This window comes from Lentilactobacillus buchneri, assembly GCF_018314255.1.
Taxonomy (GTDB): Bacteria; Bacillota; Bacilli; order Lactobacillales; family Lactobacillaceae; genus Lentilactobacillus; species Lentilactobacillus buchneri.
In genome coordinates this window covers 576713-692055 of record NZ_CP073066.1, presented here as the reverse complement: position 1 = coordinate 692055, position 115343 = coordinate 576713, and the positions used below count along the sequence as shown (strand labels likewise).

The window sequence follows — 115343 nt, the reverse complement described above, 5'->3', positions numbered from 1 at the left end:
CATGAAAGCGGTCCCATGAGTCAATTGATTTGGGCACCGGAGATTCATTACATTGATGGCAAGTGGTTCATCTACTTTGCTGCTGCAGAAACCACAGCCTTGGATAAGAACGGCATGTTCCAACACAGAATGTTCTGTATTGAATGTGACAATGCTGATCCAATGCGCAGCGAAGACGATTGGTTCGAACACGGTCAAGTGAAGACAGGCATGGATAGTTTCTCGCTTGACGCAACCTGTTTTGAGGCGAATGACATGTTGTACTATGTGTGGGCTCAAAAAGATCCTGACATCAAGGGTAATTCCAACTTGTACATTGCTGAAATGGAAAACCCATGGACGTTCAAAACGAAGCCAGTCATGCTGTCAAAACCTGAATTTGACTGGGAAACGATTGGTTTTTGGGTTAATGAAGGACCAGCTGTTATCCATCGCAATGGCCGCTTCTTCCTGACGTATTCTGCCAGTGCCACCGATGAACACTACGCAATGGGGATGTTAAGTATCCCGGATGATCAAGATTTGTTGGACGCAAGCAACTGGACCAAGTCCAAGAAGCCGGTTTTCCAAAGTGATATGGCAACCCATCAATACGGACCTGGCCACAACTCCTTTACGGTTGGGGAAGATGGCAAGACAGATATTTTGGTTTACCATTGCCGTGATTACACTGAAATTAAGGGTGATCCACTGTATGATCCGAACCGTCACACCAAGGTTCAGCCATTTACTTGGAACGAAGACGGGACGCCTAACTTTGGCAAGCCTGTTCCTTATAATTATGATTAATAAATTTTAATAGGAGGCACATGTTATGGATAACAGTGCAAAAATGCCTGAAAAGAAAGAGAAGAAGGATTTTTGGGGCTTTCCATTTACTCATTTTACCTACTTCTTTAACTGGCAAATTATTAATGGTTATTTAACCCTTTGGCTGGAACAAGTTGCCCATTTAAATGGGGCAGAAGCCGGAGTTGTATTCTCAATGATGGCCGGAATGTCATTACTGTTCCAACCAGCATTTGGTGTTATTTCAGATAAGCTATTATTTAAAAAGAACTTAATTATCACAATTGCGATCGCCGCAATCTTTATTGGACCATACTTCCAGTGGCTGTTTATACCATTTGCTCACATAAGCAATATGTTTGCAGCCGTTATTACTGGTATCTTCCTTAGTTTCATCTTCAACGGTGGTGTTTCAGTAATTGAGCAGTATGTTCAACGTGCAAGTTTGGCAAACGGATTTGAATATGGTCACTCACGAATGGGTGGCTCCTTAGCCGGGATGTGTGCTTCATTCCTGGGCGGACAATTGTTCATCTGGAAACCATACTCAATCTTCTGGGCATGTACCGTTTCAGCAATTATCCTAACTGGACTACTGATCTTCAGTGATAAAGTTCACTTGGAAAATGCATCTGCAGCTGGTAACACTTCAGACAAGATTGACTGGGGTCAAATCGGTAAGATCTTTAAAATTAAGAACTTCTGGTACCTATCAATCTTCTACATTGGGGCTTCAGCCATTTACGATGTCTTTGATCAACAGTTCATCATCTTCTTCAAGACATTCTTTAATACTGCAGCTCAAGGAACTCAAGCATATAGTTACATGACCACTGCTCAAATTGGTCTGGAATTCCTGCTCATGTTCCCAATGCCATGGATTATCAACCGGATTGGTTCACGAAATGGTTTGATCGCTTATGGCTGTATCTTAGCTATTCGGATCATTGGTAGTGCATTGTCGCCAAGTTTGATTTGGGTCATTGTTCTTCGACTCTTAGCCGGACTTGAAATGCCATTGGTTCTTGTATCAATTATGAAGTATATTGCTGGTGCCTTCGATATTGGTGTATACGCAACTGTGTATGCCTTAGCGTCGAACTTTGCCAAGCAAATATCAGTCTTCATCTTCTCAAGTGTTGCCGGTAACTTATACGATGCAATTGGTTTCCATCAAACATACCTGATTCTTGGTGCCATTGTAGCTGTTGTTACTGTCTTTGCAGCATTTGCTTTGAAGAAAGAAAATCCTGTTCAAGCTGGTGAATGTGACGAAAGCGGTAAACCTAAAGAATAAGCAAGATTTTCTAAATCTGTGAGCACCCTGTTAAAACCCCATAAAAAAAGACACTCAGCTGAGTGCCTTTTTTGTGTCCTAATACACCTGTTCTCCACCCATCCAAGTCTCAGCAACCCGAATATCTTTCAACTCCTCATGCGGTACGGAGAAAATATCCCGGTCAAGCACAACAAAATCCCCGGCATATCCAGGAGTCAGCTGGCCGTTATCACTAAAACCGCCAATCCTAGCCGGCCAACTGGTGTAGGCAAGCACTGCATCGGGAACCGTAATGGCTTCTTCAGGATTAACAACGTCACCATTGACCGCGGTTCGAGTGACTGCGGCGTAAATGTTCACAAATGGGCTATCCGGTTCAGCCCATGGTGTGCAGGGGGCATCGGAGCTCAGGGCAAACTCGGCTTTGGTGTTCATCATTGATTTCACACGGTAGGCTTCATTGAACTGCTGCGGGGAAAGATAGTGACGGTACGATTCATCCTCGGCAAAGAAGAAAATCGGTTGGGTCACCAGGGCGTAGTTCATGGTTGCCATGTTGATTTGTTTAAGCATTTGATTGCTCAGAATGGAAGCATGCTCGATTCTGATTGACGGCCGGTCGGATAGCCACGGTTGCAGTTTATCAGTCACATCCAAAATCAATTGGATCGCTGCGTCGCCCATCGCATGGATGGCAACTTGGAGATGCTGCTGTTTGGCATAGGTGACAGCTTGCTTGAGTTTGGTTGCGTCCGTCAGGCAGACTCCATTTTGGCCGCTCGGATAAGGTTGTTGATTATAGGCGGTTTCACCGGAAATACTGCCGTCCATGAAGACCTTGATGCCTGCAACCCGCAACTGATCATCATTCGTCGGTTGCAGGTGGGTATTGCCGGCTACTTCATCGTAGACGTAGTAAATGGATGACTTTGGTTTGAAACCGGCCTTGACAGCATCTTGGTAAAGTTTGAGCGAATCATACGGGCGAATGCGCCCCATCATTTCACCGATGGCGACAATGCCGTTTTGGAGATAATGTCTGGAGCTGTTCGCCATATTATCGACATCGCCCTGATAACTTTGGGCTGATTTCGCCTTGATTAACAACTGGGTAGCGGCGACTTCCTTCATGTAACCATTCGGCCGGCCGTCATCAAAATGGCCAATGAAGCCGCCAACCGGATCCGGGGTCGTTGCAGTGATCCCCGCCAGTTCCAGCGCTTTGGAATTACCGATTGATGAGTGGCAATCTGACCGATAAACAAAAATCGGCTGTGTGGTGGAAATTTCATCCAGATCATCGACAGTTGGCGTCCGGTGCTCGGCTAATTTGGTTTCATCAAAGCCCCAGCCCTCGATCCAAGTGTCTGGGCCTTTTCCAAAGGCCGGTGATTGACGTAGGGCAGCTTGCATGTCTTTGATGCTATTGACGTTGGGCGGTGTGCAGGCAACCCCATGCAGAGCGTCGGCAATATATTTGGGATGGGTGTGGACGTCGATCAATCCTGGTAAGACCGTTTTGCCGTGCAGGTCAATTGTCTCGGAATCATTGATCTCGTCGGATTCACCAATCCAAGTGACGTGACCATCTTCAATTGTCATCGCTGAAACAAAAGTCGTCTGGTCAATTCCAGTGAATATTTTTCCATTAATGAAAGTTGGCATGCTGATTCTCCTCGCTGATTTGTTTGTCTCTATTATTCATGATAATTGGTAGCGATTGCAAGCTTGATCTTTCTGGAAATTAAAACGGCGAAAAGTTATCATGATATTATGAGCTTTGAGAGAAGGAGTAACCCAATGGAATCTTTGGAATCGCACACCTTAAATGCATTTTCGAAAAATATTGAACTGACTGACCACCAGAAAGCTGTTTTAAAGCAAATTGACGCCTTTTCTCGCCAACATTTAAAAGAAGACGGGCACGCGGTGTTTGTTTTGATGGGGGATGCCGGGACCGGCAAAAGTTTGATCTTGAATCAACTGTTTACCGAGTTGGCCCAAGTCGTTGACGATGCCTATTTTCTGGTCAATCATCCCGAACTCCTAAAAGTGTATCGCGAGTTGGCTGGGCAAACCCCACACATGCTGAAAAAGTACTATCAGCGGCCGACGAGCTTTATCAATCAGATGCATAAGCAGGGCAAACAGGTCAATTTGACGGTTGTCGATGAGGCCCATTTGTTGCTGAGCAAGCCGGATCACTACAATAACTACTATGGTGACAATCAGCTGCAGGACATCATCAATTTAAGCCGGGTGACGATTGTTGTTTTTGATCCGCATCAAGTGTTGCGAACCAAGAGCTTTTGGAATAAAGCCAGATTGGAAAAATTGATCGCCCCATATCCTCACGATTTAGTGCATCTTAAGCAGCAGTTTAGAATGCAGGCCGGCCCGAAGCTGATGAATTGGCTGGATCACTTTATTGACGGGGATGTTATACCCGCGATTCCCAGTGACGTTGGCGACTATGACTTTCGTATTTTTGCCGATGCTGAAAAGATGTTTCAAACGATCATCAAGAAAAACGACCAGTATGGCTTATCGCGAATGACGTCAACCAGTGGCTATCCCTCAACCTTGGATGGTGGGAAACATTTGGTCAACGAAGGCAACTTTCATCTACCTTGGGATCAATATAATTTCACCAGTACCCCATGGGCTGAGCAGCCACAAACGATTGACGAGGTCGGCAGCATTTACACGGTTCAGGGGTTTGATCTGAACTACATTGGGATTATCATTGGGCCGCCGTTTTATTTAACTGCCGATAACCGTCTGGGCGTCGATCCCAGCAAAGTCACTGACGTGGAGATCTTCAAGCATCGTTCCGACATGTCGAAAAAAGATTATGAAGAAAGTAAAGTTGAACTGCTAAGAAATTCATTGAACGTTTTGCTGAGGCGGGGGATTAAAGGGATGTATCTGCACGCCCACGATCCACGTCTGGAACGTTATTTGGAAGAAATGATGCCTAAATAGTGACCTGGCAAATTGATTGACAGGCTGGTTGGGATTAGATATAGTTTGTCCATAGACAGAATATGAGGGAGATCGACCATGAAGAAAAGAACAATTATCATTTTGGCGGTTCTTGTTGTGCTTGGTGCAATTGGCGGTATCTGGTATCATCACAATTATGCGAGAATCTTTTACTATGGCCAAGTTGGCAAATTGGAACGAACTGAGAATTCGCCCGGCAATAACCCGGATGTTCATTACTATTTGATTAAGGCTTACAATGACAAAGGTCAGGGTAAGACCCTTGAAGTGGGCTCGGTTGACGGTAAGTATTTCGTCAAAGGTCACTATATCAAGATTGGTTACTCAAGATCGAAGAATGTCGTTGACTATGAGGGAATTCCTTATTCACAGGTGCCTAAAGCAGCTAAGGAAAAGTTGAATCATTCTAATTAAATAGAGTGGAACGCAAGGCGTTTTGATCCCAGAATTTAAGCAAAAAATCGAGTTATTCCGGTTCTTCGTCAACTGTTGTTGGTGAACAAAATATTGGAGTTCTAATCACTTGGTGATTAGGGCTCTTTTTGTATGAACTCGAAAAGCGAACAGCACTCTTAGCCGGAATCTGAAGAAGTTTCGGTAACCAAATCCAGTGCGCTTAATGACTTTAATCTTGTTGTTTGAACCTTCTAATGGCCCGTTGGTGTAGTGGTGGGTGAAAGTGTTGCCAATTTCATCATGATGAGCCGCCAAGGTTTGGAGGGCTGCCAACATCTCTTCCGAGCACCCCTGCAGGTGGTGAAAGGCTTGATTATAGTTGGGCCAGTCGCGGTTTTTGATGGTTTCACGTAACCGATTCATCACGTCGTAAGTTTGCTTGAGCTCGGGATCAATGTCCAGTAAAGCATCAACCACATCCGTGGCAGTTGCCGGATAAGGGAAGTTTGTCCACTTACGGAAAGCCTCGTAGTTAAGGTGATTGGCCGGCGTTAATAATAGTTTCCAATAGCGTTTCAAGGCGTGATACTGGCGTGAGGAAGTGGCCGGGGTTTTCATGAGACGCACTCGCGTCTTATTAAAAGCCCGGTTTAAAGCGTTAACCAGGTGGAAGGGATCGATGACAACGATGGCGTTCGGGAAGATCTGCCCAACCAATTTGGGATAGGTATAGTTCATATCGGTAACGATAATTTTCACATTTTCTCGCGCGGCTTGGTCATAATGTTGGAAGTACTTTTGAAGCTGATAGATGGTTCTAAAGGGCAACAGGTCAATCAATTCGTGGGTTTCCGCGTCCATAAATTCAAAGCTCATCGCGTCGGTGGCGCTCTTAGTACTTTTAACTTCGTCCATGAGGAGAACTTTGGGTAAGTAGTGCCAGTTGGTTTGAAAGTCGTGTTCAGCGCGCAAGAGCTGCCGACCAACGAATGAATCCGAAGTGGACAATTCATTGGCAATGTGTTTGAGGCTCACTGGTTCCGTTAACTTCTCTAAACATTGTTTCCGGGTTGTATTTGAAATCGTGCAGTGCTTCGGCACTGCACTCGTCTGCGCCAGGAAGTTGGTATGACAAGCCTTACAGTGAAAGTTTCGCCGATTGAGGCATAGGATAACCGTGCTGCCCAATGTTTTAGCGAATCTAATGGTGGTCTTCCGCCAACCATAGCCAATGATCTGGTGATCATTAATAACCCCACAATTGCGGCAGGCCTTGGGAGAATAGTTCAGTGATCCATTTAATCTGATTACCCCATCATCACCTATTTTGCCATTCTCAATTTTTAAGTGTTCATCATCTATTCCTAACAACATTTTCGTAGTATCATTTGACATAGGGCATTTCCTTCTTTCTCTAAAATCTTCGTGGTTGTTGGTTTTGATGAACGGACAGGAAATGTCCGCTTTTTTTATTCTAATGAAAAACAAAAAATCTGTCATCAGTAATAGATAAAAATCTATTACCAACAACAGATATTGTAGAGCCGTTATTCCTGTTCTTGGAATAACTCGATTTTTTGCTTAAATGGCCGGGAGCGGCCGATCGTTCCACGTTTAAACTAGATAACAGTGGATCTCAACGGAGGTCGAGGCATAGCTCATTGTGGTTCTTCGTCAACTGTTGTTGGTGAACAAAATATTGGAGTTCTAATCACTTGGTGATTAGAGCTCTTTTTGTATGAACTCGAAAAGCGAACAGCACTCTTAGCCGGAATCTGAAGAAGTTTCGGTAACCAAATCCAGTGCGTTTAATGACTTTAATCTTGTTGTTTGAACCTTCTAAGGGCCCGTTGGTGTAATGGTGAGTAAAGGTATTGCCAATTTCATCATGATGAGTCGCTAGGGTCTGGAGGGTTGCCAACATCTCTTCCGAGCAGCCCTCTAAGTGATGGAATACTTGATTATAGTTGGGCCAATCACGGTTTTTGATGGTTTCACGTAACCGATTCATCACGTTGTAAGTTTGCTTGAGCTCGGGATCAATGTCCAATAAAGCATCAACCACATCAGTGGCAGTCGCTGGATAAGGGAAGTTTGTCCACTTACGGAAAGCTTCGTAGTTGAGGTGATTTTCCGGCGTTAATAATAGTTTCCAATAGCGTTTTAGGGCGTGATACTCGCGTGAGGAAGTCGCCAGGGTTTTCATGAGGCGCACCCGCGTCTTATTAAAAGCTCGATTTAAAGCGTTAACCAAGTGGAACGGATCGATGACAACGATGGCGTTCGGAAAGATCTGCCCCACCAATTTGGGATAGGTATAGTTCATATCGGTGACGATAATTTTCACATTTTCTCGCGCAGCCTGGTCGTAATGCTGGAAATACTTTTGAAGCTGATAGATGGTCCTAAAGGGTAACAGGTCGATCAATTCGTGGGTTTCCGCATCCATAAATTCAAAGCTCATCGCGTCGGTGGCGCTCTTAGTGCTTTTAACTTCGTCCATGAGGAGAACTTTTGGTAAATAGTGCCAGTTGGTTTGAAAGTCCCGTTCAGCGCGCAAGAGCTGCCGACCAACGAATGAATCCGAAGTGGATAACTCATCGGCAATGTGTTTGAGCGAAACCGGTTCGGTCAGTTTTTCTAAGCATTGTTTGCGGGTCGTATTTGAAATCGTGCAGTGTTTCGGCACCGCATTCGTCTGCGCCAGGAAATTGGTATGACAAGCCTTACAGTGAAAGTTTCGCCGATTGAGACACAGGATAACGGTGCTGCCCAATGTTTTTGCGAATCTAATGGTGGTCTTCCGCCAACCATAGCCAATAATTTGGTGATCATTGATAATCCCACAATTGCGGCATGCCTTGGGGGTGTAGTTTAGGGACCCCACCAATCGAATCACTCCATCATCACCCACTTGTCCTTCCTCAATTATTAAGTGTTCATCATCTATTCCTAACAACATTTTCGTAGTATCATTTGACATAGGGCATTTTCTTTCTTGACTTAATTCTGTGGTGGGAGCAAGTTAACGGACGGGAGATGTCCGCTTTTTTATTCTAATGATAAACAAAAAATCTGTCATCAGTAATAGATAAAAATCTATTACCAACAACAGATATTGTAGAACCCTCATTGTGAGCTGTGTCCCGATCTCTGTTTTAATTGTGATTTGGTTTTATGACTAAATAGTGCGGTTCATATTCTCATCCTATGGAATCAAATTGTTCATCATATGAAGTGCGATACTATAACGAATATCACGGAAATGCATGTAGGCAAACGATAAGCAGCAGCCGAGGGCGGAATACATGATCCAAGTCAGGTCAAAGCTCATCTCATGGGCAAACCCAAACAGCGAGCCGCTGACGATGACTGCCAAAAGATTGTTCAGCCGGTTATCTTTATTGAAGAAATAATTCATGAAGATGCCACGAAAAATAAGCTCCTCAAAAATCGGTGCGAGAATCCCGCCAAAAAAGATGTTCCACATGGGCATCTTGACTTCGGCGGCTTCGACAGCCTGTTGATTGCTGGGTGTAGTCAAGACGTGGTTGGCAATGAGCCACTGCCAAAGTATCTGGATAGCCGTCATCAAAATAAAAATCCATAACAGTTGGGCGATCCGCTTGGCAGTCGGATGCCGTCGGCCAAAATGCCGTGGATTGTTAGCAGCGAGCTGCTTACCATAACGCCAACCGATCAAAGCCAGGGCCCCGGCAATCAAAACCAGTGCCAGTCCCAGAAGGTGACGAGCACTCAGAGGGTCTTTGATGTATTGACCGGCAATTTCAAAAACTGATTCCGCTACAATATAAGTTGCCAGAAACCCCACGAATTTTAAAATTTGCGTTGATTTAGTGATGAGATACCTGGTTGGATTCATTTATCTGAACTCGTTAACTTCGATCCGATTCTTGTCAGGATCTAAAATCGTGATCGAATTAACGTTTCTCCTTACTTCAGTTTTTTCGGTCGGTTCACTCACGATATCCACAAAGTAGTTAATCAAATGGGCTTTGATATCGGCCATTTTGTCTTTAGCAATCAAGCCAAATGAGATTGGGTTGTCGACCTTGTCTTCCTCGTGGAAGTCAAGGAACATTTTGTGCATGTCCGCTCCCTTATCACCGTTGGGTAAATCAACAATTTGCAGGTCAAAGACCTCGTGGTAAAATCTGAGGCTGACTTCCAGGTTGGAGACGGGGATTGTAATGTATTCAATTTCTCTGATATTCATTTATGATCATCCTTTAAAAGTAATGTTTCCATTATATACCAAAGCGAAATCTTCGCACGATTAGTTTGACTACTATAGGAAACAAGAGTAACGTAACAAATTGTATGTAGTATTTCGAATTAATTAAGGAGTGAACTTTTTTGCCATTACTATCCGTATCAAATCTTTCAATGAGCTTTGCTGAGAAGGATCTGTACAAAGATGCTGAATTTACGCTTGAAAAAGGCGAGCACATGGGCGTGGTGGGTCAAAATGGGGTTGGTAAATCAACGCTCATCAAGATCATTACCGGAAGTGAACTGCCTCTTTCTGGGGACATAAAGTGGCAGAAAAACATTAAAATTGGTTATTTGGACCAGTATGCCGATGTTGAGGAAGATTTAACCCTGATCGACTTTTTGCGCACGGCATTTGCTGATTTATACAAAACTAGTGACCAATTGAATGAACTTTATAATACCTATGCTAAGACGGCCGATGATAAATTGTTGGAGCGGGCTGGGAAACTTCAGGACATCTTGGATTCCAGCGATTTCTATAACATTGACACCAGAATTGAACAGACGATTACCGGCTTGGGATTAGATAACATTGGTCGCGATCACCTGGTTGGCCAGATGTCAGGTGGTCAGCGTTCCAAGATCATCCTTGCCAAAATGTTGTTGGCAGATCCCGACGTCATTTTACTCGATGAGCCAACCAACTATCTGGACACCGCTCAAATCGACTGGTTGATCGACTATTTGAATGGGTTTACCGGTTCTGCACTGGTCGTCTCACATGATTATGATTTCTTGGAAAAAATCACTAACTGTATCATCAACGTTGCTTTTGGGAAGATTACCAAATATCGTGGTAGTTTCAAACAAGCGATGCGTCAACGGGCTGAGAGAGAAGAATTCCAACAGCGTGAGTACGATAAGCAGCAGGTCGAAATCGAGAAAGCTGAGCGCTTTATCCGTAAGAACAAGGCGGGTTCCAAGTCCACGATGGCCAAATCGCGGGAGAAGAAACTGGCCCATATGGATAAAATTGATCCGCCTTCGACTAATATCAAGGCCAGCTTCAATTTTCCCTATGAAGAAACCGGTTCTCATGAAGCCTTGACCGTCGATCATTTGTCGGTTGGTTACAATAAGCCATTACTTAAGCCGGTTACCTTCACCATTTCAATGGGAGAGAAGTTTGGCTTTGCAGGGTTTAACGGGGTTGGTAAGTCAACTTTGATCAAATCAATCCTCGGTCAACTGCCTGCCAAAGGTGGAACGGCCAAATTCTCGCCATCATCTCACATCAGTTATTTCAGCCAGGAACTGGAATGGGATAACAACCGGATGACGCCGATGCAGATTATTTCGGATAAATTTCCTAAATTAAACCAACGGGCAATCCGGACCAAGCTTGCCAAATGCGGTCTGGATGCTGCCAATGCCATTAAACCAATTGGGGAACTTTCCGGAGGTGAACAAACCAAGGTCAAATTGGCCATGATGGAGTTCACCCCGACCAACTTCCTGATTATGGATGAGCCCACCAATCATTTGGATGAAGAGACTAAAGAGGCCTTGAAGCGAGCTTTGGACCGGTTCCCCGGTAACTTAATTATTGTCAGCCATGAGTCCAGCTTCTATGATGGATTGGTTGATAAAGTCTTGAACGTGGAGCAATTGAGCTTAAAGGAAAAACCAGTGATTCGAGAAGAATCGTAAAATGAGATAAAAATATGATACCACACAAATAATTCTTTGTGTGGTATTTTTGTACCAAAATTTGTCCTTGATTTATGTGGTAAACCTGTTGTAAGATATTCACGTGTTAAAAGTTCAAAGCCAGCGACCTTCTCCCCTTGGTCACCTGTCCTTTGAACTTATTTTGGGGACCTCTTGTAAGCGGTAACAGGATTATTTGAAGGGAATGGTGTTAAGAATATGATCCATTATTTGAGAAATTTGCTCCTTTTAGCAGCAGGTGTTTTGAGTGTGGGGACACTAGCGGCTTGTTCGAGCCAGACTAAGTCAAAAGACAACAGCAAGTTGGTTCGAACGGCCAACTTGTCGGCGAACTATTCAATCGTGACCCTGGATATTTCAAAAGCCCAGGGCTTCGATAACGCCGGTAATCTCTATGATAGTTTGTTGTACATGAATAGGAATCATAAGCCGGTTCCGGCGTTGGCAAGTCAGTATCGTGTGTCCAATGCCGGTAAGACTTATACTTTCACAATTCGAAAGAACGCCAAGTTTAGTAATGGGGATCCAATTACAGCTGACAGCTTTGTCTATTCGTGGCAACGGACGTTGAATCCCAAGACCAAGTCCACCCATGCCTATCTGTTTGATGGCGTGAAGAATGCCGAAAAGGTCAACTTTGGGAAACTGCCGCTAAGCGCGCTGGGCGTTGCGGCACCGAATAAGCGAACGTTTGTTGTTCATTTGGATCGGCCGATTGCCTACTTCACTAAATTGATGACCTATCAGGCCTTTTCACCACAAGACAAAAAGATCGTTGACAAATACGGCGCCAGCTATGGCCAAGCTGCCAATAAGGCCGTTTTTTCCGGGCCATATGTCATCAAAAAATGGGCCCCACAATCCAATACTTGGACATTTAAAAAGAATCCAAACTACTGGGACAAAAAGCATGTCAAGATGAACACAATTCATATGAATTATGTGACTGATCCACAGACCAGTTTGTCGTTATATCAGGCACACAAACTTGATTTTACAATTTTAATTGGCGATCAGGTCACGCATTATAAGAATAGTGCCGACCTATACCACGGTCCGTACTCATACATGAACTATTTGGTTTATAACCAAAAGATCAAGAATCCAACCTTGCGGAAAGCTTTTAATAATGTGGATATCCGCAAAGCCGTTTCATTAACGATTGATCGCAGCCAGATTGCCAACAACCTCTTGAAAGGCGAATCACTGAAGCCAACTGGATTTGTTACCAAATATTTGGCTTATGATCCGGCCAACAATAAGGACTTTGCTTCTCAACAATATGGCGGTGAAGGGGTTGCCTATAATCCTAAGTTGGCCAAGGATTATTGGAACAAAGGATTAAAACAAATTGGTCAAAAGAAGCTGGCCTTTAACCTCATGGTTGCCAATTCAGATAACGTGAAGAAAGTGAGTGAATTTATCAAATCATCCGCTGAGAAACAACTTCCTGGATTAACGATTAATCTTCAGACGGTTCCTCAAGAAGTTCAGTATGCCCGCGGAGTTTCCGGCGATTTTGAAGCGTACATTACCGGTCGCGGAGCTGACATTGCTGATCCAACCGCCTTTCTGCAGCCGATGATGAGCAAGAATTCAATGAACTATGGCTCATGGCATAATGCAAAATTTGATCAGCTGATCAGCCAGTCAATTTATACCAACAACGCCAACCCATCGATTCGTTGGAACAAGATGTTGGCAGCTGAGAAGATTATCATGCAGGATCAAGGGGCCACACCTTTATTCCAGAATTACAACTTATATCTGAAACGACCTTATTTGCACGGCATTACCCACAATACAACGGGGTCACAATGGAATTATAAATATATGTATATTAAGAAGTAGTCTCAAAGAAGGGATCATTATTCATTATCTAGATACATCCAATGGATTGAAATATTTGAAGGACCCAACGGTTGAACAGGCCTTTCCGGAATACCTGCAGACAACGGCGAAGTTTTCAGATGCACTGGTGTATTTCTACCACCCGCAAACGCCAATTGTCATTTGTGGCGTTCATCAGAACGTTTTTGCCGAGGTGAACATGGCTTATCTCCAGGCCCACGGGATTGATTTGGTTCGCCGAGGTTCTGGTGGTGGAGCCGTCTACGTTGATCCCGGAAATCTGACGTACGTTTTTATTGATACTGAGCCAACTGTCCAACATCCCCATTTCAGAAAATACGCCCAACCAGTCGTTAAAGCGTTGCAGTCCCTGGGCGTCAATGCGGAGAGTGACAGTCGAAATGATTTAACAGTTGATGGCCGCAAGTTTTCCGGGATGTCAGCTTCCAAAATTGGTCATCGGGTGTCCTATGGCGGCACGCTGATGATTGATGTCGATATCGAGGCTGCCAGCTCAGTGTTGAAACCATCACGGGCAAAGTTGAGGGCTAAAGGCGTTCAATCGGTTCACAGTCGGGTGACAAATCTCCGCGAGCACTTTGATGCTGCCCATCGAACAGTTTCAATCGATCAAGTTCAACAAACAATTTTGACCCAAGTGTTTCAAACAACTAATCTGGCGCAAGTTCCAACCTATCGATTGACTGAGAAAGATTGGCAGGCAATTGTTTCGTTGGCTCATACTAAATATGGCAGCAAGACCTGGATTTTTGGCGCTGGCAATCAACATCAATATTACAGAGATGGTTATTTTAACGGTATTGGAACGGTCGGAATCGGGTTCTCGATTCAAGACAACCACGTGGTTGATTCGCAAATTTATGGGGATTTCTTACAACCAAATTCAAATCTTCATGCCATTACCGAGCGGTTGGATGGGACTGAATTCAATTTATCAGCCCTCACGGATGCCTTTGCAAGGGCTGATTTGACGACCAGCATCGGGCCGCTTCCACCGAAACGATTGGCCGAGATCATGTTGGATCGCTCACATGATGATCAGTTTTAAAGGCTGAAAAGGGGTGCTTTATGAAAATTATCAGCGTTGATATCTTTCAATTGCAGTGGTTTGGACTCATGCCAGCTTGGCATCCAGTTGTGATTCGAATTAATACGGATGCCGGCATCTCAGGATTTGGTGAAGCTGGACTGGCATATGGCAGTGGCGGTTTGGGAGCTGTCGGCAGTCTGAAAGATTTGGCCCATCGAGTGATCGGCCAAGATCCATTGCGGAATGAAGCCATCTGGAATGAACTCTATCAAGATACGTTTTGGGGAAAAGGCGGTGGGGTTGTCTTTTATTCAGCTGTGAGTGCCATTGATACCGCTCTTTGGGATATTAAAGGCAAATACTTTCATGCCCCTGTGTATCAGCTGCTGGGTGGTCAAACCCAAAACCGAATTCGAGCTTACGCCAGTCAAATTCAGTTCGGCTGGGGCAAGCATGTTGAATTCCTGGCGACACCAAAGGATTATGCTCAAGCAGCAGAAAAAGCTGTTCAAGAAGGTTATACGGCCCTCAAAGTTGATCCATTTATGATGCAGGCAGATGGAACATTTGGTGTGCATGACCAGCAACTGCTAACCCAGGCACAAATTCAAATGTATTATGATCGGATTGCGGCTGTTCGCCAAGCCGTGGGAGAGAATGTTGATATAATTTTGGAATGCCACGCTCGATTGAACGTCGATTCAGCCATTAAGTTTGCCGCTAAGGTTGAGCCCCTGAGCATTTACTATATGGAAGAGCCCAACTCACCGATGAATCCCCAGCTAACCAAAGAAATCCGAAATAATGTTTCTATTCCCTTAGCAAGTGGTGAGCGATTAGTAACTCGATATGGGTTCAAGCCATTTCTTGATGAACGATCACTGAGTGTGATTCAGCCCGACGTTGGCATCTGTGGTGGGATTACCGAAGCTAAAAAGATCAGCGATCTGGCGGCAATTGACGATGTCAGTATTCAATTTCACGTGTGTGGTAGTCCGATTGCAACGGCTGCCGCATTACAGCTGGAGGCAGTATTGCCCAACACTCTGATTCATGAGTACCATGAGATTTCCTTGAAGCAGCCCAATATCGATTCCGGTAAATATCACGTCGAGCCTAAGAATGGCTGGTTCACAATTCCTGATCGACCGGGAATTGGGCAGGAGTTGAGTACACAAGCCATGAAGGAAGCAATCACAGAAACAATTCAATAGTTAGCATACTGGGACCATTTGCCGGGACTAGACAAATGGCCCATTTTTATTGCCAAAAATGAATGAATTTAGCTGATTTAATGATTATAATGGCATTAACTATAAGACAATATTTATAGTAATTATAATCATACGTGTTAAAATACAGGTGTAAAGAGATGACAGGATTGATGAGGAGGTCCCCAATATGAAGACGAGCAGACTTATTTATATCAGCTTTTTAACAACACTCCTATTCGGAATCAGCGGTATTGCGGTCAAAGCAGATACGATTGACTCTGCAGGACCTAAGATTGAAAAGGTACCGATGCAACAAAATCAGACAATTACTTTAACTGACGATGATGTTTCCATAGAGGACGGGATCATTACAGATGTCGAAAATGAGGATTTGGCCCGTCAATTGCTTCAAGGTGGTCATTTGGTAGTTCCAGCAACACTGCAAGGTGAAACAGTAACTGGCATTGGCCCAGACGCATTCTCTACCGACAATTTATCGACAGTTGGAGATATTGACGAAGCAGGAGTTGGGATTCCAGAATATCGCGGGATCAAAGCGGTCACGTTTGAAGCGCCAAACCAGATTAAGACAATTGATTATAATGCCTTCTATGGCAATCAGTTGACCAGCATTGACTTGCCTGGAGTGACCACAATTGGCGACGAATCATTTACGGGTAACGAACTGACCAGCGTGTCACTGCCTAATGTTCAAACTGTTGGCAAGTGGGCATTTACCAACAATAAACTGACACGAGTTGATTTGCCCAAGGCAACCCAACTTGCGACTGGGGCATTTTCGGAAAACCGATTGACGAGCATCTCACTTGGCCAGGCGGACATTGAAATGAGTGCAAGAGCCTTTGGTGATCAATTCCAGATTCCAACCGGTCCTGACGAGAACCATTTAGTTCTTGTTTCTAAAGATTTGCTCCCGGTAGATGTGGTGACCAAGGATCCACTGACATGGGCAGCTTTAACAAAGACAATTAATGCCTCATTCAAGATTGCCGGAGTTGAACAAATTAACCCCGACCATGTTGATGTGGATGTGTTGGCAAACGACACGGATGTCACTGTTGCCAAGGTTAAGAACGATCAGAACAAACGACAGATGACAGATTTGCCAAAGCCTGCCGACACCCCAAATCAATTTACGGTCATTATGCACTATGAAGCTCAGCAGAATGATGGCTTGGGAGAGAACGCCACCAATCCAGAGCCAATTCATCGACTGGGTGGGTACGACTTAGGTGCGTTTGTCAAAGTTGTTAAACAGCCTGAGATTCCAGTCGTTCCACCGGTGAAACCCAGTCAACCACGGCCAACAAATCCCCAAACTACCCCAACACCAAATCGCTCAAGTGAATCGATAGGGGCCGCAGAGAGTCCAACCACCGCAGTTTCGCAACCCGGTGCAATTCCAACCCCAGATCATCCCCTAGCACAAAAGAATCAAGCTGTATACGCAGTGAAAACGATCAACTTGTACAAGGACAAAGACATGCAGTCACGTGACCGAATCGCCACCTATACCAAGAAGCCACGAATTAATCGGCCGATGTTTGTGGTAACCAAACAGGTGAAGGCAAGTAACGGCCAGATTGTGTACGCTGTCCGAGACGTCAACCATCACAGCACAACAGCTGGCAAGACTGGCTACATTACTAGCGATTGGGCATTCGTTCGTCCAGTTTATTACCAAAGCAATCACCAACAGCTGACGGTCATTAACCCAACTGGAGTCAACGAATACACGCACAAGAACTTGACCGGGAAGGTCAAAAATTTGAAGCAAGGGACTAAATTGAAAGTTAAGGGATTCATCAAATACCATCTGACAACCCGATACCTGCTTTCAAATGGCCACTATGTCACCGGTAATCGTAAAATGGTCACGGCTGAAAAATATCAGCAACCAAAGAAAGTGAAGATTGTTAAAGCCACTTATCTTTATAGCAACACCAACTTCGATAAACATGTTAAACAGCTCAAAACGGGCACCATTCTCAAAGTCAACAAAGTTGTTTATGCCCATCCTTATTCTCTGAGGGTCACTGGAAGTCAACGTTTCCAAGTAAAGGGTGGCTACGTGACGGCTAGTCCAAAGTATGTTCATGTGAGTTATTAATGAATTGTCAGAGAAGTAGCCGGCGAGCTGCTTCCCTGGTACATAAGTATCGACAGCCAGAAGCCGCGTTAACGTTTGAATTCCAACCCCAGAATGTTATTCTTAAGTCAAATATTGGTATGTGCAGGCGTAGCCAAAAACCACGGTGCCTGTGATGCGAAAGGAAAAGTATGCTTTCAATTATTTATTTGGTGCTCATGAGTCTCTTAGCGGGAGTCTTAACGGGAATTGTGGGGATGGCATCGTTGACCTTGTATCCGGTATTACTGTCGGTTGGCGTGGCACCGATTACTGCCAACGCAACGATTACCGTTGCCCAAGTCGGCGGCGGACTGGGAACCGTGACCTCCTCGTTGAGGGAGCTGCATGGTCACTGGAAACAGGCGTTTCAAATTGCGATTTTAAATACTTTAGGCGGCGTTTTAGGTGCGCTCATTTTAATTCATAGCACCAATAGCGGTTTCAAAAAATTAGTTCCAGTTTTCATCATGTTTGCCGGAATTCTGATCTTGACGCCTAAACGCCATGGCAAATCGGCATTTGATAGCCGAATTATTACCGTTGTAAGCTGGGTAAGTACTTTCCTGGTAGGAATCTATACCGGTTATTTTGGTGCGGCATCCGGATTGTTAATGATTGCGGTGCTTTCAAAAATTGTTCATGAAAACTATGCCATTTATAATTCAATGCGCAATTTTGCTTCGTTTATGAATAATATCGTGGCAGCAACCATGTTTATCTTCACGATTCCAATCGACTGGGCAGTGATTATCCCCTTGTTGCTGGGGTTATTTACCGGTGGCTACATTGGACCGATCATCGTGCGGTATATTCCATCTAAAGTTATCAAAACCGCAGTGGGGATATTTGCGATTGTCTTGGCAATTATCTTGGGTTATCAAGCATATTTGTAACAGTCAAAGAACCCCCGAAGCTAGCATCTGTACACTAACTTCAGGGGTCCTTTATTAATTCAAATGGTAAGTTGTGGTTTAAGCAGCTTCATGTCGTGCCTTGAGGTCTGCTTCGATTTGCGGTTGCATTTTATCGAATTTGTAGAAGTACATCAAGATTAATCCAATACCAAATCCAATGAATGGTACCCAAACGAAGTTCATCTCAATGGCATTTAAGGCTTGTGCAGTCTGGGCGTGGTTGGCAACGTAGCCGTTCATGCTGAGCAAGAACCCAGTGACGACACCACCCATTCCCATGCCAAGGTTGGAGGCAATTCCGGAGAATGACGTAACCAGACCCTCAGCTCGAACACCGTTTTTCCATTCGCCGTAATCAACGGTATCGGCAAGCATAACTGGCAGCAGTCCAGCGAAGAAGCCGTTACCAAAGTACCCGAGAATCGTCGCGCCCGCCAGAATGGGGACGTTCATCATCTTAGCACCGACGCCAAGAACTAATTGACTGATGACGCAAAGGCCAAGACCAATTACCATCGTGCCTTTTTTGCCAAAGTGGCGAGTTAAAAATGGCGTAAAGACAATCACAACCAGCGAGAGTGCCTGCAGACCGAGCATGAACGAAGCTAAGTCCGCATTGTGCATATTGTATTTAAAGAAATAAACCGTTACTTGAAGCTTGGTTTGCATCCCGATCCAGAAGAAGAAATACATTAAGGAAATAATCATCCAAGGCCAGTTGCCCTTAAGCGCCCGAGCAGACTCCTTGAGGGAGAGCTTTTCTTGGTGACGGGGATGGACACGCTCACGTGTGTTTTTGAACGTTAACAACAATAAGAACGCAGTCAGAATTGCGACCAAAATCGCGGTAATCAAGAAACCTTTTTTGTCATTACCTTGACCAAGCAGCGAGACTGCCGGCAGGACCATGATTGAGATTAACGTAGCCCCAGTGGTAGCTAACACTTGCCGAACAGTACTGAATCGAACCCGTTCCTGTGGATTGGCGGTCAGACTGGGCAGCATTGAAGTAATTGGAATGTTGATTCCCAAATATAAAATATCAATTGCAATATAGGTGACGTATGCCCAAACCAACTTGCCCAGTGGTCCTAGTGGAACGGACGAGAATGCCAGAATGAAGAAGATGGCGTATGGAATGGAGAACCATAAGAAGAAGGGGCGACTTTTACCCCAACGTGTATGGGTGCGATCAATCATAATGCCCCAGGTTGGACCGGAAATTGCATCGACGATTCTAGCGATAAAAAACAGGGTTCCGATTGCCCCGGCAGCTAAGCCGAAAACATCCGTGTAGTAGTACATCAAGTAGGTGCCGACCATACCGTTGGCGATATTGCAGGCAAAGTCCGATGCTCCATAGCTTAAACGTTCTTTGTTGGTAATGTGTTCATCATTTGTGAGTGATTGGGAACCCGCAGGCAATGTTTGTGTCATTTTCATTTTTAATCCTCTTTTCAGTGTGTGTGCTTATTTAACTGCTGACAAATTACTGGTTAATATTTCTTTAGTCTCGCCTTCAGAATTGGTTTCCGTAATGGTAAAGGCTTGGGTCTGCAAGTTAGCGGACAAAGTTGCGGAAGTCTGACCATCTTCGGATCGGCGGGTAACCACAATTTCATTGTCACCATTCTGTTGGACGTCAATTCCACCTTCCAAATCAAACGCCGAGCTCTGATTACGGAAACGGAGGAGATCAAACAATGCTTTGACGACTGGCCGTTTGGTTTCTTCAGCCACTTCATCCAATGAGTAATAGTGACGGTTGATATTGCGGCCTTCCTTGGTCTTTTCCAGCAAGCCCAGATCGTTCTTACCGGCAAGCAGGCCGACATAGTAAACCTGAGGAATCCCTGGTGCAAAGACTTGAATGGCGCGGGCAAGCAGGTAAGCGTGATCGTTATCCCCTAGAGCTGAGTAGTATGTGGTATTGATCTGGTAAACGTCAAGGTTATGGTAAGCAGTACTGGAATAAACCTTTTTGACGTTGGCGCCGACTTTATACATTTCAGCTTTGGTGTAATCCAGTTCCTCGTCCGATAGAATATCTTTGGCATCCACAACACCAATGCCATCGTGGGTATCCAAAGTCGTGAACTGTTTCATCGGACTGTTCTTAAGCCAGCCGGCCAAGCGACTTGCTTTGCCTGAGTAAAGACTATACAAAGTGACAATTGGTAAGGCAAAGTCATAGCTGAAGTAATCATGGTCGGTAATCTTTCGGACAATATGGTAGTTTTCATGGATCTCGGGCAATAAGGTGGTCTCACGTGGACTAGTGATGTCACTGATTTCTTTCAGTAGATCCCAAATTTCCGGTTCTACGAAGAAATCGTTGGTGCCGAGTTTCTTAATGGCGTAAGCGAAGGCATCCAGGCGAATGATAGAAGCACCATGGTCCATCAAGAAGTTCAAGGTATCTTTGATGAACTGTTTGGTTACCTTGGAAGTCACATTCAGATCGATCTGATCCTCACCAAAGGTGTTCCAGACATCTTCGGTCTGACCATCGGCAAATTTGACCGTTTGAACAGGGGCCTTTGGCTTGCGCTTATAAATTAAATCAACATCTTCTTGAGTTGGACGACCCTTGGGCCAAAATTCATTCCAGTGGATGAACAGATCCCGATAAGCAGACTGATTGTGGTTAGCTTGGAAATCTTTAAAGTATTTGGATTGTTTCGAAATATGGTTGACCATGAAGTCAAACATTAAATAGTATGACTCGGACAGCTTTTTCACGTCGTCCCAATTGCCAAATTTTTCGTCCACTTTGGTATAATCCATCGGTGCGAAACCGCGATCACCAGATGACGGGAAGAATGGCAGCAGGTGAACACCACCAACGACACCGTCCAGGTATGTTGACAAGACTTTTTGCAAATCTTTGATATTATTTCCCAAACTATCGGGATAGGTAATGAGCATTGCTTGATTGTTTAATTTCATGGGTTATTTCCTTTCGTATTTGTAAAGGTAGGCTGACCAGGGCTGGAGCTTCATGGCGGCGGGATTCTGTTCAGCCGAACTGTTAGTGAGAATTAACTCGAGGTTCCGATAATCCGAGGTAATCTGGTAACTTGCCGGCGTATCACTCAAATTGGTGATAACCAGGTAGCCTTGGTGACCAGATTCGCGGATGTAAACATAAAGTTGATGATCGTGCGTGTCGGTTAAGTGATACTTACCAGTCAGTAAAATTGGATCGCTTAGTCTAAGAGCAATCAACCGCTTGTAAAAACTGAGGACTGATTGTGGATCGGCTTGTTCGTTGGCAACATTGACGGTTCGATGGTTGGGGTTCATTTCGATCCAAGGTTGATGATTACTGAAGCCGCCGGTTGACGCCCACTGCATTGGCGTACGGGCGTTATCGCGACTCTTTTTTTGGAGTTTAAACAACGTTTCATCTTTGGTTGCGCCCTTGGCCAGTTCCTCTTGATAAAAGCGTTTGGAATCCAGATCGCGGTATTGATCGATGTTGTCAAAGTCCACGTTGCTCATTCCAAGTTCTTGGCCTTGATAAATGAACGGGGTGCCTTTCATCAAGAAGTACATCATTGCCAAGGCCGTGGCACTTTGCTGACGCAGGTTGCCATCATTGCCGAAATAAGAAACTGCTCTGGGTAAATCGTGATTCTCCAGGAAAAGGGCGTTCCAGCCGATTCCCTCGAGGCCGTTCTGCCAGTTGGTTAACGCCTTTCGCAGCATTGCCACGTCGATTTGGCCGACGGTGAACTTTTCCCAGAAACTGACGTGGTCAAACTGGAAGATCATGTCGAAGTAGCCGGTTTTGCTGTTTACCCATTCCTGGGCGCGGGTGACTGGAACGCCACCAGCTTCACCCACGGTCATGAGGTGGTCCCGTTTAAAATCAGCACTGAGTTCACTGAGAAACTTGTCGATGCCTGGAACGTTATTCATGGCTGCTTCTTGATCCTGGACGTTGGCAAACGATTGATTTTTCTTTAAGTGAGAAATGGCGTCCAATCGGAAACCGTCAACGCCGTGTTTGGCCCACCAGTCAATAATTTGTTTGACCGCTTCGTGAACCTTGGGATTTTCCCAGTTAAGGTCGGGCTGTTGCTTGGCAAACAGATGATAATAATATTCGTCTGTCGCCGGGTTATAAGTCCAGGCCGAACCCCCAAATAAGGAGACCCAGTTGTTGGGTTCTTTTTCGGCAATCGGTTTTCGCCAAATGTAAAAATCATGGTAGGGGTTATCAATCGATTTTTTCGCTTCTTGGAACCAGTGGTGTTGATCGGACGTATGATTGATGACGAGGTCGAAGACGACCCAAATGTCATTTTGATGGAACTGCCGGATCATATTAAATGTGTCATCCAATGTGCCATATTGCGGGTCAATATCTTCATAATCTGACACGTCATAGCCATTGTCGATGTTTGGTGATGCGAAGAATGGCGACAGCCAGACGAAGTTCACTCCCAAAGATTTGATGTAGGGAATCTTTTCAATGATTCCCGGTAGGTCACCGATACCATCGTTGTTGCTGTCATAAAAGCTTTTGGGATAGATTTGGTAGCCAACTGCATTCCGCCACCAAGTCGGATTTTGTTGATTATTAATCAATGTGCTCACCTCTCATGATTTTGAAACCCCTTTCACAAAACACATGATACACGCTTACATAACGATGTGTCAATCGCTTGACATAAATTAACATAAAAAGATTTTCCAATATGCTATACTGGTACTATCAAAACGCGTTGAGAAGGTGATTTCATGCAACCAAAATTAGCAGACGTGGCAAAGTTGGCCGGTGTTTCTGTGACCACTGTCTCTCGGGTGATCAATGAGCGGGGCTATTTGTCAGCCGCCACCAAAGAAAAGGTCTTTTCTGCCATGCAGCAGCTGAATTACCAACCTAGTTTGGCCGCCCGGGTCCTTCAAGGAAAACAATTTAAATTAGTTGGCTTGATCTTTGCCAGCCTGGAGAATCCATTGATTGCCCAAGTGGTTGAGGAAATTGAAAATCGGCTGTTTGCCCGTGGCTATAAAGCGATTATCTGTAACAGTATGGACAATCCCGAAAAGGAACAGCAGTATTTGAAAATGCTGATGGCTAACCAGGTTGATGGTATCATCACTGGTTCGCATAACGAGGGAATTAAGGAATATAAAATGTCGGGGCTGCCGATTGTTTCCTATGATCGTTATTTTCAAACGAAAATTCCGACTGTCAGCAGTGATAATCAGGCAGGTGGTGAACTGGCGGCTCGGACGATGATCGAAAAGGGCTCCAAAAAGTTCATGGTTGTGTCCGGTAGTTTAGAGAAGCGGGCTCCCAATAACCGCCGATTAACCGGCTTTGAACAAATTGCCAAGGAACATGGCTGTTCTGTTCAAATGGTGGCCTTTCCGTTTAATTCGACGCCCACCATTCGTCGGGCTACGTTACGTGAAAAACTGCTGGCTGATCAGCCGGACGGCATTTTCTGTACGGATGATCAAACCGCATTGCTATGTATTCAAGAAGCGCGCCGGGCGGGGATGCGAGTCCCCGAAGACGTTCAAGTAATCGGCTACGATGGCTCGGATTACGTCCAGGAGTATCATCCAGAATTAAGTACAATCGTCCAGCCGGTAGAAGACATCGCGGATTTGTTGGTTCGCTTGTTGTTCAGCCGCCTTCAGAAAAATGACGATCAACTGCTGGATAAGTATGTTTTGCCAATTAAATTACTTCAGAGAGATTCATTGCGAAAATAAAACAAGCGCCGGTAGAGTTGCAAATGACATGCAATTCTCCCGGCGCTTGTTTGGTTTTTGAGATTGTTCCGGGCTCTAACCGGGTCTCGTCACACTCTGGTTGAAATGTGTTCCGAGGCAACTGATGCTAACGTGTAAGTCCAAAAAGCTTTAAATCCAAGCCCGGGATTTCAATCTTTCCGGCCTTACACACCGCATCACCCGTTGCTCGTCACACTCTACTTGTTGAACGTATCATTCTCCACCTCGCGGATGAAGGTTGCCAGATGGTCATAGTAGACATCCGGATTATCGATCATGTGATGGTGGCCGCCTTCTGGTGTTGAGACGAATTTGGCGTTTGGAATCATCTTGGCCATGCGCTTACCAGTTTCGATTGGCATGGTTTCATGTTCACCAAATGTAACCAGCGTTGGCACCTTGATGTTCTTTAATTGATCGGTGAAGTTCCACTCAGCCAATTTACCAGTGACAACGAATTCGTTATCGCCTTGGAAAGCGCCATAGATATCGGTGTTAGTAACATCGATCAGATGCGACAGCTTGGAAGGCTGCTTCCGGTCAATGTATCCCTTATTCAAAATATCAACGTATGATTGATACTTGTCGTTATCGTAGTCACCCTTAGCTTCACAATCCTTCATGTAGGCAACTTGTTCTGGGGTTAATGCCTTCTCACGGACTTCTTCCAGGTGCTTGGTGTAATCGTCAATTCGATCAACCATGGAAGAAATAATGGCACCCTTTAAATGTTGACCAAACTTGGCAGCGTACTCTTGAACTAACAGGCCGCCCCATGATTGGCCGATGAGATAAAAGTTGTCCAACCCGAGCTTTTCACGAACTTCGTCAACTTCATTTAAGAAATAATCGTAGTTTAAAATATCTTTGCGGTTCTTGGGATCGCTGAAATCAGGACTGTCAGAATACCATGACCCCAATTGGTCGTACATGGTAACTTGCACGTCCAAGCCTTGCTTCTTGAGTTGTTTGGCTGCGTCTTCCCAATATTCATGTTCGCCGCCGGGGCCGCCATGCAATGCTAACAAATGAATGTCGCCAGTGCCTTGGGTATTGGTCCATAAGTGATAGCCGTTATCCAAAGTAATGATTTTTGTTCCTGTCTTCATAAAATCACCTATCCTTATTGTTATTTATAAAAATCATATCACATTTATCCCTGTTTATCATCGGCAGTCAACAATGGTAATTCAATCTTTGAAGCGCTCAGATCAACTGTGTAGGAAATATCCTGATTGCTGCGGATGGTGTAGTCCATATCAGTGGCGTAAATAATCAGTCCAAGTTGATGCCCTTTCAACAAGCGCCAAAATGTTGGCTGAAACGCTATGGTGAAGTTGGAGTATTGGCCGGGCTTCAGGTCGTCCGATTGATAATTGTTGGTGCGATTTTGCATATTCATATGGGCATCGGTGAACTTCTTGTAAGCCGATGCTTTTTTCTCAGGCAAAAATTCTTTCAAATCGTCTTTCCGCCATTGGTAACCGGTAATAATCTGCTGGGCAGACAAAATTTGGGGGACAGCGGTCAAACGTTTTTCGACCCCATAATCAACCAGAGCCGCACTCAACAAGCCTAAGTCCGCACTGCTGGCAGCCCGCAAGGTAATCGTCGCTCTTCCATCCACGGTGATATCTTGGTCCAGTGGCTCGGACACGAGTTTAATACTGTGTTTATCAAGCTTGGAATGATTCTTGGTAAATAGGGCCTTCTGCCACTTCTTGGTATTTTCGATGTAGTCCTTAAATAAATCGTCTGGCAATTGATCGCTAAATGAATGGTTCTCGTTCAGATCTGTCCAGCGCTTATCGTCAAGGGGAATTTCTTTAACGTTGCCGCCCCAGTCTTTGTAGGTGTTCCACGTTTCCGGTTCAGCGTTATCCTGTACCAAAACATCCGGCACAATCTGGTTAGCTTGATTATCGACCGCCAACAATTTGTTAGTTAGCCAGAGATTGACGATATCCGTGAAATCGACTGAGCGAAAGTTGTTGAGGTATTCATGTTGTCCTTGATGAAGGACTAATTTTTGGGTAATCTTTTCATTCTTTAACGTGTTTCTGAGATTGTAAACGTGGGACAACTTAACATTCCAATCATTCAAACCGTGGACTAGCAGCATGTCAGCTTTGATATTGACATTCTTCAAGAGATTACGATTATCCCAAAAACTGTTGTAACTTCCTGTCACCCGGTCTTGGCCGGCGGTGAGTTTCTTCAACTGGGCCAACCAAGTGTCCTTGATTTTGAGATAATCGGCAGCCGACTGCTCACGACTAAAGGTGAGTTCACCCAAGACGTCAGTATCTTCACCTTGGAAGCCGCCGGGAGCGACGACCAAGCCGTTCTCTCGATAATAATCGTAATAGTTAGAGATGCCGGCTTCAACCACAGCGGTCTTGAGTCCGTCAACACCCGTCATTGCGGCCGCCGTTGAGAGGGTGCCAAGATAAGAGCGCCCGGTCATCCCAACGTTACCATTGGACCACCAAGCCGGAATGGCAATTTGATCGGACCGGTTGGTAAATGCGGTCCGATCGCCATGCAGCCACTCGATGACCGAAGTGGCACTGATGGTTTCGTCAGGCGTCCCGGTTGTCCGGACGCCGTCAGAATCTTTAGTGCCGACACCGGATGAATAGACCACCGCAAAACCGCGCGCCAAGAAGTAATCATTCAATGAATAAGTCCAGGTTTTAACAAATGATTCTTCAGCGACTTTGTTGGTATCCTTGATGGTCCGTGGCTCCGGCAAGTCATGGTTGTCGTAATCGAACTTAACGTCGTCATAACTCAGATGGTTGGGTTGCTTGCGGGTTAATTTTTCCTGATTAACGTCGTGGGTCATTTGATCGGCTTGGTGGTCGTTAGTCCCTTGGTCGTAAGGGCTGGCAGTGAAAATAACCGGTACCTTCAAGCCGTTTTCAGTTTCTCCCGGACGAATGATTTCAGCTTTCAAGAGGTCTCGTTTGCCATCATGGTCATTGTCCAAGGGCGCTTCAACGTAAACCACGTCGCGGATGAGTTGAGTGGTATCAAAGACCGCCTGGGACTTACCGTTAAAGATGAGCGGCCGTTTCAGTTCATCGGTTCCGAAGAATTGGTGATAGTAGCCTTGACCCGCCAAATAATCAATCAAGGTTTGCCCAAACTTGGTTCGCGTATTGAGCAGTTTGTACCAGGCATCAATGACCTGATTGCGGTCGAGCGTATCGTCGACAACCGCCATTGGCAGTCGATATTTTTTCATGGCGGAAAACGGGTCGTTCAACTCGAAGTCCAGGCCGACTTCAAATCCCAACAGCTGCAAGCCAACGTTATAAAAGGCTAACTTGCTGACGGCAGCTTGAGTTGTCGTGAACTCATAAGCATTTAGAGTGGGGGTTGCCATCAAATTAGCAACCTTTTGAATCCGGGTGGCCAAGCTCTGCTTTTCAATGAAGAATTTCAGCAGGAATTGGCGATAAAGCATGACCGGATCTGCCATCTTTTTGGTTTGGGCGGTTAAGAAATGGACATCCGCCAACTCTTTGACAATAGTGTGATGATCAGTGGGAACATATGCAAACTGATTAATTTTCATGAAGTACCTCCTGGAAATGATTGTTAACGCCATTATACCTTACTTTTGAATCCCTGAACCGGTCGGCTTTTGCCGAAATTGCAGTGGGGTCTGGCCAGTCAGCTTCTTAAAAACTCTGATGAAATAATTTAAATCGTTGAATCCGGTCATCAAGGCGATGTCGGTAATCGAGGGCGTTGGTCTGCTCAAATATTGTTTTGCCAAAACGATGCGGCGGTGGTTGACGTAATCGGTGATGGTCATGCCGACCTCCTGCTTAAATTTTCTTGAAAGGTATGACGGATTGGTGCCGATAGATTGGGCAATTTGATTGAGCGTGATCGGGTGCCCCAGGTTCAGCAGAATATAGTCAGCCGCTCGTTGAATCATTGGGGAATAGCCGGAAGTTGAGAGGGTAAGAACCAGTTGGCAATATTCCCGCGTCATCGAGTGGACTAAGATGTGTAAACCTTGAAGCGTGTTTTGGCGCTCGATTAACAAGGCGTACTTTTCGGAAATGTCGTTGAGGTAGACCGGGTGGACGCCGCCTTTGTGCGCGGCAATTCGACAAATAGTATTGAAAACAAAGCAGATATTTTTTGAGGAGCGTAATGGCTTGCCTGGAATTCGATTCGAGAAGGAATCAAATATCTTGGTCATGGTTGTATTGAGACGGTGGACGGCGACTTGATCGCCTGAGGCAATCGCATTGGTGATTTTGGCTTCGTTGGCATAGTTGGCTTCGATTTGCGCCCGATGATCGCTGTTAACCGTCATCAACGATCTTTCAATTGGCTGAGGGCCATGGGTTACTTTGGCTTTTTCGTGGGCGGTGGCTAGCTGTCGGGAAAATAAGTTGGTCATCAAAGTGGCCAAGTCGTTGATTTTATCTTCTGCCAGCACCGGTAAGCTTTGGTACAACTGGGTGAGTTGCCGATGTTCGCTGATGGTATAGGAATTCATCGCCACGATGTCATTGATTTCATCGATGGTCAGGGTGGTGGTTAGGAACGGTCCCAAGACGACAACTTGGTCGTCAGGTTGGTCAAGGCGGGCCGCCACGTAGCTCAGCTGGGCGGAATCCGTGTAAGTCAGGTACCCATTAGCATGGAATTGCTCAATTTGTTGAAAGATCGGATCAAACTCGTTGAGCCGGTGGAAGGCTGGTAACACGTTTTCTTGAATTTGCACCACGGGGGTGCCGTCTTTTTGAATGATGGCAATATCAATTTGGGTCAGGGAATGAATCAGTTCAGCAGTTGATTGGTTATCATACGCGGTCATCGTCAAGATCCTTTCTGGTAGCGGTTACATAAAAGTCAATAAAATGCGATTTAAGTAAAAATTAGATAAGTATTCGATCCCAGTTTAGCCTATATTAAAGACATTGAAAAGCAGTGATCCAAATACTGACTAACGAACGGAGGATTTTAACTATGTTATACCCACTCACAACACCCAGCAGAACGGTTCTGGACTTATCAGGACTCTGGAAATTTATGATCGATGAGGAGATCACACCAATCGATCCCAAACAGCCGTTGCCAACTGAAGACGTCATTTCGGTTCCGGCTTCCTTCAATGATCAAACCGCGTCAAAGAAGATTCGTGAGCACAACGGCTTTGTGTGGTACGAAACTAATTTTGATATTGCCAAACCATTGCGCAGCCAGCGGTTAGTTTTGCGATTTGGCTCCGCCACTCATGAAGCTTGGGTTTACCTCAACGGCCAGGAAATTACCCATCATAAGGGTGGCTTTACACCGTTTGAGGTGGAAATTAACGATTATCTAAAAGATAGCGACAACCGCTTAACCGTTAAACTCAGCAATATTCTTGATTACACGACTCTGCCGGTTGGCAACTATTCGGAAAGCACTGACCAAGATGGCCACAAGCTCCGCCACGTTGACGAAAACTTTGATTTCTTTAACTATGCCGGTCTTCAACGACCAGTTAAAATCTACTCAACGCCAGCTGACTATATCAGCGATATCACGGTCGTTCCAGACGTCCATCTGGCTGAATCCAGTGCTGACGTCGAGGTCAAAGTCACTACCCACGGGGAGATTGATGGAGTTAAAGTGACCATTTTGGACCAAGACGGCCAGGCGGTGGTCAGCGGCACTTCTGCCGATACTACTTTGCATATTGACCACGTTCATCTTTGGCAGCCGTTGAACGCCTATCTCTATACCGCAAAAGTGACAGTCAGCCGAAATGGTGAAGTGATCGATACCTATTCAGAAGACTTTGGTGTTCGCAAGATTGAGGTTAAGAATGCCCAGTTCTTAATTAACGGCGAACCATTTTATTTTAAAGGCTTTGGCAAGCATGAAGATTCATACGTTCATGGTCGGGGCATCAACCAACCGGTCAATGTCTTGGATATTAATTTGATGAAGGATATGGGCGCTAATTCATTTAGAACCTCCCACTATCCATACTCCGAGGAAATGATGCGGTTATGTGATCGCGAAGGAATTGTGGTGATTGATGAAACGCCAGCTGTTGGGTTGATGGTGACCTTTGGGTTTGATGTGTCAATGCTTGAGAGCGACGACTACCAAGACGATACTTGGACCAAATTAAAGACCGCCGACGCCCACAAACAGGTGATCAAAGAAATCATCGACCGTGACAAGAACCATGCCTGTGTCGCGATGTGGTCGATTGCCAACGAAGCGGCAACCTTTTCAAAAGGGGCATATGAATACTTCAAGCCGTTATTTGATGAAGCCCGTCAACTGGACCCCCAAAAGCGACCTTGCACCTACACCAGCATCATGATGGCCACTCCGAAGACGGATAACTGTATTTCATTGGTTGATGTGATTGCCTTGAACCGCTACTATGGCTGGTATGTTGGTAATGGCGATTTGAAGACGGCTGAACAAGCAACCCGCGATGAGCTGCAGGAATATTCTGACAAATTCCCGGACAAACCCATTATGTATACCGAATACGGCGCCGACACCATTCCTGGGCTCCACAGCAATTACGACGAGCCATTCTCTGAAGAATTCCAGGAAGACTACTATCGAATGGCCAGCAAGGTCTTCGATGAATTCCCACACTTTGTCGGTGAGCAATTGTGGAACTTCGCCGACTTCCAGACCAAATTTGGCATTCAACGGGTTCAGGGTAATAAGAAAGGAATTTTCACCAGATCACGGGAACCGAAGATGGTTGTCCGTTACCTGAAAGACCGCTGGACTAAGATTCCTAACTTTGGTTATAAAAAATAATATCGTTAATTTTCGAACCGGAACACGTGATTCCGCGTGCGCCGGTTTTTTATTGCTTCAAATGAAAGCGCTTAACAAACTAAGAACCAGCACATGATTAAGGAGGGGTTTACCTTGAAAACAGAAAAACTCAAAATGCGTGAAAAAGTAGCCTATGGATTGGGGGATTTGGGCAACGGCTTGATGTTTCAATTTGCTCAGCTGTTCTTACTAAAATTCTATACCGATGTTTTACAGATCCCAGCCTATTGGGGAGGGTTGATTTTCCTGATCGCCAAATTCTTCGATGCCTTTGTAGATACCAGTGTTGGTGCCTTCATGGATTCTCGTCAGCATATTTCCAAACGCGGAAAGTTTCGCCCATACATTCTCTATGGCTCATTATTCCTGGGAATTGCAACAGTTGCCTGTTTTGTCACGCCTAATTTTGGTGAGACCGGGCGGATCATCTATGCCTTCGTTTCATATAACATCATGGGATTTTGTTACTCCGTTGTAAATATTCCTTATGGTTCGCTGGCAGCAGCTATGACTATGGATTCCGGTGATCGGACTTCTTTGGCTGCCGCTCGCAACTTAACTGGACAAATGGCCGCCTTGCTTACCGGAGCAGTAGTAATTCCACTGGTAGCGATCTTTGCGACGCCCAAAATTGGTTACATTGCCACGGTCGCGATTTTTGCTGCCGCCGGCGTTGTTTCACAGATTCTCTGTTACTCCGGAACCAAGGAACGCATCATTGACCATAAGCCCCGCCAAAAGGGGGATGGTCTCAAGTCGATCAAGGGACTGTTAACCAACCGTCCGTTCATTATTCTATCCATTTTCACGATTCTTAGTGTTGGCTCGATGTTCCTTAAAATGGGTATTCAACTATACTACTTCCAGTACGTTTTGGGACAGGTCGGAATCGTTAGTATTGTGAGCCTATTGAGTGCTTTATCGATTATTCCAGCGGTGATCTTTGCCACGCCGTTGGTTAAGAAAATTGGTAAGAAGAACGTTGCAATATACGCAACACTGGGATTCATTGCAGCAGAACTGGTCAACTTTTTTATCACCGGCTCACATGTCGTTCCTTATCTGATCGTCAACACGATTTCATACATGTTCCTGGGCTTTAGTGGGACCGTCGCCTTTGCGTTTGTGAATGACGTGATTGAATACGGTCAGTTGCAAACCGGGATTCGCTCAGAAGGAATTATTTATTCCGGCTACAGTTTTGTGCGGAAAATTGCCCAAGGGGTCGCCGGCTTTATTCCTGGTCTTGCTTTGACAATGACTGGATACGTTGCCAATCAACCTCAATCTGCCAGCACAATCTCCGGCATTAGTGCCGTGTATTTCTTAGTTCCAGCGATTGCCAGTGCGATTTCCTGCATTGTCTTTTACTTTGGTTACGACTTGACTGACGAGAAGCATGCCGAAATTGTCAAAGAGTTGGAACGACGTGAAACTGATCTCAAGCAGAATGAACATCTGGATGTCATTGATGACAATCCGATTGACGATACTTTGAATTCTGAAGTTCCTAATACCGGCATGGTTAATCACTAACTAACGATCACAATGAATACTTGGAAAAAAGGACGAACCGAAAATAACTTTTTGGTTCGTTTTTCTATGCTTGTAAAGTTAATCACAAACCATTGCAATTCTCGATGAAGAGGACTAGCCTTGAACCGTATAAAGCGTTTGCAAAATGATTGTGAAGGGGGTCGCTTTAATGTCTACGATTATTGCTGCTTTGAAGGAATCTGGCGATGAAAACCGTGTGGCAATCACACCGGATGTGGCTGCGAAATTAGTTCACAGCAAGTTTGAAGTTATGATCGAACAGGGCGCTGGTCAGAATGCTTATTTTTCTGACCAGGCCTACCAAGATGCTGGCGCAAAAGTCGTTAGCCGAGACGATGCAGTTAGTCAGGCCAATGTGATTGCGACGGTTGATTTACCTGATTCAGAGACTTTGGGCAAGTTGCATGAGGGACAGATTTTAATTGGCTTGTTGAAGGCCTTGACCGATTTGGACTCGGTGCAAAAACTTGCTAAACAGAAGGTCACGGCGCTGTCGTTTGAACTGCTGCCGCGGACCATTTCCCGTGCCCAAAGCATGGATGTCTTAAGTTCACAAGCCTCAATTGCCGGTTACAAAGCTGCTTTGGTGGCTGCTGACAAATTCGCCCGTTATTTCCCAATGATGATCACTGCTGCGGGGACTGCCAAGCCTGCCAAAGTGTTGGTCTTAGGGACCGGAGTTGCCGGCCTGCAAGCCATTGGAACTGCCAAACGGCTGGGGGCAATTGTTTCCGGTTATGATGTTCGTCCAGCGTCTCGAGGCGAAGTTGAATCACTCGGTGCCGAATTTCTCACTAGTTCAGTCAGTGCTGTCGGTGAAGGCGGTTATGCCCGTCAATTGTCTGCTGATGAGCAAAAGCAGCAGCAAGACGAATTAATTGGGTTTATCAAACAAAATGATATTGTCATCACCACCGCGCAGGTTCCTGGAAGAAAGCCGCCACTGCTGGTTCCTCAAGCCGCCGTTGATAACGCTAAACCAGGTAGCGTCTTCGTTGATTTGGCTGCCAGTGATTTGGGTGGTAATGTCGCTGGATCAAAGCCCGACCAAACAGTGATCACTGATTCCGGTGTTCAACTGATTGGGGCCGGGAATTTAGCCAGTGAAATGGCAACGTCGGCTTCTGAAATGTTCTCTAAGAACGTTCAGGCAGTGATTAATGATGTTGCTGATAAGGATGCTCAAATTACCATCGATTTAAAAGATGACGTAATGAGCCAATTGGTTGCGACCGACCATGGCGAAATTATTTCTGAACGAGTCAGAAAAGCGCTGAACCTGCCAATTTCAAAACCGGCTGAAGACGATGCTGCCCCTGCCGATTCTGACGACAAATCAGCTGAGAAGGGGGATTAGTCATTATGAGTCAAGAATTATATACGAATTTAGCCATTTTTGTTTTGAGCCTGCTAGTTGGGTTTGAAGTTATGAGTAAAATTCCCTCAACCCTGCAGACGCCAATGATGTCTGGTGCCAATGCGATTCATGGCGTCGTCGTTGTCGGTGCCTTTGTGATTGCTGCAGAAGCCAGCAGCTGGTATTTCTACCTGTTGGCATTTCTAGCCGCATTCTTTGCAGCTGTCAACGTCGCCGGTGGTTACACCGTGACTGACCGGATGCTGGGAATGTTTAACCGGCCGAAAAAACAGCCGAATTCAGCTGACAAGGGAGGCGACAAATAATGTCACTCCTTAAAACGATTGCTTCCCTAATTTACCTGCTGTCAGCGGTCTGCTATGTGATTGGTGTTCACATGATGCGCTCCCCAAAGACGGCTCGGAATGGTAATTTACTTTCCGGACTTGGGATGGCCATGGCAGTTGTCATGATTTTAGTTGAAATTATCTCCAAGGGTCAGATTACCTTAATTGGCTGGACGGTATTGTTTGCGGGTCTGTTAATCGGAATTTTGTATGGAGTTATCCGCGCACGCAAAGTGCCAATGACCGATGTTCCTCAATTGGTTTCGCTGTTTAACGCCGTTGGTGGCGGTGCCGCTGCCACAATCGGGATTTTCGATTACACCCACGAAGCTGTCGGTACCTCTTTGAGCCTGGCCTTTTCCATTCCAGTGCTGCTTGACATTATTATTGGTGGGATTACCTTCTCAGGCTCGCTAATTGCAACCGGTAAATTGTCCGGACATGTGCCCGGCAAACCAATTTCGTTTCCCGGCGACAAATTGATTAACGGTCTGGCAGTGTTAGCAATTATCGTTGCCGGTGTTTGGATGATTGGTTTTCCTTCCGCTTACTGGCCTATGGTACTGGCATTGTTAGCCAGTTTGATTTTTGGCCTATTGATGACCTTGCCAATTGGTGGTGCCGACATGCCGGTGGTTGTTTCACTTTTGAACGCCTTTACCGGTTTGGCGGTTGCCTTTGCCGGATTTGTCATTGATAATCAGGTCTTGATTATCGCTGGTGCGCTGGTTGGTGCGGCCGGAACAATTTTGACCCTGCAAATGGCCGAAGCAATGAACCGATCAGTTGCCAACATTATTGCTGGCGGCTTCGGTAGTGGCGATTCCAACGGCAGTATTGGTGCGGGTGCTGAGGTGCCAACCAACATTAAGAAGACCACACCCGATGATGTCGGCATGCAGCTGGCCTATGCGCACAATGTCATGATCGTTCCCGGTTATGGTTTGGCTGCCGCTCAGGCTCAGCATGAAGTCGCTGAGTTGGCGAAATTGCTGACGGATGCCGGAATTAACGTCAACTATGCGATTCACCCAGTTGCCGGCCGGATGCCTGGCCATATGAACGTTTTGCTCGCCGATGTCAACGTTCCTTACGATCAAATGAAACAGTTGGATGAAGCCAACTCGATGTTTGAAAATACTGACGTTTCGCTGGTTATTGGCGCTAACGATGTTACCAATCCATTGGCTCGTGAAAAGGGTAACGCCATTTCGGGGATGCCAATTTTGGATGTTGATAAATCAAAGTCCGTCGTTGTCATTAAGCGTTCCATGAGTACCGGTTACGCCGGTGTTCAAAACCCACTGTTTAGTGAAGATCAGACCAGTATGATGTTCTCGGATGCCAAGAAGGGGCTGCAGGAAATTATTGCGGCTACCAAGGGGTATTTAGATTAAATGAAGAGTGGGGCGCGAGGCGCTTTGATCCCAGAATTTAAGTAAATAATCCAGTTATTCCTGGTTTTGGAATAACTGGATTATTTGCTTAAATGGCCGGGATCAGCCGATTGTCCCAGGTTTAATCTATATGACAGTGGAACTCAAAAGAGGCGATGACATAACTGACAAAGAATGATGTTTCGCCTCTTTTGGGTAATTATTTATAATAGACTTTCACAAACTTCGGATTGGCGGTAATATAGCCACCCTTGACAGAGAATCGCTTGGCACCGGACTTGGTGTTCGACGCATCATGGCTATAGGTGTAGAAGTTGACTTTAATCTTGGCGCCTTTCTTGTAGTGACCGTTTTTCTTGGTGAAATTGGCAGTGGTATAGCGGTTGATTGCTTTTTTGGCGACCACTCTGGTTGGCTGCTTTTGTTTACCGTTCATAACCAGCTTACGGTTGGCAGTGATGAAATTACCATTGCCCAGCATGTAACGGGTGGTCAAGTTGTGGGTGGTGATTGACTCGACCTTTAGGATTCTTCCCTGCTTGAACGTCTGGACTGGCTTGGTGAGGTCCTTTTCGTTGTATTCGATGACTCCATTTGGGCTGATGACGGTGATGAACTTTGGGACTGCCTGGTAGTAAACCGGAGAAACGAAGCTGGACTTAGTGGTGATGTAGCCGGTCATTCCCGCAGTTGGACTGTCATGGTTGACATCGACGACTTTGAAACGTATGCGGCCTGCGTTGGAATAGCTGTATCCGGTGACCACAAACATTGGTCGGAAGACCCGTGGCTTTTGAGTATAACCAACCAGTCGCTCAGCTTTTTTGAAGGTTGGATTCTTGTATAGGTAAATCTTCTTCAGTGAGTAGACGACTTCACCAGTAGTTTTCGCATAATTTGGTAACTGCGTTCCGCTTGGTGGGGTTGGGTGAACTGGGAAGGTTGGGGTTTCCGGATTGGTTGGTGGATTTGGTGTGGTCGGTGGCGTCGGGTTGACCGGTGTTGAATTCTTGGTGTAAATGAGCTTGAAGGTTTGCTTTTCTCCGGTAATTTTGCCGGTTTGTGCCGGATCGTATTTGGAGAAGGTGTAACCTGGGATATTTAATTTGTAATCGGCTGTTGAAAGATCGAAGGCTTGATCAATTTCACCCTTGATCGTAGCTGACGCATGAATTGAGTTGCCGTTGGTGTCGACATACTCAACTGTGACCGGCTGGGCTTCTTCTGGTTGAATGACGTATGGCATAAAGTAGCTCAGTGCTGCGTAGAGCGGTTCTCCTGGGTAGACGTTATATTGCGCAATCATGTAGTAAGTGTAGGTATTGTTAACAACGGTTGCGTTTGGATAGTAGCTGGCCCATGGGTTAGTGGGATCTGTCGGGATAATTTGCGGTGCCAAATTTGTGTAGGTGAAATCATCACCGTTAATGGTTGTGGTTCCCTGGGCCACACCAGTCCCACGAGTGCCGTTGCGGAAGACGTCAATTTGAGAGTACTTGGTATCGGTTGGGTTGCCATAAGCAAGGGTTCCCGGACGGAGAAATTTTTGCTGGTAAGGCTGGAATGGTTTGTTATCCTCGGTTTTAACGTTTTTTGGTAAGGCGTCCACAAACGGTGCTTTCCAAGTGTAGGTGTTGGAGTGGAGCACTTGTAGTGGTTTAATGACGATTTGCTCCAGGTAGTTAAATCCCTCGGTATATTGTTCAGCGTCCAATGTGTTTAGATTATTGATGCAGTTGTTATTGAGATATAAAGTCTTGACATTCTTCAGACCCGCAATTGGTGAAATGTCTTGAATTCGATTACCTGACAAGTTGATATATTCAAGTTTTTCCAGACCTTCAAGTGGTGAGACATCAATAATGTCATCATGATGAAATTTACTTCCTCTATTTAAGTCTGCGTTCAATTCAAGCTTGGTGAGGTTCGTACAATATTCCAAGCCTTCCAGTGAATAATTACCCTTATTTGCAGGGCCGACCGAACCGTTGCCGCCATTGACCGGTTCTTGGCGGTCCACTTGTTCGTTGGTTCCAATCTCCCAGCCCAGCTGAGTTAGTTTTGCCAAATCTTCCTTAAATGTGGTCGGCGTGAAGTCACTCAAGGTAAAGTTGGGATCTTGAATGATCTTTTGATCTTTCATATTGATTAAAACTAATTCTCGCAGTTTCTCATTCGGCATTATTTTGTCGATGGTCTGTTCGTCTTGAGTAGTGGCTGCATTGGCGGCCGTGACCATCGGCGTTTGGTTATTTAAGACCATCCCCACAAACATCAGGATGGCGGTCGTCGTGATCATTAACAAAAAGTTGAGTAGTCTCTTGGAACGCTCCATGATTATTCACCCCCAAGTGTAAATATTCCTTCCTTGTAATCGCTTTCATTATATCGGAATATTACCAGAAATTGAAAGTATCTTGATTGTGAAATTAAGTTCTTAAAATTACCGGTCTCAGCCCATGAACGCGGGCAATTGGTATGGTAAACTAATATCAATAGTACGTAACTAATGGTTAAGAAAAGAAAGGGTTATTAGATGGCGTTTGTGGGTCAAATTGCACTCATTTTAATTGCAACATTATTGGCGGCAGCGATTAGTCAACGATTAGGGATGCCGGCTGTGATCGGCCAGTTGATCGCCGGGGTTATTTTAGGCCCGGGTATCTTAGGGGTCCTGCACAATACGGAACTGATGCACGCCGGGGCAGAAATCGGCGTGATTATTTTGATGTTCATTGCCGGGATCGAAAGCGATCTGGATTTACTCAAGAAGTATTTCAAACCGGCAATTAGTGTGGCGGCAATCGGCGTCTTGTTCCCCATGATTGTCTTTTACGGCTACGGCCAAATCATGGGGCAGGGCTTTGAGCGCTCAATTTTTTGGGGCGTTATCTTCGCGGCAACTTCGGTCTCAATTAGTGTCGAAGTGCTTCGCGAGTTCAAGAAATTGAACACCAAGGAAGGCGCGACAATTCTGGGAGCAGCAGTGGTTGATGACATCATTGCCGTGATTTTGCTGAGTATCTTCGTCAGCTCCTTTGGAGTTAGCGGCAGTGGATCGTCGAATTTACTGGTTGCCACACTGTATCAATTGATGTACTTTTTAGGTGTGATCATCCTGGTTAAATGGGTGGTCCCGGTGGTACTGCGAGTGGCAGAACGATTGCCGGTCCACGGCTCGGTAGCGATTACCTCGCTGGTGATCTGTTTGACAATGGCCTGGTCCGCTGACGCTTTAGGCTTGAGTTCGGTGGTTGGCGCCTTCTTTGCTGGGGTGGCCGTTTCACAGACGAAATTTCAAGATGAAATCTCCAGTAGTGTCAGCTCAGTCGGATACACCTTTTTCATTCCGATCTTCTTTGTCAGCATTGGCTTGGATATGGAGTTCAACAATGTCATCAAGAACCTGGGCTTCATTGTCATCATGACGATTTTAGCGATCGCTACCAAGTTGTTTGGCGGCGCCCTGGGTGCTTGGATCACCAAAATGAATTGGAGCAGCGCGTTTATTGTTGGTTCCGGGATGGTATCACGGGGTGAAATGGCGCTGATTATCGCCCAAATCGGGTTGTCCGCCAATTTGATGGCCAAGAACCTGTACTCTGAAATTATTATTGTCATTGTATTGTCGACGATTGTGGCACCAATGTTATTGAAGAAAACAATGAAAGTTTAAAAGGAGATTAATGATGGTTACTGAATATGCGAGTGGTGCAGTGGTTTATGAAATTAGAGACGGCAAGATCTGGTACCTGTTATTGCAGAGTGCCACCTCTGATTTTTGGGGATTACCCAAAGGACACGTCGAGAAGAATGAAAATCTCATCCAAACAGCAGTCCGTGAAATTCACGAGGAAACCAGCTTAAAGACGCAAATCGACGCCAACTTTAAAGAAAAGGTTGAGTACGATATGAACAACGGCCACCACAAGGACGTGACTTTCTTTGTCAGCCGGGTGGCGCCAGAAGTCAAGGTTCGAAAGCAGGATGAAGAGATCAACTCATTTGGATGGTTTGACTATGAAGATGCTTACGAAAAGTTAACCTATGATAATCTCCGACAACTGCTTAAGCACGCCGACACCTATATCCGCAATAAAGAAAACATCGAGGAAGCCTGATGAAGAATCGAGTATTTGTGATTACCGGAGCCGCTGGCAGCGGCAAGACAACCGTTCGTGATTATTTACATGACCAATATCAAATGGCCCGGGTGATCACCCACACCACCCGGCCGCCGCGGGAAAATGAACGTGACGGGGTGGACTATTATTTTGAGGACGACCAATCGTTCTTTGACAATCACTTTTTGGAGTCCGTCCACTATGCCGGCCACTATTATGGTTCATCCTACGAAGGCTTAGAGAATGCCTGGGAGAAATCACCATTTGCGACGATTGTCCTGGACACTGCCGGAGCCATTACATATAAGCAGAAACTGGGCGAAAAGGCAGTCATCATTTTTCTGCAGGTCGGCGATACTGAAGAACTCAAACGCCGAATGCAGGGGCGTGGTGACAATGCTGAGATGGTTGCCAAACGGGTCAGCAGTAAGGAGTATCATCGTGATCTCGAAATGCCTTATGAACTGCAGGGCAAGGCTTATCAAGTGGTTAACCAGGATTGGCAGCAGACGCGTCAACAAATTGATAAAATCGTTGAGAATTATCGTCAAGAAACGGCGGGATAGTTGTTGCTGAAAGTAGATTATGGTAGGATGCAATAAACAGTAATAATTACTTATTAGAGGTGAACAGTATGCCTGCAGCAATTGAACAAGCGACCAAAGTTTTAAAAGAGAATAACTTCAAGATTACCAAGCAACGCCGCGCGATGATTGAATTTTTAGTCGGCACAGCGACGCATAAGTTTGTTGAAGTCACCAGCATTGATGATTTCATGCGCAAAACCTTTCCCAACATGAGTCATAACACGATTTACCGCAACATTTCCGAGTTTGCCAATTTGGGGATTGTTGAGCGGCAGGTGCAGGGTGATCGGGCATCAGTTAAATTCCAGTGTGATTTTCAACATGAGCATCACCACCACTTTATCTGTAGTAACTGCGGCAAAGTGATCGAACTCAAGGATTGTCCATTGAGTCCTGAAATCACTTCCCAGCTGGCTGGCTGTGAAGTGACTGGTCATTTGTTTCAGATTTATGGCTTGTGCCCTCAGTGCGTCAACTTAATGAATAATTAACGAATTGTTTAGGTTTCGTTCATATTCTTATGCGATAATGGAGGCTACAAAAATTTAGTAAGGAAGTTTTTTGAATGGATAATAGAATTCCACCATTAATTACGCCATTTGCCATTCTCTCAATTTCTTTGGCACTCGGCGCCACTAACGTTGTGGTCAATAATGTGACGTCCACCAATGAAGGAACCCCTAGGACCACTCAAACGACCAATCAAAAAAAGATTTCGGATTCCATCTATGGGAATAAGAAAAAGACCAACGATTCGGATGCGAAAGAAAAAGCTGAGAAGGCTAAGGAAGCCTCCGAAAAGAAGAAGGCCGCTGAAGAATCGTCTGCGGCCAAGGCTTCGTCTGAAAAAGCCGAGAGCGAAAAGAACGCCAGCTCTTCAGATGATCAAACCAACGATGATACGACCAATAACAACAAGAATACGACAACCGGGACAACGACCAATAAAGGAACGACTACCAATAAGGGTACAACCACTAATAAAGGGACAACGACCGGCGGTACTACCACTAATAACAATAATTCCGATCAAAATACCCAGACCGGTAGTGAAAGTAGTAGTCAAACAACCGGGACAACGGGCGGAACCAACACTCAAAATAACAATAATACGAATGCCAACGCTGATGTGACGACTGGCAATACAGGGGAGGGAACTAACTAATGTTTAGCTTTTTGGACATGGTTAACCACTACCTGGGGTACTTCAATATTAATGTGACCCTTAAGAGCCGGATTTACACAGTGTTAGGCTTCTTTGGTGACGTCTACCTGTTTTACATCAGTTTTCGTTTCTTACAGAATCAGATGTTTAGCAAGGGTGTCCCGATTTTATTAGTCGCAATCATTTTGCTGTACTTTACAATTTGCAACTTCTTTTATTACTTTACTAAGAAGCAGCCGTGGTTCGATATTTCACCGAAAATTGCCAAGCTGCTGCACATTCAAGAGCACCCACGAGAAACTCAGGTGCAATCCAAAATGGGCACCACCGTCATCGCTGATGAACGAAACGTGCCGGCTAACGGCTTGTTCGACGACCAACACCTGTTACCGGCTAAAATTGAGGTCAGCCCAATGCAGCAGGCTAATATTGATCGACTGGTTTCCCAAATGGAACGCCAACAGCTGTTTAAGGCCGACTATAACGGCATGAGTGACCGGAAGATCTATGAACTGCTGAAGGTTAATAGTAAGCCGATTTATGCCATTGGCAAAGGCGTATTGCTTCCTTATTTTGAAATGCAAAAACAAGGTTCGTCATTGATGGTCTATTGCGGTTTGAACCAAGCAGAGATCTATCCGGTCGGCGAAATTAAGCGGATTGGCCTGCAGTCGATTCGATCGCTTGATTTGAGTCAGGTCAAGTTATACTTGGCATCAGTGACCTTAGTTGGTGGACCATACAAGCAGATCGGCCGGGCTGGGGTGATTGAAGCGCCACAAGACTATAAGCTGCGGGCAATGGTTGCTTACAAGAAGTTATAAACGAAAGGGCCTCATTATGAGAATTAATGTTTTACAACACGCCGCCGATGAGGGACCCGGATCCATTCAGGACTGGGCGCATGCCAAGGGGCATCAGATGTACATTTATCATCCGGATCAATTTGGCCTACTGCCAACTGCAGCTCAGACTGATATGTTGATCATTCTCGGCGGACCAATGAGTCCTAATGACGATTTGCCGTGGATTCAACAAGAACGGGAATTGATTCAACAACTGTTGGATGCTCAAACACCAATCTTTGGTGCCTGTTTTGGGGCTCAGCAGATTGCCAAAGCCTTGGGCTACGCTGTTTCCAAGGGTCCGGCAAAAGAAGTTGGTTGGGCCCCGGTGTATCGAAAGTCCGACGTGATTCCTGGACTACCTGAGCAATTGACGGCGCTGCATTGGCACGAGGATATGTTTGAACTTCCCGATGATGCAGATTTATTGTTCTCAAGCGACCACTTGGCCAACCAGGGATTTGTGTTGAATCACCGGGTTGTCGGGTTGCAGTTTCACTTTGAGCCCAAAGAAGATAATGTTCGCGAGATGGTCGTCAATGACGCTGCATACATCCAAGGTTCGGTGTTGAATCAGTCAGCTGATGAAATTTTGGCTCGTCAGGTTCCAGCAGAAAATAAAAACGTCATGTTTCAAATTCTCGATTACATTTCTGAAAATTAATATTTTCTCATCTTAATAACGTGCAATTCAACCCGGGCTGGGTTTGGATTGCACGTTATTTTTGAGCTCTCATTTTTTAGCCACAAAATGAGCTTCCAATTAAATTTTATTCAAATGGGGTTTCCATTTTCGCTGATGGTGAATTATAATTAGATAATTACCCAAATTTATACATCCAAAATAATGGTCGAGTTTGAATGGCTTTATCATCGGATTAACTCCGTTGATAGAAAATGTGACATGGAGATAAAATTTTTGTAACATTTTTTTGACCTATCAAAATTTTTAACATATTATGGATGTAGTATCATTCTTAGGCAATTTTAATAAATAGCCTGAAAGCATTGGAGGAAAATGACATGGCAATGATCGAATTTCAAGACGTACAAAAGTATTACGGCGATTTCCATGCTTTAAAGGACATCAATTTGAAGATTGAAGCAGGCGAAACCGTTGTTTTAATTGGTCCTTCAGGTTCTGGTAAGTCGACACTGATCCGAACGGTTAATGGCCTTGAACCGATTCAAGAAGGTAAGTTGATCGTCAATGGGCAGGACTTGGCCAACAAGAAGACCGATGTTAACCGGATCCGAAAGAACGTTGGGATGGTGTTCCAGCATTTTAATTTGTATGCCAACAAGACGGTTCTTGAAAATATCATGTTAGCACCACGAATTGTGTTGAAGCGTCCTGAAAAAGAAAACAAAGAGTTGGCAATGCAATTGCTCGACCAAGTTGGTCTTCAAAGCCAAGCCAACAAATTGCCAGCCCAATTATCAGGTGGTCAACAGCAACGTATCGCGATCGCCCGTTCTCTGGCAATGAAGCCAAAGTGTCTGTTGTTTGATGAACCAACCAGTGCGTTGGATCCAGAAATGATTGATGATGTTTTGAACGTTATGAAAGATATTGCGCAAGATTCAGATATGACCATGTTGGTTGTGACTCACGAAATGGGATTTGCCCGTGAAGTTGCCAACCGGGTTATCTTTATGGATGACGGTCAGATTTTGGAAGATGACACAAGCGACAAATTCTTTGATGGTGAACCCTCCAATGAACGTGCACGACAATTTCTTGGGAAAATTATTACGCATTAAAAATTTCATTATTGGGAGGTCGCATCATGAAGAAGATCATATCAAGAATTGGGTTATTATTAACCCTGCTCTTAATGGTCGTTTCTTTGAGTGCCTGTTCGAGCGCAGCATCACAGAAAAATGTGCTGAAGGATGACAAGCAGACAAAGACGATCACATGGGGCGTTAAAGCCGACACCAAGCTGTTTGGTTTAATGGATGTACGGGACAATCAGATCAAGGGATTTGAAATTGATTTGGCCAAAGCGATGACCAAGCAGATTCTTGGCAAAGACGGCAAGGCACGATTCATTCAAGTAACCAGTCAAACCCGGATGCCATTACTGAGAAACGGCAACATTGATGCTATTATGGCAACCATGACCATCACCCCTGAGCGGGCCAAGCAAGTTGACTTTTCACGCTCATACTTTGATGCCGGGCAAGCCATCCTCGTTAAGAATGGTAGTCCAATCAAGAATGTGAAAGATTTGAACCATAAGGGCGCCATTGTCCTTGGGGTGGTTGGTTCCAACTCCGTTCAAAATATTAAGAAGTTTGCGCCTAAAGCCAGAGTGCTTCAACTGTCTGATTATTCTCAGGCGTTGACAGCCTTGAAATCCGGTCAGGGGGATGCATTAACCACTGATAACGGAATTCTTTATGGGATGTCCATCGAAAACCCAGGTTATTCGGTTGTTGGTGGCACCTTTACCAAGGAACCTTATGGAATTGCCGTTGACAAAGGCCAAGGCCAGATGAGAGACGCGATGAACAACGCCCTGACCAAGGTTGAAAATTCCGGTCAATACAACAAGCTCCTTTATAAGTGGTTCCACAAGGTTCACGGATTTGACTTTAAGGGGGCAGAACGATGATAAGTATTTTTCAAAATTATGGTGGTGAGCTCCTTTATGGACTGGGACAAACCCTTTTGTGCTCGATTATTGCGTTGATCTTTGCATTAATCATCGGCTCGGGTTTTGCCATCCTGGAAGTTGTACCCAACAAATTCTTTAGAGTGATTGCCAGAGTTTATATCGAAGTTTTCCGGAACATTCCATTACTGGTTATCACGATGTTCTTCTACGTGGTTATTCCAATGTACATTGTTGAAATCAGTGGTTTTGCCTCTGGTACGATTGGCCTGATCCTTTACTCGTCAGCGTTTATCGCTGAAACCGTTCGATCAGGAATCCAGTCTGTTGATCCTGGTCAAATGGAAGGCGCTCGTGCCAATGGATTATCATTCTGGCAGGCAATGCGTTATATCGTTTTGCCGCAAGCCTTTCGATATGTCATTCCACCATTGGGCAACCAATTCATCAACTTGGTTAAGAACTCTTCAGTCTTAGCCTTTGTTGCCGGATTCGATTTGATGTATCAAGGTAACGTTATTGCGTCTGACTCCCTGCAAAGTATGAGCACATATCTGTGTGTTGGTGTTCTATATCTGATTTTGACTTTGCCTTTGAGTTACTATATGCGTTACCTTGAAAAGAAATTGGCATAAAGGAGGAATCGAGATATGTTAACAGTCTTAGGTGCTTATTCATGGATTAACATCAGGTTCCTTCTTGAAGGAGCTTGGGTCACGATCCTGGTTTCAGTTTGTTCGATTATCCTGAGTTACATATTTGGGGTAATCTTGGGAATTATCAGATATGTTGAAATTAAATATTTATCAGCGATTGTCGGTTTTGTGATTGATATTATCCGTAACTTACCGCTAATCCTGATTATCTTCTTTACCTATTTTGGCTTACCAAATATCGGCTTCAAGCCGGATCCAATTTGGGCGTCAGTCATCGCCATGGCGGTCTTTGAATCGGCGATGGTGGCCGAAATTGTCCGTGCCGGAATTGTCTCAATTCCAGTCGGACAAATGGAAGGGGCCAGATCGACGGGGATGTCTTATTGGCAGGCATTGAGGTACATTATCTTGCCGCAAGCCATCAAGAACATGATTCCAGCGATTGTGAGTCAATTCATTTCCTTGGTGAAGGATACGTCATTGGCAACTATCATTGTGCTGCCGGATTTGATGAACCATGCACAAATCATTTACGGCCAAAACACCAATTATACAATTCCAATGTTCTTGGCGTTAGCCGTCATGTACTTCATCGTATGTTACTCACTGTCACTTCTGTCACAGTACCTCGACCACAGACTGGGAACAGCCAAGAAGTCGGGTGAAGTGGAGGAAGTTGTCCAGGGAGCAGAACGGTAGAGTGTGGATTGGAGCGCTTAGCAACCGGAGTATAAGTTAACGTCTGTTAAAATCGAGTTTGATTTTGACAGACGTTTACTTGTACGCAGGTTGCTGCTCCAAGGAACACGTTTTATCCAAGTAGAAGCAACACTACTCAAAGAACCCCACCAAAAGAAGGCCACTCAATGGAAATAATCAAATTTGCCCGTTTTATGGGGCCAATCATATTACTTCTAATCTTTGCATTCTTAGTGGGATTTTCACTAGGATTGTAACAGTAAATACGAGTCATCAACAAAAATCGTTGATGGCTCTTTTCGTATGAAGGTGTCACTCTTAATCCAGTACTTCATCCTCCGTGCATCGATCAAATCACTCATCTGGGTCGTCGGAACACGTTTGATCTATGTAAAGGTGAGGCTCCAACTAATGTTCACCACAAAATAAACCCACCAAATAACAGTGAACATATTAATCAAAATAAATGTAGTTCAAAAAGGAGTAACTCAAGTTTGAATTTGAGGTTCTTCGTCAACTGTTGTTGGTGAACAAAATATTGGAGTTCTAATCACTTGGTGATTAGAGCTCTTTTTGTATGAACTCGAAAAGCGAACAGCACTCTTAGCCGGAATCTGAAGAAGTTTCGGTAACCAAATCCAGTGCGTTTAATGACTTTAATCTTGTTGTTTGAACCTTCTAAGGGCCCGTTGGTGTAATGGTGAGTAAAGGTATTGCCAATTTCATCATGATGAGTCGCTAGGGTCTGGAGGGTTGCCAACATCTCTTCCGAGCAGCCCTCTAAGTGATGGAATACTTGATTATAGTTGGGCCAATCACGGTTTTTGATGGTTTCACGTAACCGATTCATCACGTTGTAAGTTTGCTTGAGCTCGGGATCAATGTCCAATAAAGCATCAACCACATCAGTGGCAGTCGCTGGATAAGGGAAGTTTGTCCACTTACGGAAAGCTTCGTAGTTGAGGTGATTTTCCGGCGTTAATAATAGTTTCCAATAGCGTTTTAGGGCGTGATACTCGCGTGAGGAAGTCGCCAGGGTTTTCATGAGGCGCACCCGCGTCTTATTAAAAGCTCGATTTAAAGCGTTAACCAAGTGGAACGGATCGATGACAACGATGGCGTTCGGAAAGATCTGCCCCACCAATTTGGGATAGGTATAGTTCATATCGGTGACGATAATTTTCACATTTTCTCGCGCAGCCTGGTCGTAATGCTGGAAATACTTTTGAAGCTGATAGATGGTCCTAAAGGGTAACAGGTCGATCAATTCGTGGGTTTCCGCATCCATAAATTCAAAGCTCATCGCGTCGGTGGCGCTCTTAGTGCTTTTAACTTCGTCCATGAGGAGAACTTTTGGTAAATAGTGCCAGTTGGTTTGAAAGTCCCGTTCAGCGCGCAAGAGCTGCCGACCAACGAATGAATCCGAAGTGGATAACTCATCGGCAATGTGTTTGAGCGAAACCGGTTCGGTCAGTTTTTCTAAGCATTGTTTGCGGGTCGTATTTGAAATCGTGCAGTGTTTCGGCACCGCATTCGTCTGCGCCAGGAAATTGGTATGACAAGCCTTACAGTGAAAGTTTCGCCGATTGAGACACAGGATAACGGTGCTGCCCAATGTTTTTGCGAATCTAATGGTGGTCTTCCGCCAACCATAGCCAATAATTTGGTGATCATTGATAATCCCACAATTGCGGCATGCCTTGGGGGTGTAGTTTAGGGACCCCACCAATCGAATCACTCCATCATCACCCACTTGTCCTTCCTCAATTATTAAGTGTTCATCATCTATTCCTAACAACATTTTCGTAGTATCATTTGACATAGGGCATTTTCTTTCTTGACTTAATTCTGTGGTGGGAGCAAGTTAACGGACGGGAGATGTCCGCTTTTTTATTCTAATGATAAACAAAAAATCTGTCATCAGTAATAGATAAAAATCTATTACCAACAACAGATATTGTAGAACCGAATTTGAGTTACTCCTTTCGTATATTTCAATCAGACCCTGAACTTTCGTACCCTCTGATGAACCAAGGGCTCCAATACTTGGTCACTAATGCTTTCCTGTAAAGATAACATAAAGCCATTCTCCCGTCCAAAAAAGAAGCCTTACTGGCGGCTTTACGCTGAGTGTTGTATTTATATTCGGAATTTAATCCAGCACTTCAATCTTCCGTACATCGACCAAATCACTCATTTGGCGGATAAACTCGTCCGGATCCATTTTATGCTGCAATTTTACCCGGACTTCCAGTGAGAACGAATCCGGTTTGTAAGCGACGATTCTCATTCGGATATCAGCACTGCCGATCGCTCGCAGGCGGCCCGGCAGCTCATCCATCGAGGCCAGTTCGCCGTTAAAAGTCACTTGCAGGCGAAGTAAGGAACGGTTAGGGTATCGTTTGAATGCCCGAATCTGACGGACGATGGTCTGGGTAACTAGGATGCACAACGTCCCAGCAATGCCGATAACATACATGTCAGCCCCAATTGCCAGGCCAATTGCAGCGGTCGCCCACAGACCGGCCGCGGTGGTTAACCCGTCAATCTTGTGATTTCGGGTAATGATTGCCCCGGCGCCAATAAAACCAATTCCAGTAACAACCTGCGAGGCAATTCGAGAAGGGTCCAAGCTGACATCCGCATGGTTGATGACATCAAAGAAACCATATTTCGAAATGATCATGAACAGCGCAGATCCAACCGCCACTAACATATGGGTTCGAATCCCAGCGGTCTTTAACCGCACCTTCCGCTCATAACCGACGAGGCCACCACAAATTGCGGCCACAAATAGCCTTAAAATCCATTCGAGTTGGTACAAAACATAAGCGGTCATGGGCAGCCCTCCTTTACAGAACAATTTCCTTAATTATAACGCCAAGCTTATTGGACACCAAAAAAGACAACCGGAAATGGTTGCCTTTGAGCCTAGGTGCTTATTCAAATACGTAAACCTATCCTAACACAAACGTTTGAGGCAGAAATGGTTAATCGGCCCTGTGGTATAATTAGTTTCGAAGATTTATCCGACTATATTGATGAAGAGGTGAACACATGGCTGCGACAATTAAAGATGTTGCCCGGGCTGCCGGGGTTTCTCCGGCGACGGTCTCCCGAGTTTTGTCCAATCAAAAAGCCTTTTATTCAGAAAAAACAGCTCAAAAAGTACGGTCGGCAGTTAAGCAACTGGGTTATCGGCGCAACACCAGTGCAGTGGAACTGGTCACGCAACGCAGCAAGGTGATTGCGGTTCTGGTCAGTTCTACTCAAACCAATTTCTCTGATCAGATCTTAAAGGGGATCCAAGAACAGGCGCGGGTTCATAACCTGAGCGTCATGATTATTTTCGCCGGTGAAGGCGATGCCGAGGTCCAGGCAAAAGCGATCCGAACCGTCATTGAACGATCAGTGATGGGGATTTTACTAGTGGCGATTGATTTGGACCCTTCAAATGATGAGTTGCTGGAAAATGCCAATATCCCATTTATTTTTATTTCGATGACGTTGAAGAATAGTGCCTTTCCATTCATTTCTTCGAATGACTTTGATATTGGTTATCAGGCCACCAAGTATCTCATTGGCAAAGGTCATCAAAAAATCGGGCTTGCCGCAACCGACTTGGATTCATTTGTCGGTCATTTGCGCTATGAAGGCTACCGGGATGCCATGCGTGACAACCATTTGTCATTTGATGAGGATTGGATTTGCGGGGGGCATTTTACCTATGAAGATGGTGTGAACGCCATGGAACATTATGGTCCGCAAACCGAGTTGACTGCCGTGATTTCTTCAAGTGATCTGGCAGGCATTGGAATTTTGAATCAAGCCACCAACTATGGGATGAAGGTGCCGGACCGGCTGGCAATCTTGACGATTGACGGCACCCAATTGTGTGACATCGTTCGGCCTAAATTATCCAGTGTTACCCAATCCTTTTTCGAGATGGGGGCTAACGGAATGGATATGCTGGTGAGTGACTCATTTAAAGAATTTTATTCAATGTATACGGTAGATTGCAAATTTAATCCGAATTTTTTGACAAATTGGTCAGCATGACCTGATAAGGTGTTTGCCAGTCAAGTATTTTAAGTGGTCTCTGATTAATTTCGAGTAAGGTGGTTTTCAAGCCTTGAGCACTAATGTGCTCAAAATAAGTCCCCTTAGGATAAAAATAGCGTAAGTTCCGATTAAATCGTTCATTACTGCCGCGCTCAGCTGGCGTATAAGCATGGCAGTAATAGGTCTTAATACCATATTGTGATTCAAGTGATACTAGCCCACTAAACTCAGTGCCACGGTCCACAGTAAAGCTGTGCACCGGACCATTAAAAGTGGTTAGGAACTTAGTTAGTGCTTCATTAACAGTCGCTGTCGTCCGATCTTTTAACCGGTATGCCCAAAGGAACCGTGATTTGCGATCGATTAAAGTTAATAAAACTGCCTTACTATGCCCACGAGGACCAACGACTGTATCTAGTTCAAAATCGCCGATGCGATTACGTTGATTAATCATCATGGGACGCTGTTCAATTGATCGCCCCAAAGATTGATTATATTTGGATCGTTGGTCAACGTTACGCCGTTGGCGTACGCCATGTTCAGGTAGATCATTCAAGGAGAAATCAATTCTCCCCTGATTTAGCCAATTATAAATAGATTTAGTAGCTAGTTTAAATTCGTGAGCAATCATTCCTGGTGACCAGCTTAGACGTAAATGGTTGAGAATTTTTTGCTTTAACTCATCGCTCAGCTTAGTTTTCCGACCACATCGTGATCGCTTGTATTCGGCATCTGTTTGTGCTAATTCAGCCTGATAAGGTTGACATCGAGATAATTCATAAGAAATTGTTGACGGTGATCGGTTCAGCCGAACGCCCATTTGGATATTGGACAGCCCTAGTTCACAAAAGGTTTCGATTTTAATTCGTTCGGAATAGGTTATACTAGACAAAAGATCAGCTCCTAAAAGATGGGTTTGTGGTAAACACCATTTTAAAGGAAGCTGATCTTTTTTGCCCGAACAGCGTTCGGATTAATTTTACAATCTACCATACGCCAATTAAAATTGTCGAACGACAGAGTGTTTAGGGGGCAATTAGAATGAAAGCAATTGTATTACGTCACCCGGGTGGACCTTCCGCCTTATCCTATGAAGATGTGCCGACGCCCAAAGTCAAAGACGGTTGGACGCTATTGAAAGTTAAAGGTTTTGGGATCAACCGTTCAGAAATTTTTACCAGAAATGGTTGGTCACCATCTGTCAAGTTACCAAGAATCCTGGGCATTGAGTGTGTCGGCGAAGTGGTTGAAACCACCGATCCAAAGCGCTTGAAGAAGGGGCAAATTGTGGTTTCTGTAATGGGTGGCATGGGCCGTGCTTTTGACGGCAGTTATGCGGAATATACGTTGCTGCCAAATGACCAATTTATGCGGTTAACACTCACCTTGCGATTCAAGATTTGGCAGCCGTTCCAGAGACTTATGGGACAGCCTACGGATCACTGCTCAAACTGCACCTCGACGAAGCAGATTCACTGCTCATTCGTGGTGCAACCAGTGGTGTAGGGGTTGCTGCCGGTAAATTAGCGCGGGCAATGGTGCCATCGATCAAGCTGGTCGGCTCCACCCGGCATCTGGAAAAGACCGATGAATTGAAATCGGTCGGCTTTGATGAAGTTGTCTTGGATCAAGATAACCAATTGCAGGCAACCGGGAGACAATTTGATCGAATCTTAGAACTGGTTGGGGCATTGACGCTGCCCAACTCCATGCAATTCATTAAAGAAAATGGGATTACCTGTGTCACCGGTGAACTTGGCGGCATTTGGGACTTAACTCACTTCGAGCCCATTTCCCAACTCAATGGTGGTTATTTAACCAGTTTTGAATCCGGTGCCCTAAACCAACGGGTGTTTGATGATTTGTTTGATATCATTAACAACAATCACGTGGACGTAGCACCAACCAAGGTGTTTGATCTGAAACATACCGCCGACGCTCAATCCTACCTGGATAGTCATGATAGTTTCGGCAAGGTCGTTGTCTTACCATAAAATTGCCTCAACTACAAAAAACGAGCTGGAAATCAAATTTGATTTCCAGCTCGTTTTTTGTATGAGTTATTAGTTTTCGTTATCTAATGATTCTTCTTTTGCTGCAGCTGCTTGGCTCTCACGGTATTTCTTAGTTTCATAATAAAATACCGGAATACCAACGGCGACAAAGATAAATGATGTTAAGACACCCGGTAGGTCAGACATGATTTCACTGACGATGACGAACAAGGAACCGCCGATTGCTAGGATTGGGGTGATTGGGAACAATGGTGTTGAGAATACCCGATGTTGATCCGGATTGCGTTTTCGCAAGAGGAAAACGCCGACAAAGGCCATCACATAGAAGCAGTATACAGTGAAGATACATAATTCTGACAAGCGGTCAGCGTTGGAGAAGATGATCATCACTGTGACGATCAATAACTCGGCAACCGTTGAGAAAATTGGGGTGTGTGACTTTGGGTGTAAGTAGGACAGCGTCTTTGAGAATGGCAGTTGACCACGTTTAGCCATCGCATACATAATCCGTGGGAAAGTCATGATCTTACCATTCATACAGCCGACAATTGAGATGATGATCCCAATACTTAAGATCTTGCCACCAACTTCACCAAAGGCCTGGTTGGCGATGTATGGAATGGCACTGGTGCCCAAACGATGAATCTGTTCAGCAGGAACAGAACGATAAACACCGTAAGAGACCAGCAGGTAAATCGCTAAGACAGCCAAAATACCAAAGGTAATCGCCTGTGGCAAAAGCTTACGCGGGTTCTTAATTTCACCACCCAGGTTGGCAACCAAAATCCAGCCATCGAAGGCGAATAGAGTTGCCAAGATCGCAACACCAAAGTTGCCGGCAGATTGATGTACGTGAACCAAACTTTGACCAAAGGCACTTTCATTACCAAAGAAAAGGCCAAAGATGATTAATGCGGCAACAGGAACCAATTTACAAATCGTCGTAATAATAGCAAACGTCGCACCGTAACGGTTCGAGAATAAATTTAAAATACCAACTAAGACGATGGTGCCAATTGCCAGAATGGCATTGTACTTGCTTGGGAAGCCAAAGAAATCTGATAATAAAATGGCCAGATATGCACCAAGCGAGGCGATCATTGCCGGGCCGTAGATAATAATCTGCATCCAGCCGGAGAGAAAGCCCCATAACTTGCCATAGATCCGTTCCATATAAACGTAGAGACCACCGGTTTCAGGCATTTGAGATGCAATTTCAGCAATTGTCAATCCGGCGGTGATGGTTAAAATCCCCCCTGCCAGCCAGGCAAATAGGGCCATTGACGTTGAGCCGGCATCGTCTAGGACGGCAGACTGACGAACAAAGACACCGGCACCAATAATCGTTCCAATCACAAGGGCTAACGCTGACCAGAGACCAAGGTCACGGTCCAGCGTTACTTCTTTCTGTTCTTTCATGGTTTTTCCTCTCTTCTTCTCAAAAAAATATGCAACAAATAGTATCAGAATCTGCTGTTGTTAACAACCAACTTATTCCGTAGTTAATAGGTACTTTTCAAATCGCTTGGCATCTACGTCATTTAATTCCGCTGTAATGACCGTTCCATCATCGCGGTAATGGGTGGCTTCAATATTCGTGTTCTCATTCAAATACGAAACAACGTCACCGTCACTAAATGGAATTAATAACGTTAATCGATGATAGTTTTTGAAAATCTTTTCTTTAATCATCGTCGCTAATTCTTGCAGTGACTTTTCATCCATGGCAGACATGATCAGGTTGTCGCCTTCGCGGGATGGGAAGGCAACCTCCATCTTGTCGGCTTTATTGAGAGCAACGATCATCGGCACCCCGTTAACACCAATTTCACTGAGGGTATCTTCGGTGGTCTTCATCATCAATTCACGATGGGGATCAGAGTAGTCGACAACTTGAATCAGCAGGTCCGCATTGGCAGCTTCCGACAAGGTTGACTTGAATGCTTGAACTAATTGGTGGGGCAGTTGACTAACGAACCCAACGGTGTCACTTAATAGGAAACGTTTCTGGTCTGGTAAGGTTAATTTTCGAACTGAAGTGTCCAAGGTGGCAAACAACATGTTCTTAACCATGACCTGTTTGTCTTCATTCTCGCCAAACAAGTTGATCATGCCATTCATGACCGTTGACTTACCAGCGTTGGTGTAACCGACCAGGGCAACTGTTGGCATTTCACTGCGGTCACGCTGCTTGCGCTTGGTCTGATCAGCCTTGGCGGTTTCTTTGAGTTCTTGATTGACGTGGGTAATTCGCTTTTCCAGTGTCCGCCGGTTCAATTCGTATTGTGATTCACCGGCACCACGGTTGGTTGCGCCACCAGCACCACTACTGGTACCGGTCTGTTGATCCAACCGTTGGCTGGCACTGGTATGCAGCCGCGGTAGTTGATATTTTAATTTGGCTAATTCAACTTGAAGTTTGGCTTCGCGGGACTGAGCCCGGTTAGCAAAGATTTCGAGGATCAAACCGGTTCGGTCAATGATCCGGGAATGGGTATTTTTCTCAATATTCCGGATTTGGCTGGGCGACAGTTCATCGTTGACCACAATGGTATCAACACCCTCATCGATGACGACTTGGGTCAACTCTTCAATCTTGCCTTTACCGAAGTAAGTGGCAGGATCGGGCCGGTCTAATTTTTGAACCAAGGTTTCAACAACCTTCATATTGTTAGCTTCTGCCAAGTTATTCAATTCAGTCATTGAATACTCGAAGCTGCTGGTGTTGCGGTTCAATCCAATCGTGACAACAGGAGTTAAAGTAACTTGTAAATCCATGTGGTGCCTCCTAATAAATTATGTGTTCAAGTATAACACACAAATGTAAATAAATAGTGGACAAAGTGCACTTCGTTTTCGGATCTGATCATTGACCGGTGTCAAAGATTAAAAATATATGCAACTTTTATTATCTGAAATTCATCTCCCATAGCATTGATCTCATTGACTTCCACAACAATACCGGCAAATCAGTCTTATAATAATATTCAAATGATATTGATTTTAATTAAATTTTAATTTAAAATGAACGAGTTCACAGATAATACATAAGACAGAAGGGAAGTTTCATATTTATGAGGACTAAATCACTTTTAAAGATCGCTGGTGTTTCTCTGCTCATTGCGGTTGTGTTAGCTGGGTGTGGCAGCAAATCCTCCGATTCCGGGGCCAAGAAACAATCTGCCAATTGGATGGTAGCCGCCAACATTAACACCATGGATGTCTCGAAGATGACTGATTTGATTTCCAGTCAAAATGTTAACGCGACTAATGAGGGGCTGTTGAAGATGACAACGGGCAATGCAGTTGTGCCTGGCGTTGCCAAGAATTATACCGTGTCCAAGGATGGCAAGACCTGGACGTTTAACCTCCGTCACTCGAAATGGAATGATGGGACACCGGTAACTGCCAAGGACTTCGTGTACTCATGGCAGCGGACCGTTAATCCCAAGACGGCTTCACAGTATGCTTATATCTTTACCAACATCGAAAATGCCGACAAAATTAACGCCGGTAAATTATCACCATCCAAGCTGGGGGCTAAAGCCGAGGGTGATTACAAACTGGTTGTTCATTTGATCAAGCCACAAAGTTACTTCAAATTCATGGTTTCTCAGAGTTACTATTTCCCTGAAGAAATTTCGAAGGTTAAAAAATATGGGTCTTCATATGGAACTGATGCTCAAAAGAACGGCTACAATGGACCTTTCGTTTTGAAGGGCTGGAACGGAACCAACGATACTTGGAAACTCGTTAAGAATCCAAAGTACTGGAATGCCAAGGCAATTAAGCTTGATACCTTAAACATGCAGGCAATCAAAGATCCTAACACCGCCTTGAACGGTTATCAAAGCGGCAAGCTTGATTTCACCACTTTGAGCGGAACTCAAGTTAAACAATACAAGAACGATAAGAACTATCACTTGTACAAGCAAGCCTCAATCTACTACTTGGAAATGAACGAGAAGAAGTTCCCAATGTTTAAGAATAGAAATATCCGTAAAGCCTTCTCACTTGCCATCGACAAGAAACAATTAGCCAACAAAGTGCTCGCCGATGGTTCACAGGCACCAAAGGGATTCGTTGCCGACGACATGTCACAACGTAACGGTAAGGACTTTGCCGATCAGTCATACGTGAAGAGTGCGGTGGCCTACAACTTGAACGAAGCCAAGAAATACTGGGCTAAAGGTTTGAAGGAAACTGGCAAGAAGTCGGTTAACCTGACGTTACTTTCAGACGATACCGACGTTGCCAAACGATCAACCGAATTTGTTCAAAGTCAGTTGACCAAATTGCCAGGTGTTAAGATCACCAACCAAAACGTTCCTTATAAGACGCGTCTGTCACGTTCTGCCAGTGGCCAATTTGATCTGGTCATTACTGCCTGGAACGCTGATTATCCTGACCCAAGCAACTTCTTGGATATCTTGACTTCCAAGAACAGTTACAACAATGGTAAATGGAGCAACGCCAAGTATGATGCTCTCGTTAAGAAATCCGAAAGCACTGACGCCGCTAACGAAAGTGCTCGTTGGAATGACATGGTTCAAGCTGAAAAAGTCTTGATGAACGATCAAGGGATTGTGCCACTTTATCAACCCGCAATTTCAACTTTGATGAAGCCAAAGATTCACGGCGTTCAATTCTTCCCAACTGCACCGCAGTGGGATTGGTCCAAGATTACTGTTAAATAAACTTTAATATCATAGAAAAGCTCACCCAATTCGCGGTGAGCTTTTTTATGCATATAAATATGTATATCGACACCTGACACTTCTCTTAATATAGTGAGTAAGCGATTGATTCCTGCTGTGAATCGGTTTGCGCCTGGAGCGCATATCTGACTTAATTGGTGCGTATCTCTAGTACAGAATCATTTTTACCAATAAATTTTTAAAAATTTTGAAAGTGAAAGAGAATCTTCAAACACTGGTGGTTAAGCAATTAAGCGTTCACAATTAACCACCCATACCAATTCGGCACCGGACAAATCGATTGAATGACCAGATAGTGTTTGCTTTTAATCAAATTTTAATTTAAAATAAGGTCATTACAAATTAAGTATTTCATATATGAGAAGGGAAGTATCGCAACATGAAAATTAATTCATTAGCGAAACTCGGTGGGGTAGCGCTGGTTACTGGCCTGATCCTTGCTGGGTGTGGAAGTAAATCTTCACAAGGAACCAAGAAGCAAGAAGTTAGTTGGATGACACCATCCGCCATTTCAACCATGGATACTTCAAAGATGATTGACCTGTATTCAGCACAAGTTGCCAATGGTACCAACGAAGGACTTCTTCGCATGGCCAAGGACAACAAAGTAGACCCAGGGGTTGCCAAGAGTTACAACGTTTCTAAAGATGGGAAGACATGGACATTCAATCTGCGTCACTCCAAGTGGAACGATGGCACTCCGGTTACTGCAAAGGATTTCGTCTATGCTTGGCAAAGAACCGTTAAGCCAAAGACGGCTTCACAATATGCTTACATATTTGCCAACATCAAGAACGCTGCTAAGATCAACGCAGGAAAAATGTCACCTTCCAAGTTGGGTGTTAAGGCTGACGGTGACTATAAGTTCGTCGTTACCCTTGATCAACCACAAAGCTACTTCAAGTTCATGGTTACCCAACCAGAATTCTTCCCACAGAATTCAAAGACGGTTGCCAAATATGGTAGCGATTATGGTACCAATTCAACCAAGAACAGCTACAACGGTCCATTTATCTTGAAGGGCTGGTCAGGAACCAACGATACTTGGAAGCTCGTTAAGAACTCTAAGTACTGGGATGCTAAGAAGGTCAAACTTGACCAAGTTAACTTCCAAGCTGTTAAGACACCTTCAACTTCATTGAACAGTTTCAACAGCGGCAAGCTTGACTTCACCACTTTGAGTGGAACTTTGGCAGCCAACAACAAGAACAACAAAGATTACGTTGTCTTCCCACAAGCTTCAACTACTTACATGGAATTCAACACTAAGAAGATCCCAGCCCTTCGAAACGTCAATATCCGTAAAGCGATGGGATTAGCAATTGACAAGAAGCAAATGGTTAACAAAGTTATGCAAGGTGGCGACATTGCTCCTAAGGGCTTTGTTCCAGCAAGTATGGCTAAACACAACGGCAAGGACTTTGCCGATCAGGCATATGTCAAAGCCGGTACTGATTACAACTTGAAAGAAGCCAAAGCCTTATTCGCAAAAGGTTTGAAACAAGTTGGTAAGAAGTCATTGAGCCTGACCTTAATGGGTGCCGATGATGATGATACCAAACGGGCAACTGAATTTGTTCAAAGTCAATTAACCAAATTACCTGGTTTGAAGATTACCAACTCAAACATTCCATTTAAGTCAAAATTAACTAAGATGGAAAATCAACAATTTGATATTGGTCTTTCTGCATGGATTGCCGATTACCCAGATCCAAGCAACTTCTTGGACTTGATGACATCTAACAACTCATACAACGATGGTAAATGGTCTAACAAGCAATACGACGCTTTGATCAAGAAGTCAGAATCAACCGATGCCAACAACGAAACCGCTCGTTGGAACGATATGGTTCAAGCTGAAAAGATCTTGATGAACCAACAAGGATTAGTTCCACTTTATCAACAAGGTCAAGCCGCTTTGCTTAAGGGATCTGTTAAGGGTGTTCAAGCCTTCACCACCTCACCACAATACGACTGGTCCAAGGCTTACGTTAAGTAATTATTAAATGAACAGTTCGATGTATTTGAGGCTGGTTATTGAAATCCGGCCTCTTTTACATTATTATGGGGTTTATGAAAAATAGTTACAACATAATTAGAAATGAGAGGAACACTTATGGCAAAATACTTGGGAAAACGAATATTCTACATTATTCTGACCTTGTTTATCGTCAGTACGATTACCTTTTTCTTGATGAAATTAATGCCTGGTACTCCATTGACTAACCAAGCCAAATTGACACCGACACAGATTCATCAAATTTATAAACAGTATGGGTTGGACAAACCTGTCTGGCAGCAATACCTGGCCTACCTGGGTGGCATCATCCACGGTAACTTCGGGACTTCCTTCCAATTCAGTAACCAACCGGTTTCATACTTAATTTCCAGTCGACTTGGACCATCTCTGATCATTGGTGGTCAAGGAATGGTACTGGGAGTTCTTGCAGGATTGGTTGTTGGTGCCGTTGGTGCCATCAAAGCCAATACTTGGGTTGATACTTCAGCTACCATCATCTCGATTCTGTTTATTTCAATTCCTTCATTCGTTTTGGCGGTCCTCTTGCAGTACTACCTGGGGTTGAAATTGAGATTATTCCCAATCGCCGACTGGGGCGGGTTTATGTATACCGTCCTGCCGACCTTGGCGCTGGCCGCGTCGCCATTAGCCGAAACCGCCCGATTCATGCGGACAGAAATGGTGGACGTGTTGAGTTCAGATTATATTGAACTGGCAAAGGCCAAGGGACTCAACAAAGTTGGAATTATTTACCACCACGCACTGCGAAACAGTTTAATTCCAGTTGTCACGATTATTGGACCGCTGGCCGTTAACATTATGACCGGTTCAATGGTTGTTGAAAATATCTTCTCGATTCCCGGAATCGGTGAACAATTCGTTAAGTCGATTTTGACCAACGATTATCCAACCATCATGGGACTGACAATTGTGTATAGTGCGATGCTTTGTGTTGTGCTGTTGATTACTGATATTGTTTATGGATTAATTGATCCACGAATCAGAATTAATAAGTAGGAGGGAGAATAATAATGGCAGACAATGCAAAACAAACTTCAGCTGACGATTTTACACCGATTGCCGGTGCCGATCGTGCTAAGCTGGACGACGAAAAAATCGCAACGCCATCTTTAACTTTCTTACAAGACTCGTGGCGTCGATTGCGGAAGAATAAAGCAGCAATGATTGCTTTGGTGATTTTAATCATTCTCTTTATTTTAGCTTTCTTCTCATTTTTATTTGAAACACATAATCCAAATGCGACCAACCCGAACTTCGCGAACTTGCCGCCGAAGATTCCCGGTATTGATATTAACGGGTTTAACGGAACCATTGATCAATCCGGCCAACGGGTTAACGCTTATGCGCAGGCTCATGCCGGCAACCATTTCTACATTTTAGGAACGGATTACCTTGGTCGTGACCTGTTCTCAAGAATCTTATATGGAACGCGAATTTCCCTTGAAATTGCTTTGATTGCCAGTTTCTTCGATTTGGCATTTGGGGTGGTTTACGGCATTACTTCAGGTTGGATCGGCGGCCGGGTTGATACCTTGATGCAACGAATCATCGAAATCATGCTGTCAATTCCTAACCTGGTTGTGATGGTTCTGTTAATCCTGGTCTTGAAGCCAGGAATGACCGCAATTATCCTGTCAATTGCGATTACCAGTTGGATTAACATGGCCCGGCTGGTCCGGGCGCAGACGCTGGAACTGAAGAACCAGGAATTTATCCTGGCGGCCCGAACGTTGGGTGAAAGTTCTTGGAAGATTGCCTTTAAGCATTTATTGCCTAACTTGAGTAGTGTGATCATCATTAACTTGATGTTTACCATTCCAACTGCAATCTTCTTCGAAGCCTTCCTGTCATACATCGGAATTGGTATCAGTGCCCCTCAGGCATCACTTGGTACGTTGATTAACGATGGTCAGAAGAACTTCCAGTTCCTGCCTTATCAGATGTGGTATCCAGCGATCGTTCTTTCAGTCTTAATGATTGCATTTAATATCTTGGGTGATGGGCTTCGTGATGCCCTTGATCCAAAGAGTAGAGAGTAGGTGTTTTGAGATGGAAAACGAAAAAGATGTTCTTGAGGTAAGAAATCTCAAAATCAACTTCAATACTTATGCCGGTACTGTTCAAGCGATTCGAGATGTGAGTTTTGATTTGAGAAAGGGTGAAACCCTGGCGATTGTTGGGGAATCCGGCTCAGGCAAAACGGTTACCACAAGAAGTATTATGGGATTGAACTCGCCCAATGCTGTGATTGACAGCGGAACAATTATGTTTAAGGGCCAAGATTTGTTAAAGAAGTCCCGCAAACAAATGGACCAGATTCGTGGTCGAGACATTGCCGAAATTTTCCAGGATCCAATGACATCATTGGACCCAACAATGAAAATCGGTAAGCAGATTGCCGAACCTTTGATTATTCATAAGGGCATGAAACGTGAAAAAGCTTATGCCCAAGCTTTGGAAATGATGAAGCTGGTTGGCATTGAAAATGCCGAACAGCGGATTAACAACTATCCTCACCAATTTTCAGGTGGGATGAGACAACGAATCGTTATTGCCATTGCCTTGGTGAACTATCCTGAAATTCTGATTGCTGATGAGCCAACGACTGCCTTGGATGTAACGATTCAAGCTCAGATCTTGGATTTGATGAAAGAATTGCAGGCCAAAACCAATACCTCAATTATTTTCATTACCCATGATTTGGGAGTGGTTGCCGGGATGGCTGATCGAGTGGCCGTTATGTATGCCGGCAAAATTGTCGAATACGGAACGGTTGACGAGATCTTCTATAATCCAAAGCATCCGTACACTTGGGGCTTGCTGAACTCGATGCCGACCATGGACACCAGCGGGACTGAGTTACCATCAATTCCAGGAACGCCACCCGATTTATTGGATCCACCAGTTGGGGATGCGTTTGCTGCGCGGAATAAATACGCCCTCAAAATTGACACCGAAAAGCAGCCGCCATTTTTCAAGGTATCTGATACCCATTATGCGGCAACTTGGTTACTCGACAAACGGGCACCCAAAGTGACGCCACCTGAACCAATCATCGAACGCCAGAAGCACTACGCCGAACTTGTTCATCAAGAAATTAATAAGAGCAAGGGGAATCATGTTGAAGAACAGGAGGAGCAACTGTGATTGATTATTCAGAAGAAAACAAAATATTACAGGTTGAACACCTAAAACAATACTTCAACATTGGTAAGCCAAATGAAGTTCGTGCCGTTGATGACATTACTTTTGATGTCTATCGCGGAGAAACCTTTGGTCTGGTTGGTGAGTCCGGTTCTGGTAAAACGACAACCGGGCGGGCAATCATCCATTTATATGAACCGACATCCGGGAAGATTGTCTTTGACGGCCAGGACGTTTCCAAGCTCAATTCCAAGAAGCAAAAGCAAACATTCCGTCGGGACATGCAGATGATCTTTCAAGATCCCTATGCCTCACTTAACCCCCGGATGAAAGTTAAGGATATTGTCGCTGAAGGAATTGATATTAATCATTTAGCCAAAGATGATGCTGACCGTTCCAAGCAGGTTGAAGATTTGCTGGAGACCGTCGGTTTGAACAAAGACCACTCCAGCCGTTATCCTCATGAATTTTCAGGTGGTCAGCGACAACGAATCGGGATTGCCAGAGCCCTCGCCGTTCAACCGCAATTTATCATTGCCGACGAACCGATTTCTGCTTTGGATGTTTCCATTCAGGCTCAAGTGGTTAATTTGCTGAAGAAATTGCAGCGTGAACGGAACCTGACTTACCTGTTTATCGCCCATGACCTTTCAATGGTTAAGTACATTTCCGATCGAATTGGTGTCATGCACTATGGCAGAATGCTGGAAATTGCCAGTTCTGATGAGATTTATGCGCATCCACTACATGACTATACAGCCAGCCTCTTGTCCGCTGTGCCGGTACCCGATCCAGAGTATGAACGGGCCCGAGTTCAAATTCCTTACGATGCCAGCCAGGAATTTGACGGCAAGGAACGTTCATTAGTTGAAATTGTGCCGCATCACTGGGTTCGTGCCAGTGAGGACGAAATTCCAATGTATCAAAAGCGTGCTCAGGAAGATTCCAGGTTAAAACAGTAATTTACCGATAACAAATAACGGTTTCTCAGATGACGTGTCTTCAAATCATCTGAGAAACCGTTTTTGATTGCTTTAGTTATCAGCTTTAGATTGCTTAAGATCAATCAAGTCACGTAAGTCGGTACAGTGCTGCAATGCTTCTTGATATTGACTTTTGGTCTTTGGATCAACAACGTTGGAACCCGGGGCGAAGTGAATTGATTCGGTACCGGCTTCCACGGATGTTTTGTAGCACCATTTTTTATAGCGCAGGAAAGCGAGCTGCGACTTCATCCGATCGATGCTTGACTGCAGGGCAGCTTCTTCTTGATCCAAATAGTCATAGCGTTGCTTCGAGGTGCCGTCCCCCTGCATGCACAGACTGATGAAATGGCCGATATCTTTGATCGGAACGCCACTTTGTTTTAAACAGTCGATGACTTCCAGGAAATTCAAATCATTTGGTTTGAATTTTCGTCTGCCGGCGTCATCCCTCTCTACGAAGGGCAACAGCCCCTTGCGGTCGTAAAAGCGAATTGCCGACGTGCTGATTCCCATGATTTTTGCCACATCTCCAATAGAATACATATGGATACCTCTTTCCAATATTTTGACTTGACTTAAACCTTGGTTAAAGTTGTAGCATGAATGTGTAATCTAATCAAACAAGGAGAGAAAATCTAATGACAAATAAAACATGGTTTGTAACTGGCACTTCAACTGGATTTGGTCACTCATTGGCCGCTTACTTGGCACAACAAGAAAATGTGAATCTCGTCGCAACTGCCAGACATACTGATCAGTTAGGCTATAAGGAGTGGATTTGAAGTGACTGAATTAGAAAAATTAGATGCTGGTGAACCTTATTATTTCCTAGATGATGAGATTGCTGCCAGAAAGGCCAGGGCGGCCAAGTTATGCCGGGAATTTAATTCAATTCCGGCAACTGAATCCGATAAACAAACAGCTAAAATTAAGCAGATTTTTGGGAAAACCGGTGAGCGGGTGTCCGTTCAGGCAACCTTTAATTGTGATAACGGCAAAAATATCTCGGTCGGAGAAGATTTTTTGAGTAACTATAATCTCACCATCTTGGATATCGCACCAGTCACAATGGGGCATAATGTCATGATCGGCCCCAACGTCGGTATTTATACGGTCAATCACCCGGTTGATGCCCTTCAGCGACGAAAGTATATGGCTCAGGGGTTCCCGGTCAAGATTGGCAACGATGTTTGGATTGGTGGTAAGGCATCGATTATGCCCGGCGTCACCATTGGCAGCAACGTTGTGATTGCCGGCGGCGCAGTGGTCACCAAAGATGTTCCAGACAACGCAATGGTTGGCGGCGTTCCGGCAAAATTGATTAAAAAGCTGCCGCCGATTAACGAGGATTAACTGGTTAACGACTCGCTCGTTATCAAACTGTAGGAAATGCTTGTCTTAAAGTGCACTTCAAGGTTTATCATCAGTTAGTAATGAGGTGAGCTGATGAAAATTAACGAAGTTTCTAAAAAATTTAGTGTTGCCGCCGACACGCTCCGATACTGGGAGCGGGTTGGTGCGATTCCCGCTGTTTCCAGGGATCAAGCCGGTTATCGAAACTATGATCAAGAAGATCTGAACTGGGTCTCTTTTGCGATGTGTATGCGAGACGCCGGTGTCAGTGTTGAATATTTGATTGACTATATTTCTCTGTTTAAGCAGGGCAAGCAGACTGTTCAGGCACGCAAAGATCTCTTGAACGAACAGCTGGCATCCGTCAGTGAACGCCTGGCTAAAATGCAGGCATCCTACGATAAGCTGAAATACAAAGTTGATCATTACGAACATATTGATAAGGATTATCAAGGTAAAATAGCCAGCACGCATTAACAGTGCGTCTGGTCCGACAAAAAAGTACCCATTCCCGATTGAGGAGTGGGTACTTTTTGAATTTTTAAAACTAAATTAGATGGTCATTGCTATCCGCCATAGCTATTGGAAACAACTGCCCAGTCACCTGTCGTTGCGTCCATCTGTTCCAAAGCACCGCTGGCGGTGACCCTAAAGCTGGCGACTTGTGGATTAGTGCCGGTATCAACGCCACTCTTCTTAAATGCTTGAGAGTTGTGATTCTCCAAAACGTTGACGTACAGTTGACCGTTTCTCATCTGTGGCATGTAGGTAAAGTCGGTTGAATCGACGGCCATATTTGGATACTTGGCTTTTACGTAAGGCCAAATCCAGTTGACCACCTGTTGATCGGTGAGGTGGTTGGTGGTTGTCGCTGCTTGATTGGCAGTCGAGCCGCTGGTCGTTGATGGGGACTGCGAACTGGCCGTCTGTGAACCAGTGGTTGGTTCAGTAGTGGCTGATTTGCTCATGGTCAAACTGCCCGAGGTCAGCCCATTCACTTCAATTTGATTGTTACTTTGGACACTGATGTTATAAACGATTGGCGTTTGGTCATTGCCGTAGGCTTTTAAGACGTAAGTGTCATCGCCGGTTTGCTTGTAGGAAACATTGCTGGCTTTAGCAATCGTGTCTGAGTTGTAAAGCCGGTGGTTGGTGTCATATTCATTGGTGAAGCTGCTGATAGCGGAGCTGGTAATGTTCAAAAATTGTTTGGTATAAGGCAGCTTTTGCGCGTCGCTACCTGAGTTGTTGACGAAGTCGGTTGCCCAAGTTCCCTGGACGGCCTGTGGGGCACCTGTCTGCCAATCAGTGTCAGTATTGGCGTCTGCCAAGATGAAATTGCTGTTGACATGATGGTAGCTGGCATTGACAGTATAAGCTTGGTGGCCGCCGTTAATCCAATTGAATTTAAGGGTGTAAGACTTGCGCTGGTTGCTGACCATGGAGAAATTATAAACATCTTTTTGGTCAGTGGCGCTAAGTGATTTGATTTTACTGTTATCAATGGTCCCGGCTTGTTTGGAAGATAGTTTCCAGTACCACTGACCCTTGCTCTTATAAAATTGGGAATAAAGCTGGTTATCGGTCGTTGTCTGCGAATCTTCCGGGACCTTGGCGGTTGCCGGTGACAACAAGTGATTTAATTTGGTTGCATTGGGATTGGCCGTCGTTTTATCCTGCATGTCGGCTTTTTTGTTCCCACAGCCTGTGAGAAGCAAAATACCGGCGAGTCCGATGATTGCGGCTGGCAAAATTTTTTTCATGATGTGAACCCCCTGTTGCCCTTATTATAACAGACCACAGGTGGGTAGAATGGTCATATTTTCTTCAAATTTATGTGGTTTACTAAGATTAGGAGATGATTGATAAATTATTCACTGAACACCCGTACATAGCAACTTGGTTGGTGCTTGAATTGATTTTTGCCATTTCACTTTTTGGCTGGGCGTTGGCTAGTTCTGAGACGATTGCCGACTTGATGGTACCGAACTTCGTGATTCCGAGTGTTGTTTGTACGGCCATTAGTTTGTTGACCTGGAAAACCAAGCATTGAGGTGTATGATTTTAAGTAGACATAAGACAATGGAGTGATGATTAATGACGTTAAAGCAGCATCAAGATTGGCTGGTCGATTTTTACAAGCGACGAGATTGGTACAAATACTCCTCGTTCATTCGCCTGAACTTTTTAACTGAAGAAGTCGGTGAATTGTCCCGGGCGATCCGAGCAATTGAAATCGGCCGCGATCATCCAGGTGAACATGAGACCAGGGAGAAACGCAATGAAAATCTGCATGAAGAATTGGCCGATGTGATGGATCAAGTCTTGATTCTTTGCGACAAATATCAAGTTGACCCGGATAGTTTGATGGCGTTTAGCGAGGCCAAATTGAAGAAGCGGTTCAACGAACAATAGGGGCTGGTTTGACAGCTGAGGAGACTGATTCAATCCAGTTAAATAATATAAAACAGCCGTGAGCAGAATTTTGCTCGCGGCTGTTTGGGTTTCTTCTATAAATCTTCACTCACATTATTAAAGTACTCAACCGAATAGCTCTTGCCGTCCCAGTTGACCTTAGTGACACTACCGTTTTTGGTTGACACATCGACTGGAATGTCACTGAATTTGGCAACCACATTTCGGATGAGGGTGCCATGGGTGGCCAACAAAATCTTGTCACCGTCTTGGGCATCGGCCACTACCTGATCAATGGCAAGTTTAAGCCGTTTCCAGAACGTTCCGCCGCTTTCGGCATCTTTGTATGGATCAGCCGCCGCAATCATGTCCTCGGCCTTTTCAATACCAAATTCGGCAATTAAGCCATGAAACGAGTTGATCCCGATGGGGCCGCCAATTGTATGCCAGGTTTTGACGTCATCTTCACCTTCGTAGTAGCCAAAGTTCAGTTCACGAAAGGCACCGGTTGGCACTGGATCCTTGATTGCTGCCGGGTTTTCTTTCAAGATCAATTGGCCGGTCTTGATTGCCCGGGAAGTATCACTGCTGTACGCCGCATCGAATTTGATTTGTGAAAGCCGCTTGCCAGCTGCCACTGCGTCGGCAATTCCCTTGTCGGTTAAGGGTGAGTCGATCACTCCTTGGATACGGTGGTATTTGTTTAAGTATGTTTGACCATGTCTAACAAAATATAGTGAGATCGTCATATGTGTCCTCCTAAGTATACAATTATTTAAAACATCTCAATTATACCATAGTGTATCGGTCGAATGGCAAGTATACCAATTAACAATGTCAGGCCATTTAAGTTACCGTTAAGCCAGAAACGATAATGTCTTTTGAATTGGTACCGTTTTTATGCTAAACTATTAAGTCAAGTTATAGGGGGTAAATAATGGCAGATAATATCAAAACACAAGAACAACACCATTTGGACCACGTCATTGATGAAATCCACATTTCCCAAAAGGACCTTGAGCAAAAGATTAAGGCGACCAAGCGGGATGTTAAAGATATCAATCGCAATTTCAACAATGATGTTCGGCTCAAAACTGAAACGTACAGCGGGATGATGGAAACTGCCATGTCCATTCGGCAGCAACAGCAAATGCTTTCTGAACGTGAAAATCGCCAGGAACATGCCGCCCGAGAACTTGGGACGCTCAACAAGCTTGAGCAGAACCCCTATTTCGCACGGATTGACTTTCGTGAAGGGGACGAAAAACGAGACGAGACCATCTATATTGGCATGGCATCGTTTACCGACCGGCCCGACCACTACCTGATCTATGACTGGCGGGCACCGATCTCCAGTATCTATTACAACGGTGGGATCGGCGATGTCAGTTACATGACCCCCGACGGTGAACAGACCGTTGATGTCAAATTAAAGCGCCAATTCCAAATTGAAAATTCAAAGATCAAAACAGTTTTCGATACCGAAGAAGTCGTGGGTGACCAGATGCTCCTGGATGCCTTGAGCAACCGTTCGGACACCAAGATGAAGAGCATCGTGACCACCATTCAAAAAGAACAGAACCAGATTATTCGGGATACCGATTCTGATTTACTGTTTGTCCAAGGCTCAGCGGGTTCCGGAAAGACGGCCGCTGTGTTGCAGCGAGTTGCTTTTCTTCTCTACCAATACCGCGGCAACCTCCATTCCGGCCAAATTATTTTATTTTCACCGAACCAACTGTTTAATGATTATATTAACCAGGTGCTCCCTGAACTGGGCGAGCAGAATATGGTTCAGATGACGTTCTATCAATATAGTTCACATCGTTTGCCGAGTGTCCAAGTTGAAACCTTGTCTGAGCGCTTTACTGAGCAGCTGGACAAGACTGCCCAGAAGCTGACCGACGTCAAAGGCAGCTTGGATTATTTCCGAGCAGTCAGTGCTTACGCTAACCATTTGAATAAGGAAGACATGCGCTTTAGAAACCTGATGTTTAACGGTGACATTCTGATTCCAAAAGAAAAGATCGCTGAAATCTATTATGGTTTCAATGAGAACTACAATCTCCGCAACCGACTGGAGTCAACCAAGGAAGAATTGATGAAGATTCTTAACCGCAAGATTCACGTCGAAATGCGGAAAAAGTGGGTTGAAGATGCCGTTCAAAACCTATCTAAAGAAGAAATTCAACAGTTCCATGCCGAAGGTGAAGAAGAAATTCTCAATGCCGATAAGGAATTCAAGTTCCTGGCCCGACGGATTGTTATCAAGTCATTTAGAAAAGTCCAGCGGCAAATTTCTCGCAACCACTGGTTGAGTATCAATAACCAGTTTGTTCATATGCTTAAAGAGATGCCAAAGATCCTCAATCTGGCTGATTTTGGCATTTCTAACGAGTTGTGGGCCGAAGAGATCAAAGCCACCGTCGGCCGTTTGAAGAAGGGCAGATTGTCATTAGCTGATGCGTCATCGTACATTTACTTGTACGACTTGATGACTGGTAAACGTGGCGATAAAGATATTCGTTATCTCTTTATTGATGAGGTGCAGGATTATTCAGCCTTTCAATTGGCCTTCTTAAAATTCAGTTTCCCAAGGGCGCGATTCACGCTGCTGGGTGATTTGAACCAGGCGATTTTCACCCATGAAAACAGCCGTAAATTGTTGGGCGAACTTGGCAGCATGTTCCCTGAGGATAAGACCCGCGTGGTTCAATTGACCAAGTCGTACCGATCAACAGAACAGATTACCAACTTTACCAAGCACCTGTTGACCAATGGTGAGAATATTATTCCATTCAACCGTCAAGGCGACCTGCCGCACATTTACGTCAAGGACGGGGTTGATGCTGCAGTTGAGCAGGTTAAACAGCAGTCCGAGTTGAACTTGGCCGACCATGAAACGACGGCCATCATTGGCAAGACACTGAAAGAATGTCAAGAGCTGAGTGGCAAACTCGCTGAACTGGGTGTCAAGTCAACATTGATTCGAACTGAAAATCAGCGTTTGGTGAAGGGCATCATTGTCGTGCCTTCATACCTTGCCAAAGGGTTGGAATTCGACAGTGTGATTATGTGGGATGCTTCGAAGGCCTGCTACCCGGACGAAAGCGATCGCCAACTGGTCTATACGATTTGTACCCGGGCAATGCACCGATTGACGGTTGTGGCAGTCAAATCGTTGTCACCAATTTTTGAGACGGTGCCCCAAGATGAATATGAGTTGAATTAAGCATGAGTCGGATCGAAATGGTCCGATTTTTTATTACCTAATTTATGTCGGCTGGCGGACTTCAAGTGAAAACATATCTCCGGTTCTCGGGGCAGTCTGAAAATGTTATACTTATTTGGTTGAGTAAAGAATAAGCGGAGAAAATGCATGGATGATTTAATAAACTATTATTCATTCACCAAAGATGAGTGGAAACATTTTAATAATGACAATGAAGTCGATTTGCCGTTGACGTCTAACGAACTGCGGCACATTAAGGCCTTCAACGACCAAATCTCGTTGCAGGACGTTGCTGACATTTACAAACCGTTGGTGCACATGATTCGCCTGCAGAAAAACAACTTTGATCAATGGCAGACCACCAAGGCCCGGTTCCTGCGCAAAAAGGTGCGAACCGTGCCGTTTATTATTGGAATCTCCGGAAGTGTCGCGGTTGGAAAATCAACCACGGCCCGGGTGCTTGAGGAACTGCTTTCCAATTACTTCACCGGCGAGACGATTAAGTTGATTACGACCGATGGGTTTCTCTATTCGAATGCCGAGCTGAAACAACGCGGGATTTATGACAAGAAGGGGTTTCCTGAGAGCTATGATATGCGCAAGTTAATCGCATTTTTGAACGAGGTCAAGTCGGGAGTTCCGGTCACCAAATCACCGGTGTATTCCCATCAAAGTTATGACATCATTCCCAACCGCTTTGAGTTGGTCGATCGCCCGGACGTGCTGATCATTGAAGGAATCAATACGTTGCAGTTACCCAGCAACGAGCAGATTTATATCAGCGACTTCACCGACTTTTCGATTTATATGGATGCTGACGTCCATTTGATTGAGAAGTGGTACTTGGAACGATTCAGCCGCTTGATGGACACGGCCTTCCAAGATCCCGACAACTATTACTATGATTACGCGCAAGGGGATCGTGAGGAGGCCTTTGATATGGCCCGCAGAGTGTGGGACACCATCGACCTGCCCAACCTCCGAGCAAATATCCTGCCAACTCGCTCGCGAGCTGATATGATAATGCACAAGACGGACAATCATTTGATCGATCGGTTGTACCTGAGAAAATATTAATGTTTGGATTTTCAGAATAATGTTGACCAAACCTAGGTGAATCGTTTATTATTTATGTAAGAACTTTGAAAGGGTGTATGATTTGGCAAACGTTGACTTATCAAGCTTCGATAAGATTTTAGTGCTGGATTTCGGTAGTCAGTATAACCAACTGATTACAAGACGGATCCGTGACTTAGGCGTATATTCTGAGCTTAAGTCCCACGCATTGTCCGCAAAACAGATCAAAGACATGAACCCCAAGGGAATTATTTTCTCCGGGGGTCCAAATAGTGTGTACGAAGATGGCGCTTTGAAGGTTGATCCAGACATCTTCAAGCTGGGAATTCCAATCTTGGGAATTTGTTATGGCATGCAGATTATGGCATATACCCTTAATGGTGAAGTCGAGAAGGCTTCCAATTCCGAGTACGGTCATGCTGATATTCAGATTACTTCTGATGATGCAGTTCTCTTCAAGGGAACCCCACGTGAGCAGCCAGTCTGGATGAGTCACGGGGACTTGGTTAATGAAGTTCCTGAAGGCTTTGAGACAGTTGCCACCAGTCGTGACTGCCCAATTTCTGCTATGCAGGATGTTGAGCGTAATTTGTATGGGATTCAGTTCCATGCTGAAGTTAGAAATACCAAGTATGGTAACGACATCTTGAAGAACTTTGCTTTCAACGTCTGCCATGCAGAGGCCAACTGGTCAATGGATGACTTCATTGATCTGCAGATTCAACATATCAGAGAAGAAGTTGGCGACAAGAAAGTGCTGCTGGGTCTCTCTGGTGGAGTTGATTCAAGTGTTGTTGGTGTTCTCTTGCACAAAGCAATTGGTAAGCAACTGACAAGTATTTTTGTTGACCACGGCTTGTTGCGCAAGAACGAAGCTGACCAGGTCATGGATAGTTTGGTCGGCAAATTCGGCTTGAACATTATCAAAGTGGACGCTCAGGACCGCTTCCTTTCCAAGTTGAAGGGTGTCACAGATCCTGAAAAGAAACGCAAGATTATTGGTAATGAGTTCATCCAAGTGTTTAACGATGAGGCCAGCAAGCTTCACGGCATTGATTTCTTGGCCCAAGGCACGTTGTACACTGACGTGGTTGAGAGTGGAACTGATACTGCTCAGACAATCAAGTCTCACCATAACGTTGGCGGCCTGCCAGAAGACATGAAGTTTAAGTTGATCGAACCTTTGAACACGTTGTTCAAGGATGAAGCCCGGGCAATTGGTGAAAAATTGGGAATGCCAGAAACGCTTGTTTGGCGCCAGCCGTTCCCAGGACCAGGTCTCGGCATTCGAGTGCTTGGTGAAGTGACTCCAGAAAAGCTGAAGATCGTTCGTGATAGCGATTGGGTCCTGCGGGATGAGATTGCTAAAGCTGGTTTAGACCGCGATATCTGGCAATACTTCACCGTTTTACCAGGCTTTAAGAGTGTTGGTGTCATGGGTGATGGTCGAACTTACGATTACACCGTTGCCATCCGAGCAGTGAACTCTGTTGACGGAATGACCGCTGACTTTGCACGGATTCCATGGGATGTTCTGCAAAATGTCTCCACTCGGATCGTAAACGAAGTTGATGGCATTAACCGCGTAGTGTATGACATTACGAGCAAGCCACCGGCAACGATTGAATGGGAATAACAAATTAATTGATATTATGAAAGTCCAAAATCAGATTTTGATTTTGGACTTTTTATATTTTCTGTGATTTTCATGATTTCAGCCTAAACAATGAAAGGGGGACTGCCAACCGCACCCCATTAATGGTAGAATGAAAATCACATATCAAGATTGAGGTGCGAAATGAATTCAATTTGGAATTATTGGCGAAAACTAAATATTAAATCGACCGAATTAATTGGGGTAGCAGTAGGGGCGTTCATCTATTCGATGACCTATAACTATCTGTTGTTGCCTTCTCACCTTGGTGAAGGTGGAGCGATGGGAATCACAGCACTGTTGTACTATGCTTTTGGGGTGCCGTCATATCTGTCAAACCTCCTTATCAATGCTGTTTTAATTGTGATTGGCTACAGGTTGTTTGAAAAGAAAACCACTTATCTGACAATTTGGGCAATTGCCTGGATGACGGTGTTCCTCAAAATTCCGGTGTTTTATACATATCATACCCATGAATTGATTGTGCCGACGCTGTTAGCCGGCGCCTTAACCGGGATCTCAATTGGTTTGATTTTCCGCTTCAACGGCACAATTGCTGGAGATACGATTATTGGTAAGATTCTCAATTATTTTTTTGGCATCTCACTGGGTACCGGGAGTTTGATATTCGACCTGTTCATTGTGGTTCCGTTTATCATGATTATTGGGTTCACCAATACCGTTTTAACGGTGATCTACCTCTACGTTTACTCCGTGTTCACTAATCAGTTTTTGGCGAATATTGGTGCTAAAAAGGCCGTTCTGGTGGTTTCACCAAAGTACCGGCAAATTGCGGTGACCATTTCCAAAGAATTAAATCAGGAAATGACGATTTTTAATGGCACTGGCTATTATAGTGATGCTGATCAGCACATGTTGTACATGATTGCTGGTCCTCGGCGGGTCACCAAATTGGTACCGATCATCGAAAGTGAAGATAAGAATGCGTTAATTGTGATTGAAAACATCCGCAGTGCCCGGGGGTTGGATATGCGCAGAATCCTTTAGGCGTGTAAATTGGTACAAAAAGGGCCCACAAAACCATTTGCTGATTTTGTGGGCCCTTTTTGAAACACTTATTTAATTTTACAACTGGGACTTATGGAACCCATTTTCCATCTTCGAAAGTGGTTTGACGAACACCCGCCACAATGGCGCCATTAGGAGGAAGAATCCGCCAAACGCCGCCAAAATCAGCATTGCGTGCCAATAGACGCTTGGAATCGGCCCAGCAATGGCCTCTCTGAAGGCTTGGATGACGTAGGTAAATGGCAGGAACGGTGCCAAGCTTGCCAAATGGGAAGGAATCAGTTCAAGTGGATACACACCACCGGTTCCAAATAGTTGAGCAATCATCATCAAGACACTAAAGACTTTGCCGATATTACCGAACATATAGACCAACGTGAACATGATGATGGTGAAAACGGTCGTTGCCAGATAGGCAGTTGCCAACATTGCCAACAAGCTTCGTGGCCGCAGTCCAATGATGACCAGTTCACCAAGCATGATGAAGGTGGTTTGGGTAAATGACAGAATTAGATACAGAAGGCCTTTACCAACGTATTGTTGAATCCGGTTGGCTTTTGGAAACCGTTTGTCTTCTGGAATCAGGTATTTCCATGAGACAATCGTGGTGAGGAGCAAGACGCCCACCCACATGGATAAGACTGTGTAAAAGGGCGCCATGCCGTAGCCGAAGAGGCCCATGTTATACAGCTGCTTTTGTTTCAAGGTAATTGGGGATGCCAGCAAATTTGAAATCTTGGGATTTTCACCCAATAAGTTAATGATTTTATTCAAATTCTTTTCGTTGATGAATTTGGTTTGGTCATTTAAGTCGTTCAGTTTATCTTCAATGCCGTTTAAGCGATGTTTAATTCGATTGACCTGGGAAACGGAGATTTTACTGATTGCTTTTCCAGCCGAAGTTAACGCATTTAGCTGTGGTAACAGGGTTCTTAAGGATGACAGCACTTCATCATTGCCGTTCAACTGGGTGTCCAAGGTATCATTGAGGTCGTCAATCGCCTGGCTAACCGTGTTGGTGAACGTGGATCCCGCGTTAGTCAGACTATTACCCAAAGCATCGGTCGTTTTTGCGAGCTGCTTAATCAGTTGATTAATTGATTTTTGCGATCGATTGTCTTGGTTAGCGTTTTTCAGGCTGGTTAAATTGCGCTGCTGCTCATGGACGTGTTGTTTGGCATTGCTGAGGCTTCTGATCAGCGAAGTCGTCTGATTGTTTGGCAGTAAGTTGTTCAACACATCGGCGATTCGCAGGGCATTATTGATGCCGGTAAGTGTCGACTCATTCAGCGTTTCCAGTTGATTAATTTCACTGTTTAACAGCGACTTACTTGAAGCGTGTCCGCCAGTCTGCATGTCATCGACCAATGAGTTGATGCGGTTATTATCTGACTGAAGGTCATTTAATCCGTTTGATAAATCATTTTGCGCAGAACTGAGAGATTGCTTGGTGGCCTTGGTTAAGTTGCGGCCATGATTGACAACATTTTGCAGATCGGTTATCTGACTGGAGATTTTCGGGATGTCTCCCTGGACCGTCTTCAGGTATTGCTCGACATTGTCTGAGTCTTTGTTAGCTTTATCCAAATAGCCGTTGGTTTTCTTCACCGTGTTGATGGCATCCAATAGTGAGGAACGAATTTGGAGAATCTCCGGTTTGTGGGTGTTAATCTTGGCTCCGGCGGCATTCATTTCTTTTAAGGCGGCTTTAGTACTGATTTTGATGAAACTGTCCCGCACCTGCTCGGTTAACGTGTCGACAGCCTGGCCGGTAATTTTGGTTGCGGCCGGGTTTAACTTTTCATTGGACTTATAAATAATATTGGGCTTCTCAGGATTGGTGGAAACTAGTGTGGCCAACTTGCTGGAAAAGTCATTGGGAATTTCAATGAGCGAGTAATACTTTCCTTCATCCAAGCCATTGTTTCCCTGCCAGTCATTGGTCATGATCCAGTTGATGGCGTGGTTTTGTTTGAGTTCGCCGACGATTTGTTTGCCGACATTCAGCTGCTTGCCATTGACCGTGCTGCCCTCATCGTCATTCACCACAGCGATCGGCAGTCGACTGGTATTGGCCTTGGAATACGGGTCCCAGGAGACCATGATGTTGGGGACCGCATAAATGGCCGGAATCAGACAAAAAGCCAGCAGGGTTATCCACACCGGCCGGCTATGAAATATATTGTGTAAGTCACGTTTGAGTAAGGTTAATATTGTTCGCATAAATGGGTCCTTTTAATTGATTCGATCAAGCAGTCCTTGGGCGAGCGCAAACACGCGGTTGTTCAGGTTATGAATGACAACGATCTTGGGATATAGCTTGTTGATTCCCTCACTGAACAAGTAATTGAGTGTTTGACCATCGGATTTGATCATTTCAAAGATTTGATTGAGCTTGGCAATATCTGGATCATTTTGAATTGATTCGATCCAGTTATTTAACTGGGTTAGCAAGTCGGGCAGGGTGCTTTGATGATTCATCAGGTTGAGAATTGAAATCAGCTGGTCCTTATTATTGGTGGACAACGTATCAATCAAGCCGATAATCTGATTCAGTTGTTGTCGCTGACGAGTCACATTGATCATTCTTACCAGATGACCGCGCCAGATCCAACCGGCGACCTTACCGTTACCATTCTTGACATAGTAATAGACTGCCTTGTTGCCGTTAGCCCGTTGGATATTCGCCGATTTAGAAGCGTAAAAGGTGGTTAAAGGATAATTGTCGGCGTTATGGACCTTCTTGGTTAATTTGGCCGAACTGTACAGATAACCACTGACTGCACGGTAGGGTGCCTTGGTTAAAGTCTGGGTGCTGGTAACCTTGGCCGCTGTGGTTTTCGCTGACGCGGTGGTTGGTTGAATAGCAAATAGCGCCCCTAAGATGGTCAGTGATAGTATCCATTTAATAACTGAATGTTTCATAATATTATAGCTCCCTCATAAAAGTAGGTTAATGTTGTTAACTATAGTTACCATTGTTAATCATTCGCATACGCGTTATTATCAGTATAATGCATTTTTCGACAGAAACAAGTAGCAAGGAAATTTGAGGGATGGAACAATGTTTAAAAATATCAAACTGATTTACCAACGGGACCTCAAGGCAATTTTTAAGTACAAAGCAGCGTTGCTGACGATTAGCGCGCTTTGTATTTTGCCTTGTCTCTATACTTTGGTGAATGTCAAAGCAATTTGGAATCCGTATACTTCCCACGAGGTTCAAAAGATTCCGGTTGCCGTCGTTAATAACGATCAAGGCACAACAGTTCAAGGCAAACAGATGAATTTGGGCAAGCAAATCATAGCCCAGTTAAAACACAATAATCAGATCGGCTGGCGGTTTGTTGATTCAAAGACTGCCCAAAAGAAAGTTCGCGCTGGAAAGTATTACGCCGAAATCAAAATTCCCAAGACCTTTTCGGCTGATTTGGGCAGTATTGTGACTGCTAATCCGAAGAAGGCCCACATCGACTATATCGCTGACACCAAGGCCAGTCCAATGAGTTACAAAATTACCGAAGCCGCCTCAAAGACGCTGTTGAACACGATCAAAAAACAATTCGTATACCAAGTTAACAGCACCATTTTTACCTATTTGAATGTGGCTGGTAAAAAGGCTGGTGACAACGAATCCGAGATTCTCAATTTAAAGGACCTGATTATCAATCTTGGAGACAGTATGGAACTGGCAACCAATACCTTAGGAGATATCAGTGAAGCCTCCAGCGGGCTGGCTATGGTCTTTTCTGAACTGAAGCCGGTGATTTCAGCATCTCAGGATATCAATATTAACCAAGCGATTGGCTCGTCGAACCAGCAGTTGATTCGGAGTGTGAATCAGGGCGTTAACCAATCGTTTGGCAACGTTCAAACCAGCTTGAATGGGATTCAAACTGACGCCGCACGACTGCGGTCCCTCACCAATCAGTTGAACAAGCAGACTTCTGCGGCCGGCCGTAATCAGGCCACTGGTTTGGCCAGTCAAATTTTGTCGCAGATTAAGTTACTGAGAGGGCAGATTACGCCATTAATTGCTTATCTGCAGACGATTAATCAATCGCAGCGGTTGAGTGGGGTGAGTCGATTAATCAGCCAACTCAATGACGTCAAGAATCTCCTGGATGCCCAGTCTCAGCAAGTCACCCAACTACAGCGGGCGCTTAGTTCAGGCAGTACGGCCAATACCGGCCTGCAGCAGCGAATTGCCAGTCATTCCTATTCAGTTGCCAGCGGCCTGAATCATTCACTGGCGAGTTATAATCGCAACGTTAAATCAGAATTGAACGGGATTCAACGCAACCTGCTGTCAGCCAGCAATCACGCTTCGGGTGTCTTGAACAATGTTAATGACATTCGCAGCTTGAACGAAAAGTCGTTGGATACGATTATTTCAGGCAATCAACTGGTCAGTGACACCACCGGCAACTTGGAGAACCAACTGCTCCAGTATAAGGGCGTGATTTTGCAGGCAAGTAATCAGTTGAAATTGACTTCAGACGATAATATTGCCAACATTATCAGCATCCTCCAGAACAATCCCAAGTTGATGGGCAACGCACTGGCCCAACCATTTAACGTCAAAAATGAGAACATTTATCGGGTCAGTTCATTTGGTGAGGCGTTTGCACCAACTTACATGGCCCTATCGATTTGGGTAGGGTGTGCGATGCTGGTCGCAGTTCTGCACACCTCGGCGCCCAAATATCATCGTTTCAAAAATTTGCGGCCGCGTGAAGAATATATCGGCAAGATGCTGCTGTTTAACACCTTGTCGATGATTCAAACGATGGTGATTGTCCTTTCAACTGTCTTTATTCTCAGGGTTCACGTGGAAAGTTTGTTCCTAATGGTGATGATCGGCGTGGTGTCATCACTGACGTTCTCGGTAATCGTTTATACAATGGCGTCGGTGTTTGGTAACTTAGGAAAGGCGTTGGCAGTGATGATGGTCGCTTTCCAATTAGCCGGAAGTGGGGCAATCTACCCGATTCAGTTGAATCCGTTGTTCATGAGAATCATTCAGCCGATTTTCCCATTTTCATACAGTGTCAGTGGCTTCCGCGAGGCCGTTGGTGGACCCAATGTTGGTACCGTGGTCTTGGACTTCTTTGTTCTGATCTGCATGCTGATTGGGGGCTTGATCGTCGGCCTATTCATGAAGGACTTCTTTAAGCGGGTCACCGCCCGTCTGCTCAATGATTTTACCAAGAGTGGGATTGGACAACCTTAAATCCAAATAGAAAAGAGGCTGAGACAAAAGTATACGCTTTTGCCTCGGCCTCTATTTCTTGTGATCCCATATTATTTATCAAAAACGTGCGACGACGGCCAGCATGCTTGCCTAGCCTACATGGCAATCGGCTGATCCCGGCCATTTAAGCGCACAGATCAATCATTCCAAAACCAGGAATAATCGATCTGTGCGCTTAAATTCTGGGATCAAAACGCCTTAAGTCCCACTCTCTTTTCAACTTCAACTGATCTATTAATTATGCAAACGAGGTGGCAACACTACCAACAACAATCAACAGGATGCCGGCAATGGTAAAGATCATTTCCCGGCGACTCTTGTGTTCGTGCAGAATTGTAATTCCGCCAAAAGTGGCAATGATGACACTTAATTGCGTCCAGATGAATGCGGAGGTGTTTCCGTTTGCCTGAGCCGAGTAAATGTAGGAAAGCGCAGCGACTCCCCAAAGTAATCCGGCGATGATGTTGAGGTATTGTTCTTTTTGTTTAAATGATTGACGGTCGGTGAACAAGCCGAAAATAACGGCACCAATTAAAATGCCCATCATTTCTGGCAGGAAAACGGAAGTGCCGCTTTGTGCCTTAATGATTGGAATGTTAGGGAATGACGAATAGATCCAGTAACCAACGGTGGTGCAAAGTAAGAACGTGGCGTCCTTAAAGGTAATTTTGCCGCCTTTTTCGTCACTGACAGACGTTAACAACGCTCCGGCAATCACAATAATCAAGGCGATGAAGCCAATGATTTTGGATTGAGTTCCCTGCCAGTCACCAAAGATCAATACGCCAAGAATCGAGTTACCAACTAACTGAAACACCGTGGATAATGGGTAGGTGTTGGACACGCCGATTCGTTTGAAGGAAATGAATTGGCCGATTTGACCAATCGTCCACAAAGCACCGCAAACGATTGCAAAAAGAAACGCAGTCATGTTGACGGCCGGTCGGGTCACCAAGAAGACAATCAATCCGATGATGGTCGTCCCGGCACCAATTCCAAAGATTTGGTTGGCTGGCGATCCGCCGACTTTTCCGGTTATTAGTGGCATTAACCCCCAACCAAGGGCGGGAAGTAACGCAATAAGTAAATTCATAATCAAAACTCTCCTCAATTTTAAGTAATAATGTAATACTATACCTTATGAAAGAAATTTTCTATCAAAACGGTTACAAAGTTTAAAAAATCGTAAAATTATCTAAAAATAAAGAGAAATAAGATCAATTGGTAGATTGCAAATTTAATCCGAATTTTTTGACAAATTGGTCAGCATGACCTGATAAGGTGTTTGCTAGTCAAGTATTTTAAGTGGTCTCTGATTAATTTCGAGTAAGGTGGTTTTCAAGCCTTGAGCACTAATGTGCTCAAAATAAGTCCCCTTAGGATAAAAATAGCGTAAGTTCCGATTAAATCGTTCATTACTGCCGCGCTCAGCTGGCGTATAAGCATGGCAGTAATAGGTCTTAATACCATATTGTGATTCAAGTGATACTAGCCCACTAAACTCAGTGCCACGGTCCACAGTAAAGCTGTGCACCGGACCATTAAAAGTGGTTAGGAACTTAGTTAGTGCTTCATTAACAGTCGCTGTCGTCCGATCTTTTAACCGGTATGCCCAAAGGAACCGTGATTTGCGATCGATTAAAGTTAATAAAACTGCCTTACTATGCCCACGAGGACCAACGACTGTATCTAGTTCAAAATCGCCGATGCGATTACGTTGATTAATCATCATGGGACGCTGTTCAATTGATCGCCCCAAAGATTGATTATATTTGGATCGTTGGTCAACGTTACGCCGTTGGCGTACGCCATGTTCAGGTAGATCATTCAAGGAGAAATCAATTCTCCCCTGATTTAGCCAATTATAAATAGATTTAGTAGCTAGTTTAAATTCGTGAGCAATCATTCCTGGTGACCAGCTTAGACGTAAATGGTTGAGAATTTTTTGCTTTAACTCATCGCTCAGCTTAGTTTTCCGACCACATCGTGATCGCTTGTATTCGGCATCTGTTTGTGCTAATTCAGCCTGATAAGGTTGACATCGAGATAATTCATAAGAAATTGTTGACGGTGATCGGTTCAGCCGAACGCCCATTTGGATATTGGACAGCCCTAGTTCACAAAAGGTTTCGATTTTAATTCGTTCGGAATAGGTTATACTAGACAAAAGATCAGCTCCTAAAAGATGGGTTTGTGGTAAACACCATTTTAAAGGAAGCTGATCTTTTTTGCCCGAACAGCGTTCGGATTAATTTTACAATCTACCAATTGAATGATTTTATTTCTCTTTATGTAAAACATTTTCAAGATAATTGGATTAGTGGCGATTCTTGTATGGCTGAATTTGTGAGCGTTGAAAAAGCAGATAAACGCCATAAACGGCGGCGACTATCAGCCCAACTACCAGCAGTTTGGACAGGATCAGAAACCCAATTGCGAGTATTATCAGCCAAGCCGAGGCCTTAATGAACAGCCAACTGACATTTAGAACCAAATACCCCACTAAAAATAGCATGAGTAACATAAAGATCATTGTCCAAGCTCCTTTCTAAATAGCGATTAAGTCTGACTTATTTAGTTTTAATTTACCATATTAACGGGAAGATGCAACTGGATTTACCGACAATTTATGATTTCATTTGGCTGTAGCGACCATTCAATTGAAGGGGTAGAACATTGGTGACGATACTAATCATTCCCCAAAGTTTTAAAATTATGCTTCAAAGTCGGCCAAACCCATCGATCAGCGGTTTGAATAATCAAGCCATTGAAAAGAATCGAAAAGATCGTTCCGACGTTGACGGCATACAAATTGTGGGTCACCGCAAAGGAAATCACCATCGCGATAATTGGCGGAACAAAATCGACCAGCTGGGCAGCCACGGCACTTTTTTTCAAATACATAAACCGCAAAATATTGGTGGTATCATCATTTGGATGCATGAGAATATTTGCCCGCTGATACAGTGAGATGGCCGTACAGAAGAAGATAATCCCCAAACATGATAGGATGCCCCGAATCACAATTGGTAACTGGCCGATCCCAATTTGGTCAAAAAGTTGGGCAAAGATATTCACGAAATAACTAAAAAAGCAGACATAGAGGATTTCGCCAACGAACCGTGGCCAATCCGGATGTCGCAGCAGGACTTGGTTGGTGACCGTGTTCAAAAAACCGATAAAAAACAGGATAATGCCAACATTCAAATTGAACCAGTGACTGTAGTTAACAGCAGAAGCAGTCCAAACGGCACTTCCCATGTTCGCTGAAATGGTTAGCGCATTGCCAAAGGCGTTTAAAATCAGTCCCGAGATCAGGCCGACCCAACGCTGAGATTTTGTGTTTTGGATGACGATTCCCCCTAGAATAATGAATTTCGCATCAATTGGTGCTGATTGTTCAATCACCAGCACGTCAGAATTTAAGTATACGAGTAATCAGGCCGGCCGACAAGCCTCTCTCAGACAAAGAGTAATGCTGATAAGGGTGGGACAATTTCCTCGATAGCCAGCTCGTTTGGTGACATTTCCTTACTATCAATTAACTGAAAGTAATCGATAATGGCGGAAAAGACCAAATTGGTGAGATACATGAGCGGTAGTTGGCGGACAGTTCCTTGATGCTGCAAATCCTTCAGCCACTGAAAAATGGCAATAAAAATTTGATCGTCGCTGACTTTTGGAATCAGTTGCCGTAAAGTGGTGCTCTGCCGAATTGACCAAATAACATCGAGTGATTCTTTGTCGCTGCTATGGAATTCATCGAGTGTTGAAACCAAATTTTTAAGCGCATCCGTGGGTGGCAGGGAGAGATCAATGCGATCGACTAAAAATTGAATGTACTTTTTCTGGTGGTACCGAAAGACCGACACCAGCAAATCATCTTTATTTTTGAAGTACACATAGATATTCGACTGTGCCATTTGAATGTGTTTGGCGACTTTAGTGGTCGAAAAAGCGGCCAACCCCTCGGTCAGTAAAATGGCGGTCGCACCCTGAATAATCCGATTATAATGTTCTGTCGTTTTAATTTTCATATCTTCATTATATTGGAAAGTGCCGGCATTGCAACCTTGACAAACGATAAGACTATCGCTATTATACACAGTAAGCATTAACGATAGAGTTATCGCTTATGAAACGGAGGTCTTTTTGATGAAAAAAGTTGCGATTGTGACGGGCGCGTCGTCCGGGATTGGCCTGGCTGCTGCCAAACTGCTTTTGAAGCAGGGCTATTACGTGGTTGGCGGTGCGCGACATGTTGAACAAATGAAGGTGCTGACTGAACTCGGCGGAAAGGTTCATGAATTGGATGTCAACAAAGAGTCAAGCCTGAAAGCCTTTGTAGCCTTTGTCTTGGATTCATATGGCAGAGTTGACGTGTTGGTTAATTCTGCAGGCTACGGTTCATTTGGCGCGCTGGAAGAAGTGACAATCGAGGAAGCCAAACACCAAATGGACGTCAATTTATTCGGGTTGGTTCGATTAATTCAGTTGGTCTTACCGACGATGAGAACCCAAAAGTCCGGCCGCATCATTAATATTTCTTCTCTGGCGGGTTTGATGTATACCCAACTGGGCGGCTGGTATCATATTTCCAAACACGCATTGGAAACCATGTCTGATATTTTGCGGTTGGAAGTTAAACCTTTTGGAGTTGATGTGGTTGTGGTTGAACCAGGCAATACAGCAACCGGATGGCAGAAAATTGCCGTGGATAAACTGTTGGCGGCTACTCCAATCCATTCTCCCTACCGGCGGGTGGCCGAGCGTTTAGCGAAGACATTAAAGGACAGTCGGGCAACTACCAACGATGTGGCACCAGTGATTGTCAAAGCGGCCATGACGCGCAAACCAAAGTTACGCTATCAGATAAGATTTCAAGAACAAGTGACGGCCAAATTGTTGAAATTGATTCCCGATCGGATTCAAGATCGACTGGTCACGCGGATGTTCAGCTAAAAATCAATGTTTTGCCATTCGAGCCGCATAAGCGTTGCCAGAGTCGTATAATATAATTAACAAATTTTCAAGGAGGCAACTCATGGCAGAACAATTAACCCATTTCTACGAAAAATTTCAACCAAGTCATTACAATATCTATCTGGACATCAACCGGGATACCAAGGAATTTTCCGGGACTTCTACGATTACAGGTGACGCGATGACGACCGCGATTTCGATTCACCAAAAGTTTCTCAATATTGAATCGGTCCAAGCTGACGGCAAAGCCGTTTCATTTAGTAAGGACGACGATCAGGAAGCAATCAATATTGATTTGCCGACAACTGGGGTTGTGACCTTGGCCATTCAATTTAGTGCCAAATTGACTGACACGATGATGGGCATTTATCCATCTTATTACGAAGTTGATGGCGTTAAGAAGCAGCTGATCGGAACCCAGTTTGAGACCACCGCTGCCCGTCAGGCCTTTCCATGTGTCGATGAACCCGAAGCCAAAGCCACCTTTGATTTGGCCATTAAGTTTGACGAGCATGCCGGCGAGACGATCATCAGCAACATGCCGGAAGTCCGCACAGAAAATGGTGTTCACTATTTTGATACGACCATGAGGATGTCGACTTATCTGATCGCCTTTGGATTTGGTGAGATGCAGAGTAAGGAAACGACCACCAAGAGCGGTGTTAAAGTTGGTGTGTTTGCTACCAAGGCGCACAAGGCCGATGAGCTTGATTTTGCCTTGGATATCGCCAAACGGTCGATTGAATTTTATGAAGACTTCTACCAAACACCGTACCCATTGCCACACTCATGGCAGCTGGCTCTTCCAGACTTCTCTGCCGGTGCCATGGAGAACTGGGGCTTGGTAACGTACCGTGAAGCTTACCTGCTCTTGGATCCCAAGAACACCTCATTTGAAATGAAACAGCTGGTTGCCACCGTGATCGCCCACGAATTGGCTCATCAGTGGTTTGGTGATCTGGTGACGATGAAGTGGTGGGACGACCTGTGGTTGAACGAAAGTTTTGCCAACATGATGGAATACGTTGCAATCGATGCGATCGAGCCTGATTGGCACATTTGGGAAGTCTTCCAGACCTCTGAAGCCCCGGCTGCTCTCCAACGAGACGCTACCGATGGTGTTCAGTCGGTTCACGTCCAAGTTGAAAACCCGGCCGAGATCGATTCAATTTTTGACTCGGCCATCGTGTATGCCAAGGGTGCCAGAATGTTAGTAATGGCCCGAGCTTTGGTTGGCGACAAGGCCTTGCGGGAAGGCTTGAAGAATTATTTTGCCGCCCACAAGTTCCATAACGCTACCGGTGCCGATTTATGGTCGGCTTTGGGCGACGCCTCTGGCATGAACGTGGGTGCCATCATGAACTCGTGGCTGGAGCAGCCTGGATATCCAGTTGTGACGGCCAAAGTCCAAAACGGCCAGTTGACCTTGTCACAACAACAATTCTTCATTGGTGACGGCAAGGATGTCGACCGCAAGTGGCAGATTCCGCTTAACAGCAATTACGACGCCGTGCCTGAAATCATGGCTGATAAAACACTCACAGTCGGTGATTATCAACAGTTGCGTCAAGAAAACGGCAAACCATTCTTCTTGAATGTTGGTAACAATTCACATTTCATTATTCAATATGATGAAACCTCAATGGCAGATATTCTTGATCATGTGGCGGATCTGGACGCGATTTCTCAGCTCCAGATTCTCCAAGACCTCCGTTTGTTAGCTGATGGTCGTCAAAATTCCTATGCTAATATTGTGCCGTTGCTGCCAAAATTTGCGGACAGCCATTCCAACATTGTCAATGCGGCAATGTATCGGGTTGCCAACAATTTGAAGAAATTTGTGACTCCTAAATCTAATGAAGAAAAAGCACTCAAGCAATTCTTCGATCGACTGAGTGCTGCCCAACTTGATCGACTGGGCTTTGCCCCTAAGGCTGGTGAGTCAAATGATGACCAATTGACTCGGCCGTACATTTTAAGTGCTTCATTGTATGCTGAAAACGCTGATGCCATGGCTGCAGCTCATACGTTGTTTAAACAAAACGAGGGCAGTCTGGCCGGCTTATCTGCTGATATTCGGGTGTTTGTCCTTCGAAATGAGGTTAAGAACTTTGGCAGTCAAGCCTTATTTGACAAATTATTGGCTGCTTACCGGCAAACTGCCGATGCCAGTTACAAGCAAGACATTTGCGCTACTTTGACGAGTACCACTGACCCCGATTTGATTGCCAAGTTGGTTGGTCAATTTGAGAATGCCGACACCATCAAACCGCAAGACTTGCGGGCCTGGTTCCGTGGGGTCCTCGCCAATGATGACGGTCAACAAGCTGCTTGGGACTGGATTCGAAAAGACTGGCAATGGCTCGAAGATACGGTTGGTGGGGATATGGAATTTGCCACCTACATTACCGTTATTTCAGGTATCTTCCACACACCGCAACGGTTGGCTGAATTCAAAGAATTCTTTGAACCAAAGATCCCAACGCCTGGTTTGACTCGCGAAATCAAGATGGATATTAGTGTCATTGATAGTCGGGTTCAGTTAGTTCAAGCTGAAAAAGCTGACGTTAATGAGGCAGTTTCACGAGCTGTTAAATAATTTTTCAATTATCTTGAGGGTTCCATCGAGCTGATGGAACCCTTTTGTTATCGGCTGATGCCGATTTGGCTACGCATTCCGATTTATTCATTGACGGTTGTCGGAGTGATATTTTTTCAGTTATGTTACACATTTATAACATTCTTGAAAAGAAGTAATCGCTGAGGCTTTATGACGCGACTCAGCTCTGTAATATTCTTTTTGCTTACTGCTGGGCTTCTTGTGCTCAAACCCATTCTGTCATATGTTGGTAGAGAAATTGACGACAACTGTTTAGCTAATTGAATTTGGCGTAAGCAAATAAATAAATGCGGAGTGGTTTTAAATGAGTTCATTGAGGAAAAAGGGACGGGCGATCATCCTATCGATTTTGACCGTTATCTTATCGGTTTCGATTTTTGGGGCAGTTAAGGCATCGGCTGCCACAACTGTCATTCCAGATATTTCAGAGTGGCAGGGGAAATTAACGGCTTCGAAAGTTTCAAACTTGAAGAGTCAGGTTTCCTTCATTATTAACCGCCGGCAATATGGCGCTAACTATCAAGACAAGTACGCGACCAATAACACCAATTTATACGTCCAATATGGCATTCCATTTGGTGAATATGATTACGCCACCTTCACCAGTGCGGCCAGTGCCCGTAATGAAGCCAACGTCTTCTATCAAAATTCCAACAAGAACGCCAAATTCTACGTTTTGGACTACGAAGAAAATGACGTGACTTCAGGTTCAAGCAATGCTGCTGTTAAGGCCTGGTACGACCAAATGCGTTCATTAACCGGTAAGAAATTAATCTTTTATTCCTACCAGTCCTTTGCAACGGCTCATGCCAACACCGCCAGAAAGAATTTTGATGCCCAATGGATCGCCAATTATTCTTCACGGCCAACCATTCAAACCGATTTGTGGCAGTACACTAATAAGAAGTACGTTCCCGCATTGAAAGAATCAGTTGACGCCAGCACAATTCTGAATTCCAGCAAGCCAATTACTTGGTGGATCGGCGGAGCTCAGTCAGCTGATACTGCGCAACCAACTTATTTCACCGACGTTGTCAGCAGCGTCACGACCACTCAGAAACTGTACCTGTATGATTCAACCAGCTTTAAGAAAGCCAACCGGGTTGTTAAAGTTCAGCCGGGAACCAAAGTTAACGTGACGGTAATTCACAAACGAGACAGTGGTTCATACTATTTTGAAACTGCCGACGGCCGCTACTTAACTGCCAATAAGAATTTCGTACAATAATTCACGCAAACAATTTGGAGGGAAACGATGAAGCTCTATAAATTAGGTGGAGTGTTATTACTGAGTCTGGTTCTTGTCGGCTGCAGTAATGGCAATTCCGGTAAACAAAGTTCTAATAATGAATCAAAGACCGATATGCAGAACTCAAGCAGTTCGACCACCAGCTCTGATACCACCAGCGGACAAAGTGCCTCAACAGCTTCTTCTGACAGCAACGCTCAATCAGACGGTCAATCGTACGATTTCTCATCGCTGACTAAGGATCTGTCAAGTAAGTTGTCAGATACGTTATTGCCACAAAATTCGGGACTGAACGATTCATCCAAGAACGTTCATATCAGATATAATGGGAATTCTACCAACAGTACCATATACTACAGCGTTGGTAATGATGCACTCGCGCTCAACGACAGTAGTTTGAAAGCTGAGAAGCCGTATGCGGTCTTAGCCAAACGCAGCTACTCTTCAGCTTCGGAAGCTCAAAGTCATGTCGATTATACGGCTGCTTCAGAAATTAAAGGGCTCCCGAAAGTTGACCTTGGTCACGGGATTGTTGGTCATACTCAATCAGGAGCCGGTCAGCAATACATTTCTTGGAACGAGGGCAACTGGTCGATTAGTGTTCATGGCAGTCCCGTGAATAACACGACGCCGAAGAAATTAGCACTTTCAAGTGTCAATATGTTTGAAAGCTACTCATTACCGGCACCGAATACCCAAGGAGTCGTCAAATTCAACGTTGGCAGTTCAGCTCAAGTGATTACTTGGCAGGCTGGCAGTGTTGTCTATCGACTGCAGGCAACCGATCCCGCCGTCGCAATTCGGATGGCTGCCAGTATGAAATAAGTCAAAAAGAAATTGAAGTTACAGGCGATTTGATCCCAGCATTTAACGAAGAAACGCAGTTATTCCGGACTTTGGAATGACTGCGTTTCTTCGTTGAATGGCCGCCGCAAGTTTTCAAAGTAGTAATCCTAGTTGCAATGAAAGCCTCCATAACGAGTAATATCCCGTCCTCTTTTGTTCATTTGTGACACGTTGGCGTGATATTGCGCCTCGGGATTGCCTGACGTAAAATAGATGGATAATACAAAAAATGAGGTCATGGAATGTCAGTCAGATTTGAATATGCAACGCACGATGAACTGCCACGAATTGTTGAAATCTATAATGAGATTATTCCCAGTCGCCTTGCTACCGCCGATTTAGAGCCGGTTTCGGTTGCCTCTCGTGAGAACTGGTTTGCTGAGTTCAATCATGAAACCCGACCGTTGTGGGTCATGAAGGTTGACGATCAAATAGCCGGGTGGGTTGGCTTGGAATCATTTTATGGCCGACCAGCATACCACAAGACTGCTGAGATTAGTATTTACATTGACGCAAATTATCGTCACCAAGGCTTGGGACAGCAGGCAATCGACTTTGTCAGTGGAGAATTGGAACGCCTCGGGCTGGATGCCCTGGTTGCCTTCATTTTCAGCCATAACCTGCCGAGCCAAAAGCTCTTTATCCACAATGGATTTACGGTTTGGGGACATTTGCCAGATGTTGCCGAAATGGATGGGCAACGGCGCAGTTTGGATATTTTGGGGAAACATTTTTAATGTGAGTGAACGGTGATTGGGACACGTCCCAGTCGCCTTTTTTGTGGATGAAACAGAATTTTCAAACAGAAATGGTTGCATCTTATAGGCTACAGATGTAAACTGTAGTTGTTGAGAGCTACAAATGTAAACTTTAAAAGAAAAATAAAATGAGGTTATCAAAATGATAGATGCTAAAAATGTTACCATCACCGATTCTGAATGGGAAGTTATGCGGGCAATTTGGACAATGGGGTCGACAACCAGTCGTGAGCTGATCGACGCGATGAACGAACTACAGGGCTGGTCTGACTCAACAACTAAGACACTCTTGCACCGATTGATTAAAAAGGGCGCTGTTGAACAAATCGGCGATAGTCGACCATTTACCTTTAAACCGGTCGTCGGCGAAAAGGAATCAATGTCCGCTGCGGCGGACGATTTATTTGATCATATGTGCGCGATGCGAGCCGGCTCTACAATTGCCCAAGTGATCAAGACACGCGAATTGTCAAAAAGTGACATTGCAGAATTGCAGCAGATATTGGCTGAGAAAGCCAAGGATGCTCCGGAAATGGTTCAATGCAACTGTCTGCCGGGGAAAATGACATGTGAGGAGGATCGTTAAAATGGCAAATAATAAAGATGAGATGAATATGGATCATGATATGGACAACATGGATCATTCTAAGATGAATATGGACCATGATATGAGCAGCATGGATCATTCTAAGATGAATATGGACCATGACATGAGTCAAATGGATCATTCAAAAATGCAGATGGATCATGGCGATATGGACATGTCCGGCATGGATATGGGTGGCGACATGATGATGCATGGCGGTCAAATGATGCACATGGGTAACCTGAAACAAAAGTTTTGGGTCTCAGTGGTCTTGGCGATTCCCGTATTACTCTTAGCACCCATCATGGGGTTGGACGTCGCTGTGTTGAACTTCCACGCCCCACTCATTGAAGGAATTGCGATTCTTTTATTTGATACGGCACTATATTTTTACGGCGGCTCACCATTTCTAAAGGGCGCCTGGGCTGAAGTTAAGAGTAAGGCACCGGCAATGATGACCCTGATTACGTTAGGTATTTCAGTTTCATATTTTTACAGTATTTATGCATTCATTGCCAATAACTTGATGCACACTGCCACTCATGTGATGGACTTCTCGTTTGAGCTGGCAACCTTGATTCTAATTATGCTGTTGGGTCATTGGTTGGAAATGAACGCGGTCATGGGTGCCGGCGATGCCGTTGAAAAGATGGCTGCTCTATTGCCGAAGACCGCTCATTTGGTAACTGAAAATGGGGAAACCAAAGATGTTCAAGTATCAGATCTGCAAGTTGGTCAATCATTTCAAGTTCGCTCAGGTGAAAGTATTCCTGCTGACGGCACCATTACCAATGGTCAATCAACCGTTAATGAAGCCTTGGTGACTGGTGAATCTGCCGCTGTTAACAAGAATGTTGGCGACAAAGTCATTGGTGGTGCTACCAACAATAACGGAACGTTGACAGTTGAAATCACCGGGACCGGTGAATCCGGCTATTTGTCACAAGTGATGAAAATGGTTCAGGAGGCCCAACAGTCGAAATCAAAGGCTGAGGATCGGGCTGATTTGGTTGCCAAGTATCTCTTCTATGCCGCCTTATCAGTGGGAATCATCGCGTTCTTTGCCTGGTTACCCCAGGGACTATCGACCGGTTTAACCCGAATGGTTACAGTCTTTGTGATCGCTTGTCCACATGCCTTGGGAGTGGCTATTCCATTGGTTGTCGCTCGTTCAACGTCGATTGGTGCGCAAAATGGTTTGCTGGTACGGAATCGTCAAGCTATTGAAGCCAGTCAACACGTCAGTCATGTGCTGTTGGATAAGACGGGAACGCTGACGGAAGGTAAATTCACTGTCAACGCCCTGGTACCAGCAGCAAATACTGATGAACAATCACTGTTAAGTAAATTGGCAGCCCTTGAAAGCAATTCTACCCATCCGCTGGCACAGGCTATTATTGCTGCTGCCGAAGAAAAGGGCATCAAGGTTCAGGCTGCTAACAATTCGCAAAACATCCCTGGTGTCGGCATTTCAGGCGAGATTGACGGCCAGAATTATACGATCGTCAACGGTAACTATCTGACAAAAAACGGGATTTCATTTGATAACGCGACTGCCGATCAATGGGCAGCCAAAGGCAACTCGGTTAGTTTCCTGCTTCAAGGCCAACAGGTTTTAGGGATGGTTGCCGAAGGAGATACGATTAAGAACGGGGCCAAAGAGCTGATTGCCGGATTGAAACAACGTGGCATTACGCCAGTGATGTTAACCGGTGATAATCAAAAAGCAGCCGAACACGTTGCCGGACTGCTTGGCTTGGACGAATTTCATGCTGGATTGCTGCCGAATGACAAGCAAAAAATTGTCTCTGAGTACCAGGCAAAGGGCAATCACGTCATTATGGTCGGTGATGGTGTTAACGATGCGCCAAGTCTGGCAGAAGCCAACATTGGCGTGGCAATTGGTGCCGGGACCGACGTGGCGATTGATTCGGCCGACGTTATCCTGGTTAAATCAGAACCCAGTGACATTCTTCACTTCCTTGATTTAGCCAAGATTACCAACCGAAAAATGGTTCAGAACCTCTGGTGGGGAGCCGGTTACAACATTATTGCCATCCCACTGGCAGCTGGTATCTTAGCATTTGCCGGCATCATTTTGGATCCCGCCGTTGGGGCTGCTGTAATGGCAATGTCAACCATCATCGTGGCCTTGAATGCAATGGGATTGACCGCTGAAAAAATTAGGAATTAATTAACGCGCTTCAATATCAGAACGGTTATGGTTATCATAACCGTTCTTTTTTTGCACGTTACGATAATTGATGAGTAATGGAAAAATATGATGAAAACTTGTCATACCGGGATTAGGTCATTACTTATGACTTATCTTTATACGCCTGATATAATTATATTGTAAAAGAAATGATGTCAATATTGCTAAGGGGAAGCAGACAACTTTACTGTCATTTTTGGAGGAAAAAACAATGAAATCATCAAACAGGGGAATTATTAATCAGGAGGATGTTACTGCTAAACATTATAAGATGTATAAAGCGGGCAAGCGATGGATGATTGCCGGCTTAACGGTCGCTGCCTTTGGCGTTGGCAGCCAGTTAAGTACGGTCACCGACGCATCTGCAGACACAACGCCGACCGCCCAAGGAAATGCGGGTAATAGTGCGACTGCAACTCCTGAACTGGTTAAGACAACTACGAGTGCACCGACAGCAGCAACCACTCCAGCTGCCACACAGAAACCAGCAGCCCAACCGGCTACGGCAACTACGACGACTGCAGACCAAACAGCGACGCCAGCACCACAAACTGCTCAACCGGCGCCAGCAGCTGAGACCCAACAGTCAACGACTGCGCAGACTCCAAAGGCCCAATCCGAGTCAACAACTGAGCCACAGTCACAACCGGTCAATTCCGGTCAGACGGAAGCTGCCAACCCAGGTACATCACAGGCAGCCCAACAGCCTGCTCAGGCAACAGCGACGCCTCAAGCAGCCCAGCCGACAAAAGCAGCTGAGACTGACACTAACCAGCCAGCTGCCAAGCCATCAACATCCAACAATACCACCGCTGATAAAGCAGCAGAAACTAAGGAAACCGGAACCAAGGAAACAGAAACCAAGGCAGCTGACACCAAGGCAGGAGAAACTCAGGCACCGGAATCTAAGACAGCTGAAGCCACACCGACGCCAGCTCAGGCAACTACGGAGCCAACCGTTGCCGAAGATTTGTCATATGATCAAGCGGTCAACGTGTATAACGCCAGCAAGAAACTCTACGGCATCATTACCAACCAGCTGGATCAGGCCAAGAATGCTTATGATCAACAATTAACCGTCTATAAGGACAAACTGGCCGAATATAACCAGGCGCTTGAAAAATATCAGGTTAATCAAACCCAGTATTCCAGCGAAAAGGCGGCCTATGAGAAAGCTAAGGCCGAATATGAAGCTGCCAAAACCGCTTACGATCAAAAGAAACAGGATTACGATCAGACCAAGGCATTGAATGACAAAGCAGCCGCTGACTACCGAGCTGCCAAGGATAAGGTGGAAGCTGCGGTCACCACCCATACGGCTCAAAAGACCGAGTACGACAGTGCCCTCGCCAAATATGAAACAGCCAGAAGTGCGTATGAAGCTGCCCGAGCTCAGTATGAGAAAGGACAGGGAACCTCCACCGATGCTCAGTTTAAGGCGATCCAGGACCATTATCTGCAGACCAAGGCAGATTATGAAAAGACCGAAGCGGAATACCAGACAGTTAAGACCCAATATGACGCCGCTCAAAAGCAAATCGACGACCTGCAGCCGCAGTTCAAGGATGCTGATCAAAAACAAAAGGCAACTGCCGATCAATTCAAAGCAATCGACGCTGAATATCAAAAAATCAATCAGCAGTATCAACAAGCTCACACCACCTTTGCAAACCTGGAAAAACAATTTACCGATGCCGGAATTGACTTTATCGCCAAGACCGATGCTTACAATCAATTGAAAGCTGATTTTGATGCCGTTAAAGCCGTTCACGACAGACTGGCCGAGAGGTATAGTGTTGCCCAGGGGGCTTATGATACCTTAACCACCCGTTTGGCTGAGTTAAATGACCAGTATCTGATTGAATTGAAGAGTTACCAAGAAGAAATGAAAGTCTGGGATGAAACTTACGCCAAGGCAATGGCATTCGAGAAAGCGGTAGCGGAAAGTGCGCCGGAAAAGACTGCTAATCCGATCCTACCCGGCATCCAGGTTACACCGACTGCTAAAATAGTTGATGTCGGCGATAACGGCGTATTTGATCTGCATTTTGATGCCAATGGGATCCGGACAATTTACACAAACGCGGAAATGGTGGTTAACTTACCAACCGACAAAGGCCTCTCCTTTGATGCCAGCGATCTCGCCCAGTACGCAATTGCCGGCGTGACACCGGTTTATGATGCCACCACTAAGACATTGACCTACCATTGGATACATTAGAAAGTGGTGTCGCTCAAGACCTTCACTATGTTTATGGCACCGAAAAGGGCAGTGTGATCAATGGCCAAACGGTCACGATGGGCATCTCATTTAAGGCTGACGAAATCTCAGCGCCTGTCACCCTGAGTGCCTCACAGACGATGGCCATGGCGTATTCGGCAATGGTGACCAACACCCCGGCTAACGTCTACACAGATTCCTATGGTAACGAATATAAGAATCCGGCTCAAGAAGATCAGGCCGTTTGGGACTTCAGTGTGACGATCCCAACCGCCCAACCAAAGAATGCACTGCTGGAACCAGGTAGTGATGTGAACGTTTATTACTATCTGGCGGGCGAGCAGACCTATGTTGGGATGACTAAAGGAACCGCTGAAAACGGTTTGATTGACTCAGCTCCGGAAATTTCGACCGGCCAACTGAAAGATGGGTCTCCGGCAACCGTTCTTAAATGGACAATTAAGGCCGGTGACGTGGCGGATCAAATTGCCAAGGACCAAACCCTGAAGTTCCAAGTGATCGCCAAGGTCAACAAAGATGCCGCCAACTTCCAGTGGCTTAAGACTGATGTCGGGGTCGGTTTCACTTTCCAAGGTGCCCAGCCAATCAATCAGCTAATGGACAAGATCGCGGCTACCATGGTACTGCCGCATGATCCAACCACTTGGAACGTGACTGGTGGGAGTTGGAAACCGATGGTTCACTACGGCTCAAAAGACGGTTTTGGCGCATTGGCGGATAGGGATTTGCTCAATCCGGACCCACAAGTTTATTCCGACGCGAACGCTGTCTTGGAATTCTATGATGCTTTGCTGCCGCTATTTCTATTTAATGATGTAGATCCGGAAGTTCCCCAAAACGAACGGCTGCGTGACTTTAACTATTATGCACTCCACCAGTCGATCGATCCGCGTGAGGATTTAGAGACGGTTATCATCCACAACTTTGTCTACCTGCCTTCAAATAGTATCAAGGATTCCAAGACACCATCTGGGGTGGTCGGCGAATGGACGTACTTCAAGGAAAATCCATACTTGTCACTGGCTGTGAAATATGAGGGTGAGGGACAGAACCAGTACCACACTTTATTTGATAATCTGCCAACCATCACCTCAGATGTCGAAAAGGATAAAGATGGTAACCCAATCTTTGCGACTGGCGGCAACGATGGTTCTGTCGGGTACATCTATATCAATCGCCAACAATTATTGGCAGCCGGACTTGATCCGACAAAGAATGTGGTCGAATTGTATCTCTATATGCATAAGAAGGGCATGGGTGACATTCCAAAGAATCCGGATACCATTAGTCGGGAAAGTATCTACCAATATCCGGATTACCCGTACAAGGCTTATAAGAATGATACAATCACCATTACCGATAAGAACGGTGCTCAAAGAACGATTTTGAAACGGGATCTGTTGAAATCTCCTGAAGATGGTGGCTTACCTGCCGGATCCTGGGCACCGCATGGCACCTATGGCGGCGTCTACTTCAAAACTGTCGTCAAATCAGGCGCAACGCCTGGAACGATCGTGCATCAGATGACCCCTAAGGTCAGTTGGTCGAATGCCAGAACCTATGTGAGTTTGCAGGATTGGGTGTCGGATGCCAATGCCCCTGAAGGCTTATGGCGTTGGCTGGCAAAGGACGAGGCCGAACAGCAAGCCTCCATCGATGAAGGATCAGGTTGGCCGGGGGTTGTCTGGCAATTCCTCAACCCGTCAACAATCGAAATTGCGGCGCCAAATAAAAATGCCAGTCGTTACGTGACTTCTGCGATTTTCCTGGACGGCAAGGCCACGGGCTCAGTTCTTGAGACTGGTGCTCATCAATTGACCCTTGGGTTTGTGTTGGACAAGAGTTCGCTCGGTAACCTGGTTGCCAGAGACACGCCATTTGAGACTTACACAGTTCTGCCAAAGGGTGTCACGTTCGATGCAGCCGCCTCAAAACAGTCCGGCGTCATTCCGTTTGGTAACCAATACTCAGTTATTGATAACTTTAAAGGTTCTGGTCAACAGGTGCTTAAGATTGTCTGGACAGACATCTCCAACTTAACACCAGGAAAGAACGGCGCGACTCGGGTGATTGTCAACATTGATAAGAGTGCGCCAAAAGATATGGTTTTCCAGAACTTCATTAATGTTGGTCCCGATACTGAGAATTATATTGTCTCAGTCCCAGCGATTAATAATGCCACGCTGTCAACGACCCAAAAAATTGCGGACGGCTCGACAACCGGTTTGATTGATACCAAGACACCTTTGATTACATCAGGTAACTACTACATTTTGGATAAAGATTCCAAACTGCAGAGCAATCAATTGGTCAGCCAAAGCGACAAAGGTGATTATCACCACGCCGTTGCAGTTGAAACCGGTAAGCAGGCGACCGTCAAGATTACCTTTACCGACAATACGGACGAGAGTTTGTCACAGCTTGACTTACTTGATTTCTTACCGCAAGCCGGTTCAATTGAAGGTGTCTCAACATCTGATGTGAGAACTTCGACCTATACGGCCGGTTTGACTGGTCCGGTTGTTCTGCCGGCCGATTGGACAGGGAAAGTCAACGTTTACTACACCACTGAGGACCAGGCAAATCTGTTGAAGGATCTGAGTGCAGTGACTTGGCAGCTGGAAAATTCAGTGACCGACTGGTCGAAGATCACCGCCTTTAGAATCATGCTTCCCGGCACTTCAGGGCAAACCATCAATGGCCGTCCGGCAGAAGGGATTACCTTTAACTTGGCAGTTCCAGACAAATCGACCTTTATCTCGAAATATGCTGAAGCCGGCAAACAGGTTGGGGTTGGCGAGTTAAACGACAAACTCAAAGATGAAGTGGCTTACAACTCATACGTTGTCGGGGTTAATCAAATGGGCTATACGGAACCATTGTTGGCCGCAATTAAAGTCGTCAACGTTGATGAAAAGGCCAAGGAACCAGCCCAACCAATTTTGGATGAAACCCGCCCAACCAACGACGCGGAACAGCCAGTTGCGCCGGTGGCACCAGTCGAAAATAACGGAACCAAAGTGGTTGATGTGACCGGTCCAACCGCACCTGAAGCTGGAACGACAGTCGTGGCAGACTACCAGCCAAACCTTGACCAGCCACAAGAACCGGTTGCCCCAGTGGCACCGAAGAAGGCTGAGAATCCGGTAACGCCTGGTGGCAACGTGGATCCTAACAAGCCGATCACTCCAACACCAAGCACGCCAACTCCGGGAACTCCGACGCCAACACCGAATACACCTGGTACGCCAAATGAGACAAATCCGACACCGCAGGAGAATGTTGTTCATGAAGACACGACCGAGTCTCAGGAACCGGGAATGATCAAGACTGGCGAAAAGGCACCTGAAGCACCGAAGAAGCAAACCGCAAAAGACCCTCAAAATAGCAAAGAACAATTGAAGGTCAATGATCCTGGCAAAGTGGTTGCTAACGATGCTCAAGCTGGCCAAGCTAAGCAAGCAACAACCCAAGCTGTTGGCCAAGCAGCTACAGAGAAAGGAACTAACGAAGGCCGACAAGCAGCCTTACCACAAACTGGTGATACCGAAACTGGCCAAGCGGTTTCAATCATTGGCATGATCTTATTGGCAATGTTTGGTTGGCTTGGATTTGGTAAGAAGCGGAAAAGAGAATAATCAGCCAAAAGACTAGAGGCCGGGACACAACTGATTGTTAGTTGTGTCCTGGCCTCTCTTGGGTTCTATTGATATCTAGTTGAAATGTGTGAAAGAGGGCAGCAATTGAAATTTAAGCGCCACCAGCCGAAAACCTGACTCGGTTTCTTGGTGTCTTACTGTTATTTGGATTAAATGTGTTCAAGAGGACAGCAACCAAATTTTAAGCCCCTCCACCCGAAAACCTGACTCGGTTTCCGTCTGGAGGGGCTTAAATTTCAATTGCTAAACGTCCTCTTTCACACTCTTATTAATCTTGAACAACAACCAGCGACTTAATAGCTTCACGTTTAGCCATTGCTTGATAAGCATCGTCAATTTCATCCAGATTGAAGCGCTTGGTGAAGACCTTGCCTGGGTGAATGTCACCGTCTAAGACAGCCTTCAACAGGACTGATTTATCGTAGGTGGTTACTGAAGCTGGACCTCCGGCAATGCCAAGGTTGCCATAGAACGAACTGCTGAGGTCAGTCTTCTTGGTATGCGGCAGACCAACTCGGCCAACGATTGCGCCTGGACGAGCAACCTTCATGGCAGTTTCGGTTGAAAGCTCAGAGCCAACACATTCCAGTACGGCATCCGCGCCGGCACCGTTGGTTAATGCCATGACTTTGGCAACTGCTTCGTCGCCTCGTTCAGGGACAATATCAGTTGCACCAAATTCAGTAGCCAATTTTTGACGATCTTCATGGCGGCTCATTGCGATGATCCGGCTGGCACCCCGCATTTGAGAAGCAATCACGCCACACAGGCCAACGGCACCGTCACCGACAACGACAACTGTGTCACCAGCTTTGACGTTGGCAACCCGGGCAGCATGATAGCCGGTTGCCATAACGTCAGCCAACGACAACAGCGAGTTCAACATGCCATCGCTGTAATCGGCTGGTTTCCCAGGGATCTTGACCAGTGACCATTCAGCGTGCTGGTAACGCACATATTCGGCTTGGTAGCCGGAACTGAAGTTATCGCTATGAGTTTGGCAGCTGCCTTCATAACCGGCACGGCAGGCAGCACAGTGTCCACATCCATGGGTAAATGGGGCAATCACAAAGTCGCCGGGCTGAACGGTAGTAATGTCTTTGCCGACTTGATCAACGATCGCAATTGCTTCGTGGCCGCTGTTTTCGGAATTGGGTTCCTTATCTTCCAAGCCACGGTAAGCCCACAAATCAGATCCACAGACGCAGGCACGGACAATGTGTAAAATAACGTCGTCATCAGCTTGGATGGTTGGCTTGTCAATCTCTTCAATTTCAACTTTTCCTGGTTTTACAAATAATGTTGATTTCATCAAATAATCTCCCCTTACATTTATTTACAAAGTCATTGTAGACCTTGAAGTCCACTTTAAGGCAACTACCAATTTAAAATTAATCTTCTTTGGCGAGTCGGGCTTGAAGTTTTAAATCATATTCTCGCATGATTGGGATCATCAAGGCAAAAATCCCACAAATGACCGTGCCAATCCCGGCGATGACAAAGAGCATCTCAACTCCCAATGCATCGGCAAGGGGGCCGGCGAAAATCAGTCCGATTGGCCCGGTTAAACTCATTAGGGAATTTAGTACCCCCAGGACTCGTCCCAGTTGCTGAGGCGGGTAACTCTGCTGAATCATCGCCATCAAGAGCGTGTTGAAAAACGGTGTGGCAATTCCTTCGACGACATTTAAAATGGCAAACCACATAAACCCGGTCTGGTTACCGGGAAGCAGGCCACTTAAACCGGTAGGGATGCCGACAAGGAAGAATGCAATGATCACTGGTTTCATTCTGTCGGACCAGTTGCCCCAGATACCGATGATGGCCCCGCCAACCAGCATCCCACCGGAGTACAAAGCTTCGATAAAGCCAGCTTGGCCAACGGTTCCCTGGAAATATTTCATTGTCATTAGCGGATACATGCTGGCCGCCGGCATGTACAGCAGGGTGAAGACTGCTCCGGTGATGGTAATGTACCAGAGCCCCTTATTGTGCATGAGTTGTTGAACGCCAAGCTTGGTGTTGTGCAGCATATGCAGAGCAGCGTCGATCTTTTCGTTGTTGGGAATCTGGACCCAAATCAAGATACTGATACCCAGGATGGCGCCAAGCACGTCCAGCAAAATCAGATATTGCAGGGGGATAATCGCAAATAGGAAGGCACCGAGAGCCGGCGCAATAATCATATTGGCTGATTGGACCATGCCGAGTTGACCGTTGAGCTTTGTCAATTCCTTATCGGGAACCATCGTTGGCATCACCGATTGAATCGTCGGCATTTGAAAAGTCTGAGCAATGGACCGCATTAATAGCGACACAAAAATCAGCCAGATTGGAAAGACGTGAAAGACCCCGCCGGAAACCGACAGGATAATTGCAAAGATTGCGGCCACCACGTCTGGAACGATGAGTAAGGCCTTCTTGTTCCAGCGATCGACCAGTGGTCCGACAAATGGACTGAGCAGTGCCATCGGCAGCATGCCCAAAATTGTCGCGATGCTGAGGATGGTGGCCGAGCCGGTTTCTTTGGTTAGATACCAAATGATGGCATACTGAACGATCATGCTGGTAATCCCAGTCAAAAATTGACTCGTCAAGAACAAATAAATATTTCGCCGCCAGTGCGCTTGATTAACCCTCATCACAAATACCCCGTTATTTTATAAAGTAAACTTTATCCATATTTTACCGTAATTGGGGTTAAAACGGGGGAAATACCGTCGAAGTTCCTGACTTTATGAACTGGGTGTGATAAGCTCATTTAAGATAGATTTTGTTAACTAAAGGAGATATATCATGACGTTACCTCAATTAGATTTAAAGAATGCCAAGGGACCCAAAGCCACCATTAAAACCAATCACGGTGATATTGTGGTTCAATTGTTCCCTGAACAAGCCCCAAAGACCGTTGAAAACTTCGTTGCCTTAGCAGAAAAAGGTTATTACAACGGCGTTATTTTTCACCGGGTCATTCCTGAATTCATGATCCAAGGCGGCGACCCAACTGGAACCGGCATGGGTGGTGAGAGCAGCTTTGGTGGCAATTTTGCCGACGAATTTTCACCTGAGTTATTCAACATTAACGGCGCATTGTCGATGGCCAACGCCGGCCCTGATACCAATGGCAGCCAGTTCTTCATTGTTTCCAACGAACATGTTGATGACGGGATGATTTCTCAAATGAAGACGGCCGGTTATCCTGAACAAATTATTGAAGCCTACAAGAATGGCGGAACGCCTTGGCTGGACTTCAGACACACTGTTTTTGGTCAGGTTATCTCTGGCATGGACGTGGTTAAAGAGATTAGCCAGGTTGAGAAAAATGCTCAAGACAAGCCTAATGAAGACGTTGTGATGGAATCAGTCACAATTGATCAATGATTTTCAAGAGATTGGGACGAAAGGCGATTTGATCCCAGAATTTAACGTATAAAGCCAGTTATTCCGGATTTTGGAATGACTGGCTTTATGCGTTAAATGGCCGGGATCAGCCGATTGTTACAAGTTTTATCCATATACAAGTGGTAATCAAAGTTGCAATGACAGCCATCTTTACCATTTATGTCCCGGCCTCTTTTTTAATGCAAATTAAAGGGCAAGAATTCACAATCCAGAACCAATTCGCGGTAGGATGGACTTATAAAGATATTTAATTTGTGATTAAGGCGGTGAAATGATGGCAAAATTTGATGCAACATTTCGAAATGAAGTCAATGTGACTCAACCATACATTCAAGGTGAAACAGAGGATGAGGTCGCTCGAAAGTATCATTTGGATAAAGTGGTCAAGTTGGGCTCTAATGAGAATCCCTATGCGCCGTACTACCACTCCAAGAATGCAATGATTAGAAGTATTAGTACGCTGAATCGGTATCCGGAAGATGACTTTGTCAATTTGATTCAGCTATTGGCGGATGAAAATGGCTTAAAACCAGAGAATGTGGCTTTGGGTAGTGGTGCCGGCAACATTATCGAAACGGTAGCCAAGATGTTTATTAATGCCGGTGACGAGGTGCTGATTGCCAGACAGTCGTACCGGTTGTACCGGGAAGTGTCTCGATTAATGGGCGCCAAGGTCATTGAAATCCCATTGACCGATGATTACCAGTTCGATCTGGACGAATTCCAGCAAAAGATCACCGACAAAACGAAGCTGATTTGGATCTGTAATCCCAACAATCCAACCGGGACGTTGACCGATGCAGCCAAACTTGAGGCTTTTATGGATCAGTTACCTGATAATGTCTGGGTGATTGTTGATGAAGCTTATGCCCAATTTGCCGATCACTTGAGCTTGGCGAACTTTCTTCGCTATATTGGCAATAAACGGGTCATGGTCATCCGGACTTTTTCCAAATTCTATGGCCTGGCAGGTGCCCGACTGGGTTATGTGCTGGGTGATCCTGAGGCAATTCAGGCTTATGATACTGTGACAGAACCGTTCAACACCAACCGAACGGCGATCGCCGGCGCAAGTGCTGCGCTTCAATTTGATCAAACCGAATCTAATAAGGCGCGCAAAAAAATTCTCGGTGATCGTGAAGGACTGGTTGAGTCGTTGGGACTTCTGGGCTTCAAAGTTGCCCCGTCCCAAGCTAATTTTGTGTTTGCCCAACTTCCCGATGGCGCACCCGATGCAATAAGCGTTGTCAACGCCCTCATGAAAAATGGGGTGATTGTCCGTGACTGCACGCCCTGGGGGTATCCGCATCACATTAGAGTCACCGTGGGAACTCATGCAGAATTAGAATTCTTCCTGTCAAAGTTGACCGAAGTCCTAACAAATTAATTGACTAAAAAAGCGCACCAACTCAACGGTTATTGTTGAATTGGTGCGCTTTAATATTGGAAGAGAAATGGAACCTATTTTTTAATCTGTGCCAGCACATTCTTAATGGCTTGTGCTTGGAATTCAGCGGTGGCCTGCTTGACCAATTTGGCCCGGTCAGCAGCTGACATGGTTGGGTTCTTCTTCATTGCGGCCATCACCTGCTTGGTGACAAACGCTTTACCTTGGGCCTTTAATTTAGCTTGGTAAGATTTGCTTGCCATCATTTTCTTAAGGGCTTTGGCTTGTTGAGCGGAGAGAACCTGAACTGATTTGTTGACATACAAGATGTTGTGACGTTTGACGAATTTGTGGCCTTCACCAGAAATGCCGAACCACAATTTGGCAGCATCACTCTTGTACTCCCAACGCGTAGTTTGAGTGACCATGTGAGTCGTACCGCTGGTCATGACCACTTTGTTGGTGGTATCAGTCGTTTGCGTATGGGACTTCTTTTTAGCATTGGCTGATTTTTGATAAATATAAACTTGATGCTTATTAGCTGTTCCAATCGGCTGATAGAGAATCATCTGCATTTGCTTGCTGCCGATTGGGTAAATTTGCTGTGATGTTTCTGTTGTCACTTGTTTCATGCCGTAATGATCGTGGTCGTTCTTAATGATGAAGACCATTGATACGACTGCCAACAATAGTGAGAGCGCAGTAAGGGTATAACTGACCGGTTTACTTGAAATGTAGATGAAGAAGACAAACGCGAGAACAACCCCAATTACAAGTGTGATAACGATCATTAGTCTTCACCTCCATTTTTAGTGTAATCAGTTGAGTGACCACGGTTCTTCAAGAAGAAGGCAGTGATCAAAGCTAAGATACAGAAGAGCAGTGAAATGGCAAATGCGGCGTGATAACCGGTTAACGTGGCGTTGATCATGTGATCACGGTAGCCAAGCGGGTTACTTGTCAGCATTGAGTGAGCCGGTTTGTTGCTCTTCGTCACGTTGGTCAAGATACTGATCAACACAGCCGTTCCAACTGAAGCGGCAACCTGTCGCTGAGTGTTGTTGACGGCAGTTCCGTGACTTAACAAATTAATTGGTAGTGAGTTCATTCCAACAGTCGTAGCAGGCATCATTGTCATTGAAATTCCAAACATCCGAATAGCGTAGAAGACAACAATGTATAAAGTTGACGTGCTCTTGGTAATGAAGATAAACGGAATTGACCCTAATGTTAACAAGCTCATTCCTAAGATTGACAGGCGTTTAGCACCAAAACGGTCAACGGCCCGGCCGGTAATTGGGCTCATAATTCCCATCATTAAAGCGCCGGCCAGCAACGTTAATCCGGAATGAAAGGCGGACATGCCTTTAACAATCTGCAGGTAAAGTGGAATGACCATTTCGACTCCGACCATGGCCATCATGGTAACGGAACTCAAAATCGCTGAGACGGTAAATGGTACTGAACGGTAGACCCGAAATTCCAGGAATGGGGTCTTCATAGTCAATTGACGCCAAATGAACAAGGCGATGAAGACAACGCCGACGATCAACGTTGAAATCACGATTGTGCTGCCCCAACCATCTTCACCAACTGATGAGAAGCCGTAAAGCAAACTTCCAAATCCGATGGTAGACATGACGATTGAAAGCAGGTCGATGCCCGTCTTCTTGGTATCCAATACACTTCTGACGAGCCAGAAACTGGCAAGAATAACTAAGAACATCAATGGAATGATCATTCCGAACAGATCACGCCAAGTCCAGTTATCAATGACCCATCCGGAAAGGGTTGGCCCAATTGCAGGTGCCAGGCCAATAACGATTCCGGCAAGTCCCATGGCAGTCCCACGTTTGGCAGGTGGGAAGATGGAAAGCATAATTGTCTGAAGTAATGGCATGGTAACCCCAACACCGAGGGCTTGAATCAAACGACCGATTAATAAGGTCGCAAAGTTGGGAGCGATGTAACAAACGATCGTTCCGGCAAAGAAAGTGGTCATGGCACTAATATAAAGCCACTTAGAATTGAATCTTGTGCTTAACCAAGCACTAACAGGAATCATAATTCCGTTAACCATCATGAACCCAGTGGTCAACCACTGAACAGTCGATGTGTTGACGTCGAATGCTTTCATAATGGTAGGAAAGGCGGTTGAAAGAATCGTCTGATTCAGAACGGTACAAAATGTTCCGACCAGAATAACGATAATCATCAAACCACGGTTGTATGACTTCCCGTTTTTATCTACTGCGTTACCCACGATTTAGGACCTTCTTTATTTAAAATTTTGATTTCTCTCAAAATCGAACATGGACTAATATAAAATGTTTCAACATAATTGTCAAGCAAGTTGACAAACATATTTAAAAATATATACTTAATGTTAATTAATGTCTCACTGGTATCAGACGATTTAATAATTGAAATGCCGGTTTTAAGGCAATGGAAGCAATTACAACTTTTGAAAATGAGAAACGAGGGATCATTTTGGATAAAGAGTTCCAGCAGAAGCTGGCTCAAATCATGAAAGAGAACGACTGGCACTTGGGCATCGGAGACGTTGCGAATGCCACCGGCGTTTCCCAGACCAAATTGCGGTACTGGGAACGAAAGGGCTATATCGAAAGCACCCAGGGAAAAGGCCAGAATCGCAAATTTTCCTATAGTATGCTGATCAAGGTCTATCAGATGAAAGTTTTATTGGATCAGGGCTACACTTTGGCAGTCGCTGCCCAAAAGGCCGAATCCAAAAGCCACGAACTCAAATTAGCGAGACAGGTCCTATTCGATCGATTTGAAGGGATGACCGAAATCGACGGCCATCCTGCAGTTGACCTGGGCTATCTGGACGATAATCAAGATTCGATCCTCTATGCAGTGGTTAAAAAAGACGGCACTAAATTTAAAGTCGTTCCAACAGGAAAGTAAATTCAAAAGAATTTATGCTTGCTTTTTATACCCCTAAAAGCGTTACACTGTTACTGATAGAAAAACAATGGAGGAAATTTCATGTTAGAGAAGATCACTTATAAAGAGCTGCTTAGCCATGCGTTTGATATTCCAGTATCTGTAACTTACTGGGATGGTAAGACCGATAACTACGGAGATGGTGAGCCGCAAGTTAAGATTACGATTAAGAAAGAAATTCCATTAAAGAAAATGACTTCACAGCCAACACTGGTATTGGCAGAAGCCTATATGAACGGCGACATTGAGATTGACGGCAGCATTCAAGAGCTAGTTGCCTCAGCCTTTCGTGCCGACCATAGCTTCTTAACCAACAACCCATTCTTGAAGCACTTACCAAAGGTTTCCCACTCGGAGAAAGCCAGTGAGTCAGACATTCAAAAGCATTATGATATTGGTAATGATTTTTATAGAATGTGGCTTGATAAGAGCATGACTTATTCATGTGCCTATTTTGAACACGATGACGATACTTTGGAAGAAGCTCAGTTGAACAAAGACCGGCATATTTTACACAAACTCAATCCGGTTGCCGGTAATACTTTATTGGACATCGGCAGTGGTTGGGGCACTTTGTTGTTCATGGCCGCTGAAGACTTTGATTTAAAGGCTACCGGAATTACTTTGAGCCAGGAACAATATGACTACACCAAGCAACAAATCAAAGAACGCCACCTTGAAGGTAAAGTTGACGTTTTGCTTGAAGACTATCGGGAAGTCAAAGGCCAATTTAACTACGTCACTTCAGTCGGAATGTTTGAACACGTTGGCAAGGAAAACCTTGGCTTATACTTCCAGAAAGTTCATGATTTCTTGAAACCTGAAGGACGAGCCTTAATCCACGGGATTACTGGTCAGCACCAGGGAGCCGGCGTTGATCCGTTCTTGAACAAGTATATTTTCCATGGCGGCTATATTCCAAACGTCGCTGAAAACATGACTCACATCATGGATGCCGGAATGCAGATGAGTGATTTGGAGCCGTTGCGCCGTCACTATCAAAAAACCTTGGAAATCTGGTACGCCAACTACATGAAGGTCATCGATAAGGTCAAAGAAAAGTACGGTGTGCCGTTCTCCAGAATGTGGGGCATGTACTTACAAGCCAGTGCCGCTTCATTTGAAGCCGGTAATATTGATGTTATGCAGTACTTGTTGACCAATTCCCCAAGTGGAACCGGTCTGCCAATGACGCGTCAGTACGTTTACCAGGCTAAGGGCGAATAAAATTTTTAGAAACGATTAAAGGGAAACGCAATTTTGCGTTTCCCTTTTTAAGTGTCATTATTTAGCGAATCGAATTGATACCCAAACACTGCCGATAATCATCATGGTGCCAAAGACAAATCCCCACGAAATGGTTTCACCTAAAACCAACCATCCAAGTAGCGTTCCTACAATCGGTTGAAACAGAAAGAAAAGTCCAGAACTGGCAGCGTTCATTAACTGAAGGCCTTTATTCCACATAACAAAGCCCAAGGCTGTCGAGACGATTCCCAGATAAAGGAGACTGAGACCAATTTTGGGTTCCAGGTAATGAGCTTGGGTAATCACATCCATGTGGCTCAAGACAAATGGCGTGAGGCAAACGAATGCGACAAAAGTCGACATAATCGTGATTTGAAGTGAGTTATAGGTACCTGAAACTTTTTTGACCAGGACCGACATCAACGCCCAAGTCAATGCGGCAATGATTAACGAAAAAATTCCGAGTAACACATGGGTTCCTGAGAAGTGAACGCCAACAATCCAGATAACGCCTAAAGTGGCCATGGTAACAGAAATGATCTTAACAGCATCCAATTTCTCACCAAGCAACCACCAGGCAAATATGATCATGAAGGTCGGCGTAGCTGAAGTAATCACCGCCCCAGTCTGAGCGTTTGACAGCCAAGTTCCGGTTTCTTGGGTCACGATGGAAATGGCATTGCCAATAATACCGATTAAAATGATGATTCCCAAATCACGTTGATTGAAACGCCATTTAATGTGAAAAATGACTGCAAATAACATTAAACAAACCAACGCAATCAGGTATCGCAACCAGACCAGTTCAATTGGCGGGATAGTCTCAACCACCACTTTAACCACGACAAACATGCCCCCCCAGATACTGGCAGCTAAACTTAGCAGCAATGCACCGAGCATTTTTTTTGAATTCAATATGATGTTCCTCCGCTTTTTAGATTTCGTATGAAATGATTAGCGGAATAACCCGCTATTAACGGATAGTTGGAACATCACATTCATTTAATGGTGAATAGATCATGTAGTTGCCTCCTTTGATTTTTATGTTGTTAAATGAGTATACCTCTACATGATTTGAAATTCAAAGGCAGGCAGGATCGCAGCAGTTACGTTGATCGAACGTTTCTTGCCAGTATTACTAGTAAGTTTCCCCGTTTGAGGGTGTTCCATCTCCTGGCGCCTGTTGACTCACGTCTTTTCGAAGGGCAAGATTGCGAAATTGGCGCCAACTAAACGCCAATAAGCCTAAAAGAGAAAGAATGATCCCAAGCAATAACCCGGGGACGTGATAAGACATCACGATGTGGTTTGACTGATCAGTGAGTGGTAATGCGGTAAAGTTACCCAACACCTTAATTGGTTCAACGGGTTGGCCATTAACGGTTGCCGTCCATCCGGGATCATATGGAATTGCTGTATACAGCCATTCTGATTGTGAATTTGGGCGAACTGCCGTCCCCACCAAACGATCGTTGGTATAGGTGGGGGTAAAAGCGCTTTGTTTCAGGTGTTGATCAACTTTGCTGAATTGCGATTCATTCAGGCTGTTGAAATGACTATCGTGAAGGGTGTTTTGACTTTTGGATGTGAGCTGTAGGTTAACCGGGACGCCACGTTTGGCAGTTCCCAATTTAACCAGGTACTGTTTATCAAGTTGATTGGGGATGGTTTTCAATCGGGTGTGATTGACATAAATGGCGCTGTAATCCAGTAGTTTATCTGAAGTATCGAAGTACAGCGGACCGCTGAGCTTGGGAATGATCGTCAGGGTGTATTTTTCGCGAGCCCTGATTGTTTGCCGTTGTGGGTTGGTTCCAGATTCGCTTACTAAATACGGTTGGTCGGAAGGTGTCAGTCGTTGGAGAATCCTTTCCAGATTGGTAAATAGTGTGCCGGCGGTGAGTTGTAGATGAGCGAATTGGTTGGTAACCGGGAAGCCGATCCCTGCAAAGGATGTGTTTTTCTCAATTTTTCCAGCTGGGTTCAGCTGATATTTAACCCCCAACAGCATGTCGGAAATGGCAGTCGAGCCGGCAGTACTGATTCGGCGCTGATTCTTACTGAACAGACCGATCATTTTCAGTGATTGACGGGTGGATTCGGTTAACGTCGAGCTGTATTCTTGAATGCCGTTGTAATTGAACAATATGGGATCGTTATAGCCTAAGTAAGTTTCTTTGAATATGGGAGCCAACTGACTGTGAGACTGGTCAATGCGGTATAGCTGATTGTCGGTGGTTTTAGTCTTTGAAACGATGGTATCAACTCGAGGATAGGCAGTCTCGTAGCTTGTTTGCAAAGGCAGCGGTTCGCTCTTGAGGGTGTAGCCGAAGTTGGTACCCATTTCCAGGCAGACAATTGTTCCAATTAATAATTGCTGCATCGGATGGACGGCTGTGAACAGGAGGTATGAGAAGATGACCGTTAAAAGGAGATTGACTATGAGGACGTTGAGTGAGTTGGGCTGAACGGCCAAATAGTCGTTTGTGAGCACATGGCGTCCCAGGCGGATGTCGAGATAACCGACAATTAACAATCCCGCTAGAATTGTTGGAGTGCTCAATTTAGCCTTGAATGACAAGCGTTGGGGGGTGGCCAACAGCATTTCGTAAGCCGCGGAGATCAAGACAAAACTCAGCAAGAATGAATAGCGAAATGGAGAGCCGGACGGTTCATTGAGCATGTGCCAAACCAGATTGATCGGTCCAATCAGCATACTGAGTGAGAGAATTCCAGCCGTTACCGAGACCGCTAGTTTGTGGTTTCGAGGGATTTGGGGATGGAAAAAGTAGCCGATCACTAAAAGGGCGATCGCTAAGGACGAAAAAATCGCCGGAGCATGTAGCAGCCGATTATCGTACGTTTGCCCGCCCAAACCCAATTGGGAAAAGATCTCCAAACCAAATTGTGGCTTGGCTGCCGCAGCCAGACTATTGGTGGTTGACGGGCTGGTCTTGGCGGTCTGAAGCATGCCCAACATGGTCGGCAATAGCACCACCATACTGGACATGACACTGGCGGCTTCGGTGAAAATGAATCTGGTAATAAACTGTCGATTGTGGCTGATGGCGGTGATCAAAGAGAAGTGAAGATCGTTGGTTCGGATAATCGTTTCGACTGCGTAGATGAGGGTAAACAGTCCGAGCATATAGCCGATATAGTAGTTGGACACGATCGCTGCCGTCAGCCAGACAAATAAACTGATCGATTGTTTTCCCGCTTTGATCTGATCGATTCCGTCACAGATTAACGGCAAATAAATGAGGCCGTCCAGCCACATGATATTGACGAAGTTTGCCGAAGCAAAACCGCAAAGGCTGAAAGCTAGAGCGAAAAATGGCAGTAAAAGATGAATTCGATTGAAATGCCGAGCGAGAAACCAGCAGGTCGTCGCGGCAATCGTCATGTCTTTGAGGATAAAAATCCAGGAAATGGCCACCGGCAGCTGGCTCGTTGGAAATAGGAGGACCAGTAAGTTAAATGGACTCAATAGATAGTACGTGATGAGCGGAAAGATGTTTTCACCGACGCCAAGCGAAAAAGAAAATAATGAGAAGTGTCCGGTTAAGAGGGCGTTTCGAAAGCCGGTCAGAAATGGGACGTATTGGGCACTCATATCACCAACTAATAGATTGTGAGTCCCAAATGGGGTGATTTGGTTAACTGTGAAGATCATCACCAACACCACGCCGGTCAGGGCTGCCGATAAAGCGACGATTAACAGGATATTTCTGGTTGTATATTTAAGGTTCATGATGACTGCCCCCGATTGTGTTGGATAACTTTTTGGGTATTTAATTGCTGGCGGTGAAGGACTGCCATTGCTGATTCCCACCACAGCAGTCCATACAGCGCCGCACCAATCACATCAGTTGGATAGTGAACCTGTAGGTAGAGTCGCGAGAGGCAAATCAGGGCTACCCAGAAGACTAACATCATGCTGAAAAACATTCTCAACCTCACCGATGAGATGAGCGGGAGGATGAATTGAAAAACAATTAACAGCAGAATAACGGCACTGACGACATGGCCGCTTGGGAAGCTGTAGCCTGAGTCATGGGCTAGCATGGTGGTTGGTCGTGGACGTTCAGTTAGATGCTTAATGATTAAGCCACCCGCATTGCCGGTAACGACTACCACCAGGGTTGTCAGAGCCTCCTCCAGCATTTTTCGCTGCCAAAGAAACACACTGGCGATAATCGCCAACCCAACTGTTATCATTGGGCTGCCGAACAGGGCAACTCCTTTGAAAAAACTTGTTCTGTCTGGGGTAATAAATCGCTGGAGATAGTTAAGAAAATCGCGGTCCCAAAAATACAACTGAACATTTTGCAGGAGGACCAATCCTGTGATGCCAATAAAGATCAGCCAGCCGAAGAACAGCAGCGGATGATTTTTGATTGTTGATGTCTGCATGAATATTCCTCCAATCACTTGGTTATCGAACTTACAAGCCAAGAATACTGTGATTTTTGGCGAAGAAATACAGGGCTAAAAAAAGAGCCTTCTGATAAATTCTCAGAAGGTCTCAAAGTGGGGATGTAAGTGTCAGTTAAGAAGAACGCAAGGCAATTGATGGTGCTATTTTGTTAAATCGAGGTCGGGAAAGCTGACTTCAAACGAGACGCCGTGGGGCAAGATATTTGTGACCCGCAAGCCGACATCATTTAGCTGGGCAAGCTGACTGGCAATTGCTAAGCCTAATCCGTTGCCGGTAATGTGACTGTTGTGGGCAGGATCCCCGCGGTAAAAACGATCAAAGATATGGGCCTGGTCAGCCTCGGGGATGCTTGGGCCATTGTTTTCGACAGCCAAAATTGTTTGATGGTCACGTTTGCTGATTTTGACCGTGATTTGGGCATCCGGCGGGGAATATTTGCCGGCATTATCTAAAAGGGCAGATAAAATCTGGGTAATATTGGTCTGGTTGGCATGAACGATTGCTGATTGCTCGCCCACAACTTGAATTGGTTGCTCTAAAAGCACCCGCTGTTCTTCGACGGTTTCGTTGACGATGGCTGCTAAATCAAAATGACTTTTGGTGACGACTTCCTTGTCGGCTCGCGACAGGGCCAGCAGACTGTTCACCAGCGCCTGCATTTTTGCTGACTCGTCGTCAATAAAATGAAGTGAGCTGTCGATAATTTCAGGATGCGCTTTGCCGCGGCGTTTAACAAGGGCAATATGACCCCGGATAGCTGCAATCGGTGTTCGCAATTCATGAGATGCATTGGAAATAAATGCTTTTTCTTTTTGGTTATTTTTGATGATGGCTGATAACAAATCGTTAAAGCTAATCGCAAGCTGTTTGGCCTCGATTGGGGACTCCGGAACCGGTAGAAGGGTTTCAACCCGATTAATCGATTGGCTATGAGCCTTGGCGGCTTCCTGGAGGGTTTGCAGCGGCTCCGTTAACTGGCGGGCAATCAGGGAAATGACGAACCAGCCCAGTGACAGACTGGCAAGTGAAACCAACAGAACGATTAAAATGACCGATGTTAACAGTTGAACGATTGGATTGAGGCTCAGCCAAATTTCTGAGCGGATATTCTTTTGACTACCATGCCGAACACCGCTGCGATAATAGAAGAGGCCATAGCCCTTGGCATAAATGAGAGCCGGGAAAACAGGTATGTGGATCATTTTTGAAATCGGGGTTGGTGCTGCCGCCAAAAATTGAGGTGCTCCTTGGGAATAAAATAGTTCCGGCTGTTTAGCCGTATGAACCTGATCCGTTACCCTGACATAAGTATTTTCAGTATTGATGCTGCTGTTTTTCCGCCACTGTTTCCAATCCGGTTTGTCGTCAATGAATGAGCGATTAAGGCTTCTGAGTAATTCTACCGATTGGCTTTCGCTTTGGCGGACCAAATTCACGCCCACCACCAAGACAACGGCGATACCGGTAAATAGGGCAAAAAAGGTTAGCAGGATAATAAAGTGGTGACGGATTGCCTGATAGGTGGTGCGATGCTGTTTCTTTGCCAAACTAAGACTCCTTATTCCTGATAATTTCCGGACATCACATAGCCGACTCCACGGACCGTGTGGATCAGCTGTTTGGAATATCCCCGATCAACTTTGTTGCGCAAGTAGCGGATATAAACGTCAACGACATTTGGCTGGCCTTCGAAGTCGACCCCCCAAACTGCGTCAAGCAGCTCATCACGGGTGAGGGTTTCGCCGCCGTGGCGAATGAGGGTTAATAACAATTCGTACTCCCGTTGGGTGAGTTGAATCAGTTGATTTCCCCGCGAAACCTGGCGGGACTTGGTGTTTAAGGTCAGGTCCTCTACGGTATACAGTTCGCTTTGCTGGTGGTGATGACTCTCGTGGCGGAGAACGACTCGAATTCGGGCCAGCAGTTCTTCGATTTCAAATGGTTTGGTAATGTAATCATCGGCACCGCTGTCGAGTCCAGCGACTTTATCGCCGACGTAATCTCTGGCGGTCATCATGATGACTGGGATGTCATCATTTTTGCGGATTCGCCGTAGAACTTCCAGTCCGTCAAGCTTTGGCAGCATCCAATCCAGAATGATCAGATCTAAGTTGCCTCGGTTATTGTCATAGACTTGGAGGGCTTCAAGACCGTCTTTTGCCAACAATACCTGATAATCTTCAAATTTTAATTCTGGGATTAAATACGAGCTGAGTGCTTCCTCGTCTTCAACCAGCAGGATGGTATTCGTCATAATTTCCCCTCAATTCTGGTTCAATTGAATAATCATGAACATTGTAGAGTGACTGGCAGCTCATTTGAAAGTGGTAGTCCCTGACAAGTTTCTGTGAAATTCTCAGAAACTTATTCATGGTGCCCCAGTCGCTGCAAGTAGGTGGCAAAGGGTTCCTTACCGGTATCTTTGCCGGATTCTTTGGCTTCATACCAGTCAATTTTATCATTTAGAATCTGCAGATGATGCTGGACTTGGCGGTATTCTTCCATGAAATCGGCCTTGGTTTTCTTGAGTAAATCCAGGCGGTCAGGGATGGTCTGGTCGCCCTCAGCCCGCCAAGTGACGTATTTTTTCAGGTCGTTGATGCTCATTCCGGTGCCTTTAAGATGCAAGAGGAATTTGACCCACTTGATGTCCTGTTCGGTAAAATATCGGCGACCGTTGTCTGTCCGACGGGCTTTGAGTAGCCCCTGATTTTCATAGTAGCGGATGGTTGGAGCGGAGAGGCCGACAATTTCGGCAAATTCGCCGATTTCATAACTGGTTTCTGATTGAATAGCTGGCATGATATTTCCTCCATTATTTTTTAAGAAGTGTTTGACTTAAAGTTAACTTTAAGTTGTATGCTCCTATTTGTAAAGTAAATGTTTTGGATGAGGAGGAAATAAAATGGTTAAAAATGAAAATGTTAAAAATGGTGTGATTTTCCCAGCTGGCCCGAAAAACGATGCTTATGCCAAGTATTTTGTGGGTCAGAGTTATCTTCAGGGATTAGTCAATGATCCAGCGGTTGATGTGGAGGTTGGCAACGTCACTTTTGAACCCGGTTGTCGCAATAATTGGCATATTCACCACGATGGTTATCAAATTTTGTTGGTCACCGGTGGCGAAGGCTGGTATCAAGAGGCCGGCAAGCCCGCTCAACACTTAGTTCCGGGAGATGTGGTCGTGACTCACGA

At 45.1% G+C, this 115343-nt stretch carries 94 protein-coding genes and 2 pseudogenes (2 of these 96 running past the window's edge); 59 read left to right on the top strand and 37 right to left on the bottom strand.

The window, feature by feature from the left end; genetic code table 11:
• Positions 1-789 carry the 3' portion of a glycoside hydrolase family 43 protein gene (locus KE627_RS03490; RefSeq protein WP_013728644.1) on the top strand. The gene continues 177 nt to the left of window position 1, outside the view, so 789 of the gene's 966 nt are visible here — the last part of the coding sequence; its start codon lies off the left edge, out of view; it ends in the stop codon at positions 787-789.
• Between the two features lie 25 nt (positions 790-814).
• Positions 815-2086: an oligosaccharide MFS transporter gene (locus tag KE627_RS03485; RefSeq protein WP_013728643.1), complete on the top strand. Its 1272-nt coding sequence runs from the start codon at positions 815-817 to the stop codon at positions 2084-2086.
• 78 nt (positions 2087-2164) lie between these two features.
• On the opposite strand, the gene KE627_RS03480 is transcribed toward KE627_RS03485, so the two are convergent.
• Complete coding sequence (locus KE627_RS03480; protein ID WP_013728642.1) at positions 2165-3733, bottom strand: amidohydrolase; 1569 nt, start codon at positions 3731-3733, stop codon at positions 2165-2167.
• Between the two features lie 135 nt (positions 3734-3868).
• Between KE627_RS03480 and KE627_RS03475 the strand changes: the two genes are divergently transcribed.
• Both KE627_RS03475 and KE627_RS03470 read left to right on the top strand, forming a co-directional pair.
• Positions 3869-5053 carry a DUF2075 domain-containing protein gene (locus KE627_RS03475; RefSeq protein ID WP_013728641.1) on the top strand — a complete coding sequence of 395 codons (1185 nt, stop codon included), beginning with the start codon at positions 3869-3871 and terminating at the stop codon, positions 5051-5053.
• 78 nt (positions 5054-5131) lie between these two features.
• A complete protein-coding gene (locus tag KE627_RS03470) occupies positions 5132-5488 on the top strand; it encodes a YxeA family protein (RefSeq protein WP_013728640.1) in 357 nt (118 codons plus the stop codon).
• 105 nt (positions 5489-5593) lie between these two features.
• Here the strand turns inward: KE627_RS03470 and KE627_RS03465 are convergent, their stop codons facing one another.
• The 4 genes from KE627_RS03465 to KE627_RS03450 form a co-directional block, all read right to left on the bottom strand.
• Positions 5594-6865: an ISL3 family transposase gene (locus tag KE627_RS03465; RefSeq protein ID WP_211772869.1), complete on the bottom strand. Its 1272-nt coding sequence runs from the start codon at positions 6863-6865 to the stop codon at positions 5594-5596.
• Positions 6866-7181: 316 nt separating this feature from the next.
• Positions 7182-8453, bottom strand: a complete 1272-nt coding sequence (locus tag KE627_RS03460) for an ISL3 family transposase (protein ID WP_035181568.1) — start codon at positions 8451-8453, stop codon at positions 7182-7184.
• A 225-nt stretch (positions 8454-8678) separates the two neighbouring features.
• Positions 8679-9353 carry a CPBP family intramembrane glutamic endopeptidase gene (locus KE627_RS03455; RefSeq protein WP_013728639.1) on the bottom strand — a complete coding sequence of 225 codons (675 nt, stop codon included), beginning with the start codon at positions 9351-9353 and terminating at the stop codon, positions 8679-8681.
• The gene (locus KE627_RS03450) at positions 9354-9707 is read right to left on the bottom strand and encodes a VOC family protein (RefSeq protein WP_013728638.1); all 354 of its coding nucleotides are present in this window, start codon (positions 9705-9707) and stop codon (positions 9354-9356) included. It lies immediately after the preceding gene.
• Between the two features lie 170 nt (positions 9708-9877).
• Here KE627_RS03450 and KE627_RS03445 point away from each other — a divergent pair, with 170 nt between their 5' ends.
• The 6 genes from KE627_RS03445 to KE627_RS03420 all read left to right on the top strand — a co-directional run bounded on the left by KE627_RS03445 (position 9878) and on the right by KE627_RS03420 (position 18598).
• Positions 9878-11416 (top strand): ABC-F family ATP-binding cassette domain-containing protein, encoded by a 1539-nt coding sequence (locus KE627_RS03445; protein WP_041805965.1) that lies wholly within the window; start codon positions 9878-9880, stop codon positions 11414-11416.
• A gap of 270 nt (positions 11417-11686) precedes the next feature.
• Positions 11687-13288, top strand: a complete 1602-nt coding sequence (locus KE627_RS03440) for a peptide ABC transporter substrate-binding protein (protein WP_133286470.1) — start codon at positions 11687-11689, stop codon at positions 13286-13288.
• A 46-nt stretch (positions 13289-13334) separates the two neighbouring features.
• Positions 13335-14357, top strand: a complete 1023-nt coding sequence (gene lplA, locus KE627_RS03435) for a lipoate--protein ligase (RefSeq protein ID WP_049775799.1) — start codon at positions 13335-13337, stop codon at positions 14355-14357.
• A 20-nt stretch (positions 14358-14377) separates the two neighbouring features.
• Complete coding sequence (locus KE627_RS03430) at positions 14378-15553, top strand: mandelate racemase/muconate lactonizing enzyme family protein (RefSeq protein WP_056939145.1); 1176 nt, start codon at positions 14378-14380, stop codon at positions 15551-15553.
• Positions 15554-15740: 187 nt separating this feature from the next.
• Positions 15741-17684 (top strand): DUF5776 domain-containing protein, encoded by a 1944-nt coding sequence (locus KE627_RS03425; protein WP_013728633.1) that lies wholly within the window; start codon positions 15741-15743, stop codon positions 17682-17684.
• 170 nt (positions 17685-17854) lie between these two features.
• Positions 17855-18598, top strand: coding sequence for a sulfite exporter TauE/SafE family protein (locus KE627_RS03420; RefSeq protein WP_056939144.1), 744 nt, complete (start codon positions 17855-17857; stop codon positions 18596-18598).
• 78 nt (positions 18599-18676) lie between these two features.
• On the opposite strand, the gene KE627_RS03415 is transcribed toward KE627_RS03420, so the two are convergent.
• Genes KE627_RS03415 through KE627_RS03405 form a run of 3 tightly spaced genes read right to left on the bottom strand, consistent with a single transcriptional unit; the run spans position 18677 to position 23215 of the window.
• The gene (locus KE627_RS03415) at positions 18677-20062 is read right to left on the bottom strand and encodes a glycoside-pentoside-hexuronide (GPH):cation symporter (protein ID WP_014940442.1); all 1386 of its coding nucleotides are present in this window, start codon (positions 20060-20062) and stop codon (positions 18677-18679) included.
• A 27-nt stretch (positions 20063-20089) separates the two neighbouring features.
• Complete coding sequence (gene gtfA / locus KE627_RS03410) at positions 20090-21568, bottom strand: sucrose phosphorylase (protein ID WP_013728630.1); 1479 nt, start codon at positions 21566-21568, stop codon at positions 20090-20092.
• Between the two features lie 3 nt (positions 21569-21571).
• The gene (locus KE627_RS03405) at positions 21572-23215 is read right to left on the bottom strand and encodes a glycoside hydrolase family 13 protein (protein ID WP_056939143.1); all 1644 of its coding nucleotides are present in this window, start codon (positions 23213-23215) and stop codon (positions 21572-21574) included.
• A gap of 153 nt (positions 23216-23368) precedes the next feature.
• On the opposite strand from KE627_RS03405, the gene KE627_RS03400 reads away from it, so the two are divergent.
• Complete coding sequence (locus KE627_RS03400; RefSeq protein WP_056939142.1) at positions 23369-24355, top strand: LacI family DNA-binding transcriptional regulator; 987 nt, start codon at positions 23369-23371, stop codon at positions 24353-24355.
• A 218-nt stretch (positions 24356-24573) separates the two neighbouring features.
• On the opposite strand, the gene KE627_RS03395 is transcribed toward KE627_RS03400, so the two are convergent.
• From KE627_RS03395 to KE627_RS03385, 3 genes are read right to left on the bottom strand one after another with little or no spacing between them, the layout of a single operon-like run.
• Entirely contained in the window at positions 24574-25485 is a 912-nt protein-coding gene (locus KE627_RS03395; protein ID WP_013728627.1) for a proline-specific peptidase family protein, read from the bottom strand.
• 44 nt (positions 25486-25529) lie between these two features.
• Positions 25530-27959, bottom strand: coding sequence for a Xaa-Pro dipeptidyl-peptidase (locus tag KE627_RS03390; RefSeq protein WP_082602322.1), 2430 nt, complete (start codon positions 27957-27959; stop codon positions 25530-25532).
• A 39-nt stretch (positions 27960-27998) separates the two neighbouring features.
• On the bottom strand, positions 27999-29222 hold the full coding sequence (locus KE627_RS03385; protein WP_056939140.1) for a helix-turn-helix transcriptional regulator: 1224 nt from the start codon (positions 29220-29222) through the stop codon (positions 27999-28001).
• A 152-nt stretch (positions 29223-29374) separates the two neighbouring features.
• Here KE627_RS03385 and uidA point away from each other — a divergent pair, with 152 nt between their 5' ends.
• From uidA to KE627_RS03360, 5 genes are all read left to right on the top strand, one after another.
• Positions 29375-31186, top strand: coding sequence for a beta-glucuronidase (gene uidA, locus KE627_RS03380; RefSeq protein WP_013728624.1), 1812 nt, complete (start codon positions 29375-29377; stop codon positions 31184-31186).
• 114 nt (positions 31187-31300) lie between these two features.
• The gene (locus tag KE627_RS03375; protein WP_056939139.1) at positions 31301-32743 is read left to right on the top strand and encodes an MFS transporter; all 1443 of its coding nucleotides are present in this window, start codon (positions 31301-31303) and stop codon (positions 32741-32743) included.
• 169 nt (positions 32744-32912) lie between these two features.
• Positions 32913-34121: an NAD(P) transhydrogenase subunit alpha gene (locus KE627_RS03370; protein WP_014940431.1), complete on the top strand. Its 1209-nt coding sequence runs from the start codon at positions 32913-32915 to the stop codon at positions 34119-34121.
• 5 nt (positions 34122-34126) lie between these two features.
• The gene (locus tag KE627_RS03365) at positions 34127-34447 is read left to right on the top strand and encodes an NAD(P) transhydrogenase subunit alpha part 2 (protein ID WP_013728621.1); all 321 of its coding nucleotides are present in this window, start codon (positions 34127-34129) and stop codon (positions 34445-34447) included.
• Positions 34447-35865, top strand: a complete 1419-nt coding sequence (locus tag KE627_RS03360; protein ID WP_013728620.1) for an NAD(P)(+) transhydrogenase (Re/Si-specific) subunit beta — start codon at positions 34447-34449, stop codon at positions 35863-35865. The genes KE627_RS03365 and KE627_RS03360 overlap by 1 nt, the downstream gene beginning before the upstream one ends.
• 199 nt (positions 35866-36064) lie before the next feature.
• Here the strand turns inward: KE627_RS03360 and KE627_RS03355 are convergent, their stop codons facing one another.
• A complete protein-coding gene (locus tag KE627_RS03355) occupies positions 36065-38200 on the bottom strand; it encodes a DUF5776 domain-containing protein (protein WP_056939138.1) in 2136 nt (711 codons plus the stop codon).
• Between the two features lie 201 nt (positions 38201-38401).
• Between KE627_RS03355 and KE627_RS03350 the strand changes: the two genes are divergently transcribed.
• The 11 genes from KE627_RS03350 to KE627_RS03300 all read left to right on the top strand — a co-directional run bounded on the left by KE627_RS03350 (position 38402) and on the right by KE627_RS03300 (position 46562).
• The gene (locus KE627_RS03350; RefSeq protein ID WP_013728617.1) at positions 38402-39541 is read left to right on the top strand and encodes a cation:proton antiporter; all 1140 of its coding nucleotides are present in this window, start codon (positions 38402-38404) and stop codon (positions 39539-39541) included.
• Positions 39542-39554: 13 nt separating this feature from the next.
• Entirely contained in the window at positions 39555-39986 is a 432-nt protein-coding gene (locus tag KE627_RS03345) for a bis(5'-nucleosyl)-tetraphosphatase (protein ID WP_013728616.1), read from the top strand.
• Positions 39986-40555, top strand: a complete 570-nt coding sequence (locus KE627_RS03340; RefSeq protein WP_013728615.1) for a guanylate kinase — start codon at positions 39986-39988, stop codon at positions 40553-40555. The genes KE627_RS03345 and KE627_RS03340 overlap by 1 nt, the downstream gene beginning before the upstream one ends.
• A 68-nt stretch (positions 40556-40623) precedes the next feature.
• The gene (locus KE627_RS03335; protein WP_013728614.1) at positions 40624-41067 is read left to right on the top strand and encodes a Fur family transcriptional regulator; all 444 of its coding nucleotides are present in this window, start codon (positions 40624-40626) and stop codon (positions 41065-41067) included.
• Positions 41068-41141: 74 nt separating this feature from the next.
• Positions 41142-41741, top strand: a complete 600-nt coding sequence (locus KE627_RS03330) for a hypothetical protein (RefSeq protein WP_013728613.1) — start codon at positions 41142-41144, stop codon at positions 41739-41741.
• Complete coding sequence (locus KE627_RS03325) at positions 41741-42565, top strand: DUF6681 family protein (RefSeq protein WP_013728612.1); 825 nt, start codon at positions 41741-41743, stop codon at positions 42563-42565. The genes KE627_RS03330 and KE627_RS03325 overlap by 1 nt, the downstream gene beginning before the upstream one ends.
• 16 nt (positions 42566-42581) lie before the next feature.
• Complete coding sequence (locus tag KE627_RS03320) at positions 42582-43250, top strand: type 1 glutamine amidotransferase (protein ID WP_013728611.1); 669 nt, start codon at positions 42582-42584, stop codon at positions 43248-43250.
• A 359-nt stretch (positions 43251-43609) separates the two neighbouring features.
• Positions 43610-44350: an amino acid ABC transporter ATP-binding protein gene (locus KE627_RS03315; protein ID WP_013728610.1), complete on the top strand. Its 741-nt coding sequence runs from the start codon at positions 43610-43612 to the stop codon at positions 44348-44350.
• Positions 44351-44376: 26 nt separating this feature from the next.
• On the top strand, positions 44377-45207 hold the full coding sequence (locus KE627_RS03310) for a transporter substrate-binding domain-containing protein (RefSeq protein ID WP_013728609.1): 831 nt from the start codon (positions 44377-44379) through the stop codon (positions 45205-45207).
• Positions 45204-45842, top strand: a complete 639-nt coding sequence (locus tag KE627_RS03305) for an amino acid ABC transporter permease (RefSeq protein WP_013728608.1) — start codon at positions 45204-45206, stop codon at positions 45840-45842. The genes KE627_RS03310 and KE627_RS03305 overlap by 4 nt, the downstream gene beginning before the upstream one ends.
• 15 nt (positions 45843-45857) lie before the next feature.
• A complete protein-coding gene (locus tag KE627_RS03300; protein WP_013728607.1) occupies positions 45858-46562 on the top strand; it encodes an amino acid ABC transporter permease in 705 nt (234 codons plus the stop codon).
• A 550-nt stretch (positions 46563-47112) separates the two neighbouring features.
• On the opposite strand, the gene KE627_RS03295 is transcribed toward KE627_RS03300, so the two are convergent.
• Positions 47113-48384: an ISL3 family transposase gene (locus KE627_RS03295; RefSeq protein WP_035181568.1), complete on the bottom strand. Its 1272-nt coding sequence runs from the start codon at positions 48382-48384 to the stop codon at positions 47113-47115.
• 330 nt (positions 48385-48714) lie between these two features.
• On the bottom strand, positions 48715-49401 hold the full coding sequence (locus tag KE627_RS03290; protein ID WP_013728606.1) for an MgtC/SapB family protein: 687 nt from the start codon (positions 49399-49401) through the stop codon (positions 48715-48717).
• A gap of 218 nt (positions 49402-49619) precedes the next feature.
• On the opposite strand from KE627_RS03290, the gene KE627_RS03285 reads away from it, so the two are divergent.
• Positions 49620-50621 (top strand): LacI family DNA-binding transcriptional regulator, encoded by a 1002-nt coding sequence (locus KE627_RS03285; RefSeq protein ID WP_211772868.1) that lies wholly within the window; start codon positions 49620-49622, stop codon positions 50619-50621.
• Here the strand turns inward: KE627_RS03285 and KE627_RS03280 are convergent.
• Positions 50587-51516 (bottom strand): IS30-like element ISLpl1 family transposase, encoded by a 930-nt coding sequence (locus KE627_RS03280; protein ID WP_146971951.1) that lies wholly within the window; start codon positions 51514-51516, stop codon positions 50587-50589. The two genes, KE627_RS03285 and KE627_RS03280, sit on opposite strands and share 35 nt — an antisense overlap.
• Positions 51517-51665: 149 nt before the next feature.
• Between KE627_RS03280 and KE627_RS03275 the strand changes: the two are divergent.
• A pseudogene (locus tag KE627_RS03275) lies at positions 51666-52618 on the top strand (zinc-binding dehydrogenase).
• A 69-nt stretch (positions 52619-52687) separates the two neighbouring features.
• On the opposite strand, the gene KE627_RS03270 reads toward KE627_RS03275, so the two are convergent.
• Together KE627_RS03270 and hflX are read right to left on the bottom strand one after the other, a co-directional pair.
• On the bottom strand, positions 52688-54058 hold the full coding sequence (locus tag KE627_RS03270; RefSeq protein ID WP_013728603.1) for an APC family permease: 1371 nt from the start codon (positions 54056-54058) through the stop codon (positions 52688-52690).
• A gap of 72 nt (positions 54059-54130) precedes the next feature.
• The gene (gene hflX, locus KE627_RS03265) at positions 54131-55417 is read right to left on the bottom strand and encodes a GTPase HflX (RefSeq protein WP_056939167.1); all 1287 of its coding nucleotides are present in this window, start codon (positions 55415-55417) and stop codon (positions 54131-54133) included.
• Between the two features lie 296 nt (positions 55418-55713).
• On the opposite strand from hflX, the gene KE627_RS03260 reads away from it, so the two are divergent.
• The 6 genes from KE627_RS03260 to KE627_RS03235 all read left to right on the top strand — a co-directional run bounded on the left by KE627_RS03260 (position 55714) and on the right by KE627_RS03235 (position 63504).
• On the top strand, positions 55714-57336 hold the full coding sequence (locus KE627_RS03260; protein WP_056939168.1) for a peptide ABC transporter substrate-binding protein: 1623 nt from the start codon (positions 55714-55716) through the stop codon (positions 57334-57336).
• 400 nt (positions 57337-57736) lie between these two features.
• Positions 57737-59356 (top strand): peptide ABC transporter substrate-binding protein, encoded by a 1620-nt coding sequence (locus tag KE627_RS03255; protein ID WP_013728601.1) that lies wholly within the window; start codon positions 57737-57739, stop codon positions 59354-59356.
• Positions 59357-59473: 117 nt separating this feature from the next.
• Positions 59474-60394, top strand: coding sequence for an oligopeptide ABC transporter permease (opp3b, locus tag KE627_RS03250; RefSeq protein ID WP_013728600.1), 921 nt, complete (start codon positions 59474-59476; stop codon positions 60392-60394).
• 14 nt (positions 60395-60408) lie between these two features.
• A complete protein-coding gene (locus tag KE627_RS03245) occupies positions 60409-61437 on the top strand; it encodes an ABC transporter permease (RefSeq protein ID WP_013728599.1) in 1029 nt (342 codons plus the stop codon).
• Between the two features lie 10 nt (positions 61438-61447).
• Positions 61448-62545, top strand: a complete 1098-nt coding sequence (locus KE627_RS03240) for an ABC transporter ATP-binding protein (protein WP_013728598.1) — start codon at positions 61448-61450, stop codon at positions 62543-62545.
• Positions 62542-63504 carry an ABC transporter ATP-binding protein gene (locus KE627_RS03235; protein ID WP_014940411.1) on the top strand — a complete coding sequence of 321 codons (963 nt, stop codon included), beginning with the start codon at positions 62542-62544 and terminating at the stop codon, positions 63502-63504. Before KE627_RS03240 ends, KE627_RS03235 begins: the two co-directional genes overlap by 4 nt.
• Positions 63505-63576: 72 nt before the next feature.
• Here KE627_RS03235 and KE627_RS03230 read toward each other — a convergent pair whose 3' ends face one another.
• Positions 63577-64071 (bottom strand): MerR family transcriptional regulator, encoded by a 495-nt coding sequence (locus tag KE627_RS03230; protein ID WP_211772867.1) that lies wholly within the window; start codon positions 64069-64071, stop codon positions 63577-63579.
• A 95-nt stretch (positions 64072-64166) separates the two neighbouring features.
• Between KE627_RS03230 and KE627_RS03225 the strand changes: the two are divergent.
• The 3 genes and pseudogenes from KE627_RS03225 to KE627_RS03215 all read left to right on the top strand — a co-directional run.
• Positions 64167-64295 (top strand): annotated as a pseudogene (locus tag KE627_RS03225) (short-chain dehydrogenase); the annotation flags it as partial.
• A 16-nt stretch (positions 64296-64311) separates the two neighbouring features.
• Entirely contained in the window at positions 64312-64881 is a 570-nt protein-coding gene (locus KE627_RS03220; protein ID WP_056939169.1) for a sugar O-acetyltransferase, read from the top strand.
• Positions 64882-64974: 93 nt separating this feature from the next.
• Entirely contained in the window at positions 64975-65358 is a 384-nt protein-coding gene (locus KE627_RS03215) for a MerR family transcriptional regulator (protein WP_013728593.1), read from the top strand.
• 89 nt (positions 65359-65447) lie between these two features.
• On the opposite strand, the gene KE627_RS03210 is transcribed toward KE627_RS03215, so the two are convergent.
• Complete coding sequence (locus KE627_RS03210) at positions 65448-66644, bottom strand: hypothetical protein (protein WP_013728592.1); 1197 nt, start codon at positions 66642-66644, stop codon at positions 65448-65450.
• Between the two features lie 95 nt (positions 66645-66739).
• On the opposite strand from KE627_RS03210, the gene KE627_RS03205 reads away from it, so the two are divergent.
• The gene (locus tag KE627_RS03205) at positions 66740-66934 is read left to right on the top strand and encodes a hypothetical protein (RefSeq protein ID WP_041805730.1); all 195 of its coding nucleotides are present in this window, start codon (positions 66740-66742) and stop codon (positions 66932-66934) included.
• A gap of 44 nt (positions 66935-66978) precedes the next feature.
• On the top strand, positions 66979-67296 hold the full coding sequence (locus KE627_RS03200; protein ID WP_013728591.1) for a MazG nucleotide pyrophosphohydrolase domain-containing protein: 318 nt from the start codon (positions 66979-66981) through the stop codon (positions 67294-67296).
• A 95-nt stretch (positions 67297-67391) separates the two neighbouring features.
• Here the strand turns inward: KE627_RS03200 and KE627_RS03195 are convergent, their stop codons facing one another.
• The gene (locus KE627_RS03195) at positions 67392-68045 is read right to left on the bottom strand and encodes a histidine phosphatase family protein (RefSeq protein ID WP_013728590.1); all 654 of its coding nucleotides are present in this window, start codon (positions 68043-68045) and stop codon (positions 67392-67394) included.
• Between the two features lie 188 nt (positions 68046-68233).
• On the opposite strand from KE627_RS03195, the gene helD reads away from it, so the two are divergent.
• The 4 genes from helD (at position 68234) to KE627_RS03175 (ending at position 74267) form a co-directional block, all read left to right on the top strand.
• Positions 68234-70528 (top strand): RNA polymerase recycling motor HelD, encoded by a 2295-nt coding sequence (helD, locus tag KE627_RS03190; RefSeq protein WP_056939170.1) that lies wholly within the window; start codon positions 68234-68236, stop codon positions 70526-70528.
• Between the two features lie 147 nt (positions 70529-70675).
• Positions 70676-71605: a type I pantothenate kinase gene (gene coaA / locus KE627_RS03185; RefSeq protein WP_056939171.1), complete on the top strand. Its 930-nt coding sequence runs from the start codon at positions 70676-70678 to the stop codon at positions 71603-71605.
• 82 nt (positions 71606-71687) lie between these two features.
• Positions 71688-73241: a glutamine-hydrolyzing GMP synthase gene (gene guaA / locus KE627_RS03180; RefSeq protein ID WP_013728587.1), complete on the top strand. Its 1554-nt coding sequence runs from the start codon at positions 71688-71690 to the stop codon at positions 73239-73241.
• A gap of 162 nt (positions 73242-73403) precedes the next feature.
• On the top strand, positions 73404-74267 hold the full coding sequence (locus tag KE627_RS03175; RefSeq protein ID WP_013728586.1) for a YitT family protein: 864 nt from the start codon (positions 73404-73406) through the stop codon (positions 74265-74267).
• 78 nt (positions 74268-74345) lie between these two features.
• Here the strand turns inward: KE627_RS03175 and KE627_RS03170 are convergent, their stop codons facing one another.
• Together KE627_RS03170 and KE627_RS03165 are read right to left on the bottom strand one after the other, a co-directional pair.
• Positions 74346-76511: a YhgE/Pip domain-containing protein gene (locus KE627_RS03170; protein ID WP_056939172.1), complete on the bottom strand. Its 2166-nt coding sequence runs from the start codon at positions 76509-76511 to the stop codon at positions 74346-74348.
• A 12-nt stretch (positions 76512-76523) separates the two neighbouring features.
• Positions 76524-77213, bottom strand: a complete 690-nt coding sequence (locus KE627_RS03165) for a hypothetical protein (RefSeq protein WP_013728584.1) — start codon at positions 77211-77213, stop codon at positions 76524-76526.
• 139 nt (positions 77214-77352) lie between these two features.
• On the opposite strand from KE627_RS03165, the gene KE627_RS03160 reads away from it, so the two are divergent.
• Positions 77353-79521 (top strand): YhgE/Pip domain-containing protein, encoded by a 2169-nt coding sequence (locus KE627_RS03160; RefSeq protein ID WP_056939173.1) that lies wholly within the window; start codon positions 77353-77355, stop codon positions 79519-79521.
• Between the two features lie 259 nt (positions 79522-79780).
• On the opposite strand, the gene KE627_RS03155 is transcribed toward KE627_RS03160, so the two are convergent.
• From KE627_RS03155 to KE627_RS03135, 5 genes are all read right to left on the bottom strand, one after another.
• Positions 79781-80635 (bottom strand): GRP family sugar transporter, encoded by an 855-nt coding sequence (locus tag KE627_RS03155; RefSeq protein WP_013728582.1) that lies wholly within the window; start codon positions 80633-80635, stop codon positions 79781-79783.
• 195 nt (positions 80636-80830) lie between these two features.
• Positions 80831-81709 (bottom strand): IS30 family transposase, encoded by an 879-nt coding sequence (locus KE627_RS03150; RefSeq protein ID WP_211772866.1) that lies wholly within the window; start codon positions 81707-81709, stop codon positions 80831-80833.
• A gap of 150 nt (positions 81710-81859) precedes the next feature.
• Entirely contained in the window at positions 81860-82075 is a 216-nt protein-coding gene (locus KE627_RS03145; RefSeq protein WP_013728581.1) for a hypothetical protein, read from the bottom strand.
• A 155-nt stretch (positions 82076-82230) separates the two neighbouring features.
• Positions 82231-82911, bottom strand: coding sequence for a DUF6198 family protein (locus KE627_RS03140; RefSeq protein WP_082602308.1), 681 nt, complete (start codon positions 82909-82911; stop codon positions 82231-82233).
• A 92-nt stretch (positions 82912-83003) separates the two neighbouring features.
• Complete coding sequence (locus tag KE627_RS03135; protein WP_056938783.1) at positions 83004-83579, bottom strand: TetR/AcrR family transcriptional regulator; 576 nt, start codon at positions 83577-83579, stop codon at positions 83004-83006.
• Between the two features lie 118 nt (positions 83580-83697).
• On the opposite strand from KE627_RS03135, the gene KE627_RS03130 reads away from it, so the two are divergent.
• From KE627_RS03130 to KE627_RS12260, 9 genes are all read left to right on the top strand, one after another.
• Entirely contained in the window at positions 83698-84504 is an 807-nt protein-coding gene (locus KE627_RS03130; protein ID WP_013728578.1) for an oxidoreductase, read from the top strand.
• A gap of 82 nt (positions 84505-84586) precedes the next feature.
• On the top strand, positions 84587-87124 hold the full coding sequence (locus KE627_RS03125) for a M1 family metallopeptidase (RefSeq protein ID WP_056938784.1): 2538 nt from the start codon (positions 84587-84589) through the stop codon (positions 87122-87124).
• A gap of 325 nt (positions 87125-87449) precedes the next feature.
• The gene (locus KE627_RS03120; protein ID WP_013728576.1) at positions 87450-88373 is read left to right on the top strand and encodes a GH25 family lysozyme; all 924 of its coding nucleotides are present in this window, start codon (positions 87450-87452) and stop codon (positions 88371-88373) included.
• 27 nt (positions 88374-88400) lie between these two features.
• Positions 88401-89219: a hypothetical protein gene (locus KE627_RS03115; RefSeq protein ID WP_013728575.1), complete on the top strand. Its 819-nt coding sequence runs from the start codon at positions 88401-88403 to the stop codon at positions 89217-89219.
• Positions 89220-89482: 263 nt separating this feature from the next.
• Positions 89483-89977, top strand: a complete 495-nt coding sequence (locus tag KE627_RS03110) for a GNAT family N-acetyltransferase (protein WP_013728574.1) — start codon at positions 89483-89485, stop codon at positions 89975-89977.
• A 163-nt stretch (positions 89978-90140) separates the two neighbouring features.
• Positions 90141-90584, top strand: coding sequence for a CopY/TcrY family copper transport repressor (locus KE627_RS03105; protein WP_056938785.1), 444 nt, complete (start codon positions 90141-90143; stop codon positions 90582-90584).
• A 1-nt stretch (position 90585) separates the two neighbouring features.
• The gene (locus tag KE627_RS03100) at positions 90586-92778 is read left to right on the top strand and encodes a heavy metal translocating P-type ATPase (protein WP_013728572.1); all 2193 of its coding nucleotides are present in this window, start codon (positions 90586-90588) and stop codon (positions 92776-92778) included.
• 232 nt (positions 92779-93010) lie between these two features.
• Positions 93011-95020, top strand: a complete 2010-nt coding sequence (locus KE627_RS12265; protein ID WP_225427166.1) for a KxYKxGKxW signal peptide domain-containing protein — start codon at positions 93011-93013, stop codon at positions 95018-95020.
• Positions 95008-98679: an LPXTG cell wall anchor domain-containing protein gene (locus tag KE627_RS12260; protein WP_225427165.1), complete on the top strand. Its 3672-nt coding sequence runs from the start codon at positions 95008-95010 to the stop codon at positions 98677-98679. The genes KE627_RS12265 and KE627_RS12260 overlap by 13 nt, the downstream gene beginning before the upstream one ends.
• 289 nt (positions 98680-98968) lie before the next feature.
• On the opposite strand, the gene KE627_RS03090 is transcribed toward KE627_RS12260, so the two are convergent.
• Both KE627_RS03090 and KE627_RS03085 read right to left on the bottom strand, forming a co-directional pair.
• Positions 98969-100012 (bottom strand): zinc-binding dehydrogenase, encoded by a 1044-nt coding sequence (locus KE627_RS03090; RefSeq protein ID WP_013728570.1) that lies wholly within the window; start codon positions 100010-100012, stop codon positions 98969-98971.
• 79 nt (positions 100013-100091) lie between these two features.
• Entirely contained in the window at positions 100092-101342 is a 1251-nt protein-coding gene (locus KE627_RS03085; protein WP_013728569.1) for an MFS transporter, read from the bottom strand.
• A gap of 154 nt (positions 101343-101496) precedes the next feature.
• On the opposite strand from KE627_RS03085, the gene KE627_RS03080 reads away from it, so the two are divergent.
• Positions 101497-102081 (top strand): peptidylprolyl isomerase, encoded by a 585-nt coding sequence (locus KE627_RS03080; RefSeq protein ID WP_013728568.1) that lies wholly within the window; start codon positions 101497-101499, stop codon positions 102079-102081.
• Between the two features lie 295 nt (positions 102082-102376).
• Positions 102377-103489: a histidinol-phosphate transaminase gene (gene hisC / locus KE627_RS03075; RefSeq protein WP_146971949.1), complete on the top strand. Its 1113-nt coding sequence runs from the start codon at positions 102377-102379 to the stop codon at positions 103487-103489.
• A gap of 74 nt (positions 103490-103563) precedes the next feature.
• Here the strand turns inward: hisC and KE627_RS03070 are convergent, their stop codons facing one another.
• Together KE627_RS03070 and KE627_RS03065 are read right to left on the bottom strand one after the other, a co-directional pair.
• On the bottom strand, positions 103564-104280 hold the full coding sequence (locus tag KE627_RS03070) for a DUF4811 domain-containing protein (protein WP_013728566.1): 717 nt from the start codon (positions 104278-104280) through the stop codon (positions 103564-103566).
• Entirely contained in the window at positions 104280-105752 is a 1473-nt protein-coding gene (locus KE627_RS03065) for an MDR family MFS transporter (protein ID WP_013728565.1), read from the bottom strand. Before KE627_RS03065 ends, KE627_RS03070 begins: the two co-directional genes overlap by 1 nt.
• A gap of 182 nt (positions 105753-105934) precedes the next feature.
• Here KE627_RS03065 and KE627_RS03060 point away from each other — a divergent pair, with 182 nt between their 5' ends.
• Together KE627_RS03060 and KE627_RS03055 are read left to right on the top strand one after the other, a co-directional pair.
• Positions 105935-106420, top strand: coding sequence for a MerR family transcriptional regulator (locus tag KE627_RS03060; protein ID WP_173667683.1), 486 nt, complete (start codon positions 105935-105937; stop codon positions 106418-106420).
• Between the two features lie 81 nt (positions 106421-106501).
• Positions 106502-107686: an SAM-dependent methyltransferase gene (locus tag KE627_RS03055; RefSeq protein ID WP_013728563.1), complete on the top strand. Its 1185-nt coding sequence runs from the start codon at positions 106502-106504 to the stop codon at positions 107684-107686.
• A gap of 57 nt (positions 107687-107743) precedes the next feature.
• Here the strand turns inward: KE627_RS03055 and KE627_RS03050 are convergent, their stop codons facing one another.
• The 6 genes from KE627_RS03050 to KE627_RS03025 all read right to left on the bottom strand — a co-directional run bounded on the left by KE627_RS03050 (position 107744) and on the right by KE627_RS03025 (position 114950).
• The gene (locus tag KE627_RS03050) at positions 107744-108622 is read right to left on the bottom strand and encodes a DMT family transporter (RefSeq protein ID WP_013728562.1); all 879 of its coding nucleotides are present in this window, start codon (positions 108620-108622) and stop codon (positions 107744-107746) included.
• 223 nt (positions 108623-108845) lie between these two features.
• Positions 108846-111461 (bottom strand): YfhO family protein, encoded by a 2616-nt coding sequence (locus KE627_RS03045; RefSeq protein WP_056938787.1) that lies wholly within the window; start codon positions 111459-111461, stop codon positions 108846-108848.
• Complete coding sequence (locus KE627_RS03040) at positions 111458-112123, bottom strand: phosphatase PAP2 family protein (protein ID WP_013728560.1); 666 nt, start codon at positions 112121-112123, stop codon at positions 111458-111460. Before KE627_RS03040 ends, KE627_RS03045 begins: the two co-directional genes overlap by 4 nt.
• A 165-nt stretch (positions 112124-112288) precedes the next feature.
• Complete coding sequence (locus KE627_RS03035) at positions 112289-113695, bottom strand: sensor histidine kinase (RefSeq protein ID WP_082602307.1); 1407 nt, start codon at positions 113693-113695, stop codon at positions 112289-112291.
• Positions 113696-113706: 11 nt separating this feature from the next.
• On the bottom strand, positions 113707-114402 hold the full coding sequence (locus KE627_RS03030) for a response regulator transcription factor (protein ID WP_013728558.1): 696 nt from the start codon (positions 114400-114402) through the stop codon (positions 113707-113709).
• Positions 114403-114512: 110 nt separating this feature from the next.
• Positions 114513-114950: a MerR family transcriptional regulator gene (locus KE627_RS03025; protein ID WP_013728557.1), complete on the bottom strand. Its 438-nt coding sequence runs from the start codon at positions 114948-114950 to the stop codon at positions 114513-114515.
• A gap of 103 nt (positions 114951-115053) precedes the next feature.
• Between KE627_RS03025 and KE627_RS03020 the strand changes: the two genes are divergently transcribed.
• Positions 115054-115343, top strand: partial view of a cupin domain-containing protein gene (locus KE627_RS03020; RefSeq protein WP_056938789.1) — the 5' portion only. Its footprint extends 127 nt past the window's final position; 290 of the gene's 417 nt are visible here — the first part of the coding sequence; it begins with the start codon at positions 115054-115056; its stop codon lies beyond the right edge, outside the window.

Bases quoted from the DNA above. Each gene is read 5' to 3' on its own strand.
- KE627_RS03105 (WP_056938785.1), top strand. From the start codon at position 90,141: ATGATAGATGCTAAAAATGTTACCATCACCGATTCTGAATGGGAAGTT.
- KE627_RS03245 (WP_013728599.1), top strand. From the start codon at position 60,409: ATGGCAGACAATGCAAAACAAACTTCAGCTGACGATTTTACACCGATT.
- KE627_RS03215 (WP_013728593.1), top strand. From the start codon at position 64,975: ATGAAAATTAACGAAGTTTCTAAAAAATTTAGTGTTGCCGCCGACACG.
- hflX (WP_056939167.1), bottom strand. From the start codon at position 55,417: ATGGATTTACAAGTTACTTTAACTCCTGTTGTCACGATTGGATTGAAC.
- KE627_RS03135 (WP_056938783.1), bottom strand. From the start codon at position 83,579: ATGAAAATTAAAACGACAGAACATTATAATCGGATTATTCAGGGTGCG.
- KE627_RS03365 (WP_013728621.1), top strand. From the start codon at position 34,127: ATGAGTCAAGAATTATATACGAATTTAGCCATTTTTGTTTTGAGCCTG.
- KE627_RS03480 (WP_013728642.1), bottom strand. From the start codon at position 3,733: ATGCCAACTTTCATTAATGGAAAAATATTCACTGGAATTGACCAGACG.
- KE627_RS03460 (WP_035181568.1), bottom strand. From the start codon at position 8,453: ATGTCAAATGATACTACGAAAATGTTGTTAGGAATAGATGATGAACAC.
- KE627_RS03300 (WP_013728607.1), top strand. From the start codon at position 45,858: ATGTTAACAGTCTTAGGTGCTTATTCATGGATTAACATCAGGTTCCTT.
- KE627_RS03110 (WP_013728574.1), top strand. From the start codon at position 89,483: ATGTCAGTCAGATTTGAATATGCAACGCACGATGAACTGCCACGAATT.
- KE627_RS03100 (WP_013728572.1), top strand. From the start codon at position 90,586: ATGGCAAATAATAAAGATGAGATGAATATGGATCATGATATGGACAAC.
- KE627_RS03130 (WP_013728578.1), top strand. From the start codon at position 83,698: ATGAAAAAAGTTGCGATTGTGACGGGCGCGTCGTCCGGGATTGGCCTG.
- KE627_RS03415 (WP_014940442.1), bottom strand. From the start codon at position 20,062: ATGAAAATGACACAAACATTGCCTGCGGGTTCCCAATCACTCACAAAT.
- KE627_RS03155 (WP_013728582.1), bottom strand. From the start codon at position 80,635: ATGAATTTACTTATTGCGTTACTTCCCGCCCTTGGTTGGGGGTTAATG.
- KE627_RS03195 (WP_013728590.1), bottom strand. From the start codon at position 68,045: ATGACGATCTCACTATATTTTGTTAGACATGGTCAAACATACTTAAAC.
- KE627_RS03350 (WP_013728617.1), top strand. From the start codon at position 38,402: ATGGCGTTTGTGGGTCAAATTGCACTCATTTTAATTGCAACATTATTG.
- KE627_RS03120 (WP_013728576.1), top strand. From the start codon at position 87,450: ATGAGTTCATTGAGGAAAAAGGGACGGGCGATCATCCTATCGATTTTG.
- KE627_RS03470 (WP_013728640.1), top strand. From the start codon at position 5,132: ATGAAGAAAAGAACAATTATCATTTTGGCGGTTCTTGTTGTGCTTGGT.
- KE627_RS03145 (WP_013728581.1), bottom strand. From the start codon at position 82,075: ATGATCTTTATGTTACTCATGCTATTTTTAGTGGGGTATTTGGTTCTA.
- KE627_RS03230 (WP_211772867.1), bottom strand. From the start codon at position 64,071: ATGTATTCTATTGGAGATGTGGCAAAAATCATGGGAATCAGCACGTCG.
- KE627_RS03310 (WP_013728609.1), top strand. From the start codon at position 44,377: ATGAAGAAGATCATATCAAGAATTGGGTTATTATTAACCCTGCTCTTA.
- KE627_RS03295 (WP_035181568.1), bottom strand. From the start codon at position 48,384: ATGTCAAATGATACTACGAAAATGTTGTTAGGAATAGATGATGAACAC.
- KE627_RS03355 (WP_056939138.1), bottom strand. From the start codon at position 38,200: ATGGAGCGTTCCAAGAGACTACTCAACTTTTTGTTAATGATCACGACG.
- KE627_RS03345 (WP_013728616.1), top strand. From the start codon at position 39,555: ATGGTTACTGAATATGCGAGTGGTGCAGTGGTTTATGAAATTAGAGAC.
- KE627_RS03425 (WP_013728633.1), top strand. From the start codon at position 15,741: ATGAAGACGAGCAGACTTATTTATATCAGCTTTTTAACAACACTCCTA.
- KE627_RS03085 (WP_013728569.1), bottom strand. From the start codon at position 101,342: ATGAGGGTTAATCAAGCGCACTGGCGGCGAAATATTTATTTGTTCTTG.
- helD (WP_056939170.1), top strand. From the start codon at position 68,234: ATGGCAGATAATATCAAAACACAAGAACAACACCATTTGGACCACGTC.
- KE627_RS03320 (WP_013728611.1), top strand. From the start codon at position 42,582: ATGAGAATTAATGTTTTACAACACGCCGCCGATGAGGGACCCGGATCC.
- KE627_RS12265 (WP_225427166.1), top strand. From the start codon at position 93,011: ATGAAATCATCAAACAGGGGAATTATTAATCAGGAGGATGTTACTGCT.
- KE627_RS03270 (WP_013728603.1), bottom strand. From the start codon at position 54,058: ATGAAAGAACAGAAAGAAGTAACGCTGGACCGTGACCTTGGTCTCTGG.
- KE627_RS03200 (WP_013728591.1), top strand. From the start codon at position 66,979: ATGACGTTAAAGCAGCATCAAGATTGGCTGGTCGATTTTTACAAGCGA.
- KE627_RS03055 (WP_013728563.1), top strand. From the start codon at position 106,502: ATGTTAGAGAAGATCACTTATAAAGAGCTGCTTAGCCATGCGTTTGAT.
- KE627_RS03070 (WP_013728566.1), bottom strand. From the start codon at position 104,280: ATGATCGTTATCACACTTGTAATTGGGGTTGTTCTCGCGTTTGTCTTC.
- coaA (WP_056939171.1), top strand. From the start codon at position 70,676: ATGGATGATTTAATAAACTATTATTCATTCACCAAAGATGAGTGGAAA.
- KE627_RS03305 (WP_013728608.1), top strand. From the start codon at position 45,204: ATGATAAGTATTTTTCAAAATTATGGTGGTGAGCTCCTTTATGGACTG.
- KE627_RS03370 (WP_014940431.1), top strand. From the start codon at position 32,913: ATGTCTACGATTATTGCTGCTTTGAAGGAATCTGGCGATGAAAACCGT.
- KE627_RS03045 (WP_056938787.1), bottom strand. From the start codon at position 111,461: ATGAACCTTAAATATACAACCAGAAATATCCTGTTAATCGTCGCTTTA.
- KE627_RS03090 (WP_013728570.1), bottom strand. From the start codon at position 100,012: ATGAAATCAACATTATTTGTAAAACCAGGAAAAGTTGAAATTGAAGAG.
- KE627_RS03445 (WP_041805965.1), top strand. From the start codon at position 9,878: ATGAGCTTTGCTGAGAAGGATCTGTACAAAGATGCTGAATTTACGCTT.
- KE627_RS03060 (WP_173667683.1), top strand. From the start codon at position 105,935: ATGGAAGCAATTACAACTTTTGAAAATGAGAAACGAGGGATCATTTTG.
- KE627_RS03420 (WP_056939144.1), top strand. From the start codon at position 17,855: ATGCTTTCAATTATTTATTTGGTGCTCATGAGTCTCTTAGCGGGAGTC.
- KE627_RS03260 (WP_056939168.1), top strand. From the start codon at position 55,714: ATGAGGACTAAATCACTTTTAAAGATCGCTGGTGTTTCTCTGCTCATT.
- KE627_RS03360 (WP_013728620.1), top strand. From the start codon at position 34,447: ATGTCACTCCTTAAAACGATTGCTTCCCTAATTTACCTGCTGTCAGCG.
- KE627_RS03160 (WP_056939173.1), top strand. From the start codon at position 77,353: ATGTTTAAAAATATCAAACTGATTTACCAACGGGACCTCAAGGCAATT.
- KE627_RS03465 (WP_211772869.1), bottom strand. From the start codon at position 6,865: ATGTCAAATGATACTACGAAAATGTTGTTAGGAATAGATGATGAACAC.
- KE627_RS03390 (WP_082602322.1), bottom strand. From the start codon at position 27,959: ATGAAAATTAATCAGTTTGCATATGTTCCCACTGATCATCACACTATT.
- gtfA (WP_013728630.1), bottom strand. From the start codon at position 21,568: ATGAAATTAAACAATCAAGCAATGCTCATTACCTATCCCGATAGTTTG.
- KE627_RS03475 (WP_013728641.1), top strand. From the start codon at position 3,869: ATGGAATCTTTGGAATCGCACACCTTAAATGCATTTTCGAAAAATATT.
- KE627_RS03030 (WP_013728558.1), bottom strand. From the start codon at position 114,402: ATGACGAATACCATCCTGCTGGTTGAAGACGAGGAAGCACTCAGCTCG.
- uidA (WP_013728624.1), top strand. From the start codon at position 29,375: ATGTTATACCCACTCACAACACCCAGCAGAACGGTTCTGGACTTATCA.
- KE627_RS03210 (WP_013728592.1), bottom strand. From the start codon at position 66,644: ATGAAAAAAATTTTGCCAGCCGCAATCATCGGACTCGCCGGTATTTTG.
- KE627_RS03255 (WP_013728601.1), top strand. From the start codon at position 57,737: ATGAAAATTAATTCATTAGCGAAACTCGGTGGGGTAGCGCTGGTTACT.
- KE627_RS03025 (WP_013728557.1), bottom strand. From the start codon at position 114,950: ATGCCAGCTATTCAATCAGAAACCAGTTATGAAATCGGCGAATTTGCC.
- KE627_RS03340 (WP_013728615.1), top strand. From the start codon at position 39,986: ATGAAGAATCGAGTATTTGTGATTACCGGAGCCGCTGGCAGCGGCAAG.
- KE627_RS03330 (WP_013728613.1), top strand. From the start codon at position 41,142: ATGGATAATAGAATTCCACCATTAATTACGCCATTTGCCATTCTCTCA.
- KE627_RS03315 (WP_013728610.1), top strand. From the start codon at position 43,610: ATGGCAATGATCGAATTTCAAGACGTACAAAAGTATTACGGCGATTTC.
- KE627_RS03240 (WP_013728598.1), top strand. From the start codon at position 61,448: ATGGAAAACGAAAAAGATGTTCTTGAGGTAAGAAATCTCAAAATCAAC.
- KE627_RS03165 (WP_013728584.1), bottom strand. From the start codon at position 77,213: ATGAAACATTCAGTTATTAAATGGATACTATCACTGACCATCTTAGGG.
- KE627_RS03385 (WP_056939140.1), bottom strand. From the start codon at position 29,222: ATGACCGCGTATGATAACCAATCAACTGCTGAACTGATTCATTCCCTG.
- KE627_RS03080 (WP_013728568.1), top strand. From the start codon at position 101,497: ATGACGTTACCTCAATTAGATTTAAAGAATGCCAAGGGACCCAAAGCC.
- KE627_RS03290 (WP_013728606.1), bottom strand. From the start codon at position 49,401: ATGACCGCTTATGTTTTGTACCAACTCGAATGGATTTTAAGGCTATTT.
- KE627_RS03285 (WP_211772868.1), top strand. From the start codon at position 49,620: ATGGCTGCGACAATTAAAGATGTTGCCCGGGCTGCCGGGGTTTCTCCG.
- KE627_RS03325 (WP_013728612.1), top strand. From the start codon at position 41,741: ATGTTTAGCTTTTTGGACATGGTTAACCACTACCTGGGGTACTTCAAT.
- KE627_RS03485 (WP_013728643.1), top strand. From the start codon at position 815: ATGGATAACAGTGCAAAAATGCCTGAAAAGAAAGAGAAGAAGGATTTT.
- KE627_RS03400 (WP_056939142.1), top strand. From the start codon at position 23,369: ATGCAACCAAAATTAGCAGACGTGGCAAAGTTGGCCGGTGTTTCTGTG.
- KE627_RS03175 (WP_013728586.1), top strand. From the start codon at position 73,404: ATGAATTCAATTTGGAATTATTGGCGAAAACTAAATATTAAATCGACC.
- KE627_RS03170 (WP_056939172.1), bottom strand. From the start codon at position 76,511: ATGCGAACAATATTAACCTTACTCAAACGTGACTTACACAATATATTT.
- opp3b (WP_013728600.1), top strand. From the start codon at position 59,474: ATGGCAAAATACTTGGGAAAACGAATATTCTACATTATTCTGACCTTG.
- KE627_RS03430 (WP_056939145.1), top strand. From the start codon at position 14,378: ATGAAAATTATCAGCGTTGATATCTTTCAATTGCAGTGGTTTGGACTC.
- KE627_RS03395 (WP_013728627.1), bottom strand. From the start codon at position 25,485: ATGAAGACAGGAACAAAAATCATTACTTTGGATAACGGCTATCACTTA.
- KE627_RS03125 (WP_056938784.1), top strand. From the start codon at position 84,587: ATGGCAGAACAATTAACCCATTTCTACGAAAAATTTCAACCAAGTCAT.
- KE627_RS03455 (WP_013728639.1), bottom strand. From the start codon at position 9,353: ATGAATCCAACCAGGTATCTCATCACTAAATCAACGCAAATTTTAAAA.
- KE627_RS03205 (WP_041805730.1), top strand. From the start codon at position 66,740: ATGATTGATAAATTATTCACTGAACACCCGTACATAGCAACTTGGTTG.
- KE627_RS03450 (WP_013728638.1), bottom strand. From the start codon at position 9,707: ATGAATATCAGAGAAATTGAATACATTACAATCCCCGTCTCCAACCTG.
- KE627_RS03040 (WP_013728560.1), bottom strand. From the start codon at position 112,123: ATGCAGACATCAACAATCAAAAATCATCCGCTGCTGTTCTTCGGCTGG.
- KE627_RS03335 (WP_013728614.1), top strand. From the start codon at position 40,624: ATGCCTGCAGCAATTGAACAAGCGACCAAAGTTTTAAAAGAGAATAAC.
- KE627_RS03115 (WP_013728575.1), top strand. From the start codon at position 88,401: ATGAAGCTCTATAAATTAGGTGGAGTGTTATTACTGAGTCTGGTTCTT.
- hisC (WP_146971949.1), top strand. From the start codon at position 102,377: ATGGCAAAATTTGATGCAACATTTCGAAATGAAGTCAATGTGACTCAA.